We start from the raw sequence: 115,343 nt of genomic DNA on the forward strand, positions 1-115,343 counted from the left end.
CCTCACTGGTCACCGCCGTCGCCGCCGGCACCCGCCCCGGCGACCGGCGCGCGGCCCGACTGGCGGCCGAAGGCGGCCCCGCCCCCCCGGTCCGGCCCACCGGCCGCGACCGGCCGACGGGACCCACCGCACCCCGCACGCCCCTCCCGCCCACGGGCCCGACGGCACACCGGTCGGCACCGGTGGCGGGGGAGCACCCACATCAGCCCCTCGGAGGCAGGTATGAGCGGTCGCCGAAACCTGACGTGGCTCGGGCTGACCCCCGAACCCGAACGCGAACTCCCCCTCGCCGTGGCCACCCTGCGGGACCCCGAGGCACCCCCGGCCGCCGCCGAACGGCGCCGACTCGAGCACCTGGTCCTGCACGGCACCCAACGCGCCTGGCTCCGCTACCTCGCCGAGGTCACCTCACTGGTCACCGCCGTCGCCGCCGGCACCCGCCCCGGCGACCGGCGCGCGGCCCGACTGGCGGCCGAAGTCGTCCTCGACCACCACCGCATGCTGATCGGCCTGCCCGGCCCCGGCTGGGACCGCACGACCTCCGAACGCCGGGCCCTGGAACACGCCCTGTCCCTCCTGCCCGCCTAGGGAACGTCCGGCGGGTTCGGGGCCGGGCTCGCGTGCTCTGGTGCCGCGCCAGGCCCTGCCGTCGTCGGTCGCCGACGTCCCCCAGCCACCGCTGGGACGTGCCGCCGGCACCGCGCCGCCCGGCACCGCGCGTCGCAACCGTCGGCCGCCGCCCGTGCTCCGCAACGGCTCCGTCCGCGGCGCGCGATCCACGGCACCGGGCAGCACCGGACACCTGGGCCGATCCGATCCGATCCGAACGAAACCCACCAGGAAGGGAGTTCCAGCCATGACGACGGTGGTGAAGTCCCTCGTCCCGGACGCCGGCGCGCTGCTCCGCACCGACCCGTACGACGACACTCCGCCCGGAAGCGGCCGGGAACGGCCGCTTGCGGGCCGCTCGGCCGCCGTCACCGACGCCGACGCCGACGAACTGCTCGGGCACATCGCCGCCGCGGACCTGCGCGGCCGGGGCGGGGCCGGGTTCCCGGCGGCCGTCAAGCTGCGTGCCGTCCGCGACGCCGCCGGCCCCGCCGGGCCCGCCCCCGTGGTCGTCGCCAACGGAGAGGAGGGCGAACCGGGTTCGGTCAAGGACCGCTGGCTCATGCGCGCCCGCCCGGACCTCGTGCTCGACGGTCTCGTCCACGCCGCCCGCATCACCCGCGCCGACCGCGGCTACGTCTACGTCTCGGACCCCGATGCCGCCGACCGCGTCCGCGACGCCCTCACGCGCCACCCCCCGCCCCTCCCCGTCGGGATCGTCCTGACCGCCCCCGGCTACGTCGCGGGCGAGGAGAGCGCCGTGGTGCGCCGCATCGAGGGGGGCCCGGCCCTCCCCACCGCCAAGCCCCCGCGCCCGTACGAACACGGCGTCGGCGGCGCCCCCACCCTCGTCGCCAACGTGGAGACGCTGGCCCGGATCGCGGCCGTGGCCGCCCGCCCCGACCTGCGCGGCGCCATCGCCGGCAGCACGCTGCTCACCCTCTCCGGCGGGTCGGCCCCGGCCCTCCTGACCGAGGTGCCGTACGGCGTGCCGCTGCGCGAACTCGCTGCCGCGCAGGGCGTCCCGGACGCCTGGGGCGCCCTGGTCGGCGGGCTCTTCGGCGGGCTGGTCGGACGGACGGGCCTCGACCTGCCGCTGGAGCCGGAGGCGCTGAGTGCCGCGGGCACGGCCGTGGGCTGCGGGGCACTGCGCTTCCTGGGCCCCGACGAGTGCCCCGTCGCCCTCGCCGCCGAGGCCGCCCGCTACCTCGCCGCCGAGAGCAGCCGCCAGTGCGGGGTCTGCGTCTCGGGTACGGCCGCCATCGCCGACGCCCTGCGCGGGCTCACGCTCGGCGAGGCCCCGGCCGACCTCCGCGAGCGCCTGCACCGCTGGTCCACCGGCCTGCACGGCCGCGGGGCCTGCGGCCTGCCGAGCGCGGCGGCCCGGCTCGCCGGCACCGTCGCGACCGCCTTCCCCGCCGCCCTCGACACCCACGAGCACGGCGCCTGCCCCGTCTGCCCGGCCCCCGCCCCGCCCCTCGCCGTCCCCGTCCCGCCCGTCCCCGTCCCGCCCGTCCCCGTCCCGCCCTTTCGCGTCCCGGCCCTCCCCGTGCCGGTCCCGGACCCCGCTCCACCCGGACCCGAGTGGCCCCCAGAGCCCTGAGGCCCCGCCCGCCGGCAGCCTGGCCGACCCGCACCCCGCACCCGGCACCCGCACCCGCAGCCGCCCGCACCCGCATCCCCCGCCCGCCCCCCCCGCTTCCCCGCCCCCGGCGCACGCGTCCCGCAGCCGCAACCGGCCTCCCGCGACCGGCCCTCCCGCACCCCGCCCCCGCCCCCGCAGCCCGCAGCACCCGGCCCGGCCCGGCCCGGGCCCCCGAAAGGACCCGCCATGAAACTCCTCCTCGACTCCACCCGCTGCCAGGGCTACGGCCTGTGCCTGGAGCACGCGCCCGCCCTCGTCGAGCTCGACGAGTGGGGCTACGCCGTCGTCCTCGACATCCCCGTCCCCCTCTCGGAGGAGGACAACGCCAAGGCCTGCGCCGAGGCCTGCCCCAACGCCGCCCTGCGCGTGGTCGGCTGACGTGGCCCGCGACCTCACCGCCCTCTTCGACCCCCGCTCCGTCGCCGTCGTCGGAGCCAGTGACGACCCCGCCAAGTACGGCCACGCGGTGGCCGCGCAGGCCCTGCGCGCGCCCGGCCGCCGTCCCGTCCACCTCGTCAACCGCCGCGGCGGGACCGTGCTCGGCCGCCCCGCCGCCACCTCCCTCCCGCAGCTCGGCGAACCCGTGGACCTGGTCGTGGTCTCCGTACCCGGCCCCGGCTTCGAGGCCGCCGTCGACGACGCCCTGGCCTGCGGGGCCCGCGCGATCGTCGCGATCACCGCCGGCTTCGCCGAGACGGGACCGGCCGGACTGGCCCGCCAGCGCGCGGTCGCCGACCGGGTACGGGCCGCCGGAGCCGTCCTGGTCGGCCCCAACTGCCTCGGCATCGCCGACAACACCACCGAGCTCTACCTCGCCTCCGACGCGTTCGCCCCCGGCGGCGTGGCCCTCCTCAGCCAGAGCGGAAACCTCGCCCTGGAGCTCCAACTGCGCTGCCTACCGCACGGCGTGGGCTTCTCCCGCTTCGTCTCGCTCGGCAACCAGGCCGACGTGACCCTCGTGGACCTGGTCGAGGACTGCGCCCGCCACGACGAGACCCACGCCATCGCCGTGTACGCGGAGGACTTCGGCGACGGGCGCGCGCTGGCCCGCGCCGCCGCGGCGGCGGACAAGCCGGTGGTCCTGCTCAGTGCCGGACGCGGCACCGCCTCGGCGCGCAGCGCCCGGTCCCACACCGGGGCCCTCACCACCTCCGCCGACGTGGTGGCCGCCGCCTGCCGCGACGCGGGCGTCGAACTGGTCGCCACCCCGCGAGAGATGGCCGTCGTGCTCGCCGCCCTGGGGTCCCGGACCAAGGCCCGCGGGACCGCCCGCGGGACCGGCCGCCGCACGGCCGTCTTCACCGACGGCGGCGGCCACGGCGCCATCGCCGCCGACGCCGCCGAGGCCCGGGGCCTCACCGTGCCCGAACTCAGCGCCCCGGTACGAGAATCCCTGCGCCGGGTCCTGTGGGCCCAGTCCTCCGTGGCCAACCCCGTCGACCTCGCCGGGATGGGGGAGCAGGACCCGGACTCGTACGCCCGCACCGTCGCGGCCCTGCTCGACGCGGACGAGGTCGACGCCGTCCTCATGACCGGCTACTTCGGCGGGTACGCGGCCTCCCAGGGCGGCCTCGGAGGCGGTACGGCGGCCCGCACCGGCCCCGGTGCCCCGCAGGCTCCCGCGGGCCCCGCCACCCCGCTCGCGCCCGACGCCCCGGCCCCCGGCACCCTGGCGGCCGGCGAACTGGCGGCCGCCCGCACCCTCGCCGCCCGCCTCGCCACGCCGTGCGCCGCCCCCGGCGACGGCGCGGCCCGCGTCCCCGCCGCCGCCCCCAAGCCGCTGGTCGTGCAGTCCATGTACCCCGACTCGCCGAGCTGCCGCGTGCTCGCCCGGGCCGGCGTACCGGTGTTCGAGGCGACCGAGGACGCCGCGCGGGCCCTGGCCGCCATGACGGCCCCCCGTCCGGCCACCGCCATCGCCCCCCTGCCCGACCCCGCCGTGCCGCTGGGCGACCCCGGCTACCACGGCGTACGGGCCCTGCTGGCCGCCGCCGGGGTGCCCTTCCCCGCCGCCCGCGAGGTGATCGACGAGGCCGGTCTGCTCGCCGCCGCCGACGCGTTCCCGGGCCCGTACGTCCTGAAGGCCCTGCACCTGCTGCACAAGTCCGACGCGGGCGGGGTCGCCCTCCGGCTGCCGGACCGGACGGCCCTCCTGGAGGCCCACCGCGCCATGCACGCCCGGCTCGGCGCCGCCGCGTACTCCGTGGAGGCCATGGCGGACCTCACCGACGGCGTCGAGCTCATCGTCGGCGTCAACCGCGACCCCCGCTTCGGGCCGGTCGCCATGGTCGGCCTCGGCGGGGTGTTCACCGAGGCCCTCCACGACGTGGCGTTCGCCCTCGCCCCCGTGCCGGCCGCGCACGCCGAACGGCTCCTGCGCGGCCTGCGCACGGCGGCGCTCCTGACCGGTGCCCGCGGCCGCCCCCCGGTCGACCTGCGGGCCGCCGCCGAGGCCGTCGCCCTGATCACCGAGGTGGCCGCGGCCCATCCCGAGATCAGCGAACTGGAGGTCAACCCGCTGCTGGCCCGCCCGGACGGGGTCCTCGCCCTCGACGCCCGCGCGGTCCTGGCCCCGCCGCCCGCCGCCCCCTGACGACCGGGCCCCCGGCCCCCGGCCGCTCCAGCCACCCGCGCCACCCGATCCGACGCACCGCCCGACCGCACCGTCCGAGCCCACTCCCAGATCCAGCCCAGTTCCAGCCCAGATCCAGCCCAGATCCACCAGGAGCCGCAATGGACTTCCGCTACACCCCCGCCCAGGCCGACCTCAAGGCCCGTGCCGCCGGCTACGCACGGCTGCTCATGGCCTACGAGAACCAGTCCGAGGAGGCCGGCGGCCCGCTCCCCGCCGACACCGTCCGCGAGCTCACCCGGGCCGCCATGGACGCGGGCGTCTACGCCATCAACATGCCCGCGGAGTGGGGCGGCGCCGGCCTCTCCCTCCTCGACCAGGTCATCGTCGAGGAGGAGTTCGGCAAGGTCACCAACTGCCTCTGGGACATCCCCTGGCGTCCCGCCAACGTGCTGGCGTACGGCACCGAGGCGCAGCGCGAGAAGTACCTGCTGCCGGTGATCCGCGGCGAGCGGTTCGACGCCTTCGCCGTTACGGAGCCGGGTGCCGGGTCCGACCCCGGATCCGGCACCAGCACCGCCACCCGGACCGCAGGCGGCTGGCTGCTCAACGGTGAGAAGTGGTTCGTGACCTGCGGGGACATCGCCGACTTCCTGCTCGTCCAGGCCGACGCCGGCCCCGACCGGGAGGCCACGCTCTTCTTCGTCGACAAGCAGGCCCCCGGGGTGGAGCTGACCCGGGTCCCGCGCTTCATGCACTCCGCGGTCAACGGGCACCCCGAGTTCACGTTCACCGACGTGTTCGTGCCCGACGAGGACGTCCTCGGCGGCGTCGGCAACGGCTACGAGCTGACCCGGGAGTGGTTCACCGACGAGCGGCTGATGATCGCCGCCCGCACGACGGGGGCCGCGGAGCGGGCGCTGGAACTGGCCCGCGACTGGGCCGTCGAGCGGCGCCAGTTCGGCTCCCGGATCGCCGACTTCCAGCTGGTCCAGGGCATGCTCGCGGACTGCGCCGCCGACATCGCGGTGAACCGGGCGTACACCCACCAGGTGGCGTGGGAGGCCGACCAGCCCGGCACGGACCGCAAGACCCTGCACGCCAAGGCCGCCACGGCGAAGCTCGCCGCCAGCGAGGCCGCGGGCCGGGTCGTGGACCGCTGCCTGCAGATCTTCGGCGGGCGCGGTTACGACCGTACGTACGCCGTCGAGCGCATGTACCGCGAGCTCCGTGTGGACCGGATCTGGGAGGGCACGTCCGAGATCCAGCGCCTGATCGTCGCGAACGAACTGGTCAAGCGCGGCACCGGCGCCCTCGCGCTCCCCACCGCCCCCTGACCCGCCCCCTCCCTCCCTCCCTGCCCCGCTCCCGCCCGCCCGCCCACCGGAGCGGACCCCACCGGACCGCACCCACCAGACCGGAGACACAACCCATGGACTTCCGCCTCACCACCCGCCAGCAGCAGCTCAAGGCCACGGCCCGCGAGCTCGCCGCTTTCATCGAGAAGTACGAGCTCGACTGCGAGGAGGCCAACGGCCTGCCCCCCGCGGCCCACACCGAGATCCGCGACGCCGTCCTGGCCAGCGGCCTCCAGGCCGTCAACATGCCCGCCGAATGGGGCGGTGCCGGCCTGACGATCTTCGAGCAGGCCGTGGTCCAGGAGGAGCTCGGCAGGCTCACCGGTGCCCTGTGGGACACCGTCTGGCGCCCGGCCAACGCCCTGCGCCACTGCACCCCCGAGCAGCGCGAGCGCTACCTCGTCCCCGTCATCCGCGGCCACCGCCGCGACTGCTACGCCGTCACCGAGCCCGGGGCCGGCTCCGACCCCCGGAACCTCGCCACCACCGCGACCCGCACCGACCGCGGCTGGGTCGTCAACGGCGAGAAGTGGTTCGTGACCGTCGGCGACCACGCCGACTTCCTCATCGTCCTGGCGGCGGCGGGGGAGGAGCGGGCCCCCACCCTCTTCCTCGTCGACAAGGAGACCCCCGGGGTCGAGATCACCCGGGTGCCGCGCTTCATGCACACCTTCGTCTACGAGCACCCCGAGTTCACGTTCACCGACGTCGAGGTGCCCGAGGACGCCGTCCTCGGCGGCATCGGAGACGGCTACGACATCACCCGCTCCTGGTTCACCGAGGAGCGGCTGATGATCGCCGCCCGCACGACGGGGGCCGCGGAGCGGGCGCTGGAGCTGGCCCGCGACTGGGCCGTCGAGCGGCGCCAGTTCGGCTCCCGGATCGCCGACTTCCAGCTCGTGCAGGGCATGCTGGCGGACTGCGCCGTCGACATCGCGGTGAACCGCGCGTACTTCCACCAGGTGGCGTGGGAGACCGACCAGCCCGACGCCGACCGCAAGACCCTGCACGCGAAGGCGGCCATCGCGAAGCTCTCCGCGAGCGAGGCGGCCGGCCGGGTCGTGGACCGCTGCGTGCAGATCTTCGGCGGGCGCGGCTACGACCGCACGTACGCCGTCGAGCGCCTCTACCGCGAGCTGCGCGTGGACCGGATCTGGGAGGGCACGTCCGAGATCCAGCGCCTGATCGTCGCGGGTGAACTGGTCAAGCGGGGCACGGGCGTGCTGCACCTGCCCACCGCCTGACGGACGGGAGGGCGGCCCCGGCACGACCCGGCCGCCGCCACCACCCCTGCCCGCGGTGACTCATGGGCGAAGATGGTCACCGCGGGTACGGGGTCCGGGCGGCGGGCGGCCCGAGGACACGCGTACCGGCACGGACGGACACGGATGGGGAGTCACGACGTGAGCAAGGCCGAACGCACGCAGGAGACGCGCGAGCGGATCCTCACCGCTGCCTGCGCGGTCATCGCGGAGGTCGGCTTCGAGAAGATCCGCATGCGCATGGTCGCCGAGCGGGCCCAGGTCTCCACCGCGCTGCTGCACTACCACTTCGAGACGCGGGAGAAGCTCTTCGACGAGGCGATGCGGCACTCCTTCCAGCAGACCGGCACCGAGCTGGAGCGGGACGCCGGCTCCGTGCCGGCCGCGGTGACCCTGGCGCGCATCGTGCACAGCATGCTGCCCACGGACGCCGAGCTGCGCCAGGACTGGAAGCTGTGGCAGGAGCTGTGGGTCCGCGCCCTGCGCGACCCCTCGGCCCACGAGCTCACCCTGGACCTCTACGAGCAGCTGCACGTCTGGGTCGCCGAGGCGGTCCGCCGCGGCATCGACGCGGGGGAGTTCACGCCCTGCGACGTCGACGCCGTCAGCACCCTGGTGCTGGCCCTGTGCGACGGCTTCGGCATCCGCCTCATGCTCGCCGACCCCCGCCTGACCGTCGCCGCGGCCGAGGCCGCCATCTGGGGCACCGTGGCCCCGGCCCTGGGCACTCCGGCCGCCTTCCCCGCCCTCTGACGCCGTCGCGAGCCCGAGCCCGAGCCCGAGCCCGAAGCGCGCGGGGCCGTCCGTACGCGGTCAGTCCTGGTCCAGGACCTCGCGGAGGGTCTGGGCGAACGCCTCCGGCTCGCCCTGCTGGCCGTACTCGCCGCCGAGGAAGCCCCCGTGGTCGCCGGGGAAGAGCACCAGGTCCGTTCCCAGCCGCTCCGCGACGGCCGCCGCGGCCCGGGCCGGGAACTGGCCCTCCGACTCCTTGCCCGCCGCCACGACCAGTCGCGTCCGGGCGGCCCGCAGCGCCGCGAAGTCGGGCTCGTACGACGTGCAGCCGCGCATGTTCTGGCCCAGCAGCGGGTCACCGCGCGTGCCGTCGTCCTCGGTCGGCAGGCCGAAGGCGGCCGGGTCCGGCGCCGGCTCGTCACGCCAGTCGGTGGGGAACGGGCCCCGGCGGCTCACCACCGCGAGGAACTTCGCCATCGCGGGCCCCGTCCCCGACCGCAGGTACGTCGCGTGGATGTCGGCGCACACCTCCAGCGCCGCCTCCCGGTCAGGCAGCACCTGGGCGGTGGGCGGCTCGTGCGCCAGGAGGGTGCGGACCAGCTCCGGGTGGGCCGCCACGAGGGCGAGTCCGTTGACCGCGCCGCCGCTGCTCGCGAAGACGTCCACCGGTCCCGCGCCGACCGCCTCGACCACCCGCCGCACGTCCTCGGCGTGCTCGCCGGGCACGTTCTCGGCGACCCCGTCGGTGCGGACGCTGCGGCCGGCACCCCGCGGGTCGTACGTGATCACGGTCCGGTCGGGGAAGTGCGACGCGAGCGTGGTGAACCCCGTGGCGTCCATGGGCGAGCCGATCAGGAGCAGGGCGGGCCGGCCCCCGGCCCCCTCGCCCGCACCCTGGGCGGGGCGCACGTCGTACGTGATCGTCGCGCCGACGGACTCCAGCGTGCGGGTCACCGTCCCGGTCATGGAGGTCATGGTCCTTCTCCTTCGTGCTGCGTGCGGTGCTGTCAAGGGTTGGACCGGCGTCGGGCCCGGAACTCATCGGTGTCCGCGGAGAAAGTTTCGTCCGACGCCCGGCCGCCGGCGCCCGGGGCGGAATCGAGCGCAGAACGGGGGCGGAAACGGGTCCCGGAAACGGCGGCCAAGAACGGGTCCCGGAAACGGCGGGGCGCCGGACCCGAGGGCGGTCTCCCGTCCCCCGGCCCGGCGCCTCGGCCCGTACTCGGTCCGGCGGTCCGCCGGCCCGTGCCCCTACCAGATCGCCCCGACCCACTCCGGGTGGTCGATGAACGGGTTCCGGTTGTGCTGGTAGGTGTCGAAGATGACCTGGTTGCGGCGCTGCTCGAAGGCGTCCGGCGGGTCCAGCTCGTTCCACTGCTTCAGGACGCTGAGGCGGCCGTGCAGCGGGACCGAACCGTTGACGGAGTCGTTGACCTCCAGGTTCGGGTAGCCGTCCTCGCCCTCGTAGCGGACGGCCATGTAGAAGATCATGCGGGCCACGTCGCCCTTGACGGCGTCGCGCGGCTCCCAGGAGTCGGAGTCCGTACGGCTGCCCGGCGCCTCGCTCACCGCGCTGCCGCCCATGTCGAAGTCCTTGTTGCCCCGGGTGCTGTTGACCGTGACGTCCTCGGGACGTATGTGGTGCAGGTCGGTGCCGGGGCCGGCCGAGGTGCCGAAGTCGCCGTGGCTCTGGGCCCAGACGTGCTCGCGGTTCCAGTCGTTGACGCCGCCGCCGTTCGTGGACTTCGACTGCGAGCGGCCGGAGTAGACCAGGATCACGTTGTTCGTGTTGTTGGGGTCCTGGTCCGTGTTCTTCAGGGCGTCCCAGACGGCGCTGTACGAGATCTTGGACTGCGTCTTGATGATGCCGTGCAGCGCGGACTTGAGCGCGGTGCCGGTCTTGCCTTCGGCGGCCGCGTAGTACGAGTCGTACGGTGCCGCGGCGGAGGCCGCGGAGGCCGAGGAGCCCGTCGGCAGCATGAGCGCGACCGCGGCCACGGCGGCACCGGCGGCGGCCCAGCGGCCACGACGGACCGTGCGCAGGGAAGTCATCACGTGGGGGAAACCTTTCGGCAACGCATCGCGCCACCGCAGGATTTGGCGGCGCGTCATGCTCTGGGGAGAGAATCCGGCCACATCGTGTCATCCGAGTCACGAAATTGCGACATGTGCATGACGGGAATCTGCAGGAACGGTGACGCGCGTAGACCGAAATGCCGCATCAGGGGGCGAATTCCGTTCCCCGGGGCCGCCCGCTCCGGCCCGCTTCACCGGAACACCCCATTCCGGTACGGGGGTTGGGGTGGTCCGGCGCGTGCGTCGCTGTACCGCGTCGACGCCCGGCAGGGGCTGACGGGCGTCGACCACGTGGCTCGGCGCGTGGGCGCGCGGGACGCGTTCCCTCCGCGCGGGAGGGCGCCGGGGTCAGGCGTCGCCGGCCGGCGGAGAGGAGACGGGGCGGCGGGCGTAGCAGAAGAGGTGCTCCTCGTCGGCCGCGCCCTTGGGGTGGAACACCGACACCTCCTGGTGGAGCACGTCGAGCCCGCAGTCCTCGCGCAGCCGGCGCACGAACTCCTCGGGGGCGAAGCTGGACACCCGCACCGGGCGCCCCATCCACTCGATCACCACGTCCTCGACGTCGGCCGGCACCGTGGCCGTCACGAGGTAGCCCCCCGGCGCCAACCAGCCCGCCATCCGCTCCAGCGAGGCCGCCGCCTCCGCCCGGGTCATCATCAGCAGCGGGAAGAACGCGCAGACCGCGTCGAAACTCCCGTCCGCGGCGCTGAACTCCCGTACGTCGCACTGCTCGAACCGCGCCCCCGGCACCTGCTCGCGGGCCAGCCCGACCATCTCGCCGGACACGTCGATGCCGGTCACCTCGCAGCCGGCCCGGGCCAGCAGGTCGGCCACCGGCCGCCCGGTGCCGCTGCCGACGTCCAGCACCCGGGCGCCCGCACCCAGCCGTGCCGTCAGCCAGTCGACCGCCGCCAGCTGGCCCGGGAGCTCGCCGAAGGCCTGCTCGTACGCGATGCCCAGCCCGTCGAACAGCTCGGCCGCCGACACCGTCTCCGGGGGCTCCGCCGCCGGGCCACCGCCGACCGGGTCACCGTCCGGCCGTCCGGCCGCCTCAGGTCCCACCGAGTCCCAGCCGCCGACGCCCGTGCCGCCGGTCCCGCCGCCCGCCTCTTCGCCGCCCATCGCGGCCTCCTCCCTCGTACCGGGCCCGGACCACCCCGGCCCGCGGGTCAACTACCCACCCGGCACAACGCCCTCACCGGCTCCGGGAGGCGTGGTCCCGGGCCCGCGCCACCCGCTCGGCGGAGGCGTACGCGGCCTCGGGGGCCGGCGGCCGCGGCAGCCAGCGGGCCAACGGCAGGGCGGCGGCGCCCAGGACGAAGCCGTAGCAGGCCACCAGACCGTGCCCGTTGTCCTGGGCCGCCCACAGCGCCAGGCCCGCGGCCGGCACCGCCACCGCCAGCAGCCGGTCCTTCGTCGCGGCCGAGGTCAGCAGCAGCCCCGCCGCGAGGGTCGCGCCCAGGAAGTACGTCGCACCCGAACTGCCCGCGAAGTTCCGCGGATCGGTGCTGGGCGCGGTCTCACCGAACAGCGCGTCGATCCGCTGCGGCAGCAGGACGCCCGCGGCGAACAGGGCCACCGCCGGCGGGCCGCCCCAGAACCACTCCGCCAGCGCCCCGACCACCGCGAGCGTGATGATGTTCCACAGGGCCCCGAACAGCCCGCCGTTCTGCATGAACACGGCCGTCACCACGCGCCACCAGCCGCTCTTGCGTGGATCGCCGTCCAGGGCGTCCATCGCCCCGGCCCAGCACAGCTGGACCACGACCGCGCCGACTGCCACCACGGTCAGGCCGACCGCCACCCAGGGCACCGGACGCCGCCGTACCGTGTCCTCGCCGATCAGGCACACTCCGGCCCTGAACGTCAGCACCATCAGTGCCGCAGTGGTCAGGTTGAACACTATGGCGTCCACGCAGATCGTCCCCCGTCAGAAAGGGCCCTGGTCACGGGCCGGCGATCACCCTAGTCCAGGGCGCGGCCGGCACGGCGCGGGAATTTCGGCAGCCGGCCCGGGCCCGGTCTGCCGCCGAACCGCCCCTTTGTACGCCCCCGTCACCGGCTCCCCGTCCCTTAGGGTGACCGCTGGGGCGATCCGTACGGCGCGGGCGCGACCACCACGAGAACGGGGGCACTCGGTGGAGTCTCTGCGGCCCGGTGACCCGACGGACATCGGCGGGTACCGCCTGCTGGCACGGCTCGGTGAGGGCGGGATGGGGGAGGTGTTCCTGGCCCGGACCGCGTCCGGCCGTCCACTGGCCCTCAAGACCGTGCACCGCGAGCTGAGCCTGGAACCCGGGTTCGCCGAGCGGTTCGCGCGGGAGATACGCACCAACGACCGCGTCCGCTCCCCGTGGACGGTCTCCGTCGTGGACTTCAGCCCGCCCGGCGCGACGCCCCAGTGGCTGGCCACGGAGTACGTCGCCGCGCCCTCGCTGGCCGACTGGGTCCGCCAGGACGGGCCGCTGCCCGAGCAGGCCCTGCGCCGGCTGGCCCTCGAGCTGTCGGCCGCCCTCGTGGCCGTCGACGCGGTCGGCGTGGTGCACCGCGACATCAAGCCGGCCAACGTCCTGCTCGGCCCCGAACGGCCCTTCCTCATCGACTTCGGCATCGCCCGGGCCGTCCGCGACGCGCGCCGCACGCAGACGGGCACCGTCATCGGCACCCCCGGCTACCTCGCCCCCGAGCAGGCGACCGGAGCCGTGGCGGGGGCACCGGCCGACGTGTTCTCGCTGGCCGCGGTGCTCGTGTACGCGGCGACCGGCCGAGGCCCGTTCGTCGGCCCCGAGGAGGAGCTGGGCCTGCCGGCCCTCCTGTACCGGATCGTCCACGACGAGCCCGTCCTCGACGGCGTACCGGAATCGGTCGCGCCCCTGGTGGCGCAGTGCCTCGCCAAGGACCCGGAGCAGCGCCCGACCGCCGAGGAGGTACGGGCCCGGCTCGCGGCCGCCGAGCCGGAGTGGCCCGACGCCGTGCCCGCGGCGCTGCTCGCGGAGACCACCCGCCGCGAGGCGGACCTGCGCACCCGCCTCGCCGCCGGCGACCCGCAGCCCCCGCCCGCCGACGCGCCGGGCGCCGTGCCGCCGCCCGCCACGACGCCACCCGCCCCCGGTCCGTACGCCCCGCCCCACCTGCCCACCGCGCCCGGTACGCCGCCCCCCGCCACCCCCCGCCCCGGCACGGACGCGATCGGTACCCGGCCGGTGACCGGGCGGCCCGGGCGCACCGGAGCACCGCACCGGACCAAGGCGATCACCGCGGTCGTCGGAGTCACCGTCCTCGCGGCCGCCGTGGCCCTCCTGGTCCGGTACGCGGGGAGCGCCGACGACCACGGGGACAAGGCCTCGCCCCCCGCCTCGCACACGCCGACCACGACCCCCGCCACCGGACCCGCCCCGGCCACCGCGAAGGCCCTCCCCGCGTCCTGGGTCGGTGCCTGGACCGGAACGGGCCCCGGGACGCCCGACGCCGACGGCATCTCCCGGGCCAGGACGAAGGACTTCAAGGTCACCGTCACGTTCCGCGCCGGCGTGGTGGGCGAGGTCGTGGGCAGCCAGGTCAGTGACCTCCGGGAGGTCACCACCGGCCGGAACCTCGGCTGCACCGAGGCCCTCGAACTGCGCCAGATCAACGGCGGCACCGCTGTCCTCGCCGCCGTGACCAGCCACCCCACCGACCGCTCGTCCACCCTCACCTGCCCGTCGGGGAACCAGTACGTCGTGACCATGTCCGCCGCCGACCGCCTCACCCTGGAGGCGGAAGGAGCCCAATCGGCCGGCGCGCCCGACACCCTCACGCGCCGCCGCTGAGGGCGACGGGCCCGCGGACCCGCGGGCCCGAAGCCCGATCCCGACCAGCTGCCGGCCGTCCCGGTCCCGTCCCGGTCCCGTCCCGGTCTCCCGTCCGTCCCGGAACCGGGGCCGCCTCCGTCGGATCCCCTTCCCACGTGCCGCGGGAAGCGTCCCGGCCGTCCCGGCCATCCCAGCGGCCCCACCCACCGAGGCCGCCCGTCCCGCCGCCCGTCCCCGCCTCCGTCCCGGCGGTGCGGTACGGCCCAGGGCAGGACCGGGTCCACGTACCGCCCCCGGCCCGGCCCCGTCCCCGTCGGCGTCCCACGGCTCGCTCTGCCGCCGCGAGAAAACGCAGGTCAGCGGTTTGGGACGGGGAGTGCTCCGGGAGGGACGACCCGTCAGGTCACCTGGGACGCCGCCGTGTTGTCCCGCCGATCCCGGCTGTGGAACAGTCCTGATCGCTGCGCACCGGGCCGGCCGAGCCGCCCGGTGCAGCGCCCCCCTCCCCGCTCTCCGCGGACCCCCGCCCCCCGGGTGCCGCGGTCGTCGCGGTCGTCGTGGTCCGCGACCGGGGAGGGGCGGCGCCCGCAGACCGGCACCGTCGACCACCGGCAGCCGGAACCCTTCGGCAGCCGCCCGCGGCCGCCGTTCCGATCACCGATCCCGCCCGCCCACACCACCCAGGAGCAGCACCACCATGCGCAAGCTCGCCGCCCTCGGCACCACCGCCCTGCTCGTCGGCCTCGGTTTCGCCACCGCACCGGTGGCCACCGCCGCCCAGCCCGGCGGCGTCTGCTCCAACTACTCGACCGAGGAGCCGATGCTCGAGTACGGCGACACCGGCCCCGCGGTCCGGGCCCTCCAGTGCGAGCTGAACCGCAGCATCCGCTGGGCCAACCTCGAGGTGGACGGGATCTTCGGCCAGAAGACCTACAACGCGGTGGTCCAGTTCCAGGGCAAGGACTGCATGGACGTCTCCGTGGACGGGATCGTCGGCCCGGTCACCTGGAACCTGCTGGACCGCTGGAGCAACGCCAGCCGCTACATCTGCTGACCCCGGCCGCCGAGCGACCGAACGCCCCTCCGCTCTGCGACCACCGAACCTCCACTCCACTCTCCGAACAAGGGAACCTCTCATGATGAAGAAGCTCGCCGTCGTGGCCGCCGGTGCCGCGCTCCTCGCCGTCGTCGCCCCCGCCTCCTCCGCCTCCGCCGCCACCGAGCTCGCCAACTGCGGGAGGTTTTCCACCCAGGAGCCGGTGCTCCGCTACGGGGCCACCGGCCCGGCGGTCAAGGCCCTGCAGTGCGAGCTGAGCAGCGCGATCTACGGCATGGACCTCGAGTTCGACGGCATCTTCGGGCAGAAGACGTACAACGCCGTGATCAAGTTCCAGGGCCGCGAATGCGCCAACATCGACGTGGACGGCGTCGTCGGGCCGATCACCTGGGCGCAGCTGGACCGTTGGAACAACAACTCCCACTTCGCCTGCTGATCCGCCCGACCGGGCCCCGGCCGCTCCACCTCCCTGCCGCACCCCCGGGTACGTGTACGTCGACGGCGCCGCGGGCCGCCCCGCCTGCGGGGCCCCGCCGCACCCCCCCCGGCGGGGCCCCGCGGGGGGCTGGGGTAGAAAGGGAGGTGATTCGCGAGGAAGGTTGCACAGCATGGACACCGTCGGTCAGCTCGACCACCGCGCCGCCGTCGCGGCGGAGACCCGCCGCTTCGCGGACGTCATCGAGGGAGCCGACCTGGCCGCGGCGGTGCCGGACTGCCCCGGGTGGACGCTGCTGGACCTGACCCGGCACGTCGGGAGCGTCCAGCGGTGGTTCTCCGTGCTGCTGCGCCAGCGTGTGCAGGAGCGCCCGACCAGCCGTGACGTGGACCTGCAGCTGCCCGCGGACGAGAGCGGGTACGTCGCGTGGCTCGGGTCCGGCGCGGAGGTGGCGGCGGAGGCGTTCGCCGCGACCGACCTCGACGCGCCCATGTGGGTGTGGGGCGCCGACGCCCACGCCCGGTTCTGGGCGCGCCGGATGTGCTTCGAGACCCTGCTGCACCGCGTCGACGCCGAACGGGCGGTGGGCCTGCCCTCCGTTCTTGATCCCGCCCTGGCCCACGACGGTGTCGACGAGTTCCTGGTCAACCTGCCGTTCGCCACCCCCTTCGCGCCGAAGGTGGCCCACCTGCGCGGCACCGGCCGGACCATCCGCTTCCAGCACGCCGAGCCCGGCGGAGCCGGTGGCGCGTGGGTGGTGGAGCTGCGGCCCGACGGATTCGGCCTGGTCGGCGCCGCCGACGCCCGGTCCGGCGCACCGGCCACGGAGGCCGCCGCGGCCGCCGGAGCCGCGCCCGAGCTCCCGGCCGCCGACGCGACCGTACGGGCCGCCACCGCCGGGGACCTGCTCCTGCTCCTCTACGGCCGCCTCGACCACACCGCCGGCACGGTCACCACCGGCGGGGACACCGCACTCCTCGACCTCTGGTTCGCCAACTCCGAGTTCTGACGAGGACCGGAGCCCCGCGCCCGCTCACGCGGAACGCCGCGCCGGCGGCGTCGGCAGGGGCCGGCCCTCGCGGGCGCACGCGGCCATGACCACCAGGGCGTCCGTCCAGCCCAGCGGGGCCACGGACGAGGGCCGCCCGGAGCCGTTCACGGTCTCGGGCAGCTCGCCCAGCCCGTTGCGGTGGGACAGCACCCACCGCAGCACCCGGTCGGCCTTCGCCCCGTCGCCCAGGTGCGCCCAGGCCACCGCGAAGAAGGACGTGCTGGCGGTCCAGGCGTACGGGCCCCAGTCGTGCCGCGGATCGTCGCCCGGCGAGAGCCCGCCGTTCGGCAGCAGCAGCGCCCGGTAGGTGGAGTCCAGCGCCGCCCGCAGGCCGGCGGGCGCCGCGTTGAACGGCGGTGCCATGAAGGCCGCGGCGCTGTCCCGGCCGTGCCGCCCGTCCGCCGTCCGCGGATAGCCGCGCGGAGCGAAGGACCGCGCGACGCCCTGGGACAGCCGGCGCGCCGCGCCCGCCCAACGATCGGCATCCGCGTCCCGCCCCAGCCGGGCGGCCAGGTCGGCCGCCGCGTTCAGCCCGGCCAGCAGCGGGGCCGCGGTCCCGACGGTGGGGGCCTCGGTGTCCAGCTCCCAGTAGTCGGGGGAGGCCGGCGGCAGCCCGTCCGACCCGAGCGTGCGGGCGGTGCGGTCGGCGGCGGCGCGCACCATCGGGTACAGCTCGCGCAGCCGGTCGTCCCGGGCGGCCGGCGCCGCGTACCGGTACCACTGCCAGGTCGCCCAGGGCACCCACCCGTTGGCGTCGAGCTGCCAGGTCCGGCCGTCCGGGGGGCCGCTGCCGTCCAGCCGGGTCCGGGCCGCCCAGGTGCCGTCGGCCCGCTGGGTGCGGGCGTCGTACCGCAGGATCCGGTACGCCTCCGCGTCGTGCCCCGTCGCCGCGAAGGCCGCGGCGGCGAAGGCGCCGTCCCGGGGCCACGAGTACGCCCAGGCCGGCGACCAGGCCGCGGCGAACGCCCCGTTCGGCCGCAGCAGCGCACGCATCGACAGCAGCGCGCGCCGCACCGCCGCCCGCTGCTCCGCCGTCCGGCCCGGCACCCCGCCCGCGGCCAGCCAGTGCCGGCTCTCCGCGATCCCGGCCCGGGCGCCGGCGTCGTCGGCCGGCACCACGGAGGAGGCGGCGGCGCCCGCGGGCAGGTGGCGCCACCGCCCGGACGGCAGCCGCAGCACGTTGCTCCCGTCGACGTACGCGGCGCCCACCGCGAAGGACGGCGCCACGGCCTCGACGGCCGTCCCGTTGGCCAGGAGCCCGGCCGTGCGCGCGGCGAGCGCGGTCGTCGGCACGTAGCACGGCTCGGTCTCGCCGCACCGCTCGTCGCCGGCGGGGTTCACGTGGAAGGCGAGCCGGGAGGTGTACGGATGCCAGCCGCCCCAGTACGGCTCGTCGTAGTTCCAACTGGTCAGCGAGCCCGGGACGGTGCCGGGCGTGCCGTACCAGGCGACGGGGCCGGGGGCCCCGGTGACCGCCTGCAGGTGGAGGTAGTACGTCCGGCCGCGTGCGAGGACGGCGTGGAGGGGGAACTCCACCCAGCCCGCGCCGGCGCCGCCCAGCGCCGCCAGGTCGACGCCCGTGGCCGCGACGGCCGACGAGGCGTCGGCCCTGGTCCGACGGATCTCGACCCGCATCCGCCCGGTCGCGGCTCGGCTGCCCAGGTACACGCCGACCCGCGTGACGGGCCCGCCCGCGGTGCGGAACTCCTGGGCGGCGGCGTGGTCCGGGGCCCGGACGCCGAACAGGGCGCTGCCGTGGCGGCGTTGGCCGTCGTAGGGGGGACCGGCCGTGGCGGCCGGGGGGACGGAGGCCAGCAGTGCCAGCGCCAGTGCGGCGGGGAGCACGCTCGTCGCAGCGGTCATCGGCGAGCCCTTCCAACTCGGGTGCGCGCAGCGGGACCCGCCGCCGCACACGGGGAACTCACCACCCCATGCCCGCTGGTGGGAGCGGCGAACCGGCCCGGACCGGGGCTTCCCCCGACGGTGGCGGGATCCGGTCCCGGCGGCCCCGCCGTCGGGACCGCGCCGGTGCGAGCGGGGCCCCGGCGGGGCAGTCTTGCTGCGGGGGGCCCGGGGGGCCCGAGCGGAGGCGAGAGGGGCGGCACGGTGGTGGAGGAATGGGACTGGACGACGGTGGAGTTCGGTGACGCGCACGCCGGGACGGCGGGGGTCCTGCTCGCCGACGGCACCGAACCCGGCCCCGTGTACGTCGACGCCGTCAGCGGTCCGGAGGCCTACCCGACGACGCACTGGACGGCGTACGACGGACAGCACGGCAGCCCCAGGGCCCATGCCCTGCGTGCGGCCTGCGCGTGCGGCTGGCGCGGGGCCGCGGAGTACCCCCTGGACTGGCGGGCCGTCGGCGACGGGCCCCCGGCGGAGCACCACGTCGACCTGTCGGGGCCGTTGGCGGACTGGAACGCCCACCTCTCGGTCGTCCGCGAGACGGTGGTGCCGCTGCCCGAGCCGCTGGCCGGACTCCTCCTCGACCTCTCCGACGAGCTCGGGGACGTCGTGGCGGACGCCCCGCTGGCCGCGCTGCGGGCGGTCGGGATCCTGCGGCGGATCATCGCGGAGGCGGCGGACGAGGCGGCCGAGGCCGTCCACGACAGCGGGGCGTCGACCGAGTCGGTGGCCGCCGCGCTCGGCACCACGCCCTCCGAGGCCTTCGGCCTCCTGCTGCGCTTCCACACCTTCTGAAGCCCCGGTCGGTGGTCGGCGGGTCGGCGGGTCGGCGGGGGAGGGCGCGGAAGGCCGGTCGGCGACGGCGGCTCCCGGGCACCTGACGGTCGGACAGCGGCGGCCGCCGGCCGCCGACATGGCCGCCCCGGCTGTCAGAGGCCGCTGCCACACTGGCCCGATGGATACGACGAGTGACCGGCGCGGCGACCGCACCCGGAGCGAGGACGACGCGGCGGAGGGCGGGACCGGCCCGCTCGACGTCCGGGTGGACGTCGACGACCTGCTGCTGCGCACCGACTGGCACGCGGTGGACCACTGCTGCCCGGACGTGGCGCCCGAGATGCCGGTGATCCTCCGCGCACTCCTGGACGAGGACCCGCATGAGCAGGGCCACGCGCTCCGGAGCCTGTCCGAGGCCCTCTCCCGGCAGCAGGTGTTCTACACCGCGAACGCGCCGGCCGCCCGGTTCGTGGCCGCGGTCCTACGGGACCCGCGCACCCGGGCGCTGGTCACCGACCGCGACTCGATGGAGGAGGACCTCCTCGGACCGCAGGCCCCGTTCCCGCTGCGGGTGGGCCTGCTGGAGTGGCTCGGGGACTCGGTCGCGGAGGCGCTCGCGCAGCGTGACCGCCCCTACGGCGACGCCGAGGACCTGGAGGCCGTCCTCGACCTCGCCCCGGAGCTCTACGACGCCGTGCACCCGCTCCTCGCCGCGGACACGGCCGAGGTCCGCGGGGCGGCCCTCGCCGCCGTCCTGCCGATGCTGCGGCTGCCGGCGCTGGCCGAGCGGATACCCGCCGTGCGCGCCCAGGTCCTCACCCTCGCCCACGGCGAGCACCCCCACCGTTGGCGCGCCCTCGACACCCTCGCCGCCTGGGGCGAGGACGTCACGGCACTGTTCTGACCCGCCGGCGCCGCTCCCCGGCGTGGAGGCCGGCCGGCGCCGGTGCCGGCGTGCGGAAGGCGAGGAGCACCGGTGTCCCCCGGCCGCGCCTCGGGACACCGGCACCGCCCGCCGCGCTCAGCGGGCGATCGGCAGCCCCTTCGGCTCCTTGATCCGTTTCATGATGATCTGCGAGTTGACCTCCGTGACCCCGGCCAGGGCCGTGAGCCGCTCGATCCACAGCTGCTCGTACGCGGCGAGGTCCTCGACGGCGATGCGCAGCAGGCACCCCGGGCTGCCGAACAACCGGTAGGCCTCGATCACGTCCGGGATGTCCCGCAGCGCCGCCTCGAAGGCCTCGACGGTCTGCCGGTCGCGCCGGACCTCGATCGACACCAGCACCTCGAAGCCGCGGCCGACCGCCCCCGGGTCGACCACCGCCCGGTAGCCCTGGATCACCCCGTCCTGCTCCAGCTGCCGGACCCGGCGCATGCAGGCGGAGGCGCTCAGGCCGACGCGCTGGGCCAGCTCCAGGTTCGTCAGGCGGCCGTCGTTCTGCAGCTCGCGCAAGATGTGGCGGTCGATCCGGTCCATGACGCAATTATGTGCGACGGAACCGCGGGGATGCCGCCAACTTCGCAATCGCGTTGCACGGCTTCTGCCCTATCGTTGCGCCCCGGCGGCCGCGTACCCGGCCGGCCGCGCGCCTCCCGGGCGCCCGGCCGCCCCCGCCGCCCCGCCCCGTACGACACCACGCCCCGTGAGGCAGGCACCCATGACCCGCGCCAGCGCCGCCCCCCGCACCCGCCGCATCGTGCTCATATCGACCGGCGGCACCATCGCCAGCCGCTGGCAGGGCACGGGCTACGCCGCCGCCGCCTCCGGCGACGACGTGCTGGCCGGGGCCGCCCTGCCCGAGGACGTCACCGTCGACGTCGTCGACCTGTTCCGGGTCAACAGCTCCCGGATGACCACGCGCCACCAGCTCGAGCTGCTGCGCACGGTCCACGAGACCCTCGCCGACCCGGACGTCGCGGGCATCGTCGTCACCCACGGCACCGACACGCTGGAGGAGACGGCGCTGCTGCTCGACCTCCACCACCACGACCCGCGCCCCGTGGTCCTCACCGGCGCCCAGTTGCCCTTCGACTCCGCCGACGGCGACGGCCCGGGCAACCTGTGCGACGCGCTGCGGGTGGCCGCCTCGGTACGGGACCTCGGCGTCCTCGTGGTCTTCGACGGCCTCGTCCACGCGGCCCGCGGCACCGTGAAGGTGCGGACCCTCGCCGCCGACGCGTTCGCCGACCCCTCGGGGGACCCGCTGGGCAAGGTCGGCTTCGGCGGGGTGGCCGTCCGCCGCCGCCCGGTCCGCCCCGCGCCGCTCGCCCTGCCGGCGGCCGCCCGTACCGCCTCCGGCACCGCCCTGCCGGCGGACACGGACGGGGCGGCGGCCGCCGCGCTGCCGCGGGTGGACGTCCTGACCCACCACAGCGACGGCGACCCGGTGCTGCTGCGCGCGGCCCTGGCCGCCGGCGCCCGCGGCCTGGTGCTGGTCGGCACGGGGGCGGGCAACGCCACCCCCGAGATCGTCGACGCCGTGGCCGCCGCGGTCGCCGCCGGCGTGCCGGTGGCCGTCACCACCCGCGTGCCCGCCGGTCCGGTCGCCGCCGTGTACACCGGCGGTGGCGCCGTCGACCTCGCGGCCGCCGGCGCCCACCTGACCGGCACCCTGCGCGCCGGGCAGGCGCGGATCGTGCTGCTCGCCGCCCTGCTCGCCGAGCCGTCCGACGCGGAGCGCCGCGCGGCCCTCGCCACCCGGCTGCTGATGGCCCCCGAGGACCCGGCCGCCGCCGCGACCCCGCCGGCCGCCGCGACCACGCCCGCCCCTGCGGCCGACGCCGCCCCCGCGCTCGACGCCGCCCCCGCGGCCGGGACCGTCATCGTCGCCGACCCCGCGCTGGCCACCCGCCGCGAGCACGACCTCCTCGGCGACCGCGACGTCCCCGCGGACGCCTACTGGGGCATCCACACCCTGCGTGCCACCGAGAACTTCCCCATCACCGGCATCCCGATCTCCGCCTACCCGCACCTGATCGAGGCCCTGGCCGCCGTCAAGGAGTCCGCCGCGGTCGCCAACGAGCGGCACGGCCTGCTCCCCGAACCGAAGGCCGGGGCCATCGTCGCCGCCTGCCGCGAGATCCGGGCCGGCGCGCTGCACGAGGAGTTCGTCGTCGACGTCGTCCAGGGCGGCGCCGGCACCTCCACCAACATGAACGCCAACGAGGTCGTCGCCAACCGCGCCCTCGAACTCCTGGGCCACGCCAAGGGCGAGTACGCCCACCTGCACCCCAACGAGGACGTCAACCTCAGCCAGTCCACCAACGACGTCTACCCCACCGCCCTGCGCGTGGCGACGATCTCCGCCGCCCGCGGGCTCGTCGAGGCCATGGCGGTCCTGGAGGGCGCCTTCGCCACCAAGGCCGCGGAGTTCTCCGACGTCGTCAAGATGGGCCGGACGCAGCTCCAGGACGCCGTGCCCATGACCCTGGGCCAGGAGTTCTCCACGTACGCCGTCATGCTGGAGGAGGACCGCACCCGCCTCGCCGAGGCCGTCGCGCTCCTCCACGAGATCAACCTCGGTGCCACGGCCATCGGCACGGGCCTCAACGCCCCCGCCGGGTACGCCGAGACCGCCCGCGGCGCCCTGGCCGAGATCACCGGGCTGCCGCTGGCCACCGCCGCGAACCTGGTGGAGGCCACCCAGGACTGCGGCGCCTTCGTCCAGCTGTCCGGCGTCCTCAAGCGCATCGCCGTCAAGCTGTCGAAGACCTGCAACGACCTGCGGCTGCTCTCCTCCGGCCCCCGGGCCGGCCTCGGCGAGATCAACCTCCCGCCGGTGCAGGCCGGTTCGAGCATCATGCCGGGCAAGGTCAACCCGGTCATCCCCGAGGTCGTCAACCAGGTCGCCTTCGAGGTCATCGGCAACGACATGACCGTCACCATGGCCGCCGAGGGCGGTCAGCTCCAGCTCAACGCCTTCGAGCCGGTCATCCTGCACGCCCTCTCCCGCAGCATCTCCTCGCTGCGCGCGGCCTGCCTGACGCTCGCCGAGCGCTGCGTCACGGGCATCACGGCCAACGTCGACGTGCTCCGCGCCGGCGTGGAGAACTCCATCGGCCTGGCCACCGCGCTCAACCCGCACATCGGCTACACGGCCGCCACCGCACTGGCCCAGGAGGCCCTGCGCGGCAACCGCGGCGTCGCCGAGCTCGTCCTGGAGCGGGGGCTCCTCCCCGCCGACCGGCTGGCGGAGCTCCTGCACCCCGACCACCTGACCGGCGGGACGGCCCGCTCCGCGAACTGAGCCCACGGGACCGGACGCGGGTCCCGTGGTGTCCGGGCCCGGCCCCCGCGCCCGCGCGAGCCCCTGGCTTGCGGGGCGGCGGGGGCCGCCCCATAGTCCGAGGTGTGGACGACCGCGAGGCGGCGCTCCAGAAGGCGCACCGACACGCCGTCCGCTGGCTCGCGAGCCTGTCCGACTGCGAGGTCCCGGCCCGCGCCACGGTCGACGAGGTCGTGCGCGCCCTCGGCCTGGACCTCCCCGACGGCCCCACCGCCCCCGCCGAGGTCGTCGAGCTGCTGGCCACCGCCTGCGAACCGGGACTCACCGCCTTCCCCTGCGGCCGCTTCTACGGGTTCGTGGTGGGCGGCACCGAACCGGCCGCGCTCGCCGCGGACTGGCTGGTCAGCGCCTGGGACCAGAACAGCGTCATGCGCGCCGTCTCGCCCGCCTACGCGGCGGCCGAGGACATCGCCGGCAGCTGGCTCCTGGACCTCCTCGGCCTGCCCGGCACCAGCGCCGTCGGGTTCACCACCGGCGCCACGATGGCCAACTTCACCTGCCTCGCCGCCGCGCGCGACACCGTACTGCGGCAGGCCGGCCGGGACGTCGCCCGCGACGGGCTCACCGGCGGCCCGGCCGTGCGGGTCCTGGCAGGTGCCGACCGCCACATGGCCGTCGACCTGGCGCTGCGCTACCTGGGCCTGGGCCTGCCCGAGCTCGTGCCGGCGGACGACCAGGGCCGGATGCGGTCCGAGGCCCTGCGCTCCGCCCTCACGCCGCCCGACGGGCGGCCCACGATCGTGGTCCTGCAGGCGGGGGACATCCACTCCGGCGCCTTCGACCCCTTCGCCGAGGCCGTCTCCGCGGCCCGCGGGGCCGGCGCGTGGGTGCACGTGGACGGCGCTTTCGGACTGTGGGCCGCCGCCTCGCCGGAGTACGCCCACCTCACCGCGGGCTGCGCGGCAGCCGACTCCTGGGCGACCGACGCCCACAAGACCCTGAACGTCCCCTACGACTGCGGCCTGGCCGTGGTGCGGGATCCGGCCGCGCTCCGGGCCGCGATGGGGCTGCGCGGGGACTACCTCATCCACCACGAGCACGGCGACCCGGTCGACAAGGTCCCCGAGCTCTCCCGGCGCGGCCGGGCCTTCCCCGTCTGGGCAGCGCTCAGGGCGTTCGGCCGCTCCGGCGTGGCCGCCCTGGTCGACCGGCTGTGCCGGCACGCCCGCACCTTCGCCGCCGGCATCGCGGGGATCGAGGGCGCCACCGTCCTCAACGACGTGGTGTTCACGCAGGTGTGCGCGGTCTTCGGCGACGACGCGGCCACCGACCGGGTGCTGGCCCGGCTGCTCGACGACGGGACGGCCTGGATCAGCGGATCCACCTGGCACGGCCGCCGCGTCATGCGGATCTCGGTCAGCAACTGGTCCACGACCGACGAGGACGTGGCCCGCTCGCTCGACGCGATCCGACGGGCCGCGGCCTCTTGACGCGCCGTGCCGGCCCCGGTGGGTCCGCCCCCGGTGGGTCCGGCGGGGTCGACACGGCGTGCCCGTGGGCCGTGGTGGGTCAGCGGGTGGCCGGGGCCGCCGCCGTCGTACCGGCCTCGGGGGCCGCGGCCGGGGCGGGCGCCGGGGGCGTACCCGTCGCACCGGTGCCGGGCGTGGGCGACCCGGACGGGGCGGCGGGCGTGCAGGTGACCTCGTCGCGCGGGGTGTAGTGCGTACGGAAGGTCTCGCGGCCGACCTCCTTGCCGTCCTGGACGAAGACCCGGCCGACGTTCACGTCGAAGCCCTCCAGCGGGGTCTGCACCTCGCAGTCCGGCAGCGTGCCGGTGCGCTTGCCGGGCGGCACGACGTTCTCGCGCGGGCCCTTGGTCGCGCGGACCTCGTCGTACTTCTTCGTGCCCAGCAGGCTGATGGTCACGGAGGAGTCCGTGGACTCGGCCTTGACGTAGACCGGGTGGCCGGAGTCGTTCTTCCAGCGCAGGTCCAGGGTGCCCCAGGCGACCGTGGCCTCGCGGCCCTCGGGGTAGCGCTCGATGTAGAACGAGTGCGCCCCGTGCTCGACCGGGTGGACGCCGGCGAAGAACACCGCGTTGTACATGGTCGTCGCGACCGCCGAGACGCCGCCGCCGGGCGACTTCGTGTACTGACCGTCGTTGATCATGATGCCGTCGACGAAGCCGTGCTCCTTCGTCCGCTCGCCGACCGTGTCGTTGAAGCTCCACGTCTCGCCGGGGCGGACGACCGAGCCGTTGATCAGCTCCACGGCGCGGTGGATGTTGGTGATCCGGTAGGGCGCGGGCGGGAAGTGGACCGTGAACGAGGACATCCGCTCCTTGATCCCCAGGGCCTCGGCCTCCGCCACCGTCAGGCGCGGAGACACGACCGTGGCCTGCAGCTGTCCGGTACGGGCTGCCGCGCCGGTGCGCGTCAGCAGCGGCACCACCGCGTCGCGGAGCTGCTCCGGGGTCACGCGCACGGTGCCCGCGCGGCCCTCCTCGGTGACGACGGCCCGGCCCGCGGAGTCGACGCGGAAGCCCGCGCTCGGCCCCGGTCCGACGGCGGCCAGCTGACGCGTGACCGACGGGTCGGCCAGCAGGCCCTTCGCGTCCAGCTTGGGCACGAGGCGGCCCTGGGCGTCGGCCTCGACCGTCAGGTGCTTCCCGATCACCTCGGGGGAGAGGGAGATCGACGAGCTCGTGCCGGCGACCTTCAGGACGACCCGCCCGGACATCGCGGGCCGGGCGATCTCGCGCAGGGCCCGCTCGGTCTCCCCGGCGTCGGCGGCCGGCGGCGTCTGGTTCACGGGGAGGGCGACGGGCGCGGTCCGCGGGTTCAGGTAGGCCGTGCGTACGACCTGTGCGACCTGACCGTCGCGTACGGTGACGCCGGTGACCGGGGCGGTGACGCGGGGCGCGCCGGCCGCGAAGGAGATCGAGCCGTTGCGGGGCTGCGGGCCGGCGGCGGACAGGCGCTCCACGGTGGCCCTGGTCGCCGTGGCGTCCATCCGGACCACCGGCTCGACCTCGCGGTCCTCGCTGCCGGCGAACAGGCGGCCGATCACGTCGAAGGGGCCCTTCCCGGCCGGCTCGGCGCTCCGGGCGGTGGCCTCGGGATCGAAGGAGAGGCCGAAAGCGGTGGGGGAGACCTGCTCGGTGCGGTCGCCGATGCGCAGGCTGAGGGGTGCCACGGCGGCCTTGCCGAGGCCGCGCTCGAGCGCGGCGCCGGCCTGGGTGCGGCTCATGCCGCCTATGTCGACGCCCCGGACGTGCGTGCCGTCCGCTATGGCGTCGCCGGCCATCAGCAGGCCGGCGCCGTAGAGGCCGCCGAATCCGAGGACGGCGGCTCCGCCCGCGAGGGGCAGGGCGGTGCGCCAGTTGCTCATCAAGCGGCGTACGGGTCGCATGTCTCTCCTGGTGCGTCGACGAACGATGGGGGCCCGGCAGGCGGGCGCGAGCCGCCCCCAGATGCGCCACCAGACCGCGAACCAGCATGCGCCAAAAAGCATCAAAACGGACAAAAATGTGCGAGTTCTCACGTCGGCCGCGGCGCCGGCCTCCGGGGCGTTCCGGCGGGCCCGTGACCGACGGTGCGCGGGCGGACGCGCGCCGGGGTCGGGTGCGCCCCCGACGGTCCGCGGCCGGTCCCATGTCGAATGCGACAGCGGGGAGTTGGACCGAGTCGATCTCTAGCAGAACGGCAGACAGGGCGCGGAACCGCACGTACGCTCGGGGAGCATGACCTGGCGTAACAGTGTGAACCAGCTGATGGGGCAGCTCACTGGCTATGAGCTGCGCAAGGCCCGGGGTGCCCACAAGGTGACCGCGGCCCCGAAGCCAGTGGCCGAGCCGGCTCCCAAGCCGGCCGGCCTGAAGTTCCCGGCGGACTACGACGACGGGGCCAAGGAGATCATCACCGCGGTGAAGCCGTGGACGATGACGTCCATCGAGCGTCTGAACGCCCTTGTCCAGTCCGTGCGTTACGTCACCCGGCACGAGCTGCCCGGCGCGATCGTGGAATGCGGCGTCTGGCGCGGCGGCAGCATGCAGGCGGTGGCCCGCACGCTGCTCTCGCTCGACGTCACCGACCGCGAGCTCTACCTCTTCGACACGTTCGAGGGGATGACCGAGCCCACCGACGAGGACAAGCGCGTCGACGGGGCCAGTGCCGCCCAGCTGCTCGCCACCCAGGGCAAGGACCGCCCGATCTGGGCCCTGGCCACCCTCGACGACGTCCAGGACGGCTTCTCCCGCATCGACTACCCCGCGGAGCGGCTCCACTACGTGCAGGGCAAGGTCGAGGACACCATCCCCGAGCAGGCCCCGGAGCAGATCGCGATCCTGCGCCTGGACACCGACTGGTACACCTCGACGAAGCACGAGCTCGTCCACCTGTACGACCGCCTCGTCCCCGGCGGCGTCCTGCTGCTGGACGACTACGGCTACTGGCAGGGCTCGCGCCAGGCGGTCGACGAGTTCCTGGAGGAGACCGGCGCCCGCCTCCTGCTGACCCGCATGGACGAGGGCCGCATAGCCGTCAAGCCCTGACCGGCCGCGCCCGCGCGCTCGCCCCGCTCTGCCGTGCGCCCGCGCCCGCCTTGCCCGCCGCTGCCGAGTCCGCTCGGCCGCGGCGGGCGCAGGCCCGTGCGGTGCGCGCGGCCCTCAGGCGAGCCGCTCGTCGACGGTGAGCTTGGCCAGCTCGTCGAACAGGCCGGCCAGCTCGACGTCGAGGCCCTCGGACGGGGTGAAGCGGCCCCCGTCGACCAGGGAGTGGATCGCGGGTACGGCCGGACGCCGGGTGGCGGGGCGGAGCCCGAGCCGGTCGAGGACCGGCAGCAGCATCTCGGCCGCCCCGGCGCCGCCCGAGTCGCCCGCGGAGTAGCTGACCAGGCCGACCGGCTTGCCCTGCCACTCCTGGTACAGGTGGTCGAGGGCGTTCTTCAGCGGTGCCGTGAAGCCGCCGTTGTACATCGGCATGACGAAGACGAACGCGTCGGCCGCGCCGGCGAGCGCGCTCCAGTCGCGGGTGTGCTGGTGGGCGTAGATGCCGGTGGAGGCGAACTCCGGCTCGTCGAGCAGGGGCAGGGCCAGGGTTCCGAGGTCGGCGAACTCCACGTCGAAGGCTCCGTGTGCGCGGGCCGCACCGGCGATCCAGCGGGCGAAGTGGCGGCCGTTCGAGACGGTGCGGGTGCTGGTGGACAGGACGAGCAGACGGGACATGGCGAACCCCTCACGAAGTGGTTGACGTGTCACCTATCGAACCGCACGAGTAGGTGACACGTCAACCATCTAGGTGACATGTCATCCATCCGGCTAGAGTGCGCCCATGACGGATCCCCGCTGGCTGACCGATGCCGAACAACGCGCCTGGTACGCCTGGCGGCGGATGTTCCCCCTCGTCAACGCGGAGATCTCGCGTGACCTCGGGACGGACAGCGGACTGTCGGAGGCCGACTACGACGTGCTGTCCGTGCTGAGCGAGACCCCCGGTGACCGCATGCGCGTCACCGGCCTCGCCGCCCTGATGCAGTGGTCCCGCAGCCGCCTCTCGCACCACCTGACCCGCATGGAGCAGCGTGGCCTCGTACGCCGCGAGGAGGTCACCGCCGACGGCCGCGGTGCCGAGGTCGTCCTGACCGACGCCGGTGTGGCCGCCATCCAGGCCGCGGCCCCGCTGCACGTGGAATCCGTACGCCGCCACCTCATCGACCACCTCACCCCGGAGGAACTGGCCACCCTGGCCGACCTCGGCCAGGCCATCGCGCAGCGCATGGGCGTCGTACGCAAGCCCGCGCCGACGGACTGACCCCGGGAGCCCCCGCCGGCCGGCAGCGCGCCATCATGGAGTGTGGACACCGCAAGCCCGTACCCCGGGTCGCGCGGCGCCGGGCCCGGCGCGGCCGGACGGCTCGAGGTCGGCCCCACCGCGCGCACGGCCGTGGCATGGCTGCCGCCGGACCGGCTGTGGGGCCCCGTGCAGCGCATCCGCGAGGTCCACGACCCCCAGGTCCGCCGCTGGCCCCCGCACGTCAACCTCGTCTTCGGCTTCGTCCCCGAGGCCGATTTCGCGGCCGCGGCGCCCCTGCTCGCCGCCGCCGCTGCCACCCGGCGGCCCTTCGACGTCCGTCTCGCCGGAGTGCGCTACTTCCGCCACCGCGCGTACGCCACCGTGTGGCTGGATCCGGCCGCAGCCGGCCCGGGTCCGTGGACCGCCCTGTACGAGGCGCTGGCCGAGCCCTTCCCCCGCTGCCGGGACCGCCACGAGCGGTTCACCCCGCACCTCTCGCTGGGGCGGACCCGCCACCCGCGCCCCCTGGCGGCCGACTGCGCCGCCCGCCTCGGCACCATGAACACGCAGGTCGACGAGGTCGTCCTGCTCTCCCGGCGCGGCCCCGACGACCCGATGCGCCCGCGCGCCCGCGTGGCCCTCGGCACCGGCGCGCTGACCTGGACCGGCTGGCCGGAAGGGCCGTCCGTCGACGGCCCCGGATCCGGCCCCGATCGCGCCGACCCGCGTCCGCTCCTCGATCGCTGATCACCAATCCGGACAAGGGCGTACACACCACCAACACAACTTGACCACTTTCAGCCAACGTTGCATCGTTCCCGACCGTATGCCTGCTCGAAAGACCTGCAGGCCTGTGGGAGGGGACACCAGAACCGCATGTCAGACATGCCCGCGAGACGCCGGACAGGGACGTCTCGAGCACCAAGGGGTCGCCTGTTCGGGAGGAGCGCGGTCGCCGTGACGACCGCCCTCGGACTCACCGTACTGGCCTCACCGTTCGGCAGGGCGGCCACACCCGCCCCCGGGGCCGCCGCCACCGCGAAGGCCCGCAAGCCCGCCGTGAGCCCGACCGCCAAGGCCGTCCAGGACGCCCTGCGCACGGCCAAGGCGACCAGAAAGCCCGTCACCGTCGCTCCGCTGACCACGGAGTCGACCGAGACGGTCGCCAACCCGGACGGCAGGAGCCTGTCCGTCAAGAGCCACGCCCAGCCCGTGCGCGTCAAGCGCGGCGGCGCCTGGAAGGCCCTCGACGCCACCCTGCGCGTCGGCCCCGGCGGGACCGTCACCCCGGCCGTCACCGGCGCCGCGCTGGTGCTGTCCGGCGGCGGCACCGGCCCGCTGGCCACCATCACCACCCCCGACGGCAAGAAGCTCTCGGTCACCGCCCCCTTCGCGCTGCCGAAGCCGACGCTGCGCGGCGCGACCGCCACGTACGCCGCGGTGCTGCCCGACGTGGACCTGAAGGTCACCGCCCTGCGCGACGGCGGCTGGCGCGAGGTCATCGTCGTCAGGACGGCCAAGGCCGCCGCCGACGCCCGGCTCAAGCGCCTGCGCTTCCCGGTCGCCACCACGGGCCTGAAGCTCGCCGCCGACAAGGGCGGCAACCTCACGCTGAAGGACGCCCGCGGCGCGGTCCGCATGCACGCGCCCACCCCCTTCCAGTGGGACTCCAGCCACGCCGCCCCGCAGGCCACGGACAAGGCCGCCCAGCGGGCCGCCGCGAGCGCCGACGCCGCCCCGGGCGTGCGCTCCTCGGCCGAGCAGCCCGGTGACGGCGCCAAGGTCTCCAGGATGGCCGTCGCCGCGACGGACGGCGCGATCGTCCTGACGCCCGACGCCAGGACGCTCGGCAAGGGCGCGGGCCCCTGGTACCTCGACCCCACCGTCAGCGTGGACGGCCGCCGCGAGGTCAACGCCCAGGTCCAGGAGAACCACCCGACGACGTCCAACGTCAACACGCTCAGCACGCTGGGCGTCGGCTACTGCGGCTACTCCGACTGCACCGGATCGGGCGGCTTCCGCTACCGCTCGTACTTCCAGATCGGCATCCCGTCGGTCCTGTACGCCGACGGCTCCCGCGGCACCGCGCAGATCTCCAGCGCGACCCTGTCGGCCCAGGTGACCCAGGCCTCGGCCCCGAGCACCAACAAGCCGATCGGCCTCTGGAGCACCGGAATGATCCCCGGCGGCGCCTCCTGGAACAACCAGCCCTGCGGCACCGGCTCGATCATGGCCGGCTGCACCAAGGTCGGCACCGCCTCGATCGTCGGCACGGGCCAGATCAACTACGACGTCAAGGACTGGATCCAGCGGGCCGCCAACGAGCGCTGGCCGAACTGGACCGTGGGCTTCGCCGCCGAGAACGAGTACGAGAAGTACTACCGCCACCACCTCGGCGCGGACCCGACCATCACCATCAACTACGACATCGCGCCCACCATCTGGTACCCGCGCACCAGCCCCACCCCGGGCTTCGCCGACACCGGCAGCTACAACGACTGCGTGACCCCCGGCGGCGGCTACGCCTGGTACAACCCGGGCTGGGTCGGCGCCAACCAGTACGTCAAGCTGCGCGCCAACACCTGGTCGCCCATCGGCTACAACGCCCTGTACACGAACTACCACATCTGGGACGACAACAACGCCCAGTTCAACCAGTGGAAGCAGAGCGGCCCCACCGGCAGTTACGGCGAGGTCGAGTACTGGGCCGGCAACCTCGACGACGGCCACCAGTACGGCTGGACCGCCTCCGTCACCGACGGCTGGCTGTCCTCGACGGACACCGGCGCCTGCTACTTCCGCGTCGACAAGACCGCGCCGGCCGTGGGCATCTCCTCGACCGACTTCCCTGCCAGCGGCACCCTGAACGTCCTGCCGAAGCTGAAGGTCGGCCAGGCCGGCACCTTCACGGTCACCGGTACCGACCCGGCCCCGGGCGCCGGCCTGAACGCCTCCGGCGTCGCCTGCATCCGCTGGACGAACGACCCGACCCCGGTCACCGGCTGGAGCTGCAACGAGGCCGCCACGAGCAACAGCGGCGTCATCAAGGCGGCGAGCGGGCAGTTCGGCTTCACGCCCCGCAACTGGGGCACCAACACCCTGTTCGTCCAGGCGATGGACAAGGCCGGCAACTACAGCCAGCCCTTCCCGTACACCTTCTACGCCCCCTGGGACCCGGCCACCGGCGCGGCCGTCCCCGGTGACCTCAACAAGGACGGCCGCGGCGACCTGCTCAAGCCCGACGCCGCCGGCAACCTGCTGGTCATGACCGCGGACAACGACCCGACCACGGCGAAGGGCGCCCCGCTGGGCCTGGCCCCGCGCGTCACCCCCGAGCAGCCCACCACGTGGAAGGACGTCCAGACCACCCACCGCGGCGCGCTGCGCTCGATGGGCGTGGACGACGTCTTCGCCCGGACCACGACCGACCCCGTCCTGGCGAAGAACCTCTACCTGTACCCGAACAAGGGCGACGGCACGTTCGGCACGTACGCGACGGTGGCCAAGCCCACCGCGTGGATCGACGTCGACGGCACCTACCTGGACCAGGCCCCGGCCGGCTGGGTCGGCGACTGGTCGGCGGCCACCCAGGTGCTGGCCCTCGGCGCCCTCAAGGCCCCGCTGGGCGAGTACGACGGTGACGCCGCCTCGGAGCAGACCTCGGTCCTGGCCGTCGAGAACGGCAACCTGTGGCTGTACCGCTCGAACGGCATCAACAGCCTGGACGCCGAGGCCGTCAAGGTCTCCGGCACCGGTGACTGGGCCGGCTACGAGCTGATCAACCCGGGCCCGGCCAGCGGCAAGGCCCAGCCCACGCTGTGGACCCGCAAGATCTCGGACGGCAGCATCCGCACGTACCCGATCGGCACCAGGACGGTCAACGGCGTGGTCGTCCTCGACCTGTCGGCCCTGTCCTCCCCGACGAGCGCGGCGTCGACGGTCATCCAGACCGGCATCACGACGGACCGCTTCCAGCGGATCGGATCCGTCGGCGACGCCACCAAGGACGGCATCGCCGACCTGTGGGCGATCGACAAGGCCACCGAGCAGCTGCGCTTCTGGCGCGGCAGGACGGCGGACGGCAAGTCCACCTCCGCGGTGAACGGCTTCGAGGCCCCCGTCGACCTCGGCGACACGCACGACCCCGTCGACCGGTTCAAGCTCTCCGGCGCGACCGGCGGCAAGACCCCCGACGCGTACGGGCAGTACCCGGGCACCGTCAAGGGCGGGGTCACCTTCACCCAGGACACCGTGAACGGCGCCAGCACGACCGTGGCGACCTTCAACGGCACCGACGCGGCCATCGAGGCCCAGGGCCTGAAGGTGGACACCACCAAGTCCTTCTCGATCTCGCTGTGGACGAAGGCCAACGCCCTGAACGACGGCGTGGTCATCAGCCAGGACAACACCCAGACCAGCGGTTTCATGGTCTGGCCGGCCACCATCGGCAACGGTTACGTCAACTGGCACATGGGCATGGCCACGGCCGACAACGGCGGCTGGCCCTACGACACCACGGACTCGCGCAGCGCCGCGGCCCGCGTGCAGCAGGGCGTCTGGACCAAGCTGACGGTCAGCTACAACGCCACGACCGGCCAGCTGGCCCTGTACGTCAACGACGCGCTGGCCTCCACCGGCTTCCACACCACGAAGCTGGCGGCGGCGGGCTCGATCGTCCTCGGCCGGTACAAGAACACCAGCCAGGGCAAGAACTACTACAACGGCAGCATCGCCGACGTGGTCATCGAGGACCGCGCCGTGGACCCGGCCGGCAGGCCGGGCCCCGTGGTCTCCGACATGGCGGCGGGCCGCTGCCTGGACCTCAGCGGCGGCGTCTCGGAGAACGGCCGCCCGGTCCAGATCTGGGACTGCAACGGCTCCACCGCCCAGCAGTGGACCGCCGGCTCCGACGGCTCCCTGCGCATCGCGGGCCGCTGCCTCGACGCGATCGGCGCGGGCACGGCCAACGGCACCCAGGTCGCCCTGTGGGACTGCAACGGCGGCGGCAACCAGAAGTGGATCGTCCGCGGCGACGGCTCGATCTACAACCCGGCCTCCACCCGCTGCCTCGACGCCCCCAACGGCACCACGTCGAACGGCACCCGCCCGCAGCTCTACGACTGCAACGCCACCCGCCCCCAGCGCTGGCACACGGTCCCGGTGACGTGACGCCGTAGCGCCTGAAAAAGGGTGGGTCCCCACGGTCGAAGACCGTGGGGACCCACCCTTTTTTCGTTTTGCCGAAACCTCAGCCTTGTCTGGCCAGGGCTTGGTCCCGGGTGGCGCGTACATCTCCACCTCAGGGCCTACGGTCGAAGATCAACCGACCGATCGAGTCTTTGTTCAGCTTCCGATATGGCCTCGACCAGCTTTTCGAAGTGAGGTATCAGCGGGCTCGCCTCGCGCGATATAGCGGCACCAAGTGGACCGGAACCGTTCCCGAGGGAACGCAGGACATCCTGCTCCCAGCGCACCTTCGAAGCATAGGCGGACCTGTGATCCGGTGATGATGACCCCATCATCCTGGCCCAGGTCCCCAGCGATTCCGAGATGGTGCGCAGAACGCGGATGATCCTCTCCGCGAGCCGAGCATCGGACGATGCCGCAATGTCCATCAGCACGACGACCGAAGGTGCAGTGGCTTCTTCGACCGCTGCCCCTTGATGACACACCCTGAGGGCAATGTCACTCATTGCGCGCCCCGCATCGGACGCTTCTCCGTCGCAGAGTCGATCAAACAGAGACGGCAGGTCGGAGGCGGATCCGTACGCATGGGCCAGGCTCGACCAATCCAGTGCGGCTTGATTCTTCGACCGCCAGGAGGGCGTCGCGGTGATCCGATCTTCACTCATCAGCCGATTCCAAACTCACGTAGGAAGGCGACACAGCTTGAGCACGGAGGGATCGACTCAGTGTGCTCTTCCATAGGGAAGTCTCTTCCTCCGATCTTGATCGGTGTGACAGTCGACCCCTTGAGTTCATCCAAGGAGCCCTTTCGCTTCGTGATGCCTACGACGAGCTCATTGATGCAGCCGACCTCGGCGCAGCCACCGTGGTGCCCCGTGACCTCGACGGCTCGCTGAACGATCGGGTGCAGACTCCCCGCATTCCGGGGCTGGCTGACGTCCCGAGCGATGTCACCACCGGGAGTCTCCACCTCGGCAGCGACCTGTGATCGCCCGATATTGTCGTCGGCCAGATCCAGAAGCTCATCGGATGCTTCGCCGCAGTTATGGACGAGGAGCGGGGTGGCCCCTGCAAGCACATAGTACGTGTGGAGGTTGGCCACCGTGAGGTCGTACGTGACCACTCGCTGGTGGTAACTGCGCACCTTGACGATCTTGACCGTCACAGCGTTCGGGCCGCGGAGCTCGTGGCCCGGGACCAGCTCGCTGGCATCGGTCCAGCGGGCCGTGGTGACGTCCCAGAACGGGTGGTGCCAGGTCGTGGTGAGCTTGCTGCCGCCCGGCTCGTCCGTCTTGAGAGTGAGTTCGGTGAACTCCTCGTCGTCCGGGGTGACGATAAGGCGGTCGACCTCTTCGGCCCGCGTCTCACCGGTCTGTGGGTCGGTCGCGAGGACCCGGTCGCCTTCCTTGACCTGCTCGATCGGCTTGATTGCGCCGTCAGCCAGCTGCACGTTGGTACCGGCAGGGAAACTGTGCCGTTTGAGCGGACAGCTGCCGACGTTGTCCGCTGATGCCGCGGAGTGCTCTGCCGCCTGCCTCTCGGCCTGGACTGCCGCCGCTTCCGCGTCGGCCGCCTCGCTCGCCGTCCTCCGCGTCATCTGGACGGCGTCTTCGGCCTCACGGGCGATGCGCTGCGCGCTTCGCATGGCGTCGTAGGCCTTCTCGCCTTCTCGCCACAGCTTGAAGGCCTTGACACCGACCTTCACCGCCTTGAAGACCTTCGACCACGGGACGAAGTTCAGGGCCGTGTTGATGCAGCCCATCACGTCGCCCTTGGTGAAACAGTCCCGGGCGTCGTTGAAGCCGATCAGGTCGCCGACGACGTCGACGATCTTGCTCATCAGCTCTTCGCGCTGCTGCTTGGCCTTGGCGAGGGCCTCCTCGGCTGCCTGCTTCTGGCGCAGCGCCTCGGCCGCGGCAGCGTTAGCGGCAGCAGTGTTCTGCTTGGCGACGTCAGTGGCCGGCGTGGAACCGCCACCGCCACCGCCACCGCCGCCTCCGCCACCCCCACCGCTCGGGGTGCTGAAGAACGGCTTGCCGCGGCAGGTGCCGTCGTCGTAGACGACGCACGTGCCGTCCGGGTCGCTGCCGTCGATCGGATTGTTGTTGGCGTACGCGTAGCCGTTCCACGACTGGGGGTCGCTCTCGACGAAGAGCGGGTCCACCGACAGGAAGCGGCCCGTCGCCGGGTCGTACTGCCGGGCGCCGAGGGTGGTGAAGCCGGTGCCCTCGATCGTGCCGCCGACGAAGCCCTTGCCGCCCGCCCAGCTACCCGCCGGCGGCTGGGTGCCCCGGCCGTTGCCGAACGGGTCCGTGGGACGGCGGACGGAGTCGAGCGTCGCCGCGTCGAACTGGACGCCGTTCGTCCCGTGCGGGTCGGCGGCCTGGTAGTAGAGCTTGCTCGCCCCGGCCGTCACGGTCCGTGCCACGGACAGTCCGCCGGGAGCGCCGTAGGTGCGGGTGTTGGTGACGGCACCCGACGAGGTCTCCAGGCTGAGTTCGTCGGTACCGAGGAACAGCGTGACCTTGCCCGGAGCGCGCCGGATGAGCTGCTTGCCGTTGGCGTCGTAGACGTAGCTGTTCGGGCCGGTCGACGCGGTGTCCTCGACCGAGTCGATCTTGCCCTGGTCGTTCCAGGTAAGCCGCTTGGTGCCGCCGGTGTCGGTGATCGACTTCGTGTTGCCCGAAGCGTCGTACGTGTACGTCGCGGTCTTCGCCACCCCGCCCACGGTCGTCTTCGACGTCATGAGCGCGTGCGGGCCACCCGTGCCGCCGCCGGTGGTCGGGTCAGTCGAGGGGGTGTTGCGGCCGGTACCGAAGGTCTGGTCGACCGTCTGGTCCTTGGTCGTCACACCGCCCACGTCGTGCCGGACCAGCTTGGTGCGGTTGCCCGTGAGGTCGTACGAGTACGACTGCCAGTACGGGGCCGGTCCGCCGATGCGCGAGGTGGCCGTGGCCGCCGTCGGCTCGGAGGAGTTCGTGCAGCCGCCGATGCCGGACACCGACGGCGCGGGCGCCGTGGTGGTCGTGCCCTTGTCGGTCCAGGCGGCGGTCAGCCGGCCCAGGTAGTCGTAGTTGAAGCACTGCAGGTCGGAGCTCGTACCGTCCTGGACGTTCTTGACGGAGGTGAGCGAGCCGACCTTGTTGTAGGTGTAGGAGGTCAGATCGACGTGCGTGGCGCCGGTCTGCTTGTCCAGCGTGTTCTGCACGACGCGGCCGGTGGCCGGGTCGTACTGCTGGGTGGACACCACCTGCGTGCCGTAAGGGCCGACGGTGGTTCGAGTCGGACGACCGAAGGCGTCGTACTGCACATCGGTGACCAACGCGGACTTGCCGCTGGAACCGATGAAGTTGCCGTCGATGTCGTACGAGTTGGTGATCCGCTCGGCGGTCAGGCCGGCCGCGGCGGGCAGGGTCGTTGTCTTCGGCAGGCCGAGGACCGGGGTGTAGGTCACCGACATCGAGTACGTGCCGGCCAGTTGGTTCTCGACGGCCGGGATCGTCACCGAAGCGCCCGTCGGACGGTACCCGGCGTTGTAGCCCGTGACCGTCGATACGTAGGCGGCCCCGTTGACGTACCGGGTCGACGAGTCGAGCTTGCCCTTCTTCTTGGTGTCGTACGTCCAGTCCGCAATCTTCTTGGACTGGTCCGTGGTGCTGGTTCCGCTGTACGCGGCGGTTCTGCGACCCAGCAGGTCGTAGGCGTAGCTCGTCGACTTGCCGCGTGCATCCGTGGAAGTGACGACCTTGCCGCCCACGTCGTAAGCGGTGGTCGAGTCACCGGCGTCCGGATCGGACGCGCTGGTGAGCTGACCCAGCAGGTCGTACGTGTACCGCCACTCATTGCCGGCCGAGTCCTTGCGGAGGGTCGGCTTGCCCGCGACGTCGTACGTGTACGTCGTCTTGTCGTAAGCCCCCGTCGGGGTGTTCGACTTGTACTGCCGCGTCTCCACCGTCGCGCCCGTGGCGTCCGTGATCGTGGACGTCGCGAAGCCGCCCGCGGGCGGGGTGACGTCGACCCGGTCGGCGCCCGCGTAGTTCGTCGTCGTGCGCCACTGCTCCTGGCCGTACGACATGAACTTCGCGACCGTGACCCGGCCCAGGCCGTCGTACTCGTTCCACGTCTGCGCCGGGATCTGCGCGTCCTGCGGGACGAAGACGGTCGCGGTCGGACCCGAGTCGTTGTTGAAGTACGACGGGGTCGTCTGGACCTGGCGGCCCTGCGAGTCGAAGACCGCGTCCGAGATCACCCGGCCGACGGTGCCGTAGGGCGGCATCGCCTGCGTCTGGCGCACCCGGCCGAAGCCGTCGTGGATCTGGATGCTCTTGCTGTAGCTGCCGTCCTCGCGCAGGCTCTGGCTCGTGATGGTGGCCGGGCCCGCGCTGCCCTTCAGGTCGTAGGCGAAGGTGCGGTTGGCGCTCTGCGTGGCCTTGTCGCGGCCCGGCTGCCAGACCGAGGTCAGGCGGCCGAGGGCGTCGTAGGCCTCGTCCGTGGCGTGGCCGTTCTCGTCCACCGCGCGCGTGGGCCGGGCACGGCCCGGGTCCAGCGTGGTGGTCGACTGCCAGCCGAGCGGGTTGGTGACCTCCACCGAGGTGGGCAGCGCGCCGTCCGCCGGCACGTACGCCGTCACCGTCCGCGCGCCGCCCGGATGCGTGGCGTCGGTGCTGTTCGGGTCGGTCGTCGCCGTCTGGCGGCCGTACTTGTCGAACTCGGCCGAGACCGTGGTGCGGTAGTTCGCGGAGCCGTCGGCGTTGTACGAGGCCAGGACCCGCGAGGAGGTCTGCAGCGCGCGGTCGCCGACGGTGCCCAGCGGCTGGCCGTCGTACAGCGTCTGCGTGTCGGAGACCGTGTTGGTCTTCGACGGCGTCTGCCCGCACGCGCCGGCCAGCGTCAGGATCCGGTACGGGAACTCCAGCAGCATGGCGTTCGAGCCGGTGGCGTACGAGGTCGCCGTGCACTGCCGCTGCTCGGGCTTGGTGACGTCGCCCAGCACGTCGACCGTGAGGACCCGGCCGGCCTTGGCCGCGTCGTACGTCACGTCGCGCTGGGTGGTGCGCCAGGTGTCGTCGGCGAGCCGGGCCCGCTCCTTGACCTGGGCGGTGTTCACGTACCGCGCCGTGACCTTCGGCAGGGCGGTGTTGGACGGCGTGTACGTGGCCGTGGCGTTCGAGCGCCACGGAGTGCTCAGCTCACCGCTGACCACCTTCGCGCCCGCCGCGACCGACTCGAAGGTCTGCGTCTCGCGGACGAAGCCCGCGAACTCCTCCTCGTCGGTGATGGTGCCGCCCCAGGTGTCGGTCACCTGGCCGCCCATGCCCCGCAGGAACGTCGCGACGGACTTGCTCTTCGGGCCGTCGTTGCCGTTGCCCGTGGTCGTGGTCACGGTCTGGTAGCCGCGGAAGTTGTCCCACGTACGGGTGTCGTCGTCCGCGAACTCCGAGTCGTTGCGGTGCCACGCGGCCCCGCCTCCGTAGCTGTACTCGGTGGTGCGCGGGACGCCCGAGGTGACCTGGGACTCCTCCAGCACGGAGGACACCAGGTACTTGTGGAACCAGTCGTCGACCGGCTTGGTGTTCGCGGGCGAGCCCGGCGGAACCCACTTCACGGGCATGCAGGCCATGGTGTTGCCCTGCTCCGACGCCGGCATGGTGCCGGCCGTCCGCGAGCACTCCACGTCCTTGTAGCCGATGGAGATGCGGCCACCGGTCTCGGTGGTGATCTCGGTCATGCGCGGCCGGTTGAACTGCGGGGCCGCCGGGACCAGGCCGTCCACGCGGTTCGGCTTCTGCATCGCGGTGAACTTCACCGGCGGCAGCGTGATCGGGTCCTGGCCGTTCGAGCCGGTGCGCCGGATCGAGTCCAGCCACAGCGTCGGGGACTTGGTGCCGTCACCCGGGTCCGAGAACACCTGGTTCAGGGCCCAGCTGTCCACCGTGCGGTACGAGGTCCCCACCAGGACCTGGGTCTCCACCTTCGTCAGGCGCTTGGAGGTCCAGAAGGTGGGACCGTAGACGGTGCACGTGCCGGTGGCACCGCACGCCTGGTCCAGCGGGGTGTCCGGCCAGTACGCCTGGTTCGCGAGGGTGCGCTGCGCCGGGTCGCAGGTGACGGAGCCGCCGGGCACGCACCGCTCGGAGGTGGTGAAGTCCATCTTCACGGCCGGGTTGGCCGTGCCCTTGGCCGCGATCTGCTCGGGGAGCCGCTGGCCGTAGGCGACCTGCTTCAGGTTCGAGTAGCGCGTGTACGCCGTGCGGGTGCCGGTGCCGTTGTTCTGGCCGCCGCCGCGCGCGTAGTAGTTGTCCTCGCGGTCGTACTTGTACGTGATGAGGTTGCCGTGCAGGTCGACGACGTAGTCGAGGTTCCACTGCGAGGCCATCGGACACCACGACGCCGTGCCCGAGGCCGACGAGTAGCACGGGTTGCCGGGCTTCGGGTGGTAGACCGGCACGGTGTTGACGGAGTTCGACGCCGGGTCGGTCTTGTCACCGCCCGGGAGGTAGTTGGCACCGAAGTAGTACTGCGTGCCGTCGGTCGTCGTGACCTTGAAGCCCTCGCCGTTCCAGGCGCCGTTGGTCAGCCCGGTGAGCGCGGTGATCTGGGTGCCGTCGTCGCCCTGCAGGCGCAGCGCCCCGGTGGTGTCGTCCTTGACCACCTGGCCGGAGTGCCCGGCGAGGTTCAGGGACAGGGACTGGCCCGCCCAGCACAGGTCGCCCGACATGTCGATGCCGCTCTTGAGGCACGGCTTGTAGTTGCGGGCGATGGATCCGGGGTGGTAGCTCCAGCCGTCACCGATCCACGACGACTGCGCGTTGTTCGCGGCCGTCATGCCGTCGACGGCGGAGGAGTCGTAGCCCAGCTGCACGCCGGGGGCGGCGCCGCCGAGCGAGGTCGGCATGTCGAAGGTGTAGCTGTACGTGAAGTTGCCCGCGTTCGAACCGGCGCTCCACGACATCGACGGCGACAGCGGGGTCGCGGCGAACGAGCCACCGGAACCCGACGGGGCCGGCTCGGCGGAGAGCACGGCCATCGGGGCGGCCGCCCCGGCGGACCCCACGGCGGACGCGGACGTCACGGCCGAGGGGCGCGCGGCCCCGCCGCCCGCCGCCGATGGCTTCGCGGTGCCGGTCGGCGCGGTGGCCGGGAGGGTGATGTCGGCGGTCAGCTGCCCCGTACGGGCGTCCAGCGTGGCCGCGACGGGCGTGCGCTTGCGGCACTGCGCCGCCTTCGGCGTGGTCAGCGCACATGCGGGGAGGGCCACCAGCCGGGCCCGGTCGCCCCAGGAGCCGGTGCCCTGGAGGGCCGCCACGTCCAGGGAGACCCGCAGCCTGCGCCCGGCCTCGGCGGCCGTACCGGCCTCGCCCTGGAGGGTGACCAGGGGGCCGAACGCGCCGGCGGCCCTGGACTGCGCCTGGTCGCGTACGGCGACGCGCACGGACGGGGCGCCGGAGGCGGCGTCCGCCGCTGCCGCGCGGGCGGCGCCGGGCTTGGCGCCCTTCGGAGCGCCCAGGTCGGTCAGGCGGACCGGGAGTTCACCGGCGCGGGTCGCGCCCTTGGCGTCCTTGCCGCCCTGCGCGGCTCGCGGGCCGTCCGCCGCGGCGGAGCTCCGGCCCTTCGTCGCACCGGTCGACGCGCCCGGCAGGGCGACCGTCACGGAACCGGTCCTGACCGCCCGACGCGGGGCCGGCCTCCACACCTTCGGCACACCGCCGGTGCGGCGCGGTCCGGCCTTGCCGGGCCGGTCCAGCGCGCCCTCGACCGACTTGGTCTTCGGCAGCGCGGTCTTGGGCGGCGTCCACACCTTCGGGTGCGGCGTGCGCAGTGCCTGTGCCTCCGGGATCGCCACCAGAGAGAACAGCACCGCGAGCAGGGTCAGGATCGTGACCGATTGTGATCGGTGTCTGTGTCTTGACCGCAGCGTTGAATGGGCATACCACGCCCGCATACAAACCCCCAGAGCCCTTTCGGGCAGCACAAAATGACGCCCGGCGAGATCGCAGCGGGCGTCCCCGGCGCGTGAGATCGCGCACGGTGATCAGAACCCTAGGGAGGGGCGCCCCTCTGACACCATGCGCGACCAGGGGATTTGACGTTCCTTTTACTCTTCGTGGGGCGATGTGCGGTGGAAAGAGGCCGACATGTCCAGTGATGAGCCACTCAGGTTGATCAGGCTCATATGCAACCGTCTGTCACCGTGCATGGCGATGGCTTGAATTGGTCGATCGACTTTCGGCCGTTCAGCGCGGGCGTAGGCCGTCGAACACCACCGCGAAGACGCGTTCCCGGGCCGCCGGGTCCGTCCCGAGCTGCTCCACCGCACGGCCGGTGCCGGCCAACAGGGCCAGGAACTCCGGCAGTCCCAGCTCCCGGCGGACCGCACCCGCCTCCTGCGCGGCGGCGAGCAGGCCGTCCAGCCGGTCCCGGATCTCCTCGGTCCGCTCGCGCAGGGAGGCGTGCACGTCGACGCCGGCCGCGGCGAGGGCCTCGGTGAACTCGCTCTTGCCGACCGACTGCTCGACCAGCAGCCGGAAGCAGCCGAAGAAGGCCTCGGCCGGGCCGGCCTCCGCGGCCAGCTGGGCGACCTCCGCCGCGGTGGCCTCGAGCCTGCGGACCATCACCGCCTCGAGCAGGGCCTCCTTGGTCGGGAAGTGGCGGAAGAGCGTGCCGACGCCGACCCCGGCGGTCCGGGCGATCTCCTCGGTCGGCACGCCGACGCCTCGGGTGGTGAACACCTCCGTGGCGACCTCCAGCAACCTCGCCCGGTTGCGTGCCGCATCCGCCCGCAACGGCCTTTCGCCCGAGCCGCTCATGCTTCTCTCCCCACTTTCCGCCCGGGGTGGCCGACGGCAGGCCGGAACCACCCTGGACAACCGGACTGGTCAGTCCGTATCGTCTAAACGGAGTCGACAGTCCGATTCTATGTGCCGATCCCCGGAGGTTGATCGTGTCCGAAACGCCGTCCCCCCGCGAGGTCTTCCACCGGCTGCTCGACGGCATCGGCGCGGGCCGCTACACCGAACTGGCCGCCCTCTACGCCGAGGACGCCGTGGTGGAGACCGTCTTCGCCCCGGTCGGCCCGCGCCGCTTCGAGGGCCGCGCCACCCTCGCGGCCCGGTTCGCCGAGGTCGCCGAACACTCGCCCCTGCTGCTGACCCCGGCGAACGTCGTCGTCCGGGAGACCGACGACCCGGAGGTGATCGTCGCCGAGTTCGACTACCGGGCCCGCCACCTGGCCACCGGCCGGGACTTCGAGGTCGCCAACCTCCAGGTCCTCCGTGTCCGCGACGGCCTGATCCGGCACAGTCGCGACTACCACGACCACCTGGCCCTCGCCGTGGCGGGCGGGAACCTGCCCGATCTCGTCACGGCCCTGTCCGCTGCCTGACGCCCGACGCTCACCTCGCGCGGGGGGCGCCCAGGTAGGCGCCGAGCAGCCGGCGCAGGGCCACGTGCGCGCAGGCGTACGCGTCGCGGTCCGCGGCCCGGACGAACGCGGCCGCCGGGGCCGCCTCCCCCGCTCAGCCGGTGAGCGTCCACTTCTGGTTCGGGTTGCCGCTGCACCACCAGGTCTGGACGGGGGTCGCGTCCGCCGGGTTCTGGTCGCGGACGTCCACGCAGGTGTCCGCCGGTACGTTCACCAGGTCTCGGGTGGTGGCGTTGTAGTCGAAGCGCTGGGCACCGGTGCCGTTGCAGTCCCACAGCTGGACCTTGGCGCCGGGCTCGGTGGAGGCCGCGTTGACGTCCAGGCACTTCCCGAGGGCCCGTACCGTGCCGTCGCCGGGCAGGGTCCAGCGCTGGGCGGCGGTGCCGTTGCAGCCGTAGAGCTGGACCTGGGTGCCGTTCGCCGTCTGCGCCCCGGCCACGTCCAGGCACTTGCCGGCCAGGCCGACGAAGGCTCCCGTACGCCCGCCCCCGCCGTCGGAGGTGGTGACGCGGACGCGGTCGACGACCAGCTGGTTCGGGAACGGAGTCGAGCCGTCCGGGTTGCCCGGCCAGTCGCCGCCCACGGCCAGGTTGAGGATCAGGAAGAAGGGCTTGTCGTACACCCACTGGCGGCCGCCGAGGTCGGCCGGCGTCCGCCGCTGGTAGACCTGGCCGTCGACCGACCAGCTGATCGAGCCGGGGGCCCAGTCGACGGCGAAGGTGTGGAAGTCGTCGGCGAACGCCCGTCCGCCGGACAGGCTGTAGGCGGCGCCGATGCCGCCGGCGCCCGAGTAGCCTGGGCCGTGCAGGGTGCCGTGGACGGTGGAGGGCTCGTATCCGACGTTCTCCATGACGTCGATCTCACCGCTGTTCGGCCATCCGACCTGGCCGATGTCCTGGCCGAGCATCCAGAACGCCGGCCACATGCCCTGCCCCCGCGGCACCTTCATGCGGGCCTCGACGTGCCCGTACCGGCGGGCGAACCGGCCGGAGGTGTTCAGGCGCGTCGAGGTGTACTCGCAGCGGCCGTACCAGCACTGGAAGTTGCCCGGGTTCTCGCGGCGGGCGGTGATCACGAGGTTGCCGCGGCCGTCGAGGGCGGCGTTGGCGTTGCCGGCCGTGTACCACTGGCGCTCGTGGTTGTTGACGTTGTCGCCGGTCTCGGTCTGCCACTTGCCCGCGTCCACGGCGGACCCGGCGGGCCCGTCGAAGGTGTCTTCGAACGCCACCGCCGCGGCGGTCGCGGTGGACGGGGCGGGCGGGGCGGGCGGGCCGGACGCCGTCGCCGGGGCGGCGGCAGCGGCGGGTGCGGGCCGGGGTGCGGCCGAGGAGGGTGGGCCCCAGCCGAGGGCGAGCGTCAGGGCGGCGGTGGCGAACGCCGCGACACGTAAACCGCGGTGGCGCGAGGGCATGGGCGTGGGGGCCTCGATTCGCGAATTGGTCCAGACCTACGTCCGAAGGGGAGTGAACCCTTCCTGACGCGTTCCGGTCAAGACCGTGGCGCCGCGCGCCGTCCCGGGACCTCCGCCCGGCGCAGGGGTTCCACCAGCGCGGACGGGCACGGAACCGGGCCCGGTGAGGTCAGGCGGGCTGCCAGAGCTCGATCCGGTTGCCCTCCGGATCGGTGACCCAGCCGAACCGGCCGACGCCGTCCATCTCCTGCGTCTCCTCGGTCACGTCGGCTCCCGCGGCCCGCAGTTGCGCGAGCATCGCGTCCAGGTCGCGGACCCGGAAGTTGAGCATGGTCCGCTGTTCCCGGGACCCGAAGTAGTCGGTCCCGGAGTCGAACGTCGCGAAGACCGTCAGCCCCGTCTCCTGACGCCAGAGCCCGTGCTCGTCCGCGTCCAGCCCCAGGCGGTCGCGGTACCACGCACTCAGCCCCGCCGGATCGGCCGCCCGCAGGAAGTACCCGCCGATTCCCAGTACACGTTCCATGCGGCCATCTTGCACGATCCGGCCCACGATCCGACCCACGATCCGGCTCGCCGGCGTTCGCGGTGCGGGGCACCCGTCGGCCTCGCCGGTGTCTGCGGCGTGCGGGCCCGGGCGGGAACCCGGCGCCGGACGGCGGCTACGGCTGCCGCACCGCGCCCCACCCCGGGTACGGCGCCGCAGCGGAGGCGGGGTCGGCGGTGACGCGGCCGCCGCCACTACTCCGCGCCGTCCGCGCCCTGAGGCACGGCCGCCGGACCGGCCTCCGGTCCCGGGACCGGGGACGCCGTGAGCACGCGCCGGAGCCAGCGGAACCGGGCGTCGCAGGCGTCCCGGCTGAGCGCCGCGTCCGGCGCGAAGCTGTCGAAACCGTGGTACGCCCCCGGCCAGACGTGCAGTTCGGCCTGACCGCCGGCCTTCCAGAGGGCATCCGCGTAGGCCACCCCCTCGTCCCGGAAGGTCTCGGCCGAGCCGACCTCGATGTACGCCGCAGGCAGCCCCGACAGGTCCGTGGCCCGGGCGGGGGCCGCGTACGGAGACACGTCCGGCGCGCCGGGTGGGCCGCCCAACAGGGCCTGCCACGCCGTCGCGTTGGAGACGCGGTCCCACGTGTCCACGCCGGCCATCTGGTGGCTGGAGAAGGTCCCGCCCCGGTCGTCGAGCATCGGGCACAGCAGCAGCTGGCCGATCGGCACGGGCCCCCCGCGGTCGCGGGTGAGGAGCGCCAGGGCCGCGGCGAGACCGCCGCCGGCACTCTTGCCGCCGACGACGATGCGGTCCGGATCGAATCCCAGCAGGTCCGCGTGCTCGGCCACCCATACGAGTCCGGCATAGCAGTCCTCCACCGGCCCGGGATGGGGCACCTGCGGAGCCAGCCGGTACTCGACGGAGACGACGGCCAGCCCCAGGGGCAGTGCCACGTCGCGGAGCAGCTGCGGCAGGACGCACCAGGCGTTGCCCACGACCATGCCGCCGCCGTGCATGTAGTACAGCACCGGAAGGGGCCCGGGGGCCCCGGCCGGCCGCGCGCTCACGAGGGTGACGTCCGGCGCGCCCGCTGCTCCCGGCGCGTGCAGCTCCGTCACCTCGAAACGGCCGCCGTCCGCGAGTTCCCCGACCGTGGGCCGGGGCCGGACGGCGGCGTCCTGCGCCTGCCGCTCCGCCAGGTTCTCCGGCGTCAGCGGTCGTATCGCCTCGTCTCCCAATGCCGCCAGCACGGCACCGAGTTCGGGGTCGAAGGGCGGCGTGACCCGCCCCGCCGACGCCCGCCCGGCCCCCGCGGCCGCGCCGTCGCCGCTCATGCCCGGCCATCCCGTCGCGCCAGGCGACACCGACTGCACCAACTCGTCATCCCCGTCCGTACGTTCAGTGAACACCAGCGCGTCTTCCATGTGCGGTAGTCAATCACTCGCGGTCATACGCGCTCATCCGCGGTCCCTCGTTGTCCCCTGTGGTCCCTCACGCGGGACCCGGCCCGACACCGGACAGCCGATCTCCCCCTCGCAGGAGCTCGACGTCATGCCGACGGGGCGGCCCCCGGCGCCGGCGTCCCGCTCAGCCGCGCCACCGCCCCGACCACCGCCGCGCGGTGCCGGTCCCGGTGCTCCCGTACCCAGTCGGCCTCCCCGTCACCTTCCGCCGCCCCGATCCCGGTGGTGAACCACGCCTGGGCCAGGGCCAGGACCAGTGCGAGGACGTCCGCGGGCGCGTACCCGGGGTCCACCAGCCCGGCCCCCTGGGCCGCCTCTAGCGCCGCGAGCTTGTGCCCGTACGACGCGGACTCGGGCGCGGTGACCGCCGGCCGCTCCAGTCGCCGCCACATGACCAGCCGTACGAGCCGCGGGTCGGCCACCAGGTGGTCGAAGATCGCGCCGGCGTACCCGGGCAGGTCCTCGGCGTCGAACGGCACGGACTCGGCGCCCTTCTCCAGGGCCTCCTGGAGGACCTGGTCGAAGAGCTGCTCCTTGTTGCCGTAGTAGACGTAGATCATCCGCTTGTTGGCCCCGGCCGCGTCCGCGATGCGGTCCACCCGGGCCCCGGCGATGCCGTACCGGGCGAACTCGTCGAACGCGGCCTCCAGGATCCGTGCCCTCGTTGCGTGGGAATCGCGTGCCATGGGCTCAGGCTAGCAAGTAACTATCTAGTTATTGACAAACCGGCGGGCTGGGCGCACGATGAAATAACCAGTTAGTTACTTCCGCTTCCGTCCCCGAGAGGACACCTCATGGAACTCCGCGCACTCGGCTCCCAGGGTCTGCACGTCGGCGCCGAAGGCCTCGGCCTGATGGGCATGACCGCCTTCTACGGAGCGACCGACGAGGCCGAATCGCTGGCCACCATCGACCGCGCCCTGGAGCTCGGCGTCACGCTGCTGGACACCGCGGAGGGCTACGGCCCCTTCGCCAACGAGCGGCTCCTCGGGAAGGCGCTGGCCGGCCACCGCCGCGACCGGGTCGTCGTCGCCACCAAGACCGGCGTCGAGTTCGACGACGACGGCACCCTGCGCGGCCTCAACGGCAGCCCGGACTACATCCACCGCGCCGCCGACCGCTCGCTGCGCCACCTGGGCACGGACCGCATCGACCTCTACTACCTGCACCGCATCGACCCGAACGTGCCGGTCGAGGAGAGCATCGGCGCCATGGCCGAACTGGTCGCCGCCGGCAAGGTCCGCTACCTCGGCGTCAGCGAGGCCGCCGCGGCCACCATCCGCCGCGCCCACGCCGTCCACCCCCTCACGGCCGTCCAGACCGAGTACTCCCTCTTCGAGCGGGGCATCGAGGGCGACGGGGTGCGGGACGTCCTGGACGAGCTGGGCATCGGCCTGGTCGCGTACGCCCCGCTCGGCCGCGGCTTCCTCTCCGGTGCCATCACCACGCCCGACGACTTCGCCGCGGACGACTTCCGCCGTACCGACCCCCGCTTCCAGGGCGAGAACTTCGCCCGCAACCTCGCCGTCGTCGACGCCGTCCGGCAGCTGGCCGAGGCGAAGTCGGTCACTCCGTCCCAGCTCGCGCTGGCATGGGTGCTGCACCAGGGTGCCGTCGCCATCCCGGGCACCAAGCGTCGGCGCTACCTGGAGGAGAACGTCGCGGCCACGGACATCGCGATCACGGCGCAGGACCTTGCCGCGATCGAGGCCGTCGCGCCCCGCGGCATTGCTTCCGGCGACCGCTACTCGCCGGAGATGATGGGGTTGCTCAACGGCTGAGGTGGGGGGCGGGGGTCGCCGGAGCCGGTGCCGGTAGCGCGTGGGATGTGGTGCCGGAGGCGAGGCGGAGCTCGGGCAGGAGCCGGTTTGCGGTGGCGGTGAGGACGTCCGGCGGGCGGTTGGCCGGAACCTCACTGATGGCCGGTCGGCGCGCTGTGTAATGTCACATGGCATGACTTTGTCCCGGCGTGCGGCCCTGGCCGCCACCCTCCTCGGACCCGTCGCCGCCCTGGTCCCCGCCGGCCCCGCCCTGGCGGGCCCGGCTGCCGGCCGCGCGACGGTCCTCGCACCGGACCGCGAACAGGCCCGCCTCGCCGATCCCCGGGCCGCCGCCTTCCCCCGGCGGGCCGGACTCGACGACTTCGTCGCCCGGTTCCCCGCGGCGCTGCGTTCCGCGCGCAGCCGGGACGAGGTGGAGCGGCTCGTCGACGCCTGGGGCGAGGCCCTGTGGTGGGCCGCCGTCCACCGCGCCCAGGGGCGCCGGCCCGGCGGCGACCTGCCGGCCGGCGACGACCGGCCCCTGTACTGGACCCGACTGGCGATGACGGTGCAACTCGCCGACTGGCAGCCGGTGTTCGACGTGGACCGGACCGCGCTGCGTGGCCGGCTCGAGGACGCCTCCCGCGGGCTGACCGGAAACGACTTCAGCGGTCGCCCGGGGCTGCGCCGGCTGTTCGTCAGCGGGTTCGACCCCTTCGGACTCGACCAGGAGCTGCGCCGGGCCAACCCCTCCGGTTCCGCCGCCCTGCTCCTCAACGGCCGCCGGATCACCCTCGCGGACGGCACCCCCGCGGAGATCCGGTCGGTCCTGCTGCCCGTCCGGTACGGGGACTTCGACCGCGGCATCGTGGAACGCGCCTTCGGGCCCCGGATGGCGGCGGGCCCGCGCGCCGCCCACGCCATCACCACCGTCAGCCAGGGCTATCCCGGACTGTTCACGCTGGAGGCGTGGGCGGGGCGGGCCCGCTCGGCCGACCCGTACCCCGACAACACCGGTGCGCTGTCGGGCGGTACGCCCGACCGTCCGGTCCCGCCGCCGGGCCTGGCTGCGGGCCCGGAGTTCATCGCCTCGACCCTCCCGGGCGAGGCGGTCACGGGCGCCGTGCAGGAGCCGTACCCCGTGCTCTGGAACACCTCCGTGACCGAGATACCGGCCGGCGGAGACCGACCGGTCGAGCGCGAGGACGGGCCGACCCCGGGCTCCCGGGCCGTGGCCGGCGGCGGCGGGGGGTACCTCTCCAACGAGGTCGCCTACCGGTCCAACCGCCTCCGCCTGGAACTGGCCCCCCAGCTCCCCGGAGGTCACCTGCACACGCCGGTCCTGACCGGACTCCCGGCGGACCCGGGCCTGTTGACCGGACCGGAGTTCGAGCGCAACGAGGCGGCCATCACCGCCGAGGTGCTCGCGGTCCTCACCCACGTCCTCTGACCGGACGCCCCAGGGCCCGCCGGTCGCCCCCGGGCCCGCCGGGCCCGGGGTGTGAGGACCCCCGCGGCGCCCGACGCGTCGCGGCCCGCCGGCGACCCCGCCCCGTGCGACGGGCGGGGCCGCCGGCGCCGGCCGGGAGGCCCCTCCGGATCGTGCCGGGTCGGGCAGGGTCCGGGCGCGACGGCCTACCGGTCCATGGACAGCCGCACCAGCTCGGCGAAGGTTCCGCCGGACCGACCGGACAGCTCCTCGTAGGTCCCCTGCTCCGTGATCCTGCCGCACTCCAGGACGACGATCCGGTCGGCCAGCCGGCAGTTCTCCATCCGGTGCGTCACGATCACCGTGATCCGCTCGTCCTTGGTCTCCCGCAGTCCGGAGAAGACCATGTGCTCGCCGCGCGGGTCCATGGCGGACGTCGGCTCGTCCATGACCAGGAGCGCGGGGCGCCGGTGGAAGGCCCGTCCGCAGGCCAGCCGCTGCCACTGGCCGCCCGACGGCTCGTGCCCGCCCCACAACGAGCGGGCCAGCAGGGTGTCGAGGCCGTTCGGGAAGCCCTCGACCGTCTCCTCCATGCCCACCGCCCGCAGGGCGTCCCACACGGCCGCGTCACCGCGCGGGCCGGGCTGCCCGAGGGTGATGTTCTCGCGCGCGGAGAACGGCCAGTGGCCGTACGACTGCGTCACCAGCCCGACGTGGCGCCACGCGGACCGCTGGTCCGAACCGGACGTCGGCACCCCGTCCCACGTGACCGTCCCCGTCGTCGGCGCCGTCAGCGAGGTCAGGAGCCGGATGAACGTGGACTTGCCCGCGCCGTTCTCGCCGACCAGGGCGACCACCTCGCCCCGGCGCAGCGTGAGGTCGACCGGCCCGAGCGCCGGGGCGTCCTTGCCCGGGTACGTGTACGCGGCCCCCTCGAACCGGATCTGCTCCGGTGCGGCCATCTCGCGCGGGCCCCGCGGCCCCGACCGCTCGGCGGCCAGCGCGAGGAACGCGGTGTAGTCCCCGAGGTAGAGCGCGTGCTGGAACATCGCGGCCCCGTAGACCACCAGCTTGGACAGGGCGGCGGTGGAGGTCCGCATCGCCACGATCGCGGTCCCCGCGGCGCCCAGGGCCATGAACCCGCCGAGCACCAGCGCGCCCAGGCAGCCCCAGGTCACCAGTGTGAGCAGGCCGGAGACCACGGCAGCCGTCAGGTACACCGCCAGGTAGCGCGGGGCGGAGCCGGCCATCCGGGCGTCGATCCGGGCGCACACCGCGGCGTACCAGTGGTGCGCGTAGGGGCGCATGCTGTTGCCGCGCAGCTCGTCCGCGAGCTTCGGGGTGGTCAGGTGCCAGCGCATCATGTTGCGGATGTTGCGGGAGGCGACCGTCTCGTTGTGCAGTCGGTAGTCGAGCCGGGCAGCGAACACCGAGCCCAGCCCGCGGGGCACCACCGACACCAGCAGCAGCGGCAGCAGCACCGGATGGACCACCGACAGCACCGAGGCCACGGCCACCAGGTCGATCAGACCGCTGGTGAAGCCCAGGGCGTCCTGCAGCAGCATGCCCGAGCGTGCGGACCCGGTCTCCGCGGCCTCCGAGCGCTCGGTGAAGTCCGGGGCGTCGTAGGCGGCCAGCTCGACGTCCATGTGCGCGTCGACCATCGCCAGGTCGGCGACGGTCGACATCCCCGGGTTGAGCCGGCGCGCGGCGCTACCGGCCGCGATGGACGCCAGCGCGCCCAGCGCCGTCATGGCCGCCGCGGCCGCCAGCGGCCAGGTGGCTCCGGAGAGGCGCTGCCCGACGTCCCCGCCCGCCAGTAGCGGGCCCATCGCCCGGGACACGGCCGCGAGCGCGGCGGCGGTGCAGATCCCGCCGACGACCTGTGCGCACACCAGCCAGACGAACGCGGTGCGGTGGACCGCCGCGGCGAGCCGCGCCGTCTGCGCGAGCGCGGCCGGCACCCGCCGGGCCATCTGGCCGAGCGTCAGGCGCTCCATGGCGGCGTTGTGCTGCCCTCCGGTGTACGTCAGCTCCGGCGGGGGCGGGAGGACGGCGGTCCGTGGTTTCTCGGCCTGCTGCTGGGACATCGGCTGCTCCTTCAACTCGGCTTTCGGGAAACCCGGTTCGGCCCGGCCGGAGGCATGGCGAGGAGGCCCGCCCGCGGTGCGGGAAGGGGCTCGGTGCTGCCGGAGGGGAATCGGGGAGAGTGAGTAGAGCGCAGCCCGGAGGGCGGAGCAGCCGGATCCGGCCGACCTGGCGGGGCCGGCGGCGCCGTACTGACGGCTGATCGTTACGGGGCCGGTCCGGGCACCGGCATCCCGCGCGGCCGAGGTTGGCCGGAAACCGACCGGCGCCCGGGGCGCGGGACGGAAATCCCCTTGCGGAGCGTCGCGGCGGGGAGGGGCGGGCCTGCGGGCCCCGACGGCCGCCGAGGGGCTCTGCGACGGCCGCGTGGCGCGGCACGCGACGCCGGCGGGGGGAGAGGGGAGCCCCCCGGGGCCCCGGAGGCACCGGGGTCGCCGGGGCGCGCCGGGGCGCCCGCCTCGCTCCCCCGGCCCCGCCTCGTTCAGCCGACGAGGACGCCGGGGTTGAGGATGCCCCGCGGGTCCAGGGCGTCCTTGGCGGCCCGCAGCGCCAGCGCGAAGGGTTCGGGCCGCTGGAGGTCGTACCCGGGGCGGTGGTCGCGCCCGACCGCGTGGTGGTGGGTGACGGTGGCTCCGTACCGGTGCAGGACCTCGCCCGCCACGGCCTTCAGGTCGTCCCACACGGCGACCTCGTCGCCCGGGCGTCCGGCGGCGAGGACGGTGAAGTAGGGTGCCGCGCCGTCGGGGTAGACGTGCGTGAGGCGGCAGTTGACCGTCGCCGGGTGGCCGGTGGCCTTCAGGGCGGCGGCCCCGACGTCGGTGCGTACGGCCTCGATCAGCCCGGGGATCCGGTCCCAGGTCGCGGCCGTCTCGAAGGTCTCCGCGACGACCCCCATGCGGGCGAGCCCGTCCCGCAGGTACGGCATCTTGAGGAACGCCGACCGCCAGGCGCCGACCGCGTCGCCGGTGCCGTCCGCGCCCTCGGCCCCGGCCGCGCCGTCCGCCCCCACGGCCCCGCCGCCGCAGGACCGGGCCAGTTCCACGGCCTGCCGGAGGCGGTCCCCGACGGGCGCGTCGGCCGACTCGAACCCGAGGACGAGCACGGCGCTGCCGTCCGCCGCGGCGCCCGCGAGCGCGGCCTCGCCGGCGTCCAGCAGACGGCAGTTGGCCGGCACCAGGTCCGACTGCGCGATCAGCCGTACGGCCGTCAGCGCGTCGTCGAAGGCGGCGAACGCCACCGCCGCGGAGGCCTTGTGGGCCGGCCGCACCTGCACCCGCAGCCACGCCTCGGTGATCACGCCGAGGGCCCCCTCGGAGCCGAGGAACAGCCGGTCGGGGGAGGGGCCGGCGCCCGAGGCGGGCAGCCGCCAGGACGCGCTGGTGCCGGCCGGGGTGACCACGCGCAGGGACTGCACGAAGTCGTCGATGTGCGTGCGGCCGGTGGCATAGTGGCCGCCCGCGCGCGTGGCGAGCCAGCCGCCCAGCGTGGAGAACTCGAAGCTCTGCGGGAAGTGCCGCAGCGTCAGTCCGTGGGGCCGCAGCTGGTCCTCCAGGCCCGGGCCGAGCGTGCCGGCCTGGATCCGCGCCGCCCGGCCGGCGGCGTCGACCTCCAGGACCCGGTCCATGGCGGTCAGGTCCAGTGAGAGCACGGCCCGGTGGGCGTCGCCGCGGTACTCCACGCCGCCGGTGACCGAGGAACCGCCGCCGTACGGCACCACGGCGACGCCGCGCTCCCCGGCCCACTCCAGCAGGTCGGCGACCTGCTGCTCGTCGCGCGGGCGGGCCACGAGGTCGGGGACGCGGCGGGGCCGCCCGCGCAGGGCCCGGACCACGTCGCGGTACGCCTTGCCCATCGCGTGGGCGGCGCGGTCGCCGGGGTCGGTGGCGACCAGGTGGGCCAGGCTCGCCGGCGGCGCGACGGCCGGGGCCCCGATGCCCAGGTCGGCGACCCGCGGTACGGGGAGCGGGCGGGCCAGCGAGCCGGGGAAGAGCGCGCCCATCGCGACGCACTCGGCGTCGTCGGGGTGCGCGTCCGCCCAACCCCACCCCCACCAGGAGCGGACGCGGGACGTGGGCGGGGTCGCGGTGTCGGCCATGGAAGTGCTCCCAGGAGTCGGGACGGTAACTTACCTTGCAGTAAATTACCTACTGATAATATTCCGGCATGGCAACCCCCCGCTCGAAGGCCGGCACCAAGGGAGTCCCGCGCCACGACCGCGAGCAGCAGATCCTGACGGCCGCGACCGAGGAGTTCGGGACGAGCGGCTACGCGGCCGCCTCCCTCGCCGCGATCGCCGCCCGCGTCGGCGTCACGAAGACGCTGCTGCACCAGTACTTCGGCACCAAGGAGGACCTGTACGCCGCCTGCCTGACCCCGGTCGGCGACCGACTCCTCGACGCCGTCCGCACGGCGATGGACGGGGCGGGCACCACGCCGGACACGCCCCTGCGCGTGCTGCACGGCATCTTCACCGCGCTCGAAGGGCAGCGGGAGGCCTGGTTCGTGCTCTACGACACCACGCTGCCCTCCGGCGGCGAGGCGGCACGCCGGGCCGCCGCCTACTGGTCGGCGATCGACGCCCTCGCCGCCGACGGCACCGCCGACCTGCTCCGCGCCACCGGCTCCACCGACCCGCTGGACGCCGACGCCCTCAAGTACGTCTGGCGCGACCTCGTGGCCACCCTCGTGCGCTGGTGGGTCAAGCACCCCGACCAGTCCCCGGAGGCCATGACCCGCCGGTGCGCCCGCCTCTTCGCTGCCGCCGCCGCGCTCACCCCGACGGAGGGGCCGCCGCTCGTCTGACCGGATCGGGCCCGACCTCCTCGGCACGGGCGCCGCGCACCGGCTCGCCGCCGGCCACCGCCCCCTGGGCTCAGTCCTGCTCCGAGCGGGCCCGGCGCCCGGCGGCCGATCCGCGGAGCGCCTCGGTGGCCCGACCGGGGCGCCCGGCGTGCGCTGCCGGACCCGCCGGGCATCCCGCCGGTGCGACGCGGGTGACGCGCCGGTGCAACGCGGCTGACGGGGCGCGGGAACCGCAGGGCGTTGACGTGCCCCGTCCCGGACGCCCGGCGCACTGTCGGACCCCCGTGGCATCGTGGCCCCATGACCATCGACGTGCGCCCCGCGGCCGCCTTCGCCGACGTCCGAGCGGTGATCGGCCCGAAGTCGCCCACGGCCACCGTCTGCTGGTGTCTGAGCTACCGGATCCCCGCCAAGCTCAACAACGAGCTGCGCGGCCCCGCCCGCGGCGACCACGTCGCCGAGCTGTGCCGCGCCGCCACCCCACCGGGGGTGATCGCCTACCGCGACGGCGAGCCGGCGGGCTGGGCCGCCGTGGCCCCGCGCGCGGACACCTCCTTCGCCCGCAGCCGCACGATCCCGCACGTCGACGACCTGCCGGTCTGGTCCCTGTGGTGCATACGGGTGCGTCCCAGCCACCGGAAGCAGGGCCTCTCGCACGCCCTCATCGCCGGCGCGGTCGAGTTCGCCCGCGACCACGGCGCCCCGGCCGTCGAGGCCTACCCCCTCGACAACGGGGCCGCCACCGTGGACCTGACCATGGCCTACGCCGGACTGCGCCGGAACTTCGAGCGCGCCGGCTTCGTGCACGTGGCCGACACCACCTCGGTCCTGGCCGGCCACCCCCGCGTCCTGATGCGCCTCGACCTGCGCTGGCCGACGCGCCCTCCGGGCGCCTCGGGATGGAATGCCGGTCCCGGCTCGCGCCCGGCCCCCGGGTCCGGGCGTGACCGGCCCGTGGACGACCTTCGGGCCCCCGTCACCACCAGTAGGTCGGGTACCTCGGTGAGGCGCGGCGCACGCGGGAGGCGGCGTACCCGGTCAGCACGAGCAGGACCGTGGAGGCGAACAGCAGCGGCACGAAGCGTGCCGGGTCGGGCCGCTGGAGCACGATGACCACGGCCGTGGCGACGGCGGGGGAGTGCGGGGTACGGGCGACCAGGTTGAGGGCGAGCGCCAGCCCGGCCGCGACGGCCGCGGACCAGGCGCTGCTGCCCGCGCCCGCGAGGACGGCGAAGCCCGTGGCGCTGCCCAGCAGGTGGCCGGCGATCACGCTGCGCGGCTGGGCCAGCGGCAGGGTCGGCGCGCTGTGCACCAGGGCGGCGCTGGCCGCGAGGGGAGGTATGAGCACCGGCTCGTGGATCGCCGCGCCGATGGCGACGAGGCCGAGGAGGACCGCGGTGGCGGCGCTGATGCTGTGGAAGGCGGCCGCGGGACTGGGCCGCGCCGGGGCCCGCCCGGCGGGCGGGCGGCGGCGGGAGGGCGCGGGGTCGGACGGGGGTGCGGCGCCGGGGGCGGCCGCGGCGGGTGCGGTGTCGGTGCTCATGGTGCGGGGTGGTTCCGGGGGCTGGCGGCCGGAGGGCCGGGGGCGGGACGGGAGAGCGGGGACGGCCGCACGCCCACGACCCTATCCGCCGCGTGACTCCCGCCCGGCCGCGGGGTAGGTGAAGGGCTGACCATCCGCGGCGGACAGGGGGACCGGACATGGCACCACGCGAGCGCGGCGCCGGGCCGCCCGCCCGGCACGACGCGGCCCCCGCGGAGTCCGGGCCCGGCAAGGGCGTGCCCGCCGTGCGGCCGCCCACCGTTCCGGCCCCGGTGGCCGGACCGGACGAGGGCGGGGAGACGGCCTGCCTCCTGCACCTGGTCTGCCCCGAGTGCGGCCGCCTCGCGGACCCCCCCGGCTCGCGGCCCTGCCCGCGCTGCGGAGGCCCGCCGGCGGGCTGAGACCGGGCCGGGACCGCCCGGGCCCCCGGTCCGTCGCCCGACCGCCCGCCTCCCACCGGCGCGATCGGTCCGGCATCTCGGCGTATGGTCCAGATATGGAAGCTGCGGTGTCCGGTATCGGCGAGCAGCGCGGCGGGACGGAATTCCTTGACGCGGCGCTGGCCGACACGGTCCGGCGCACCGGCGCTTCCGCGGGGGCCCTCTACCTGCTCGACCAGGCGGGCCAGACGCTCGGCCTCGCGGTGCTGTGCGGCCTGCCGGCCGAGGTGGCCTGGCCCTGGCGCAGGATCCCGCTGGCGACCCCCGTGCCCGTGAGCGAGGCCGTCCGCGAGGACCGTCTGGTGTGGGTGGGCTCCCAGGAGGAGCTGGCCCGTACCTACCCCCGCGTCGCGGCGAGCCTGCCGTACCGCTTCGCCCTCGCGGCCACGCCGCTGCCGGGCCGCGTGCGGAGCTGGGGCGGGCTGGTCCTGCTCTGGCCGGCCGCCCACCCGCAGAGCACCACCCGCCGCGAGCGGGGCCACATCGAGGCGGCGGCCCGGGGCATCGGCCATCTGCTCGACGAGTCCGCGGATCCCCCGCAGCCGCCCGAGGAGCCCCGCCTGGTGCCCCTCGCCGACCCCCACCCGTACGCCGGCCGGACCCCGCAGGCCGCCGCGGACTACGCCGAGCGCCTGCCGGAGGGCGCGCTGGCCCTGGACCTGGAAGGCCGGATCACCTTCATCACGGCCACGGCGGCCACCCTCCTCGGCCGTGACGCCGACCGGCTCCTGGGCACCCGGCCCTGGCAGTCCCTGCCCTGGCTGGACCAGCCGGCCGTCGAGGACCACTACCGCACCGCCGTCATCAGCCGCGACCCGGTCGTCTTCACCGCCGTGCACCCCCCGGACCGCTGGCTGCGCTTCGAGCTCTTCCCCGACGCCAGCGGCATCAGCGTCCGCATCAGCCACGCCCCCGCCCACGCCCACGCAAGGCCGTCACCCGACCCCGCACCTGACCCCGCACCCGACTCCGCACCGGATTCCCCGCCCGACCGCGACGCCCGCCCGCCACGTCCCGCGACCGCCGCGTCCCGCACCGCGCAGACCGGCCGCCTCTACCAGCTCCTGCACCTGGCGGCCGCGCTGACCGAGACCGTCGCGGTCAGCGACGTCGTCGAGCTGGTCGCCGGCCAGGTGCTGCCCGCCTTCGGGGCGGACGGCCTGGTCCTGTCCGCGGCGGAGGCCGGCCGCCTGAAGATCACCGGCTGGCACGGCTACGACGCGCGGGCCATCGAGCGCCTCGACGGCCTGCCCCTGGGCACCGACATCACCCCTGCGGGTCACGTACTGGCCACCGGAGTGCCGTCCTTCTTCGCCAACGTCGAGGAACTGGTCCGCGCCTACCCGCAGGCCCCGCTGATGAGCGGAAAACACGCCTGGGCCTTCCTGCCGCTGCTCATCTCCGGCCGGCCGGTGGGCTGCTGCATCCTCTCCTACGACCATCCCCGCACGTTCACGGCCGACGAACGCGCGGTCCTGACGTCCCTCGCCGGCCTCATCGCACAGGCGCTGGACCGCGCCCGGCTGTACGACGCCGTGCACGGCCTCGCCCGCGGCCTCCAGGAGACCCTCCTGCCGCACAGCCTGCCGACCGTGCCCGGCCTGACGATGGCCGCCCGCTACCTGCCCGCGAGCCTCGGCATGGACATCGGGGGCGACTTCTACGACGTGATCCCCCTCGACGCCACCACCGTCGCGGCCGTCATCGGCGACGTCCAGGGACACAACGTGGCCGCCGCCGCCCTCATGGGCCAGGTCCGCACCGCCATCCGCGCCACCGCGGGCGCGTCGCCGGACCAGGTCCTGGCCCGCACCAACCGCGTCCTGATGGACCTCGGCACCGACCTGCTGGTCTCCTGCCTGTACGCGCGGATCGACCTCGCCGGCGGCGCGGCCGTCCTCGCCAGCGCCGGCCACCCGCCGCCCCTGCTGCACCGGCCCGGCGGGCCGGGACACGCCGTCCGGCTCGACCCGGCCCCCCTCCTCGGCATCGACGTCGGCGCCCCGTACCCGGTCACCGGCCTGGACCTGCCACCCGGGAGCACCCTCGCCCTCTACACCGACGGACTCGTCGAGGTGCCCGGCACCGACCCCGACCGCACGGTCGCCGCCCTCGCCGACGAGCTCGCCCGCGAGGGCGACCAGGACGTCGACCGCCTCATCGACCACCTCATCCACTGCGCCTGGCCCACCGGCCGGTACACGGACGACACCGCTCTACTCCTGCTGCGCACCGTCCCCGAGGGGCCGCGGGGCGCGTCCTGGCCGCGCGACGCGACCTAGCGGACGTCCGCACGTCCCTCGTGCACCGCGTCCAGCGCCACCTCGTCCGGGACGACGCCGGTGACCGGCGGGAAGAGCATCGGGCCGTCCTCGTCGGCCACGTCGACCGCGATTCCGGTCGGCCCGTCGGGGGAGGGGATCACCGAGTCGAGCAGCCGCGCTCCCAGGACGGTGAGGTACTCCGTCCCGGCGGCCGGGTCGGCGCCCCGGCGCAGCAGGAAGCGGGCGAGCGACGCCTCGTCCGTGAACGCGTACAGCCAGCGGACCCCGCCCTGCACGCCGGACATCAGCGCCCCGTCCACCACCGGTGCCAGCAGTGTCGTACGGCGCAACTCGCCCACCAGCCGCTGCGGTCGGCCCGCTCCCGCCCGCATCGCGGCTGTCTCCGCAGTCAACACGTCCTTGATCCTTCGCCGGTGCCCCCACGTTGTCCGGAGCCGTCGGAAGCGCTCCCGGCCGGTGCGCGGTGGGCGCGGCGTGCGGGCGGCCGGGTCGGCCCGCACCTGACGGCTGCCGCGGGGCGGGCCGGCGGACCGTAATCCGGTGGCCGGGGGCGGGGGCAGCCGGACTACGCCCCGGCTTCCAGGACCCGCTTGAGCGCGGCGAGTTCCTCGTCGACCAGCGCGACCTGCTCGTCGAAGAAGGCGTCGGTGAAGGTGGGCGGCTGGAAGAAAGTGATCATGAACTCGGCGCCGCTGCCGTTGGCCACGACCCGGGCGGGGACCTGCCAGGAGGCCTGGTCGTCCACGTAGTCGTGGTCGAGGACGCCGAGTTCGGCGTTCCCCCGGATGCGCAGCCGTGCAGGTCCCTGCGGGGTGGTCATGAGCCACCAGTCGGGGTCGTCGGTGGGCTCGACGGCCTGCACGTTGACGACGGCCCAGGCGGGCCAGTTCGCGGGATCGGCCACGAAGTCGAAGACCTCGGCCGCGGGGCGCCGGATGCTGACGGTCTTGGTCACCGAGCGGGCGGTGGTCTGCGTGGTGCTCATGGCGGGCCTTTCAGGGGGTGGGGGGTACCGTGCGATCGTCGTGGCCTTCGTCCACCAGCTGCCGGATCCAGTCCTCCAGGCGGCGGCGCCGGTCGGGTTCGAGGGCGGCGAAGAAGTGGGCGTCGTTGCGGTCGGCGATCTCGGCGAGCCGCGGTACGAGGTCGCGGCCGCTCTCGGTGAGGGTCAGGCGCAGGGTGCGCCGGGACGCGGGGTCGGGCTCGCGGGCCATCAGGCCCTTCGCGACCAGCCGGTCGACCAGGCGGGAGACGGCGCCGGCGTCGATGTCGACGTACCGGGCCACCTCGCGGGTGGTCGTGGCGTCGCCGCGGTGGACGGTGACGAGCACCGCCCACTGCGAGACGGTCACGCCGTGCTCGGCGAGCTGCCGTTCGAAGCGCCCGTGCACCTCGTCGGAGAGCCGCCGCAGCCAGTACCCGAGGTGGTCGCGGAGTCCGCTGGTCCGTTCCGTCACGTCTCCATCGTGCGTGCCGCGACAATTGTTGTCAAGACAACAAAGAGCTGCTTCCCCGGGTTCCCCGGCAGGGGCGCCGGCCCCGGTGGTCTCCCGGGACGGCGAGGGCCGCGCCGGGCTGGGTGGGCCGCTGTGCTGCGCCGCCGCGGGCAGCGACCAGAACCTGCCCGGTGGACGGCGACCGCGGTGCTCGCCCCCGCCGCGGGCATCCGGGACGGCCCGCCGTCCGGCTGGCGGTGCCCCGGTCGCCCCGTGGCAGAACCCGTCCCGGTCCCGGGGCCGGGCTACGGTCGCATCCGAAGGAGTCGCGTACGCGGCGATGAGTTCTGCCGGTCCCCGGAGTCTCAACACCGTCACCGTCACCGACAACACAGGAGGAGCACGTGGCTCAGCTGCTGAGGGTGCAGAACTTCGGCGTCTCCAGCGACGGGATCGCCGCCGGCGAGGACCAGAGCTTGGAGCGGCCGTTCGGACACGTCGACCCCGGGAAGCTGTTCGCCTGGGCCGTGGCCACCGCGAGCTGGCCCAACCGCACCGACCCCGGCGGCAGCCGGGGCCTCGACGACTACTTCACCCGGGACTTCGCGCACGGCATCGGTGCCGAGATCATGGGCCGCAACAAGTTCGGCCCGCAGCGCGGGCCCTGGCAGGACCACGAGTGGCGCGGCTGGTGGGGCGACGAGCCGCCGTTCCACACCCCGGTGTTCGTGATGACCCACCACCCACGCCCGTCCTTCACGCTCTCCGACACGACCTTCCACTTCGTCGAGGGCGACCCGGCCACCGTCCTGGCCCGGGCCCGCGAGGCGGCACAGGGCAAGGACGTCCGGCTCGGCGGCGGGGTCACCACCATCCGGGAGTTCCTCGACGCCGACCTCGTCGACACCCTGCACGTGGCGGTCTCGCCGGTGAAGCTCGGGTCCGGGCTGCGGCTGTGGGACTCCCCGGAGGAGCTGTCGGACCGCTTCCACCTGGACGTCGTACCGAGCCCGAGCGGTGTGATCCACCACCTGTTCTGGCGGAAGTGACTTTTCCCGCCGCCGGTGGAACCCCGGACGGTGGGAGTCCCTCTCACCGTCCGAAGGGGGACGACACATGGGGATCACGGTTCGGGTTCGGTTCGTACGCGCCGCCGCGGCGCTGGCCTGCGGCTGCCTGGCGCTGACCGCCTGCGGCACGGTGCACACCGGGACCCGGGCAGGTGCTCCGCCGGGAGCGGGCCCGGCCGCGTCGCCCGCCGCGGGCCAGGACTGCCGCCGGGGCCTGCCGGACACCACCTCGGACGACCAGGGGACGGGTCCGGACACCACCTCCGACGACCAGGGGACGCTCCCCGATCTGACGAGCGACGACCAGGGCACGCTCCCCGACGAGACCTCCGACGACCAGGGCACGCTCCCGGATCTGACCAGCGACGACCAGAACACCGGTCCGGACCTGACGAGCGACGACCAGGGCGGCCTCCCCGACACCACCACCGACGACCAGGGTCCGGGGGCCGGTGCGGCCGACGGCGCCTGCGTGCCGGCCACCGGCCCGTACCGCTGGTTCCCGATGCTCCGCGAGTTCCGCGCCCACCTCGCCTCGCACCCCGCGACGGCGGGCCCCGGCACCGGCTCCCACGTGGAGAGCGTCGACATCCGCACCCGCCCCGCCGACGGGCGCGCCGAGGCGGTCGTCCGGGTCGACTACGGCGCCGGGGAGCAGGAGGGCGCGGACCGCACCGCCCGCGCGTTCGCCGAGTGGCGGCGCTCCGGTTACGGCGACCACGGGCACGTACGGGTCCTCGGCCCGGCCAAGACCACCGCCGAACTGGACTGGTGACCGGCCCCCGCGCCACCGACCGGCGGGACCGTACGGCGCATCCGGAGCCCGCCCCCGGGTAGCCGCCCGGCATGCACACTCACCCCGTGAACCGCACGCACCGCACGCACCCCACGCACCGCGCGGAGCCGCGCCGGACGGCCGGGCCCGGCCCGGTGCTGCGCGCCGTGGAACGGCTGGAGCACTCACCCCGCGCCGACGGGCTCGCCGGCGCCGTCCGCCGCCTCGTGCGGGCTGCCCCGCTCGGGCGGGCCCGCGACGTCCTGCACGGCGTGCCGCTCGGACACCCCGCCCACCCCCTCCTCGTCCAGGTCCCGATCGGTGCGTGGCTCTCCGCGGCCGTACTCGACCTGCTGCCCGGGCAGGGGCGCGCGGCCCGGGTGCTCATCGGCGTCGGCGTGGGGGCCGCCGCTCCCGCGGCGCTCTCGGGCTGGACGGACTGGGCCGAGCTGCCGCCCGAGCAGGCGCGCGTCGGACTGGTCCACGCCGCCTCGAACGTCAGCGCGCTGTACCTGTACGGTGCCTCGCTGGCAGCCCGCGCCCGCGGCCGGGCCGGTACCGGCCGGGCCCTCGCCTTCGCCGGCCTGACCTGCGTGGGCGTCGGCGGCGCCCTGGGCGGACACCTCGCCTACCGGCAGGCGGCCGGCGCCAACCACGCCGAGGCCGTACCGCACACCGTGGGCCCGGGATGGCACCGGCTGGGCCCCGTGTCGGACCTGACCGAAGGCCGGCCGGTACGGGCCACCGTGGACGGCGTCGAGGTGGTCGTCGTCCGCGAGCCGGACGGCACGGTGCGCATGCTCGCCGAGCGCTGTGCGCACATGGCGGGCCCGCTTTCGCAGGGCGAGGTGGCGGACGGCTGCATCCGCTGTCCCTGGCACGGCAGCGTCTTCCGCCTGGAGGACGGCTGGAACGTGACCGGCCCGGCCACCGCCCCGCAGCCGGCGTTCGACACGCGTGTCGTGGACGGCCGGGTCGAGGCCCGGCTGCGCCGCGCCCCGGGCACCTGACCAGGCCCGAGCCCCTTCCGGCCGCCCTCACGCCCGCGGCGCCGGCCGGCCCGTCCTCACGCCGGGTGCGCCGCCCTCACGCCCGCGGCGCCGGCCGGCCCGTCCTCACGCCGGATGCCCGGCCCGTACGTCGTCCACGTCGCTGAAGGCCAGCAGCCCACCCCGACTCCCCGCTGCCGGTCCGACGTCGACGACGTCCAGCAGGAAGCCCACGTGGTCCCCGCCCGGCCAGTGGCCGCGCACCCGGCCGACGAACCAGCCGGCCGCCTCCCGGAGCACCGGCGTGCCCTCCGCGCCGTGCGGCTCCCACGCCACGCGCTCGAACTTGTCGACGAGGTCGCCGCTCCGCCCTCCGAACAGGGCCGCGAGCCCGTGCCCCCCGGCGTCCAGGACGTGCACCGCGAGGTGTTCGCAGCGCGACGCGACCCGGTACGTCCGGTTCGCCACGGACAGCCACACGACGAACCGCGGCGGATCGATCGAGCACTGCGACGCGAAGCCGACCAGGCAGCCCGCGAGGTCTCCGTCGGCCGCCGCCGTCACCACGTACATCGGGTAGTCGAGGAGGTCGCCGAACCGGTCGAAGTCGTTCGTCATGGGCCGCTCCTGCCCGTCGGCCCGGGCGGGCACGCCCCGGGCGGGGGACGCGGCCGGTTCCTGCGGGGCCCGCGGCACCGGTGCGGTGCATGATGCAGGCATGACCGATCGCGAGGAATTCCTGGAATGGGTCGGGACGGCGCTGCGCGAGGCGGAGCTCGCCCTGCACAACGGCGACGCCGGGCCCCGTCGGGCGCTCTGGTCGCGGGAGGAGCCGGTGAGCGTGCTGGGGGCGTGGCGCAACGCCGTCGGCCTGCAGGAGGTCGACGAACTCTTCACCCACCTGGAGCGGAGCTTTTCCGACTGCACCTCGTACGCGTTCGAAGTGCTGGCCTTCGACGTGTCGGGGGACACGGCGTACACCGCCGGCCTGGAGCACACCTCCGTGTCCGTCGACGGGCAGCCGCGCAGCTACACACTGCGGGCCACCCAGGTCTACCGCCGCGAGGGCGGCGCCTGGCGGGTGGCCCACCGGCACGGCGACACCGTCGCCGGGTGAGCGGTGCGGGCCGGCGGCCCGCGCCGGCCGGCGCGCGTCCGCGCACCGGCCGCCGGCCCGCACCCGCGATCAGTGCAGGTCGAACCGGTCGAGGTTCATGACCTTCTCCCACGCGGCCGCGAAGTCCCGCGCGAACTTCTCGCCGGCGTCCGCGCAGGCGTACACCTCCGAGACGGCCCGCAGCTGCGAGTGGGAGCCGAAGACGAGGTCCACGGCCGTCGCGGTCCACCGGACCTGGCCCGTGGCACGGTCCCGGCCCTCGTACTGGTTCTCCGCCGACGTGGAGGCGTGCCACTCCGTGCCCATGTCGAGCAGGTTCACGAAGAAGTCCGTGGTCAGCTTCCCGGGCCGGTCCGTGAGCACGCCGTGCGGGCTCTGCCGGACGTTCGCGTTCAGCGCCCGCATCCCGCCGACCAGGACCGTCATCTCGGGCGCGGTCAGCGTCAGCAGGCTGGCCCGGTCCAGGAGCAGCGTCTCCGGAGCCAGCTTCTCGCCGGCGCGCAGGAAGTTGCGGAACCCGTCCGCCCGCGGCTCCAGTACGGCGAACGAGTCCGCGTCCGTCTGCTCCTGCGAGGCGTCCGTGCGCCCCGGCGCGAACGGGACGGTGATGTCGTACCCGGCGTCCTTCGCGGCCCGTTCGACGGCCGCGCAGCCGCCCAGCACGATCAGGTCGGCCAGCGAGACCTTCTTCCCGCCGGTCTGCGCACCGTTGAAGTCCCGCTGGATCCCCTCCAGGGTCCGCAGGACCTCGGCCAGTTCGGGGGTGTCGTTGACCTCCCAGTCCTTCTGCGGCGCGAGCCGGATGCGGGCGCCGTTCGCACCGCCGCGCATGTCGGTGCCGCGGAAGGTCGCCGCGGACGCCCAGGCGGTGGAGACCAGGGCGGGGACGGACAGCCCCGAGGCGAGGACCTTCTCCTTGAGGGCGGTGACGTCCGCCTCGCCGACCAGCTCGTGGTCGACCTCGGGGACCGGGTCCTGCCACAGCTGCGGCTCGGGGACCCAGGGGCCCAGGTAGCGGGCCACGGGTCCCATGTCACGGTGCAGCAGCTTGTACCAGGCCCGGGCGAAGGCGTCGGCCAGGGCGGCCGGGTCCTGGTGGAAGCGCCGGGCGATCGGCTCGTAGACGGGGTCCATCCGCAGGGCGAGGTCCGTCGTCAGCATCATCGGGGCGTGGCGCTTCGACGGGTCGTGCGCGTCCGGCACGGTGCCCTGCGCCTCGGGGTTCCTGGGCGTCCACTGCCGCGCTCCGGCGGGGCTGGTGGTCAGCTCCCAGTCGTACGCGAAGAGGTTGTCCAGGTAGCCGTTGTCCCAGGTGGTGGGCGCGTTGGTCCAGGCGCCCTCCAGCCCGCTGGTGATCGTGTCGGCGCCCTTGCCGATGCCGAAGGTGTTCGGCCAGCCGAGGCCCTGCGCCTCCAGAGGGCAGCCCTCGGGCTCCGGGCCCACGTACTGGGGGTCGACCGCGCCGTGGCACTTGCCGAAGGTGTGGCCGCCGACGATGAGGGCGACGGTCTCCTCGTCGTTCATCGCCATGCGGCCGAACGTGTCGCGGATGTCCTTCGCGGCGGCCAGCGGGTCCGGGGTGCCGTTCGGGCCCTCCGGATTCACGTAGATCAGGCCCATCTGGACGGCGCCGAACGGATTGGCGAGTTCCCGGTCGCCGCTGTAGCGCTCGTCCCCGAGCCAGGTGTCCTCCGGACCCCAGAAGATTTCCTCCGGCTCCCAGATGTCCTCGCGTCCGAATCCGAATCCGAACGTCTTGAATCCCATCGACTCCAGAGCGCAGTTTCCGGCGAACACGAGAAGATCGGCCCAGGAGATCTTCCGGCCGTACTTCTGCTTGACCGGCCACAGCAGCCGGCGCGCCTTGTCGAGGCTCGCGTTGTCCGGCCAGCTGTTCAGCGGGGCGAAGCGCTGCGCCCCGGCACCGCCGCCGCCGCGGCCGTCGGCGATGCGGTAGGTGCCCGCTGCGTGCCAGCTCATGCGGATGAAGAGGGGCCCGTAGTGGCCGTAGTCGGCGGGCCACCAGTCCTGCGACGCGGTCATCACCTCGAACACGTCCCGCTTCAGCGCGTCGACGTCGAGCTTCTTGAACTCTTCCGCGTAGTCGAAGTCCTCGCCCATCGGATCGGCCCCGGGCGAGGGCTGGTGGAGAACCTGGAGGTCCAGCTGGTTCGGCCACCAGTCCCGGTTCGTCCGGGGCCGCGTCGCGGTGGGGGCCGGGGAGGGGATTACCGGGTTCTCGCTTTCGCTGCCGGACATGTCCGTCCTTCTTTCCTGTCGCGCTCTTTCCTACTGCCGGCTACTGCCCGCGCGTGACGCCCCCGCGATGCGGCTGGCCGTCCGGCGACGACCGTATGGCACTGCGGACTTCAGAGCCACGAGAACACGCACAGCAACTCCGCGTACATGTAATCGGAAATTCCGGCATCGATTTTAGTCGGATGAACTCCGGCGCAAATGGGGGAGACGCGGGAAATGGTCGGCGGCGTCCGGGCGCCGGCGCCGGGCGGATCAGTCGGCCAGGAAGCCCGTGAGCGCCTCGGCCACCGACGCGGGGTCCTCGACCTGCGGGTAGTGGCCGACGGCGGGCGGTCCGGCGAGCTCCTCGATCCGGGCCCGGGGCATCCGTACGCGCAGGCGCTCCAGGACGTGCGCGCCGCTGACCGGGTCGGCCGGCCCCCAGACGAAGAGCGTCGGTCCGGCGAAGGACTCCAGGGCCCCGGTCCACCGGGCGGCGTGCCGGCGCCGCTCGTCGATGTACCCCAGCAGCCGCGGCGCGAGGCGGTGGCCGCCGGCCCGGGCGACCGACGCCCAGAGGTCGTCGAGGTCCGCGTCCGCCACCTCGCGGCCCAGCACGGCGCGCAGCGCGGCCGCGAACCGCCGCCGGGTCGTGAGCGGGGCCAGCAGGGGCCCGAGCGGTCCGTGCAGCAGGCGCTGCATGAGCACGGGACGGTGCAGGTCGGGGTAGAGGCCGCCGTTGAGCCACGCCATGCGGGTGATGCGCGCCGGATCGCGGGCCAGCAGCTCCTGGCCGACGCTGACGCCGTAGTCGTGCGCCACCAGGGCGGTGCGGCCGATGCCGCACTGCCACCAGACCTCCTCGACCAGCGAGGCCTGTTCGAGCACGGAGTACGGGTGCCGGCGGGGCTTGTCGCTCCCGCCGAAGCCGAGCAGGTCCAGCGTGGTGACGCGCAGCCCGGCCGCCGCCAGCGCGGGCACGACCGCCGCCCAGTCGTGGGAGGAGGTGGGGAAGCCGTGGATCAGAGTCACCGGAGTGCCGTCCGGGGGGCCGTCGTGGCGGACGAAGACCGTGTGGTCGCCGACCTGGACGGGCGCCCCGCCGGCCGTCCACCGGCTCAGGGGCGGCAGCACGCGAGGTGCGGTCACGCGTCCTCCTCCTTCTCGTGCAGGCGTCCGAGCCCGTGCAGCAGCGTGGCCAGGCCGAACTCGAACTCCTCGTCGCTGTCGAGGGAGTTGAGCAGCTCGGCGTGGCGGTGGACCACAGGATGGGTGCGGGGGGACAGCGAGGTGAACAGGTCGGTCATCGCGGCGCGCTGCTCGGGCGTACGGGCCGCGCCGCCCGCGTCGAGCACCGCGGAGCCGATCACGAAGTGGGTGACGGTGAGGTACACGTGCACGGCCGTGCGCGCCGGCCAGCCCTGACCGAGCAGCTGCCCGAGGGCGTGCTCGCGGGCCCGCAGCGCGTTCGGCCCCAGCAACTGGCCGGTGGTGAGGAGCGGGACGACGGCCGGGTGTGCCAGGAGCACCCGGCGGAACTCCCGGGCGCCGTCCTCCAGGCCGGTCCGCCAGTCGCCGCCGAGCACCGGCAGCCGGATCTCGCCGAGTACGTGGTCGACGGTCTCGATCAGCAGCTCCTCCCGGCTCGCCACGTGCCGGTAGAGGGACGTGTGGCGCACGTCGAGGTGCTCGCCGAGGCGCCGCATGGTGAGGGCGTCCGTCCCCTCGCGGTCGGCGAGTTCGAGGGCGGCGGCCGTGATGCGCTCCAGGGTCAGCCCGCCCTGGCGCGGCCGGCGCCGGGCGCGCTCGGCGTAGCGCGCCTGCCACCAGGCGGGCGAGCCGGGCTCCGGGCCGCGCCCGCCGGCCCGGTCGGACCCGGGCGGCGGGGGAGCGGAGGGGGCTGCGGGTGCGCGGGACGCTTCGGTTGCCATGGGTCCTGTCCTACTCGGTATCGCTCGCTCGACCGGTCCGACTCGTTCGATCCGACTCATTCGAATCCGACTCATTCGAAGAGGTCGGGCTCGCTCCGGGCGATCTCCTCCCACAGCGGCTGGAACGAGAACCACCCCGCCAGCGGGAAGCCGGTCTGGTCCCGGGTGTGGCGGGCGGCCTCCGGGGCGATGAGACGGGGCGTACCGGCGGCCTCGGCCAGCAGCTGGGCCTGGGCGCTGCGCTCCATCGAGACGAACCACCAGGCCGCCTCGTCGACCGACTCGCCGACGGTGAAGATGCCGTGGTTCTGGTGGATGACGGCCTTGTGGGACCCCAGGCTCGCCGCGAGCTGCCGCCCCGACTCCTCCTCGACGACCACGGCTCCCGCGTCGTCGCGGTGCACGGTGTGCTGCTCGTACACGGCGCAGGCGTCCTGGGTGATCGGGTCCAGCAGCCGGCCGAGGCTGGCGAAGGCCTTGCCGTACAGGGCGTGCGCGTGGCAGGCGGCGACGATGTCGGGGCGGGCGGCGTGCAGGGCGGAGTGGATCACGAACCCGGCACGGTTCACGGGTCGCTTCCCGTGGCGCACCTGTCCTTCGTGGTCGACGAGGATCAGGTCGGAGACCCGGACGTGCCGGAAGGACATCCCGAACGGGTTGACCCAGAACATGTCGGGGTACTCCGGGTCGCGCACGGTGATGTGGCCCGCGACCCCCTCGGAGAAGCCGAGGCGACCGAACACCCGGCAGGCGCCGGCCAGCCGCTGCTTGCGGTGCTCGCGCTCCGCGCCGGGGTCGTCGAACACGGGCGGGAGGTCGAGCTCCAGCTCTTCCTGCTGGGGGATGAACGCGCTGCGCACGGCGCCTGCGGTCGGGGCGGTCTCCATGGTGGGCCCTTCGTGTCGACGTAATGCATCCACTGGACGCAAACAATGCGGCCGATGGACGCAGAACGCAAGGGGTCGGAGCATCCCGGCGCCGGCTCGCCCCGGCCCAACCTCTGCGTACGCTGCGGGGATTCCTAGGGCTTTCTTAAGAACGCCGTCGAGGCGCCCGTACCGCCGTGACGCCGACCTACTCTGAGCCTCCGCATCGACCGGCGGCCGCCCCGAGACGTCCGCCGGCCCCTCCCCCCGTACTTCCGCGAGGTGCCCACCCATGAGCTCCGGCCGCCCCCCGTTCACCCGATCCGTCCCCGGGACCCGTGCCGAGCGCCGCAACCAGCGGCAGCGACGCCGGCGCGTGCAGGCGGCGCTCGGCGCCGGCCTGCTCGCCGGTACGGCGGTCGTCGCCGTGGTCGTGGCGGGCGAAGGCGGCGACACCACCGCCACGTCGCGCACGCTGCTGATGAACGAGGGCACGGCCGACCCCGCGCAGGGGGCGGACCCCGCGGCGGGCGCCCCGGCGGACCCGCTCCCCGGCACGTCCGCCCCTGCCGACGTCACGCCGACGCCGAGCGCGACCCCGGCCGCCGACCCGACGAGGACCACCTCGGCCCCGTCGGCCCGGCCGACGGCCGAGCGGCCCGCGGGCGGCACCGGCACGGGCGGAACGAAGTCCGGTGGCGACGGCTCCCGGAGCAAGGACGGCGGCCAGGACGGCGACAAGGGCGGCGACAAGGACAAGGGCTCGGCCGGGGGTTCCGGCACAGGCGGCGGGGGCGGCTCCGCGGACGACGCGGAGGGCACCGTCATCAGCCTCGTCAACGACCACCGCGCAGCGGCCGGCTGCGGTCCCCTCAAGGCCGACGCCGACCTCACCCGGGCCGCCCGCGCCTACAGCGCCACCATGCGCAGGGCGGGCGTCCTCTCGCACACCGGCCCGGACGGCTCCACCATGACCAGCCGCATCGAGGCCGCCGGCTACGCCTGGAGCGGCCTGGGCGAGAACATAGCCCAGGGGCAGCAGGACGCGGCCGCCGTCGTCGACGCCTGGATGCACAGCCCCGGCCACCGCGCCAACATCCTCAACTGCAAGTTCACCGAGATAGGCGTCGGCGTGGACCGCGGCTCCGGCGGCCCCTGGTGGACCCAGGACTTCGGCACGCCCCGCTAGACGGCTTCCTGCGGACCATGGCTGCGGTGTCGGCCTGGCTGAGCATCCGGCTCTCCGCCGCCGCACCGCCGCCGCACCTCCGCCGCACTTCCGACTCGCGGTGCAACGCCCGGAATGTCCTGCTGTGTGTACTAGGATCCGCCGCTAGCGTCACTCGATCGACCGTTGCTCACCCAGTCGGTAGGAGGCCCCGATGATCGGCGTGCTCGTGACTTTCACGCAGACCGACACGTTCGACCGTTCAAGAGTTGCAGAGATCGCCGGCGAACTCCGCGGACCGTTCGAAGGCATGGCAGGCCTTCGCTTCAAGAGCTTCATGCTCGACGAAGACGGCAGCCGGGCAAGGAACTTCTACGTGTGGGACGACGAGGACAAGGGCCGCTCCTTCCTCACGGCGGAGATCGTCGAAATGGTGACGGGAATGTACGGCGCCCCGCCCGAGGTCCAGTTCTTCGACATCGTGGGGTTCGTCGACAACTCCGGCACGTGAGTCCGGCTCATCCGGACAGCGGGTGGCCCCCCGCCCGGCGGCGGCCGGTACGCCGGTCCGCGGCCGCGCCGCTGCGGTCCGCGGGGCGGGCACCCGCCAGGGCGAAGGCCACCCTGACCCGGGCCCCGCCCATCGGCGCACGACCGATCTCCACGGGTTCCACGGCCGAGCGGCCCGCGATGTCCAGGCCCAGCCCGGAGGACCCGCCGACGCTCACCCCGCGGGTGCGGGCCCGGTCGGGCCGGGCGACACCTGGGCCCGCGTCGTCCACCGTGAGGACGACCCGGTCCTCCGTGCGCTCCACCCGCACCCCGAAGGCCGTGCCCTGCGGGGTGTGCCGGAAGACGTTGCCCACCAGCGCGTCGAGCACCGCCGCGACCTCGTCCTCCTCCACCCGCACCGGAGTCGGCCGCGGAGTGGCGTACCGCTCGCAGGAGCGGCCCTGCTGCTGTGCGAGCACGGACCAGAACTCCATGCGCTCCAGCACCACCTCGGCGAGGTCGCACCCGGCGTGACCGCCGTACCCGGACGTCCGGGCCGAGCCGGCCTTCGCGCCCGCGCCCGCCGGCGCGGCGGCCAGCGGGGCCCGCGCCGTGGTGATGATCTCGGTCAGCTGCTCCTCCAGCGCGCCCACCGCGACCGCGATGCGGCGCCCGTCCGGCGTCCCCTCCAGCCGCTCGGCCTCCAGGAACAGCGCCGTCAGCGGCGTGCGCAGCCGGTGCGACAGGTCGGCGACCAGCTCCCGTTCGAGCGCCAGCAGCCGTACGACCCGGTCGGCCATCGTGTTGAAGGCGGCACCCGCCTCCTGGAGCTCGGGCGGCCCGTCGGGCTCCACCCGGACCTCCAAGTCCCCCGACCCCAGCGCCAGGGCGGCCTCGGACAGGCTCCGCGAGGAGCGCACCACCCGCGCGCCCAGCCGGTCCGCCACCAGGACGGACCCGCCGACCAGCCCGGCCGCGACGAGCAGCATCACGCCCCAGGAGACCAGGACGCCGCGTTCGAGCTCCTCGCCCGGCACGAAGGCCTCGACCACCGCGACCCGGTCCGCCGGCAGGACCACGGGCTGGAGGTAGACCCAGCCCTCGGGCACCTCCAGGGCCACCGTCGCGCGGTCGCGCGCCGCCCCGTCCAGTGCGTCCGCGTCCGCGTGCAGGACGCCGACCCTGCCGCCGTCGGGCAGCCGCACGGCGAGCCGGCCGGCCGGGTCCAGTTCGAAGACAGCCTGCCGGACCTCCTGGGTGCGGGTCGTCAGGGCGAGGACGGGGGAGAGGGCGGCAGCGCGCTGCTCGGCGGCCGTCGTCACGCGGTCCCTCGCCTGTTCGCGTACGAGCATGGCCAGCGGGATCAGGAAGGACAGGGCGACCATCGCCGTGGCCGCCAGGGCGATGCCGGTGAGCGTGCGCCTCACCGGGCGCTGACCAGCTTGATGCCGATGCCCCGCACGGTGTGCAGGTACCGCGGACGGGACGCCCGTTCGCCCAGCTTCCGGCGCAGCGCCGACAGGTGGACGTCGATGGTCTGCTCCTCCAGGTACGGCTGGCGCCAGACCTCGCTCAGGATGCGCTTGCGGGAGACCACCTGGTCGGCGTGCTCGGCCAGGTACGCCAGCAGGTCGAACTCCCGCCGCGTCAGCAGCAGCTCGGCGCCGGCCAGGTGCGCGGTGCGGGCGGTGCGGTCCACGGTGAGGTCCGCCACGCGCAGGACGTCCCGGCGGCCCGCGCCCGGATCGGCCGGCGCCTGGGACCGGCGCAGCACCGCCGCGATCCGCGCGGCCAGCTGCCCCGCCGAGTAGGGCTTGACCAGGTAGTCGTCCGCGCCGGAGTTGAGCAGCCGGATGATCTCGGCGTCGTCGTCGCGCGCGGTCGCCACCAGGATCGGCACCCGGGAGACGCCGCGGGCCATGCGGAGCACGTCCAGACCGCCCAGGTCGGGCAGTCCGAGGTCCAGGACGACGACGTCCGGACCACCCTCGGTGATCTCGCGCAGCGCCTCGAACCCGTAGGCGGTCGAGCGGACGGTGTGGTCGTGCGCGCTGAGTGCCTCGATGAGGGCGGTGCGTATGACGGGGTCGTCCTCGACGACCAGTACGGAGGCCATGGGCAGGCACGTTAGCGCGTCCGTCACCATGGTGTCGTGCCCCGCCTCCTGCGCTACCTGCTCATATGGCTGACCTGTACGGCCGCCAGCGTCGCCGCCGTGACGCTCGCCGCCCGCTTCGTCGTCGGCTCCACCCGCCCCACCGCGCCCGTGGCGCAGTCGGCCCAGGAGGACATCTCCGCCGATTCCGCCACCACGCCGTCCGGGACCCCGGCCGGCCCCTCCGCCACGCCCACGCCGGATCCGGGGCCGACCGGACGGCCGACGGCCGTACGGACCCCGCCGCGCGCCACCCGCACCCCCCACCGGACGGCCACTCCCGAGCGGAGCACCGCGCCCTCCGCGAAGCCCGATCCGGACTGCGCGCGCGGGGGATGGGGCACGCACACCGTGCCGTCCGAGGGCGGCCGGGCGACCGTGCGCTACGGCAGCAGGGCCGTGTGCCTCATCTCGGCCGTCCCGCAGCAGGGGTTCAGCGTGAGCACCCGCCAGAGCAGCGCGCAGACGCTGGTCGTGACGTTCACCAGCGGCACGCACCGGTCGGAGATCACCGCCACCGTCACCCCCTCGGCACGGGCGAGCGTCCGCGAGGAGTCCGTGCGCTGACGGTCCCGACCCGCCGTACCTCCCGCGATGCGGCATTTCGCCGGGATGGAAACCATGGCCCGTCCAAGGGCTTCCTTAGGGCTTCTTGAAGAACCGCCACCAGGCCCCCGAACAGCGGATTTCCTCCCTATGTTCGTGCCCGGCGACAACGGTCGAACGCTCCGCCCGGCCCCTCGGGCCGGGCCGCGCTCCGCCGGACGCCGCGCCCTGCCCCCGGCCCCTCGCGCGCCGGTACGGCCGGGTCCCGCAAGTCACAGACCCATGTGAGGTGGCACCACCATGAGTTCTCGTACGCCCGGATCCTCCGCCCTCCCCAGGCGGACGCTGCCCCTGCTGCTGACCGCCGGCTTCGCCGTCACCGCCCTGACCGGGTGCGGCGGACCGGACTCCGCGGACGCCGCGAACAACGCGGGCGCCGTGGTCGCCGAGTCCTCCTCCCGCGCCGCCGACGCGGCCACCGGCGCCGGCGCCGACGCCGCGACCGTGCCGGTCGGGCCGAAGGCCGCCCCGGCCGCCTCTGAGAAGGCCTCCACCGCCCCGGCGGCCGCGGCCTCCGTGCCGGCCCGCCCGGCCGGCAAGCCGGCCGCCTCCGTCGCCCCCGCCGCGCCGAAGCCCGCGCCGAAGCCCCGCAAGACCGGCGCGCCCGACCCGAAGCCGACCTCGGGCGGGGGCGGCGGGGCGCCGGAGCGCGGCTACCCCTCCGGCAGCGGTGACAAGGCCGTGGCCGCGGCGCTCAGGGCGGCCAAGGCCGACGGCAAGGCGGTGCTGCTCGACTTCGGTGCCAACTGGTGCGGCAACTGCAAGGCCGCCGACAAGGCGTTCGCGACGTCCTCGCTCACCGGCCTCCTCAACGACTCCTACCACCTGGTGAAGGTGGACATCGGCAGCTCGGACTCGGACAATTTCTCCCTGCTGCGCAAGTACAGCAGCGGCGGCGGCAGTTACAAGATGCCGGTGCTCATCGTGGTCTCGCCCTCCGGCGACGTCCGTACGGACACCCACGCCACCGGCAACCCGAAGCTCACCGTCGCCGGCCTGAGCACCTTCCTGCGCGCGTGGGCGAAGTGAGACCGCGCTTCGCGCGGGCGCTCGGCGCGGGCCTGCTGTCAACGGCGGTCCTGCTCTCCGTGGCCTCGTGCACGGGCGGGGACGACGGCCGCGCCGCGGACGTCCCCACCGCCTCGTTCACCGAGAACGGCGTCGCGGTCACCCTCCGCGTGACCGGCTGGGACGGCGCGCACGGCACGCTCACCGCCGACTTCGTCCCGCAGGAGAAGGGCTTCCACCTCTACAGCGTCGACCTCCCCCCGCAGGGCGTCGACGGCATCGGACGGCCCACCGCGCTCGCGGTCCACGGCACGGTGCGCCCGCACGGACGGCTCACCGCCGACGTGCCCGTACGGAAGATCCACAGCCCCGGCACCGACGCGCTGCTGCCCGTCTACCCGGACGGACCGGTCACGACCACCCTGCCGCTCACCGCGGACGGGTCCGGCGCGGGCTACGTCTCGGTCGGCTACGCGCTGTGCAACGCGACCGAGGGATGCCTGATCCCCGTCCAGGACCACCGCGTCCCGCTCGCCGTCACCGACGACGGCATCGCGTTCCCGCAGCCCGGCTGACCCGCGGAGCAACGCGCCCGCTCCGCAGGCCGTCCCGGCACCGGACCCGCCGCACCGACCCGTACCCGTCGGACGCACCGGGCCGCCCCGGCGCCGGGACGGTCCCGGGCCCCACCTTCCTCGCTCCTTCCACCCCCCACCTCCCTCGCTTCCTCCCACCTCCCGCCTCCCACCTCCCCCGCTCCTCCCGTCGGCGCCGCCCCCCCGCCGGCCCCCCGCACGAAAGGCGCCGCGTGCCGCGTCGTACCTCCCTCGCCCTCCCGCTGCTCGGTCTCGTCACCGCCCTCGTCGTCGGCGGCTGCTCCCCGGACGCCCCGGCCGACGCCCGCGCGGCCCAACGGCCGACGGTCCTGGCCGCCGCCGACCGCCTCCCGGCGCCGGAGCTCGCCGGCCCGGACGTCGGCGGCGGTACCCCGAACTCCCTGGCCTCCCACCGCGGCCACGTCGTCGTCGTGAACATCTGGGCCTCCTGGTGCGGCCCCTGCCGCGCCGAGGCCAAGGCCCTGGAGGAGGTGCGCGGTCGGACCGCCGCCCGCGACGTGCGCTTCCTCGGGATCAACACCCGCGACCCCGACGTCTCGGCGGCGCGCTCCTTCGTGGCCGCCCACGGACAGCACTTCCCGAGCATCCACGACCCGCGCGGGACCCTGCCCCTGCGCTTCCCGGCCGGCACCGTCAACCCGCAGGCCGTACCGGCCACCGTCGTGATCGACCGGCAGGGCCGGATCGCCGCCGCCACCTCGGGCCCGGTCACCGCACCGGACCTCACCGCCCTGCTCGACACCGTCCTCGCGGAGCCCTCGTGACCGCCGCCCTCCCGGCCGCCCTCCAGGCCGCCCCCCGGATCCTCGGCCACCCGGTCCTGGCCGCCGCCGTGGACGCGGGCGGCGCGAACCTCCTCACCGGCACCCTCCTGGTGGCCACGCCGGTCGCCGTCCTCGCCGGGCTCGTGTCCTTCCTGTCGCCGTGCGTCCTGCCCCTGGTCCCCGGCTACCTCAGCTACGTCACCTCCCTCTCCGTCGCCGACCTCGCCGAGGCGCGCGCCGGACACCGCGGCCGGATGGCCGCGGGCGCACTCCTCTTCGTCAGCGGCTTCACCACGGTCCTGGTCTCCGGCGGGGCGCTGTTCGGCTACTTCGGCCGGACCCTGCTGATCTACCAGGACCCGATCTCCCGGGTGCTCGGCGTCCTCACGATCCTCATGGGCCTCGCCTTCACGGGACTGCTCCCGGGCTTCACCCAGCGGGAGTTCCGCAGCCACCGCCGCCCCCACCTCGGCCTGATGGGCGCCCCGCTCCTGGGCGTGGCCTTCGGTGTCGGCTGGACCCCGTGCATGGGGCCCACCCTGGCGGCGGTCCAGGCCCTCGCCTGGAACGAGGCGAGCGCCGGCCGCGGCGCGTTCCTCATGGCGGCGTACTGCCTGGGCCTGGGGCTGCCGTTCGTCCTCGCGGCCCTGACGTTCCGACGGGCGCTGGGCGCGTTCGGCTGGGTCAAGCGCCACTACGTCTGGGTGCTGCGGGTCGGCGGCGGCCTGCTCGTCCTGGTCGGCGCACTCCTGGCGAGCGGGCTGTGGGGCGACCTCGTGTACGACCTCCAGCGCTGGACCGCCGACACCACCGCCGCGCTCTGACCGGTCCCCGCACCCTCGGCGGGACGCCCCTGGGCCGGACGGGTGGACCCTCCGGCCGCCGCGGTACGCGGGGGTGCCCGCCAGGGTACGGCAGCGCCGTGACAGCCCTTCAGCTCACCAGCCCCGCCTTCGCCGACCACGCCGAGATCCCCCGCCGCCACAGCGGGGAGGGGGACGACGTCTCACCAGCCCTGGTCTGGACGGCCGCCCCCGAGGGCACCGCGGAACTGCTCCTCCTGTGCGAGGACCCCGACGCGCCGCGCGGCAGCTTCCTGCACTGGCTCGTCACGGGCATCGACCCGTGGACCGGCGGCGTGGAGGAGGGTGCCCTCCCGCACGGCGGCAAACCGTGGCCCAACGGTTTCGGAAAGCCGGGCTGGGGCGGCCCGATGCCGCCCCCCGGCCACGGCCCGCACCGCTACTTCTTCCGCCTGTACGCCCTGTCCCACCCCGTCCGCCTCCCGGAACGCCCCACCGTGGACGCCGTGCACGGCGCCGTCCGGGACCTCCAGCTGGCCAGCGCCACCCTCGTCGGGACCTACCAGCGCAGCTAGCCCGGGCGGGTGGGCGGCGGGCACGCGTGGGCCTGGTGGCGGCCCGTCGACGCGTACGAGCGGCCCCGACCCCAGCGGCGACCGCGCGTCCGAGGCGTTCGACGAGCCCGGTCGGCCGTCCCACCGGCCGGCCGTCCCGCCGCCGGGCAGTCCGGGCCCCGGCCGGGGATCCTGGAGGGAGGCGGCAGCCGCGCGGGACCGGGCGGCAGAGCCGGCGACCGCCGGAAACGGAGGCTGCCATGGACACCCCCCACCCGCCGCACGAGCCCGCGCCCGCCCCCGGGCCCCTGACCTGCCTGGTCACCGGCGCGACCGGATACATCGGCGGACGCCTCGTGCCCGAGCTGCTGGACGCGGGCCACCAGGTCCGCTGCCTGGCCCGGTCCCCCGAACGGCTGCGCGACCACCCCTGGGCCGGCCGCGTCGAGGCGGTCCGCGGCGACGTCACCGACGCCGCCACCACCGCCGCCGCGCTGCGCGGCGTCGACGTCGCGTACTACCTGGTCCATTCACTGACGACCGGCCCCGACTTCGAGGAGCGCGACCGCGCCGCCGCCCGGACCTTCGCCGACGCGGCGCACGCCGCCGGCGTACGGCGCATCGTGTACCTGGGCGGACTCGTCCCGGGCGGCGAGCCCACCCGGGACCTCTCGCCGCACCTGCGCTCCCGTGCCGAGGTCGGCGAGATCTTCCTGCGCGGGCCCGTCCCCGCCACCGTGCTGCGCGCCGCCGTGATCATCGGCTCCGGCTCGGCCTCCTTCGAGATGCTGCGCTACCTCACCGAGCGCCTCCCGGTCATGGTCACCCCGAGCTGGCTGGGCACCCGCGTGCAGCCCATCGCCGTCCGCGACGTCCTGCGCTACCTGGTCGGCAGCGCCCGCATGGCCCCGGAGGTGAACCGCGCCTTCGACATCGGCGGCCCGGACGTCCTCACGTACGAGGAGATGATGCACCGGTACGCGGCGGTCGCCGGACTGCGCCCGCGGTTCATCGTGCGGGTGCCGATGCTCACTCCGCGCCTGTCCAGCCTCTGGATCGGGCTCGTCACGCCCGTCCCGCCGGCACTGGCCCGACCACTGGCCGAGTCCCTGCGCCACGAGGTCGTGTGCCGGGACCACGACATCGCCCGCCACGTGCCCGACCCGCCCGGCCACCCCGTCGGCTTCGACCGGTCCCTGGAGCTGGCCCTCCAGCGCGTGCGCGAGGCGAACGTGACCACCCGCTGGTCCAACGCCTCGCTCCAGGGCGCCCCGAGCGACCCGCTGCCCACCGACCCGGACTGGGCGGGCGGCAGCCTCTACACCGATCGCCGGTCCCGCGAGACCGCCGCGGGTCCGGGCGAGCTGTGGCGGATCATCGAGGGCGTCGGCGGCGAGAACGGCTGGTACTCCTTCCCGCTGGCCTGGGCGGTGCGCGGCTGGCTCGACCGCCTGGCCGGCGGCGCCGGCATCCGGCGCGGCCGTCGCGACGCGGCCCGGCTGCGGGTGGGGGACTCGCTGGACTTCTGGCGGGTGGAGGAGATCGAGCCCGGCCGACTGCTGCGCCTGCGGGCCGAGATGCGGTTGCCGGGGCTGGCCTGGCTGGAGATGTACGTCGACCCGCACGCCGCCCCGGACGGCCCTGCCGGCGCCGACGTGCCCCGAGGCCCTGCCGGCGCCGGCGGCCCCGGCGGCCCGCACGGATCCGGCGGCGCCGACGGCCCCACCGGTGCCCGGACCCGCTACCTCCAGCGGGCCCTGTTCCACCCCCGCGGGCTGCTCGGCCACCTCTACTGGTGGAGCGTGTCCCCGTTCCACGCCGTCGTGTTCGGCGGCATGGCCCGCAACATCACCCGGGCCGCGGAACGGCTCGCCGGGCAGGAGCCGGCGGCCGGCTGACCGGCCCGGGACCGGTCCCGGGCACCCCGGCGCGCGCACGTACGGGGTGACCAGAAGGATGACCCGGACGGACCGTCGGGGGAGTGCCCCGTCCCCCCTGCGGCGACAATGGAGCCATGGCCGAGGAGACACCCCGCGGTGTCCCCGGGCCCGGCACCACGCGGCCCGCAGGCACGGACGGGGCGGACACGCGCCGCGGCCGCGCGACCGGAGCCACGGCGGCCACGGCCACCGGAGAACGCGACCAGCGCCTGGCGCGCTGGCTGCTGCGCTCGATGCTCGCCGACCCCGGGCACCTGCCCGAGATCCTGGCCTCGTTCGCCTCCCGCCGGCTCGGCGGCCGGGCCGCCCGTACGGTCGCCAGGGTCCGCGCCGGGCATCCCGACGCGGACCCCGACGAGCTGCGGGCCTTGGTGATCGGCCGCGGCCGGCGCGTGGTGGTGACCGAGGGCGCGTTCGTGGGCGGACCGTTCATGCTGCTCATACCGTTCGCGTTCTGCGCCGCCCTGCTGGCGCAGCTGCGGATGGCCCTGGAGATCGCCGCCGTGGCCGGCCGCGACGCGGCGTCCCCCGACCGTGCGGCCGAGCTGCTGGTGATCCAGGGAGCCCACCCGGACGTACCCGCCGCCCGTGCGGCGCTCGACGCGATGGCCGCCCGCACGGACGCCGCCGGTGCCCGCTCCGCGGACCGGCGTGGGTCCAGGACGGCAGCGCTGTGGACCACGGTCCGCCGCATGGCGTACCTGCTCGGACTGCTCGGCCCGAGCGGGAAGCCGACGCGGACGCCGGTGCGGGTGGCCCGCTGGGCGCTGGTGATCGCCGTGGTCGTCGTGGGGTTCGTCGCCCCGCTGGTGTGGCTGCCGTACCTGGCGTTCTCCTACCACCGGTCGACGGGCGAACTGGCGGAGCGCACCGTCGACTTCTACCGGTCGGGGGCGACGGGCGGGACCTGGGCGGCGCCGGAGGCCGCGGGTGACCTGCACGCCGCCGCCTCGGACCCCGGCATGATCGCGGCGGTGGTGCGCGCCTCCGCCTCGCTCCTGCTGCCCCTCGGGGCCCTCGCCCTGGTGGTCGTCGCCGACCTGAGGGACTCGCGCTGGCCCGTTCTCGCGGTGTCGGTCACGGGCCTCTCCGTGGCCGTCGGCGCCGTCTGGTACCTCCGCCGGCGCCGACGCCCCGGGCGCTGACGGAACCGCTGGCGGAACGCTGACGGAAACACTGGCGGGAACGGCGAAGGCGAGGAGTTCGTCAACTCCCCGCCATGCTCAACATATAGCGCACCGGGGGGCTTGCGGCAAGACCCCGATCATGGTCCAGAATCTCCCGGCGAGGCCTCCCACCTGCGGAAACCGCGGTCCTGCGGGAAGGCCGGCCTCCGCCTGACCTGAAGTCGTCGAAGGGGGAATCCGATGATCGACGTGATCGTCGTAGGGGGCGGTCCGACCGGCCTGATGCTGGCGGCCGAGCTGCGGCTGCACGACGTGGACGTGGTCGTGCTGGAGAAGCTGACGGAGCCGACCGGGCAGTCCCGGGGCCAGGGGCTGCACGCGCGCAGCGTCGAGATCATGGACCAGCGCGGCCTGCTGGAACGGTTCCGCGAGGTCAGCGGCACGTTCCAGGTCGGCGGCCTCTTCGGGGGGATCGCCAAGCCGTGGCCGGAGCGGCTGGACACGGCCCACCCGTACGGCCTCGCGACCCCGCAGCCGGTCACCGAGCGGCTGCTGGAGGAGCGCGCCCGCGAACTCGGTGCCGACCTCCGGCGCGGCCACGAGGTGTCCGGGCTGGAGCAGGACGGGGACGGGGTGACCGTCGAGCTGACGGACGGCACGCGGCTGCGCTCGCGCTACGTCGTCGGGTGCGACGGCGGCCGCAGTACGGTGCGCAAGGCGGTCGGCGTCGGCTTCCCGGGCGAGCCCGCGCGGGTCGAGACGCTGCTCGGCGAGACGGGGCTGGGCGAGGACCCGGAGACGATCGAGGCCGTCGTCGCGGAGGTCCGCAGGACCCAGCTGCGGTTCGGCGCCACCCCGCTCGGGGACGGGACGTACCGGGTCGTCGTACCCGCCGACGGGGTCTCCGAGGACCGGACCGCCGCGCCGACCCCCGACGAGTTCCGCCGGCAGCTGCGCGCCGTCGCCGGCACCGACTTCGGGATGCACTCGCCCCGCTGGCTGTCCCGGTTCGGCGACGCGACCCGGCAGGCCGAGCGCTACCGCGTCGGCCGGGTGCTGCTCGTCGGCGACGCGGCGCACATCCACCCGCCGACCGGCGGTCAGGGGCTCAACCTGGGGGTTCAGGACGCCTTCAACCTCGGCTGGAAGCTCGCGGCGGAGGTGGCCGGCTGGGCTCCCGAAGGGCTGCTGGACAGCTACCACGCCGAACGGCACCCGGTCGGCGCCCGCGTCCTGGAGAACACCCGCGCGCAGATCACGCTGCTGGGCACCGACCCGGGGGCGACCGCGCTCCGGGAGCTGTTCGGACGGCTGATGGACTTCGAGGAGGTCAACCGGTACGTCACGGAGATGATCACCGCGACGGGCGTCCGCTACGACCTCGGCGAGGGCCACGACCTGCTCGGCCGGCGGCTGCGGGACGTCGGCCTCAAGCGCGGCCGCCTGTACGCGCTGCTGCACGGCGGCCGCGGGCTGCTCCTGGACCAGACCGGCCGCCTGTCGGTGGACGGCTGGGCGGACCGGGTCGACCACGTCGTCGACGTCAGCGACGAGCTGGACGTACCGGCCGTGCTGCTCCGGCCGGACGGCCACGTGGCGTGGGTCGGCGACGACCAGGACGACCTGCTCGCGCACCTGCCCCGGTGGTTCGGCGGCGCCGTCCGCTGACGGCGGGGCCGCTCACCCGCCCTCACCTCCCCCTTCACGTTCTCCTCACGGAATTCACACAAATGCCGGACGTGGAGGGGGAGTTGAGCCTAGCCTGGCGGTCCCGCACGGGGGTGTGGGCCGAGCACTTCCGGGGGAGGGGCGTCGATGGACGTCAGGTCAGGCACGCGTGCCCGCGCACTCGTGGTGGGCTTATTGGGACTCGCACTGCTGGGGGGAACGGTCTCCGCCCGGGCGGCCACCGACCCGCCCGCCCCGAGACCGGCGGCGAAACCCGCCGCCCCACCGCGCCAGTCCCCACCGCCCGCCCAGGGCCCGGCCGGCCCCGACACGGGCGCGACCGCCACGAACAACGCCGTCTACGCGTACGACGCCACCGGCCGCCTGGTCGGCGTCACCGACCCCGCCGGTGAGACCGCCCGCTACCGCTACGACGCCGCCGGCAACCGCCTCGCCGTCGACCGCTACCGCTCCAGCACCCTGTCGGTGCTCTCCCTCGTGCCCCCGCGGGCCGCCGCCCGCGCCCGCGTCACGCTCTCCGGCACCGGCTTCTCGACCACCGCCGCCTCGAACAAGGTCACCCTCGGCGGCAGGGCCGCCACCGTCACCTCCGCCACGCGCACCCGCCTGGTCGTGACGGTCCCCACCGGCGCGAGCAGCGGCAAGGCCACCGTCACCGTCGCCGGCCTCAGCGCCACGGCCCCCGAGACGTTCGCCCTCGCCGGAAAGGGCCCCGTCCTCAAGGCCGTCGAGCCGCCGGCCGGATACCCCGGCTCCACGGTCCTCCTGCGCGGTTCCGGGTTCTCGGCCGTGACCGCCGACAACGTGGTCCGCTTCAACGGCCGTCTCGCCCAGGTCACCGGCCGCACCGCCACCACCCTCTCGGTGAAGGTCCCGCCCGGCGCCACCACCGGCCTCGTCCAGGTCACCACCCCCGACGGCCGGGCCGCCTCCGCCAACCCCTTCAACGTCCCGTACACCGGCAGCGGCGAGGTGGAGTCCAGCACCACGACGTCCTTCACGGACACCACTCCGCCCCTGGTCAAGGTAGTCAACGGCGGCAACCTCACCGAGGTCCGCTTCGACGCCAAGACCGGGGACAGCGCCTCCTTCGGCCTGACCGAGTCCACCTTCCGCTCCACGGTCAACGCCGAACTGCGCGACCCCAACGGCAACCAGGTCGGCTACACCGCCTTCCTCTACGGCACCGCACCCCGCTTCTCCGCCTCCGACCTCCCCCTCACCGGCCGCTACAGCCTGCTCCTTGCCCCCGGCAGCCGGGACACCGGACAGGCCCGCGTGACCCTCTCGCGCCCCGTGACCGCCCCGAGGCTCACCACCACCGGCGCGCCCACCACCGTGACGCTCACCCGGCCGGGCCAGGAGGCCCGCGGATCCTTCGTCGCCGCCGCCGGCACCAGCCTCAGCCTCGGCGTGGCCAACAGCCTCTCCGAGACGGTCAAGGTCTCCGTGACCGCCCCCTCCGGCGCCTCCGTCGTCCGGGACGCCTACGTCTACAGCGGCCGCAACGAGGGCCTGACCCTGCGCGACCTGCGCGAGACCGGCACGCACACCGTCACCGTCGTGCCCTCCGGCGCCGTCACCGGCACCGTGGGACTCACCCTGTCCTCCGACCTGACCACCACGCTCAAGCCCGGCGCCGCCGCCCTCACCAGGAGCATCGGCCGGGTCGGCCAGCACCTGAGCGCCACCTTCACCGCCGGCACCGCCCCGCTCAGCTTCGCCGCCACCGGCAGCACCGTGCCCCAGTCGGTCGAGTTCACCCTCTTCGGCCCGGAGTACCCCGGCGGACGCTACCTCGGCACCATCGGCGCCAACGGCGGCGACGTGTTCCACCTCGGCCGCCTCACCCCGGGCGGCACCTACACGCTGACCGCCTCCCCGTACCAGGGCGGCACCGGCTCCCTCACCCTCTGGCTGAGCGAACCCGCCCGCGTCGGCCCCCTCGTCGCGGACACGGTCAGGACCGGCACCACCACCCGCCCCGGCCAGCCGCTCGTCTTCACCGTCAAGGCCCGGGCCGGCGACGGCGCCTCGGTACGCCTGGGCGCCCCCGGCACCGGATACTCCCGGATCTCCTTCCGGCCCCCCGGCGCCACCACCGACACCTACGTCGCCACCACGACCAACGAGTCCGAGGTCAACCTGCGGGCCCCGATGACCGCCGGCACGGCCGAGATCACCGTCCAGCCCGAGGACGCCATGTCCGGCAGCACCACCGCCGTCCTGCGCCCCGACGCCGTCGGGGGCACCCTCACCGTCGGCGGCGCCCGCAGGAGCGCCACCGCCGCCGCCGCCGGCCAGAACGCCCGCTACACCTTCGACGGCACCGCCGGTCAGCGCCTCACCCTCGACATCGGCGCCTCCCCGTACTACTGGTACCTGTCCGTCTGGGGCCCGGACGGCCGCTGGCTCCTCGACGAGCGGTACGTCTCCGACACCACCACCTCCACCACCCTGCCCGAGCTGCCCGCCACCGGCCGGTACGTCCTCACGGCCGCGCCCTACGACGGCCGCACCGGCACCTTCACCCTCGGCCTGAGCACCACCCCGGCGGCCGCCGCGCACGCCACGCCCGGCAACGCCGCCCCGAACGCGCCCCCCGCACCGGCACCGGCCCCGGCCCAGGCCGCGCCCCGTCCCGCCGAGCCCGCCGGCCCCGACGTCTGGCGCCCGGGCAAGGACCAGCTCGCCGGCCGCGACTGGACCACCCGCCGCGGCCCCGCGCCGCACGCCCCGAGCCCGCTGCCCGCCCCGGCCGGCACCACCGCCCTGACCGGACTCGTCCTGACGCTCGACGGCCACCCGCTGCCCCGCGTCACCGTCCGGGCCGACGGCAGGACCTCCCGCACCGACGCCCAGGGCCGGTTCCTGCTCGCCGGCATCGACCCGCACACCACCACCGTCACCGTCGACGGCGCCACCGCGGACACCGGCGCCCGCCGGTACGGCCGGTACGACATCCGCGTGCACCCGCGCGCCGGACAGCGCACCGACCTCGGCTTCCCGGTGTGGATGACCGCCCTCGACACCGCCCACACCACCCGGTTCGCGGCCCCGGCCGCCCGCGACGTGGTGCTCACCACCCCGCGCATCCCCGGCCTCGAGGTGCGCATCCCCCAGGGCTCGGTGGTCCGCGACGAGAACGGCCGGGTCGTCACCGAGCTCGGCATCACCGCCATCCCGCTGGACCGGGCGCCGTTCCCGCTGCCCCGCCGCGGCGTGGTCCCCGTCTACTTCACCGTCCAGCCCGGCGGGACGTACGTGTTCCCCAAGGGCGCCCAGATCGTCTACCCGAACTACACCCACGAACCCGCCGGCACCCGCGTGGAGTTCATGGACTACGACCCCAAGGGCAAGGGCTGGCACGTCTACGGGTACGGCCGCGTCTCCGCCGACGCGAAGCAGGTCGTCCCCGACCCCAGGACCCGCGTGTGGTCGTTCCACGGCGCCATGTTCAACACCGGCGACCTGATGCCGTTCGACACCTCGCGCATCAAGGACGCCGTCGACTGGCTCTCCGGCGACCCCGTCGACCTCGCCACCGGACTGCTCACCGACACACGCACCGACCTCGCCGTCTCCGGTGACCTCGGCACCGCCGAGGTGTCCCGCACCTACTGGCAGGGCGACACCCGCAAGCGCGCCTTCGGCATCGGCCGCGACCTGTCGTACAACGCCTTCCTCCACTCCGAGCAGCAGTACCAGGAGGTCGACCTCTACCTGCCCGGCGGCTCCAAGGTGCACTTCGTGCGCACCTCGCCCGGCACCTCCTACAGCGACGCCGTCTTCGAACCCCTCGACTCGCCCGCCGCGTTCCGCGGCACGAAGATCGTCCAGACCGGCACCTGGGACCTGAAGTTCCCCGACGGCAGCACCTGGGTCTTCCCCTGGTACTCGCCCCTCAAGGAGATCCGCGACCGGTTCGGCAACAAGACCATCCTGACCCGCATGGACAACGGCACCAAGGGCCCGGTCGTCCGCGTCGACACCCCCGGCGGCCGCTGGATCAAGTTCACCCACGACGCCGAGGGCCGCGTCACCGGAGCCCGCGACAACGCCGGCCGCAAGGCCACCTACACCTACGACCCGGTCGGCCGCCTCGCCACCGTCACCGACCCGGCCGGCCGGACGTCCACCTACACCTACGACGGCACCACCAACCGCATCACCCAGGCCACCGACGCCCGCGGCATCACCTACCTGAAGAACACCTACGACGCCGAGGGCCGGGTCACCCGGCAGACCCTCACCGAGGGCGCCGCCTACAGCTTCACGTACCGCAAGAACGCCGCCGGCCGCATCGTCGACACCCGCGCCAAGCAGCCCGACGGCACCGTCCGCCGGGTCGAGTTCGACGACTCCGGGTACGCCGTCGCCGACACCCGCGCGTACGGCACCGCGCTCGCCCGCCGCACCGTCCTCACCCGCGGCGACCACCACCGCGTCGACGCCGTCACCGACCCCTTCGGCCGGCGCACCGCGTTCACCCACGACGCCCACGACAACATCACGTCGACCACCGAGCTGGCCGGCACCCCGAACGCCCGCACCGTCGCCAAGACCGTGTTCGACGGGCCGTACGACCTGCCCACCGCCCTGACCGACGCCCTCGGCCACACCGCGCGCCTGGCCTACGACGACCTCGGCAACCTCACCCGGTCCACCGACGCCCAAGGCCGCGCCACCGTCTTCACCCACCTGCCCACCGGCCAGGTGGAGACCGCGAAGGACCCGTCCGGCGCCGTCACCCGCTTCACCTACCAGGACGGCGAACTGAGCGCGGTCACCGACGCCGCCGGCGCCACCAGCGCCCAGTACCGCGACGCCGCCGGCCGCCCCGTCCTGCTCACCGACGCGGCCGGCTCCCGCACCCGCGTCGCCTACGACAAGCTCAACCAGACCACCTCGGTCACCGACCCGCTCGGCTCCCGCACCTCCTTCACCTACGACAAGAACGGCAACACCACCGCCCTCACCGACGCCCGCGGCGCCACCACGACCTGGACCTACGACACGGCGGACCGGCCGGTGTCCGCCACCGACCCGCTCGGCGCCAAGGCCACCTTCGGCTACGACAAGGCCGGCCGGATCACCCAGGCCGTCAACCGCCTCGGCCAGAAGGCCACGTCCGAGTACGACGCCCTGGGCCGGACCACCAAGGTCACCGAGGCCGGCGCGGGCACCACGACGAACACCTACAACGCCGTCGACCTCCCGTCGAAGATCACCGACACGGCCGCCGGCACCCAGTCCTTCACCTACGACGCCCTCGACCGGCTGACGTCCACCACCGGCCCCACCGGCAAGGTCGCCTACGGCTACGACGGCGCCGACCGCCGCACCACCATGACGGCCGCCGGCACCACCACGACCTACACCTACGACGCCTCCGACGCGCTCACCGGCGTCAGGACCGGCACCGAGCCCGTCACCTTCACCCTCGACAAGGCGGGCCGCGAGAAGACCGCCGCCCTGCCCGGCGGCATCACCCGCACCACCGGGTACGACAAGGCCGGCCGGACTGTCTCCATCGCCTACACCCGGGGCGCCACCAAGGTCGGCGACCTCGCCTACACCCGCGACGCCCGCGGCCTCCAGACCGGCCTGACCGGATCCCTGGCGAGCGTGGCCCTGCCGGCCGCCGAGTCCGGCTCCGCCTTCGACAAGGCCAACCGACTCACGAAGTTCGGCGGCCGCTCGTTCACGTACGACAAGGAGGGCCGTCTCACCGCCGACGGACTGCGCACCTACCAGTGGAACGGCCGCGGCGAACTCACCGGCCTGACCAAGGCGGGCAAGACGTCCACCTTCGGCTACGGCCCCCTCGGCGAGCGCACCGGCGCCGACATCGCGGGCACCGAGCGCAGGTTCCTCACCGACGGTGCCAACCCGTTGGTCGAGCAGACCGGTTCGGGCGGCACCGCCGCCACCGTGGCGGCCGGCGGCCTCGACGACTTCCGTACCCGCACCGCGGGCGGCAGGACCCAGGTCTACCTCACCGACGCCCTCGGCTCCGTCGTCGGCCTGGCGGACACGGCAGGCAAGGTCACCACCCGCTACACCTACGACCCGAACGGCACCGTCACCCGCAGCGGCGCCGCCACCACCAACCCGTACACCTTCACCGGCCGCGAGGCCGACGCCACCGGGCTCATGTACTACCGGGCCCGCTACTACGACCCGCAGACCGGCCGGTTCCTCTCCGAGGACCCCGCCGGCCACGAGGGCGGCAGCAACCTCTACCAGTACGCCCTGTCCTCCCCGACCACCTACACCGACCCCTCGGGCAACTTCCCGCTGCTTGCCGCGTGCCTGGTCGGCGCTGCCGTCGACGCGGCCGTGGACTACGGCGTCCAGCGGCTGTCCGGCCGCAAGGTCGACTGGGGCCAGGTCGGCACCTCCGCCCTCACCGGCTGCGCGACGAGCATGCTCGGCCCCCTGCTCAAGGGCGCCAAGTGGCTCAAGGGGGCCCTCGGGGCCTGCCGCACGCCCAACAGCTTCACGGCGGGCACGCAGGTCCTCATGGCCGACGGCACCTCCAAGCCCGTCGAACGCGTCCGCACCGGCGACCGGGTGTACACCGCCGACCCGGAGACCGGCGCGGCCGGCAGCGCCGAGGTCACCGGCCTCATCGTGGGCAGCGGCGACAAGCACCTCGTCGACGTCACCGTACGCACCGGCGGCGGCACCGCCACCGTCACCGCCACGGCCGAGCACCCCTTCTGGCTCCCGTGGCAGCACCGCTGGGCCGACGCCGCCGAGCTGCGCGCCGGCGACCTGCTGCGCACCGCCGCGGGCGGTACGGCCGAGGTGGCTGCCGTCCGGCACGAGGAGCACCCGGCGGACGTCTTCAACCTGACGGTCGCGGGAACCCACACGTACCATGTGGTCGCCGGCGGCACGGCGGTGCTCGTCCACAACGCCGGCGGCACCTGCGGCCTCGCACTCGACGCCCTCTCCCAGAGCGGCGGCCGGGCGAGCAAGAACGGGCTGACCCGCGCGGGGTTCGAGTACTCGAAGCACATGGGACGCGGAGAACTGCCGAAGGTGGGGGGCAAGCAGATGAGCGAGGCCGGCCAGAACCTGCTGGACGACATCCTGACCCACCCCGGAACCACCGTGTCCAACGTCACCAGCGGCAACTTTGCCGGCGGGACGCGGCACATCATGCCGGGCAGCAACGGCGGACGGGCCATCGGCGCCACGTTCGACTCCAGCGGTGCCTTCCAGTACTTCGGGGTGTACTAGCCGATGATCACGGTCCTCCCCTGGGAAGCGAAGGCGCGGGGCGGCGCCGGTACCGCCGCCCTGCGCGCGGCGGCGGCCGGCCGGCCGCTGCACGCCGTCCGGTACCTGGCACCGCCCGGCGGCCACTGGCCCGACGGGCACCGGGACACGGGCGCGCACGAGACGGACTCCCTCGTGGAGCTGGTGTTCGACGACGGCTCGGCCCTCCTCCTGTTCTGGGAGATGGACGGGCTCGACGAGGGGCTGGCCGCGGCGTTCCGCGAGGCCGGCGAGCCGGCCGGCGGGGCGGGCGGCGACGGCGTCCCCGTCGACGTCACGGCCCACCCCGACTGGGCCCCGTACGTGGGACGGGCCGTCAGCGGCCTCGTCCCGGCCTGGCACGTGCCCGACGAGGGCTGCCCCGAGCAGCCGTGGGCCTACCGGCTGGAGTTCACCGGCGGCCTCGACCTGGTGGTCGCCCTGGGCGAGGCGGAGGGCGGGGGCTTCACCTACATGCCCGACGCCCTGGTCGTCCTCTTCGACCGGGCCACGGCCGCTGCCTACCGGATCCCCGCCTCGGGGACGTCGGCGTACGGGTAGCCCGGCGCGCCGACGGGTGGCCGGCGGCGTACGGGCGGGCCGCCCACGGCGGGGGGGCCGGGCCGGGGCTCCGCCCGGCGCCGCCGGGCGGAGCCACCAGGGCCCGCCGCATTCACGCAAGCGGTCCGCCACCGGGCGGGCCGACCAGGGAGGGGAACGGTGCAGCACGAGGTCCGCGGTCACACGGAGGACCGCCCGGCCGGCCCCGCGCGGCGCAGGCTGCTGGCCGCGCTGCCGGCGTTGGGCGTCGTGTCCGGCATCGCGGGGGCGGTCGGCTGCGCACCGGCCGCCTCGAGCACCGCTACCGCGGCGCTCCCGCCCCAACTGCAGGGCGCCGAGCCCCCGGTGGCGGCCGAACTGGTCGCCCTGGACACCGTCCACGGCCGTCCGCCCGGCCGCGCGGAGCTGGCCGCCCTCGCGGCGGCGGTCCGCGCGGCCGATCCGGCCGGGGGCGGACTCGCCCTGGGTGCGGCCGCGTTCGGCCCGGCCGGAGCCGACGCGGACACGCGGGGGAGCGGTACGGGAGGCAGCGGAGGTACGGGAGGGAGCGGAGGTACGGGAGGGAGCGGAGGTACGGGAGGGAGCGGCGGTACGGGAGGGGGCAGCGGTACGGCGGTGCGGCCCCGACGGCTGCGTGACATGCCGGCCTTCCCGGGCGACCTCCTCGACCCGGCCCGCACGCACGGCCAGGTGCTCGTGCAACTGGGCGGGCGCGACCCCGCCCAGGCCCGGGAGCGGGCCGCCCGGGCGCTGACGGAACTGCCCGGCTGGCGCCCGCGCTGGCGGGCCGCCGGCCACCGGCCCGACAGCCGGGTCGCCGACGGCCGCGGCCTGGCCCGCAACCCCTTCCACTTCACCGAGGGCTTCGGCAACCCCGACGGCGAACGGGCCACCGCCGACCGCACCCTCGTCCGCCCGGGCGACGGCGAACCGGACTGGGCGGTCGGCGGCAGCTACCAGGTCGTGCGCGTGGTGCAGATCGCCGCCGAGCTGTGGGACCGGGACAGCATTCCCGAACAGGAGCGGGTCATCGGCCGCCGCCGTGACGGCCGTTGGCTGGACGGCACCCCCGCCACCGAACGCCCCGACTTCGCCGCCGACCCCGCCGGACGCCTCACCCCGCTCGACTCCCACGTCCGCCGCGCCGCTCCGGACCGCCGCAATCCGCCGCCCCTGGTCCGGCGCAGTTACAGCCACCCCGAGGGCCTGCTCTTCTCCTGCTTCCAGCGCGACCCGGGCACCGGCTTCGAGGCGGTCCAGCACCGCCTCGCGGGCGAGGCCATGGCCACGTACCTCCTGACCGTCGGCGGCGGCTACTTCTTCGTACCCCCGCCCGGCGACACCTGGCTCCGGGCCTTCGCCTGAGCCGCCGGACCGCCCCGACCTCACGGGGCCGGACCACCCGCTCCCGCGTCAGGAGGCCGAGGCCGCGTACCGGTCCAGGTAGTCCCGCAGGTACGGGGCGAGCGGGCCGTCGGCGTCGCTCTCGTGCAGGTACGACCACAGCTCGTTCTCCACCACGAACCGGCACGCGAACTCCTGGAACGTCCCGGCGCACCGGAGCAGCGAATCCGCCGCCGCGGCCCGGAAGGCGGCCGCCCGCTCACCGTCGAGCCCCTCCGCGTACTCGAGGTCCGCCGGCGAGCAGACCACGAACGCCTCCCCGGACGGGCGCAGGTACAGGTACCACAGGACGCAGTCCTGCTGGTCCCGCAGGAACCGCACGAGCCGGGCCCCGTCCTCCACCGGGCTGCGCAGCGGCCGGGACAGGTCGCTCCAGCAGGCCGTGACCGACACCTCGTCGAACGCGCCGCACAGGCGCGCGCTGCCGTAGAACGTGCGGAAGTCCGCGGGCAGGCGCAGCCCGAGGGGCGCCAACTCCGCCTCCAACGACGCCAGCTGCCCGGCGTGGCCCGAAGCCCGGTCGCCCGGCCCGCCGAGCCACCCGAAGCCACCGTCGAGAAGGGCGGGGTCCAGGGCGGGCAGGTCCTCCGCCGGGTAGACCTCGTAGGTGGAGCCGCACGGCCGGTAGGGACCCAGGTCGGTGGCGCACCAGCCGGTGGGCAGGTCGACGGGCGCGGTGGTGGATGCGGGCATGGGATCCCCCCTGGATCTTGCCGGTTCAGTGGTACGGGAACATCCTCGCGCCCCCCACTGACAACCGGCCGCCGCGGCCGCTACCGCTCCCCGTTCCCGCCGGCCGCCCCGCCGGGGCCGTCGCCCGGGTCGTCGCCGGGGGAGTCGTCCGGTTCCCCGGGCAGCGTGTCGTCGGCGCCCCCGTCCGCGCGCCGCGTCCGACGCAGCAACTGCTTGTGCAGTCGTTGGCTCATCGCCGAGGCGGCCGCCGTCAGGAACACGAAGCTGTAGACGATCTGCACGAGCGTCAGGCCCCGCGCGGTCTGTCCGGTGGGCACGATGTCCCCGTACCCGACGGTGGCGAGCGTCACGACGGTGAAGTAGAGGGCGTCCAGCCGAGTCGAGATCCCGTTGAACTCGCCGGGCTGCTGGGCGAGTGCGTGGTACGCCGCGGAGAAGACGAGGGCGGTCACGAGGGTCAGCAGCGCGATGAAAATGCCCGGCCGGGTGCCGGGCCGTTCGGTCACCACGTTGCGGATCTGCCGCAGCAGCAGGGCGGCCACCGCGGTGAGGGTCGCCACCAGGACGGTCCAGCTCAAGGTGACCCGGCGAGGCCCCAGCGCGTCGATGGGCAGCAGGAAGTACACCACGACCATCACCACGGCCGCGGCGGCGGCCGTCGGCCGGCGGTGCGTCCAGCGCCGTCTGGTCACGGTGCGCCCTCCTGTGCACGACGGCGGACGCGCCGGTCCGCCACGCCGCGCGGGGCGGGTGGAGGCGATCCGGGGGCCGGGCTCGCGAGGGGGTGGGCGCTCACCGGTGTCCTTCCGCGCGGAGGGGTACGGCAACCACAGGAACGACCTCCTGATCATGACCCCGGCCCCGCCCCCCGGCGATCGCACCGGGTCGTTCGGGTGACCCCGCCGCGTCGGCCCCGGCAGCGGGCCCGCCGGCGTTCCGTCCGCCCCGGATGGCGTACGCCGACACCCCGCCGGCCGGCGCGCGGCCGAGCGGCGGGGTGCCGGTCGTGCTGCTAGCGTCGAAGGGCGGGGCGGCCGGACCGTCCTCGCGCAGGCCCGGGCGAGGTGAGGAGAGCCCCATGGACGCTGCACAGGCCCGTCCGCCCACGGCCGGCCGCCGTCGGCGACGCCCGCGCCTCCTGCCCGCAGCCCTGCTCGGTGCCGTCGCCGCGCTCGCCCTGCCCCTGGCACCGTCCTCGTCCGGCGCCGCGTCCGCCCCGCCGCCGCGCGTGACCGCGACCGCGGCGCCCAGCGCGACCCCCGCGGGCACCGTCGTGGTCGTGGACTGCTTCGCCAAGCCCCAGGTACGGCCCGCGGACTTCCTCCTCGCCTGCGGCGACGGCAACAACCGCCTGACCGACCTCCACTGGACCGGCTGGGGCCGGCAGACCGCCACGGCCACGGGCACGGACATGGTGAACGACTGCGTCCCGTACTGCGCGGCCGGCAAGTTCCGCGCGTACCCGGTCACCGTGACGCTGAGCGTCCCCCAGCCGTGGCCGTCGCAGTCCGGCACGCAGCACTTCACGAAGCTGAGGATCGTCTACACCGACACCGCCCCCGCGCCCCTGCCGCGCGAAGTCACGTACGACCTCTGGAACTGACCCCGAGGCCCGGGGACCACCGGCGGACACGGCCGGCGGTCCCCCGTCACCCCGTCCCCTCGCGCCCACCGAGACGGCGTCAGTTTCGCGGTAGAACACGGTAGTTAGGGGCATATCGTCCGGAATCAGACCGAACCGACGTCGTCGCGGCTCGGTCGGGACCGATCGTTTTTCGCCGAATTCGTGGATCCGGCCGCTCGGCGCCGGGCGATCGGTAGCGTCCCCTTTCGAAAGAACCGATGCCGGTGACGGCGAAAGCAGTGTGGAGGACGACCATGGCCAACGTGGAAGTTTCGCTCAAGGAAGCGATGACCTCGATCGACGGCTCCCTGGGGGTGGCGCTGGTGGACTACACCAGCGGCATGGCCCTCGGCACGCTCGGCGGTGGCAAGGACCTGGACCTGACGGTCGCCGCGGCCGGCAACACCGACGTGATCCGTGCCAAGGTCAGGACCATGGAGATGCTGGGTCTCCAGGACGACCTGGAGGACGTGCTGATCACGCTGGGCGGCCAGTACCACCTCATCCGGCTGCTGCGCAGCCGCAGTGGCAGCGGCCTGTTCCTCTACCTCGTGCTCGACAAGGGGAAGTCCAACCTCGCCATGGCCCGCCACCAGCTCCGCCGCATCGAGGCCGAACTCGAGGTCTGACGCGAACGTCCCGCTTGGCCCACGCATGCCCACGAGTTGAAGACATCTTCAACTCGACACATCCGAAACCGGTCAACTTCGGGTGCGCGTGGGCCGGCGGGACGCGACGATGGGACCGGAGGCAGGTTCCCGGTGTGGGAGGCGCGGCCGTGGCAACGGTCCGAGGAGCAGCAGGAGCGTCGTGACTATGCAGGTGCCGCTGTACCAGGCGAAGGCCGAGTTCTTCCGGATGCTCGGCCACCCGGTCCGCATCCGCGTGCTCGAACTCCTCCAGGCCGGACCCATGCCGGTGCGGGACCTCCTGGCCGAGATCGACGTGGAGGCCTCCAACCTCTCCCAGCAGCTGGCCGTCCTGCGCCGCTCCGGCATCGTCGTGTCCACCCGCGAGGGCTCCACGGTCACCTACGCCCTGGCCGGCGGGGACGTGGCCGACCTGCTGCGGGCCGCGCGCCGCATCCTGACCGAGATGCTGGCCGGCCGCAACGAACTCCTGGCCGAGCTCCGGCAGGGCCAGCCGGTCGCCCCGGCACCGGACCCCGTCCGCACCTGACGGCGGCCGCCGGCCCCGGGCCGCCCGCTCAGGCCAACCCCAGCGCGAAGACGGCGAACCCCGCCGCGAGCACCCCCGCCCCCGCCCGCCGGACGGCACCGGCCCGCGTCCACGGGGACTCGAAGACCCGCGCGTACCGCCCGATCAGGACGAGCAGCCCGGCGAACAGCGGCAGCCAGGCCAGGCGGGCCAGGATCCAGCCAACCGAGTCGGGCGCCCCCACCAGACCGGCCGCCCCACCCGCGTACGAGGCGGGCACCGCGGCCACCAGCATGGCGCTCTGGTGCCAGCACAGGATCGTCATCGCCGACAGGTTGACCACGACCACCGGTGCCCACAGCGCCGGCCGCCGCAGCAGCCGGCCGATGCGCTCGCGCAGCAGGACCGCCGCACCGCTCTGCACCGCCGCGAGGGCCAGGACGAGCAGCGACGGCGGGTGGGAGTTGGTCCGGGCCTCTCCGGGCACACCCACCATCGACGCGGGGTAGCCGAACCAGACCAGCAGCGCGGCGAACAGCGCGGCGCCGCCGAGCAGCAGGCCCCACGCGTGGCGTCGGGCGACGCGTCCCTCGCCCCACGAGACGCCGAGCTGGTACGCGAAGAGCCAGCCGGGCAGGACGTTGAGCACGCCGAACCAGGACGGCACGGCCCCGGCGTACGGCCCGTAGCGCAGGAAGTCCACGGCGGCGACCGACGCGAGCAGCGGGGCCGCGGCCCACACGCCGAGCCGGCGGGCGGCCCGCACGCAGTACGGGGTCAGCGCCGTCACCACCGTGTACACCCCCACGAACCACAGCGGCTGCACCACCAGCGTCGACGCCGTCCTGAGGGTGTCGCCCGGCACCCCCAGGCCGAAGTGCAGCAGCGGCAGCAGCGCCGCCCAGACCGCGGTGACCCCGAGCACCGGCCGCCCGAGCCGGGCGATCCGCCCCCGCAGCCACGTACCCGCGGGGCCCTGGTGGCGGCGGAAGGACAGCACGGAGGCGTAGCCGCCGACCAGGAAGAAGATCCCGAGCATCTGCAGGAACCAACTGGCCGGCGCCAGCCCGCCGAAGGCGGACAGCGGACTGGCGTTGTGGAGCGCGCCGTCGGGCGACCGGGTGAAGCCGCCGAGCAGCCAGTGCCCGGTGGGTACGGCCACCAGGGCCAGGGCGCGCAGCCCGTCGATCGCGCGGTCGCGGTGGGCCGGCGTACCGGCCTCGATCCTGCGGGCCGTCGCCCGCAGCGCCTTCATCGGGCCGCTCCGTCCGCGATGGCGGCGAACGCGCGCAGCGAGTCGGTACCGGGCGCGAAGTAGCCGTCGTGGCCGCGCGCGGCCCCGGACACCCAGCCCGCGGTGCCGGCCACCGCCGAGGCCGTCAGCACGGCGGCCACCACGGTCCTCGCGATCCGCCCCCTCGCCCTGCGCGCCCCCGGAACCCGGGTCCTCGTCAACCGGCGCATGTGCCCTCCCCTTCCTGTCCCGCTCGTCGTCGGCGACAGGAAGGTAGGAAGGGATAGGCGCACGGCACGTCACACCGCAGCGCCAACTACGCGCTCATACCTCAGTAGGGGGTGGGGGAGCGGCCACCCCCCCGCCTACCGCCCCCCAGGCGTGACCAGCCCCGACTCGTACGCGAAGACCACCGCCTGGGCCCGGTCGCGCAGGTCCAGCTTGGCCAGCACCCGCCCGATGTGCGTCTTCACCGTCTGCTCGGCGAGCACCAGGTGCGCGGCGATCTCCTGGTTGGACAGCCCCCGGGCGATCAGCTCCAGCACCTCCGACTCCCGCGGCGTCAGCCCGTTGAGGCGCAGCGCGACCCGGTCGGTGCGCGGCCCGGGCCGGGAGGCCGCGAAGTCGGCGATCAGCCGCCGGGTCACCGAGGGCGCCAGCAGCGCCTCCCCGGCCGCGACCACCCGCACCCCCGCGATCAGGTCGGCCGGCGGCGCGTCCTTCAACAGGAAGCCGGAGGCCCCGGCGCGCAGCGCCTCGTACACGTAGTCGTCCACGTCGAAGGTGGTGAGCATCAGCACCTTGGGCCGGTGGACCACCCCCGGCGGGGGGTCGAGGATCTCCCGCGCGGCCGCGAGCCCGTCCAGCTCGGGCATCCGCACGTCCATCAGGACCACGTCGGGGTGCGTGGCGCGGGCCACGGTGACGCCCTGCCGGCCGTCCGCAGCCTCGCCCACCACGTCGATGTCGGACTGCGCGGACAGCAGGGCGGCGAAGCCCGCCCGCACCATGGCCTGGTCGTCGACGATGATCACGCGGATGGTCACGGGGCGCCCTTCGGGGTGGTCAGCGGCAGCCGGGCGGCGACCCGGAAGCCCCCGTCCGGCAGCGGCCCGGCGTCGAGCGAGCCGCCGGTCAACCGTACGCGCTCGCGCATGCCGATGAGGCCGTGGCCGGCGCCTGGCCCGTGCTCCACCGGGGCGGCCGGCTCGGCGGCGGGCCCGTTGACGACCAGGACGTCCAACCAGCCCTCCGCGCCGCCGCGCACGGACACCCGCGTCGCGGCGCCCGGCGCGTGGCGGACCACGTTCGCCAGCGCCTCCTGCACGATCCGGTACGCCGACAGCTCCACCGCCTGCGGCAGTTCGCCGTGCTCCCGGAGGTCACCGGCCAGCGACAGCTCCGCCGGCACGCCGGCCCGTACGGTCGCCTCGACCAACTGCTGCACCCGGTCCAGACCCGGCTGCGGCGCCCGCTCGCCCTCCGTGCCCTCGCTGCGCAGCACCGCCAGCAGCCGCCGCATCTCGGCGAGCGACTCACGGGCCCCGGCCGCGATCGTCGCGAACTCCTCGCGGGCCGCGTCGGGAAGGTCCGGGATCCGGTACGGGGCGGAGTCCGCCTGCACGGTGATCACCGACATGTGGTGGGCGACCACGTCGTGCAGCTCGCGGGCGATCCGGGCACGTTCCTCCAGGAGCGTGCGGCGGGACCGTTCGGCCTCGCTGATCGTCTCCTGCTCCACCAGCCGCCACTCGGCCTCCCCGCGCCCGCGCAGCGTCGCGGTGAGCAGCAGCACGGCGCCGCTGAGCACGAAGAGCAGGACGGTCACCCCGCCCGCGCGGTCCGGCGAGACCATCTCGAAGACCGCCCCCGCCGCGCCGGTCGCCAGCCACACCCCGATCAGGACGCGCCGGGACTCCCGCAGCCCGAGGGCCGGCATCAGCGCGAGGTAGCCGACGACGACCATGGGCGTCCACGGCCAGGGCCGGCCGTCCACACCGGAGGCGGCCAGCAGCGCGAACCCGCCCGCGACGTCCCCGGCGAAGACGATCCCCCAGGCCCGGAGGGGGTGGGTGACGGCGAGCACCAGCGGCGCGGTCTGCGCGGTGGCGAGGGCGCCGGCGAGGGCGCCGTACACGTGGTAGTCCTGCACCAGCACGGTGACCGTGACGGGCAGCAGCGACGCGACGAACGCCAGCGCCACCCCGTACGGCAGCCAGCGCACCCACGCGGACGACGCCCGGGCGAACAGGGCCTCGCCGGGACCGGTGGGCGTGGCGAGGGCCACCGCGGTACTCCGCAGCGACGCCTGGGCCCGGGCCCCTGCCTGTGACGCGCGCGGCCGACGCCGCTTCTCATCCCTCATGGTCCGGCCAGCGTAGGTACCGCGCGTGCACCGGCACGTCATACCGGGGTACCCCCCAGGGCCGTACCCCGGTAGGGGGCGGGTTCCACGAACGGCGGTGAGGGTGGGTGCGGGCCCCGGCGCCGGAGCACACCGCGTCGGCGGTTCAGAGCCGGGGCAGGGGCGGGTGCGTGGCCAGCCAGTGGCGCGCGATCTGCTCGCGGGTGGCGATCCACCCGCCGCCGAGCTGCGAGACGTGCCTGAGGAACCCGTCGAGGGCCCGGATGCGGCCGGGCCGGCCGGTGATCCGGCTGTGCAGGCCGACACTCATCATGCGCGGACGGTCGGCGCCCTCGGCGTGCAGTGCGTCGTACGTGTCGACGAGGTAGTCGAGCATGTCGTCGGCGGTGGTGAAACCGTGGACGATCAGGAACTTGAAGTCGTTCGCGTCCAGGCAGTACGGCACCACGAGGTGCGGCCGGCCGGCCGCCTCCACGTAGAAGGGCAGGTCGTCCGCGTAGTCGTCGGAGTCGTAGAGGAAGCCGCCCGCCCCGGCGACCAGGCTCCGGGTACGGGGGCTCGTGCGGCCGGTGTACCAGCCGACGGGGCGGCGCCCCACGAGCCGCTCGACCGTCGCGACCGTCCGCGCGATGTCGGCGCGCTCGACGTCCTCGGGCACGTGCCGGTAGTCGATCCAGCGCCAGCCGTGGCCCGCGACCTCCCAGCCGGCCGCGCCCATCGCCCGCGCCGCGTCCGGATTGCGCTCCAGCGCCTGCCCCACTCCGTGGACCGTGACCGGCACCCGGTGTGCCGTGAGCGTGCGGTGGAGGCGCCAGAAGCCGGCGCGCGAGCCGTACGCGAACATCGACTCGACGTTCAGGTCGCGCCCGCCCACCACCGGCGGAGCGCCGACGATCTCGTGCAGGTAGCCCTCGGAGGCGGCGTCGCCCTCCAGGACGTTCTGCTCACCCCCCTCCTCGTAGTTGAGGACGAGGCTGACGGCGACCCGGGCACCGCCGGGCCAGCCGGCGTGCGGCGGCTCGGCGCCGTAGCCGACCAGGTCCCGCTGTTGCTCGGACACGGGCGGCACCCTACCGCCGTTCGCCCGCCGTACCGGGAAGGCGGGCCGCGCCGCGTCGCGCTCCGTCGGAGCGGCGAGGCGGTCCGTACGCGCGCTCCGCCGGCGCGGCGCGAGGCCGTCCCGCGGCGCTCCGCGGCGCTCCGCGACGCCTCTCGCGGGTCCCTCGCGTCGCCCCGCACGGCGGTCGGCGCAACGGCGCGGGATGCGTCGCACGGCTCGACGTGGAACCGTTTTCGCATGACCGAAGGCTCGACTCCTCATCTCTCTCCGGCGCGGATCACCGTCCTGGGTGTCCAACCCGCCGATCCGCCCTTCCGCATCGTCGAGGTCGACGGAGAGTTCGTCGGCAGGGCGACGTCGATGACCGACGTGCTGCTGATCGCGGCCGAATCGGGCGTCCTGATCCACGACCTCGACGACCTGGAAGAGGTCCGGTGGGTGGGAGGGGGCAAGTTCACCTGGACCCCCCACTGAGCCGCCCGCGGCCCCGGACCGGCCGGGGCCGTCCCCCCTGACGGGCCGGCGGGTCCCCGCCTCGGCACTCACGCCGGTGGGCTCCGCGACCGCCGGGCCCGGCGGCCGGCCGGCCGGCGCCGCGGCCCGGCGCGGAGGAGTCCTGGTGACCGTGACCGGTTCCGCCGTGCCGCTGCGCCGCTGCCGTGCCGGATGGGACAGTGGAGGCATGTGCGGCCGTTACGCCTCCTCACGGGCTCCCGAAGACCTCGCCGGCCTCTTCGAGGCCGAACTCGACCCCGACCGCGGCGCGCCGGGCCCCTCGTGGAACGTGGCGCCGACGGACGAGGTGTGGACCGTCCTCGAACGCGTCGACACCGGCACGGGCGAGGTGCGGCGGCGGCTGCGCCCCGTGCGGTGGGGCCTGGTCCCCTCCTGGGCGAAGGACCCCTCCGTCGGCGCCCGGATGATCAACGCCCGGGTGGAGACCGTGCACGAGAAGCCCGCCTACCGCAAGGCGTTCACCCGGCGGCGCTGCCTGCTGCCGGCGGACGGCTTCTACGAGTGGGTCGCGGTACCCGCGAGCGGCACGGCGAAGGCGTACAAGCAGCCGTACTTCATCCGCCCCGCGGACGACGGCGTCATGGCGATGGCGGGCCTGTACGAGTTCTGGCGCGACAGGTCCGTGCAGGACGACGACGATCCGGCGGCCTGGCTCACCACCGCCACCATCATCACCACCGAGGCCACCGACGAGGCGGGCCGCATCCACCCCCGGATGCCCCTCGCCCTCCACCCCGACGACTACGCCACCTGGCTCGACCCCGCCCACCAGCACACGGACGACCTGCGCGCCCTCCTGCACACCCCCGCCGACGGCCGCCTGACCGCGACGGCGGTCTCCACCGCGGTCAACAGCGTCCGCAACAACGGCCCCCACCTCCTGGAACCGGCGTAGGCGAACCGGCGTAGGCGCGGGCCGGCTGGCCACACGGACCGAGCCGGCCCGGGGGCGGGGCCGGGCTTCGCGCCCGAGACCGGGCGCGCGCGGCCCGCCCCCGCGCGTGCCCGGCCAGGGGCTCAGGGGCGGATGCCGTCGCAGGTGATGCGCAGGTGGCGCGGGCCGCGCAGCACCGCGTTCTGCCGGTACGGCGGCGGGTCCGCCACGAGGCGCGGGTTCTCCAGCCGGCGGGCCAGCTCCGACAGCGCCGTCTGGGCCTCGAGACGGGCCAGCGGAGCGCCGAAGCAGCTGTGGATGCCGCTGCCCAGCCCGAGGTGCTGGATGTCCTTCCGGTAGGGGTCGAAGCGGTGCGGATCCTCGAAGCGCTCCGGGTCGCGGTTGCCGGAGGCCAACACCAGCCACATCGTGGAGCCCTTCGGGATGGTGACGCCGCGGACCTCGATGTCGGCGAGCGCGGTGCGGCCCGGGAGGAGCTGCACGGGGGGCTCGTAGCGCAGGAGTTCCTCCACCAGGGGCACCGCGAGGCCCGGGTTGGCGCGCAGGTCCGCCAGGACCTCGGGGTGGCGCAGGAGGGTGAGCATGCCGTTGGTGATGAGGTTGACCGTCGTCTCGTGGCCGGCGATCAGCAGCAGCGCCGCGGTGCTCAGCAGCTCCATGGTGGACATGGGCCCGTCCTCGCCCTTGCCGCCGCCGCCCGCGGCCAGCCGGGAGAGCATGTCGTCGCCGGGCTTCTTGCGGCGCTCCTCGATCAGCCCGGCCAGGTACATGCCGAGCTCCATGCGGGCGCCCTGGGAGACCTTGGCGCGTTCGTCGGGGTCGGAGTCCGGGTCCGGGTCGAGGCTGGCGGCCAGCGTGTCGGCCCAGACGTGGAAGCGGGACTCGTCCTCGTGCGGCACACCCAGCAGACGGCAGATCACGGTCACCGGGAACGGGTACGAGAACTGCTCGACCACGTCGACGTCTCCCGGGTCGCCGATGCCGTCGATGAGGTCCTTGACGATCGTGTGGAGTTCGGGCCGCATGGAGTCGACGCGGTGCGGCGAGTGCGGGGGCCCGAAGGGGCGGTTGGTCATGCGCCGCAGCCGGTCGTGCTCCGGCGGGTCGAGCCGGAGGAAGGGGGTCGGCAGGGTGGTGGACTCCTCCTCCTCGGCATCGGCCAGCGGGTCGTTGCCGACGTCCGTCCGGTTGCGCGGGTCGGAGCTGATCCGCGGGTCGTGGAGCAGGGCCCGGATGTCGTGGTAGTGGCTGATCGCGTACGGCCCGTCGCCGTCGCGGTAGACGGGGGTCTTGCGCAGCTCCTCGTACAGCGGGTACGGGTCGGCGCGGCTGGCGGGGTCGAGGATGCGGCGCAGGATGTCTTGGGACATGGGGAGGCTCCTCCGGGGGCCGGTCGGCGGGTCAGTGCCCGGCGGGGGTGAATTCCATCCGCCGATCGGCCGGCGAGTAGCCGCTCAGGGTGATGGTGGGCCCGTGGGTGGGGACCGAGGGGTCGGGGAAGTCGGCCGGCACGGGGCGCCTGCCTTCGGGGCGCCGGTCGACGGTGTCGTACGGCGGCGGGAACGGTGCCGTGATCTCGATCTGCCGCTCGTAGAACTCGAGCCAGCGGGTGTTGTCGAAGGTGACGGCGCCGATGACGCGGCCCTGGTAGCCGTAGACGGCGGCGAAGCGCCGCTCGGCCAGGGAACCCTGGGTGATCATCACCTCGGTGCCCATGGACGGCACGCCGACGGACTTGATGTTGACCCCGAACTGGCTCGACCAGAAGGCGGGCACCCACATGTGCGGGCGCCGCTCGGTGCTCTCGCTGAGCATGTTGTGCGCTGCGGTCTCGGCCTGCGACACGGCGTTGCCCCAGTGCTCCAGCGACAGGAACTGGTAGCCGAAGAGCGGGTGCGGGGAACGGGCGACGTCGCCGGCGACGAAGATGTCGTCGGTGACGATGCCCCGGATGTCGAAGGCGCGGCAGCCGGCGTCGCAGGCGATGCCGCGGGGTCCGGCGCCGAGGCCGGAACCGGTCAGCCACTCGGTGTTGCGGACGGCGCCGAGGCCCACCACGACGACGTCGGCCTCCACGCTGGTGCCGTCCGAGAAGTGCGCGGCCCGGACCCGGCCGGCGGAGTCGCCCTCCAGGCGGGTGACCATCACTCCGGTGCGCAGGTCGACGCCGTTCTCCCGCTGGAGGTCGGCGGCGACCTGGCCGATCACGCCGCCGAGGGCACCGACCAGCGGGGCGTCCGCGCGTTCGGCCACCGTGACCTGGAGGCCCCGTTCGCGGCACGCGGAGGCGATCTCGGAGCCGGTGAAACCGGCGCCGATGACAAGGACGCGGCGGGGGCCCGCGGCCAGCCGGCGGGAGAGTCCGACGCCGTCGTCGCGGGTGCGCAGCACGAAGACGCCGTCCAGCTCCGCCTCGGCCGGGTTGGGCCAGGGCCGGGCCCGTACGCCGGTCGCGATGAGGAGGCGGTCGTAGGGGACCTCCTGGCCGTCCTCCAGGCGCACCCGCCGGGCCGCCATGTCCAGACCCGTCGCGGCCACGCCCAGCCGCCAGTCGGCGTCGATGGCGCGCCGCCGGGGCAGGGCGGTGCGCGCGGCGTCGGCGTGGCCGAGCAGCACCTGCTTCGACAGCGGCGGGCGGTCGTAGGGGTCGTAGGGCTCGTCGCCGACCATCGTGAGGGTGCCGGCGAAACCCTTCTCGCGGAGCGTCTCGGCGGCGCGCAGGCCGGCCAGGGAGGCGCCGACGACGACGATGCGACCACCCCGTCTGAGGTGTTCGAGGGTGCTGTCAGGCATCGGCGGCCGCCTCGCCCGAGGCGGACCGGACCGCGTCCTGCCCACCGCCGGCGGACGCGGCCGCCAGGTCCGGTTCGTCGATCAGGATGGCCTGCACGGGACAGGCGGCGGCCGCCTGGAGGAGGCGGTCGCGCTGGGCCTCCTGCGCCTGGGGGTCGTAGAGCAGGCCCTCCTCTCCGTGCATCGCGAAGACGTCGGGTGCGAGGAAGGCGCACTGCGCGTATCCCTGGCAGCGGTTGAGATCGACTACGAGCCTCAGCAAGGTGCGGGTCCTTTCGTGGCCGGGACTCCCCTGTTCCCAGCCTGTGCCGGGAACCCGGCCGGGGCGCGCCCGGACGGGCCGGTGGAGTGACCCCTCGGCCGCGCCCGGCCCGGACCCCGCCCCCGCGCGTCGCCTCCCGGGTCGCCCCGGCGCCCGCTGTCAAGCCCCGAGAAGTCGCGACGTGACGCCCCTCACGGCCGAGGGCTTACTCGAAGGACGTGGGGTCCGCGCACGTCAAGGACCGGAGGCCCGCACACCCCGTCGGGGCCCGCACCCACCGTTAAGGAGCACGAAGATGCGGAACGCTGCCATTCCCCCGACGCCCTCCCCCGAGGGGAGCGCGTCATGACCTCCCTGCCCCCTTCGTCCGGCCGCCCCACCGGGCCCCCGTCGGGTCCGCTCTCCGGACGCTCCACGCACGAGCTGCCCACACCGCCGCCCCCGCCGCCCGCCGGGTCCCTGCCGACCGGCGGACCGCCGCCCGGCTCCGCGCTGCCCGCGGGGACCCCGCCGCCCTCCGGATCCCCGCCACCACCCGGGCCGCCGGGCCCGGGGGCCGGCGGACCCGGCGCCCCGGACGGGCCCGGGCGCGCGGTCCGCCGCAGGCGACCGCGCAAGACCGTGTTGAGCGCCGGCACCGCGGTGGTCGTGGGAGCGGCCGCCGTGCTCGCCTTCACCCTCATGTCCGGCAACGGGGCGCCCGGCGGGGAGATCTTCCTCCAGTCCGCCTCGGCCGCGGGCCCCGATCCGTTCACCCCCTCGACCGCGGGGGAGACCACGGCCGGCGACATCACCCCGGCCACCGCCGGCGGCACCGACCGCAGGATGCAGGGCGCCCGCGCCCTGGAGGTCGACGGGGCGCACCCGGGCCTGTACGGCGGCACGCGCAACGTCGCCAGCTGCGACGTGGAGCGCCAGGTCGACTTCCTCACCCGGCACGGGGACAAGGGCAGGGCCTTCGCCGCCCCGCTGGGGATCCGGCAGTCCGCCGTCCCCGCGTACCTGCGGTCGCTGACACCGGTCCGGCTGGGCTGGGACACCCGGGTCACCAACCACGGGTTCGCCGGCGGCCGTGCCACGAGCTACCAGGCGGTACTGCAGGCCGGTACGGCCGTCCTGGTCGACGACCGCGGCGTGCCCAGGGTCCGCTGTGCCTGCGGCAACCCCCTGACGCCACCCGTCGCGGCCAGGGGCGCGCAGACGTACAGCGGCACCGAGTGGTCGACGTTCCGGTCCGCCGACGTCGTCGCGGTCAGGCCGGCGGCCGAGCCGGTGAAGACCGTCACGATGTACGACAAGGGCAGCAAGGGCTGGTACGAGCGGCGCAGCGGCGACGTCCGGGGTACGCACGACCGCCCGGCCCCGCCCCCGGCGGACCGGCCCTCCGACGCCCCCGGGCCGGCGCTGCCCTCGCCCCGCCCGCAGGAGCAGCCCCACGCGCCGGACCAGGTCCCCGGACGGGACACGGACGACACGAACCGGCCCCAGGACCAGGACCAGAACCCCGACCAGACATCGGACCGGAACCAGCACCCGGCCGGCAACCAGAACCAGAACCAGGATCCGGCCCAGAACCAGAACCAGAACCAGAACCAGAACCAGGATCCGGCCCAGAACCAGAACCAGAACCAGAACCACGGCGAAGGACCCCGAGAAGGTCCCGGCGAAGGAGACCAAGAAGGACCCTGCGCAGGAAACGGTGAAGGAGCCCGAGAAGGCCCCTGCGAAGGAGCCGGTGGACAAGCCCGGAAAGGACCCCGCGAACGAGCCGGCGTCCGAGCCGGCGAAGGACCCCGTCAAGGACCCGGGGGAGAACCGCGACCGGGAGCCCGACCGGAACCCGGGTCAGTCCACCGGTCAGACCACCGGTCAGACCACCGGCCAGCAGCCGGGCGACGGTCCCGGACAGCAGCCGCCGCAGGACTCGTCGAAGGACCCGGCGAACCCCGCGGAGCACCCCGGGCAGAAGCCGCCCGAGCACCCCGCACAGGGCACCGACCAGGACTCCGGGCAGGACTCCGGCCACAAGCAGCCGCCGACCGGGCAGCAGCCGGCCCCGTCCACGGAGCAGGAGCAGGCTCCCGCGACGGACCAGAAGCAGGCTCCCGCACCCGACCGGAAGCCCGCTCCGGCCACCGGGGAGAAGCCCGCCCCGGCCACCGGGCAGAAGCCCAAGCCCGACCCGGCATCGGATCCGCCCGCCGACGGCGCCGGGAGCACCACGCAGAACACGCTCCGACAGCCCGCCCCCGACCCCGCCGCGACCCCGGGGTAGTCGGGCACCTCGCCGGGCGCCGCGTCGCACGCGCGCCCGGCGGTCACCCGGCGCAGCCCCGCGGTCTCCTCGCCGCGGATCTGCCCCGGCGTCAACTCGCCCGGCCCCGCCGGCTGCCCCCCTCCCGACGCTCCACCCGGTGCGGCCGCGTCGACTCCCGAAGCCAGGGGCCGGGTCCGACCACGGCCCCGCCGCGTCCCACGCGGCCCCCGCCACCGGCCCTGTCAGCGCCACTTGCTACAACTTGCACACATCGACGCCGCACACCCGGTCGAGGCCCGCCCGAGGGCCCCGCGGCCGCGGCGCCGGACACGAGGGACAGGACGAGGCGCACCCGGCGCGACGGGCGCGACACACGAGGAACGGCGGGCACGATGAGCTACCCGAGGCACCTGACGGAGTCGTACGGACTTCCCGTCTTCACCTTCCCCGGTCCGGACGACGAGGGCCGGACCCCGCTGCCCGCGGCCGACTCCGTCGCCTGGCGCATCGCCTCCGACTCCTACGACGCCGAGGAGAGCTGGACCGAGGCCTTCACCCGCTTCACCGCGGCCGTCGACACCTCCCGCGTCCGCGCGATCGTCGTCGGAGCCTGGGAGGAGGCGTACGAGAACGGGCCCGAGGACATCATCGGGGCGCTCGTCGGCGCCCGCGCCGAACTCCCCGCCCTGCGGGCCCTCTTCCTCGGCGACATGGTGTCCGAGGAGTGCGAGGTCAGCTGGATCAACCAGGGCGACGTCGGCCCGCTCCTGGAGAACTTCCCGGAGCTGGAGGAGTTCGGCGTCCGCGGTGGCACCGGGCTGGCCGTCCCGCCCTTCACCCACCGGCACCTGCGCTCCCTCACCGTCGAGACCGGCGGCCTGCCCGCCCGCGTGGTCCGCAACATCGCCGCCAGCGACCTGCCGGCCCTCACGCACCTCGACCTCTGGCTCGGCACGGACGAGTACGGCGGCGACAGCACCCTCACCGACGTGGAGCCCATCATGGCCGGCGACCGCCTGCCGGGCCTGCGCCACCTGGCCCTGCGCAACAGCGAGTACCAGGACGAGATCGCCACCGCGATGGCGTCCGCGCCCGTCGTCGCCCGCCTGGAGACCCTCGACCTCTCCATGGGCGTCCTCACCGACCAGGGCGCCGCCGCACTCCTCGGCGGCCAGCCGCTCACCCACCTCAAGAAGCTCGACCTGCACCACAACTACCTGAGCGACCCCGTCAAGCAGCGCTTCAAGGACGCCCTGGAGGGCGCCGGCGTCATCCTCGACCTCGACCGGGACGGCGCCGAAGAGGACGAGTGGGACGGCCGGGTCCACCGCTTCGTCGCCGTCGGCGAGTAGCGAGCCGGCCCATGACTCAGCACACGCCCCCGCGCTGGGCGGTCGTCGGCAACCCGACGAACCGCCGCCTCGCCCTGTTCACCGAGGCCGTGCGCCGGGCCGGCCGGCCCGCGCCGCGTGTCGTGCCCTGGGTGTCCGTCCTGCGCGAGGGCGGTGCGGCCTTCGCCGCCGACGAACTGGTCCGCCTCGACTCGCCCGGGGAGGACCCCGAGGTCGACCGGATCCTGCGCGGCGTCGCCGACCCCACCCGGGTCGAGGGCGGCGCCCGTTGGTACGCCCGCTTCACCGCGGCCGTCCGCACCCTCACCGGTGGCCGCCGCCTGGACGACCCAGACGAGCTGGCCGTCCTGTTCGACAAGCGGCTCTGCCACCGCGCCCTCGACCGCGCCGGCGTACCGGTCCCGGCGTCCCCGACCTCCGGCGGCGCCGCGCCCGTGCGCGGCTGGGCCGACGTACGGGACCTGATGGCCGCGCACGGCATGCCCCGCGCGTTCGTCAAACCCGCCCACGGCTCCTCCGCGTCCGGCGTGGTCGCCGTCGAGACCGCCGGGCGGGGCAGGATCAGGGCGACCACCTCCGTCGAGACGGCCGAGGACGGGAGCCTGCACAACTCCCTGCGGGTGCGCCGCATCACGAGCGAACCCGAGGCGGCCGCCCTGGTCGACGCCCTCGCCCCCGACGGGCTGCACGTGGAGCGCTGGTGGCCCAAGGCCTCGCTGGGCGGCCGTGCGGCCGACCTGCGCGTGGTCGTCGTGGCCGGCCGGGCCACCCACGCCGTCGTCCGCACGAGCCGCTCGCCCATGACCAACCTCCACCTCGGCGGCAGCCGCGGCGACCTCGGGGCCGTCGCCGAGGCCGCCGGGCCGAAGTGGGCCGACGCCCTGGAGACCTGCGAACGGGCCGCGGCCTGCTTCCCGGACACCCTGTGCGTGGGCGTCGACCTGCTCCCCGCCGTCGGCTGGCGGCGGTTCGCCGTCGCCGAGGTGAACGCCTTCGGCGACCTGCTGCCCGGCCTGACCGGCCTGCCCGGCAGCGGGGCCGAGGGCCTGGACACGTACGCGGCCCAAGTCGCCGCAGCACCGCACCACGTCGCAAGGAACCGCCGTGCACCTGCCTGACCCCCGTACCGCGGAGCCCCGCCCCGCGGACCCGAACACCGCGGACCCCCGCCCCGCGGACCCGAACACTGCGGACCCCCGCACCCCGGACCCCGACATGAACGAGGTCGTCGGCCGTGACGACCTGCTCCTCCTCACCCTGGACACCCTGCGCCACGACGTCGCCGTCGAACTGGCCGCCGCCGGCCGCATCCCGCACCTCGCCCGCCACCTCCCGGGCGGCGCGTGGGAGCGGCGGCACGCCCCCGGCAGCTTCACCTACGCCTCCCACCACGCGATGTTCGCCGGGTTCCTGCCCACCCCCGCCGCGCCCGGCCCGCACCCGCGGCTGTTCGCCGCACGCTTCGCCGGCAGCGAGAGCACGGCCGGACGCACGTACGTCTTCGACACCCCGGACCTGGTCTCCGGCCTCGCCGCGGCCGGGTACCGCACCGTCTGCATCGGCGGCGTCGGGTTCTTCAACAAGCAGGGCGCGCTGGGCGACGTGCTGCCCGGGATGTTCCAGGAGAGCCACTGGGAGCCCGCGTTCGGCGTCGCGTCCCCCACCTCCTTCGAAGCGCAGGTCGAGCGCGCCGAGCAGGTCGTCGCCGGACTCCCCGCCGACCAGCGGCTGTTCCTCTTCCTCAACGCCTCCGCGCTGCACCAGCCCAACTGGTTCCACCTGCCCGGCGCCACCCCGGACGCCGGGGACACGCGCGCCAGCCACGCCGCCGCCCTGGAGTACGTCGACCGGCACGTCGGCCGCCTCTTCGCCGCGATGAGCTCCCGCCGACGCTGCTTCGCCATCGTCTGCTCCGACCACGGCACGACCTACGGCGACGACGGCTACACCGGCCACCGCCTCGCCCACGAGGCCGTGTGGACCGTGCCGTACGCCCACTTCTTCCTGGAGCCGTCCGCATGACCGCCCCCGCCGCACCCGTGTCCCCGACCGCGTCCGCCCCCGCCCCCGCCCCGCCGGCGTCCGCTCCCGCAGCCGCACCCGTGGTCCCGGCCACCACCGCCGCTCCCGCACCCGCCGGGACCCCGGCCGGCGTCCGCCCGTACCAGAGCTACGTCTACGCCTACCCCCACAAGACCGCCTACCGCCGCCTGCCCGGCCGGCCCGCCCTGCGGGACCTGTGGCGCGGCGAGCCCAAGGACGCCCTCTCCCTCTACCTCCACGTACCGTTCTGCGAGGTCCGCTGCGGGTTCTGCAACCTGTTCACCCGGATCGGCGCCCCCGACGGCCTCACCGGCCGCTACCTCGACGCGCTCGACCGCCAGGCCGCCGCCGTCCGCGAGGCGCTCGGCGACGAGGACCCCGTCCGCTTCGCGAACGCCGCCTTCGGGGGCGGCACGCCCACCTTCCTCACCGCCGACGAGCTCACCCGCCTGTGCGACATCGCCGAGCGGCGCATGGGGGCCGACCTGCGGGCCGTCCCGCTCTCCGTCGAGGCCTCGCCCGCCACCGCGACCGCCGACCGGCTCGCCGTCCTCGCCGACCGCGGCGCCACCCGCCTCAGCCTCGGCGTCCAGAGCTTCGTCGACGACGAGGCCCGGGCCGCCGTACGCCCCCAGCGGCGCGCCGACGTCGAGGCCGCCCTCGGCCGGATCCGGGAGGCCCGCATCCCGGTCCTCAACATCGACCTCATCTACGGCATCGACGGCCAGACCCCCGCCAGCTGGCGCAGCTCCCTGGGCGCCGCCCTCGCCTGGGAACCCGAGGAGCTGTACCTCTACCCCCTCTACGTCCGCCCCCTGACCGGCCTCGCCCGCCGCACCGCCCACACCGACCGCGAGTGGGACGAACAGCGCCTGGCCCTGTACCGGCAGGGCCGCGACCACCTCCTCGCGCACGGGTACGAGCAGGTCTCGATGCGGATGTTCCGCCGCCCCGGCGCGGCCCCGCGGGGCCCCGACGACCACGCCTGCCAGACCGACGGCATGATCGGCCTGGGCTGCGGCGCCCGCTCCTACACCGCCGACCTCCACTACTCCTTCGACTACGCCGTCGACATGGGCGAGATACGGGCGATCATCGACGACTACACCGCCACCGCCGACTTCACCCGCGCCGTGCACGGCCGGTACGTCGACGGCGACGAGGCCCGTCGCCGCCACCTCCTGCAGTCGCTCCTCCAGGCGCAGGGCATGCCGCTCGACGACTACCGGGCGCGCTTCGGCTCGGACCCGTACGCCGACTTCCCCGCCGAACTCGCCGACTTCGCCGCCCGCGGCTGGCTCCGGGACCCGGGGCCGGGCGCCGGCACGGAGCGGGGCGCCCTGCTGCGCCTGACCCCGGAGGGACTCGCGCACTCCGACGCGCTCGGCCCCGCCCTCTTCTCGCCCGCCGTCCGCGCCGCCATGGCCGCCTACGCACCGAAGTAGGCCGCCGCCCATGGACCTCACGATCCTCTACCGCGGCCCGCTCGCCTCCTGCGACTACGACTGCCCGTACTGCCCCTTCGCCAAGCGCCGCGACAGCCCCGACCTCCTGCGCGCCGACCGGGCCGCCCTCGAACGCTTCACCGCCTGGATCGCGGCGGCCGCCGACGACCGCCTTTCGGTCCTGTTCACCCCCTGGGGCGAGGGGCTGGTCCGCTCCTGGTACCGGCGGGCCCTGGTCGACCTCTCGCACCGGCCGAACGTCGCCCGCGTCGCGATCCAGACCAACCTCAGCTGCCGGACCGACTGGCTCGCCGGGGCCGACCTCGACACGCTCGCGCTCTGGTGCACGTACCACCCCGGCCAGACGCCCTACGAGCGCTTCCTGGCGAAGGTCCACGACCTCGCCGAGCGCGGCGTCCGCCACAGCGTCGGCATCGTCGGCCTCCCGGAGAACCTCCCGCACGCCCGCAGGCTCCGCGCCGACCTGCCGGCGCACGTCTACCTGTGGGTCAACGCCGCGGAGGGCCACCGGTACACGGACGCCGAGGCCGACCTCTGGACCGCCGTCGACCCGCTCTTCCCCTACAGCCGCCACCCGCACCGGTCCGCCGGCCTGCCCTGCCGCACCGGCGCGTCGGTGGTCTCGGTGGACGGCGGGGGCACCGTCCGCCGCTGCCACTTCGTACGGGCCGAACTCGGCAACCTCTACGACGGCTCCTACCGCACCGCCCTCGGCCCGCGACCCTGCCCCCTGGCCGTGTGCGACTGCCACATCGGGTACGTCCACCTCGAGACGCTCCCGCTCTACGACGTCTTCGCCGGCGGCGTCCTCGAACGCGTCCCCGCCCCCGGCCGCCTCCCCACCGCCGGGGCCGCCCGTACCGACCGAGCCGCGCCGCGCACGGGCCGGCGGGGTAGCTAGCGGGGTATGCGGCGTGTGCACGGCGGCCCCGTGCGGAGCGGGCATCCGTCCCGCCCCCGTGCCGCCCGCACCCGCCGCCCGGACCGCGGGCCGGTCCGGTCAGTCGCCGGAGACGATCTCCGCCACGGCGGCCCGGGCCGACTCGGCGTCCTCGGGCACCAGGCCGATCCGCGTGCGGCGGTGCAGGACGTCCTCCACGTCGAGGGCGCCCTCGTGGGTCACCGCGAACTCGACCTCGGCCCGGGTGATGTTGATCGCTTCCGCGATCCGGCCCTCGGGATCCGGGACCGTGGCCGCCGCCAGCACGGCGCGGGCCTCGCCCCCGTACCGGGCGATCAGCGGGGCGGGCGCGTCCGCCCGGGTCGCGGGCCGGCTGCCGGGGTGCCCGGGGGCGCCGACCAGCGGCAGGTCGCGGGTGCGGCACGGCCCGGCGGACAGCCCCCGCAGCCGGCAGGCGGTGTCGACGGCCTGCTCCGCCATGGCCCGGTACGTGGTGAGCTTGCCGCCGACCACGGTGATCACCCCGGACGGCGCCTCGCGTACGGCGTGCTGCCGCGAGAGGTCGGCGGTGGCGCCGTCCCCGCCGTCCAGCAGGGGTCGCAGCCCGGCGTAGGAGCCCCGTACGTCGGCCCGGGTGAGGGCGCGGCCCAGGGCGGTGTTGACGGTGTCGAGGAGGAAGTCGACCTCCGCGTCGGTGGGTACGGGGGTGTCGGGCACGGGGCCGGGGGCCTCCTCGTCCGTCAGCCCCAGGACGACGCGGCCCAGCTGCTGGGGGAGCGCGAAGACGAAGCGGCTGGTGGAGCCGGGGACCGGGACCGTGAGGGCGCCCTTGGGCCGGCCGAAGGCGGCCGCGTCGAACACCAGGTGGGAGCCCCGGCTGGGCCGCAGCTTGATGGAGGCGTCGAGCTGGTCGGCCCAGACGCCGGTGGCGTTGACGACGGCCCGCGCCTCGATGCGGAGCGTCTCGCCGGTGAGCGTGTCGGTCACGTCGGCGCCGGTGCCGGTGACGTTCGCGGCCTCGACCCGGGTGAGGACGCGCGCGCCGTGCTCGGCGGCGGTCCGCGCGATCGCGACGACCAGCCGGGCGTCGTCGACGAGTTGGCCGTCGTGGGCGACCAGGGCGCCGCGCAGCCCCTCGGAGCGGACGGCGGGCACGAGTCGTACCGCCTCGCGGGCGTCCACGCGACGGGCCCGCGGCAGCACGTCCGCGGGGGTGCGGGCGGACATCCGCAGCACGTCGCCGGCGACGAAGCCGGTGCGCACCAGGGCCGCGGTGGACCGGGAGACCGACGGCAGCAGCGGGACCACCTGCGGCAGCGCGCGGATGAGGTGCGGGGCGGTCCGGGTCATCAGGATGCCGCGTTCGACGGCGCTCTCGTGGGCGACGCCGACCTGGGCGGAGGCGAGGTAGCGCAGCCCGCCGTGGACCAGCTTCGAACTCCACCGGCTGGTGCCGAAGGCGAGGTCGCGCGCCTCGACGAGCACGGTGCGCAGCCCACGCGCGGCGGCGTCCAGGGCCACCCCGGCCCCGGTCACGCCGCCTCCGACGACCAGCAGGTCGACGGGGTCTCCGGCGGCGAGTTCCGTGAGGTCGGCGGTGCGGCGGGCGGCGTTGAGGGCCGAACGCGGGGCGTCGGGGGCCGGGCGGGCGGATTCGGTCATGGCCTCAGGTATCCGTTCAGGGCGAGGGCCAGTTCGCTCCGCCACGCCGTCTCCGGCAGCAGGTCGGCGACCATGCGGTGCGACTGGACCGTGGACTGGGTGATGAGCAGGACCATGGCGGCGAGTTGGACCGGTTCGCCCGGGCGGACGGTTCCGCCCCGCTGGCCGGTCTCGACGGCCTCCCGCAGCAGGGTCAGCAGGGTCCGCTGGCTGGTGCCGAGCCGCTGGACGACGTACTCGGCCAGCAGGTCGCCGTCGCGCAGCAGACCGCCGAGCACCGGGTGGTCCCTCAGCTGCACGGCGACGTCGACGATCCACTCGACCAGGCCGGCGCGGTCCTCGCCCGAGCGCGGGGTCCGCTCGACGGTGCGCATGATCTCGCGGGTCAGGAGGGACCCGATCACGGCCCGGACGTCGGGCCAGCGCCGGTAGACCGTGGGCCGGCTCACCCCGGCCCGCCGGGCGATCTCGGCGAGCTGGACGCGCTTGCCCAGCACGGTGACCAGTTCGGCCGCCGCGTCGAGGATCTTGTCGTCGATGCTCGGGGACTCGTCGTCGCTTCCAGCGCTGTTACTGATTGACATGATGTGGAAAACTGTAACGCATGTCTACGCACCTGCCCCCGTCCGACGCCGCAGCGCTGCCCACCCCGCCCATGGCCTGGAACGCCTGGGGCGACCCGCAGCTGGCGAAACCCCTCTCCGAGGACGTCAAGGGCCTCCTCGACAGCCTCCTGGAGCTCGACGCGCCGACGCCGGCGCCCGCCCGCGACGAGGTGCGGCTGCGCCCCTCGGCCCTGAGCGGGGTCCACCTCAAGGCGCTCACCGAGATCGTCGGCGCCGGGCACGTCAGCGTCCTGGACGCCGACCGGCTGCCCC

General features: G+C 74.7%; 95 protein-coding genes and 3 pseudogenes (1 of these 98 running past the window's edge). 58 read left to right on the top strand and 40 right to left on the bottom strand.

What is annotated here, in order from left to right:
• Positions 1–222 precede the first annotated feature (222 nt).
• From IF43_RS0114705 to IF43_RS0114735, 7 genes are all read left to right on the top strand, one after another.
• Positions 223–588, top strand: a complete 366-nt coding sequence (locus IF43_RS0114705; protein WP_030199813.1) for a hypothetical protein — start codon at positions 223–225, stop codon at positions 586–588.
• A 268-nt stretch (positions 589–856) separates the two neighbouring features.
• A complete protein-coding gene (locus IF43_RS36450; protein ID WP_051795334.1) occupies positions 857–2,212 on the top strand; it encodes an NADH-ubiquinone oxidoreductase-F iron-sulfur binding region domain-containing protein in 1,356 nt (451 codons plus the stop codon).
• Positions 2,213–2,440: 228 nt separating this feature from the next.
• Positions 2,441–2,632 (top strand): ferredoxin, encoded by a 192-nt coding sequence (locus IF43_RS0114715; protein ID WP_030199814.1) that lies wholly within the window; start codon positions 2,441–2,443, stop codon positions 2,630–2,632.
• 1 nt (position 2,633) lies between these two features.
• Complete coding sequence (locus tag IF43_RS0114720) at positions 2,634–4,847, top strand: acetate--CoA ligase family protein (protein ID WP_030199817.1); 2,214 nt, start codon at positions 2,634–2,636, stop codon at positions 4,845–4,847.
• A 140-nt stretch (positions 4,848–4,987) separates the two neighbouring features.
• The gene (locus IF43_RS0114725; RefSeq protein WP_030199820.1) at positions 4,988–6,163 is read left to right on the top strand and encodes an acyl-CoA dehydrogenase family protein; all 1,176 of its coding nucleotides are present in this window, start codon (positions 4,988–4,990) and stop codon (positions 6,161–6,163) included.
• A 95-nt stretch (positions 6,164–6,258) separates the two neighbouring features.
• Positions 6,259–7,428 carry an acyl-CoA dehydrogenase family protein gene (locus IF43_RS0114730; RefSeq protein WP_030199824.1) on the top strand — a complete coding sequence of 390 codons (1,170 nt, stop codon included), beginning with the start codon at positions 6,259–6,261 and terminating at the stop codon, positions 7,426–7,428.
• A 159-nt stretch (positions 7,429–7,587) separates the two neighbouring features.
• The gene (locus tag IF43_RS0114735) at positions 7,588–8,199 is read left to right on the top strand and encodes a TetR/AcrR family transcriptional regulator (protein WP_030199825.1); all 612 of its coding nucleotides are present in this window, start codon (positions 7,588–7,590) and stop codon (positions 8,197–8,199) included.
• Positions 8,200–8,259: 60 nt separating this feature from the next.
• Here the strand turns inward: IF43_RS0114735 and IF43_RS0114740 are convergent, their stop codons facing one another.
• From IF43_RS0114740 to IF43_RS0114755, 4 genes are all read right to left on the bottom strand, one after another.
• Positions 8,260–9,153: an alpha/beta fold hydrolase gene (locus tag IF43_RS0114740; protein ID WP_107048488.1), complete on the bottom strand. Its 894-nt coding sequence runs from the start codon at positions 9,151–9,153 to the stop codon at positions 8,260–8,262.
• Positions 9,154–9,429: 276 nt separating this feature from the next.
• The gene (locus IF43_RS0114745; RefSeq protein WP_030199827.1) at positions 9,430–10,230 is read right to left on the bottom strand and encodes an endonuclease I family protein; all 801 of its coding nucleotides are present in this window, start codon (positions 10,228–10,230) and stop codon (positions 9,430–9,432) included.
• 372 nt (positions 10,231–10,602) lie between these two features.
• Complete coding sequence (locus tag IF43_RS0114750) at positions 10,603–11,376, bottom strand: class I SAM-dependent methyltransferase (protein ID WP_078910166.1); 774 nt, start codon at positions 11,374–11,376, stop codon at positions 10,603–10,605.
• A gap of 73 nt (positions 11,377–11,449) precedes the next feature.
• On the bottom strand, positions 11,450–12,169 hold the full coding sequence (locus IF43_RS0114755; RefSeq protein WP_234332164.1) for a hypothetical protein: 720 nt from the start codon (positions 12,167–12,169) through the stop codon (positions 11,450–11,452).
• A gap of 223 nt (positions 12,170–12,392) precedes the next feature.
• Here IF43_RS0114755 and IF43_RS0114760 point away from each other — a divergent pair, with 223 nt between their 5' ends.
• From IF43_RS0114760 to IF43_RS0114775, 4 genes are all read left to right on the top strand, one after another.
• Positions 12,393–14,063, top strand: a complete 1,671-nt coding sequence (locus tag IF43_RS0114760) for a serine/threonine-protein kinase (protein WP_051795337.1) — start codon at positions 12,393–12,395, stop codon at positions 14,061–14,063.
• 679 nt (positions 14,064–14,742) lie between these two features.
• Positions 14,743–15,099: a peptidoglycan-binding protein gene (locus IF43_RS38040; RefSeq protein WP_051795340.1), complete on the top strand. Its 357-nt coding sequence runs from the start codon at positions 14,743–14,745 to the stop codon at positions 15,097–15,099.
• An 82-nt stretch (positions 15,100–15,181) separates the two neighbouring features.
• Entirely contained in the window at positions 15,182–15,538 is a 357-nt protein-coding gene (locus tag IF43_RS0114770; RefSeq protein WP_051795342.1) for a peptidoglycan-binding protein, read from the top strand.
• Between the two features lie 172 nt (positions 15,539–15,710).
• The gene (locus IF43_RS0114775; RefSeq protein ID WP_030199840.1) at positions 15,711–16,547 is read left to right on the top strand and encodes a maleylpyruvate isomerase family mycothiol-dependent enzyme; all 837 of its coding nucleotides are present in this window, start codon (positions 15,711–15,713) and stop codon (positions 16,545–16,547) included.
• 24 nt (positions 16,548–16,571) lie between these two features.
• Here IF43_RS0114775 and IF43_RS38045 read toward each other — a convergent pair whose 3' ends face one another.
• Positions 16,572–18,452 carry a hypothetical protein gene (locus IF43_RS38045; protein WP_051795344.1) on the bottom strand — a complete coding sequence of 627 codons (1,881 nt, stop codon included), beginning with the start codon at positions 18,450–18,452 and terminating at the stop codon, positions 16,572–16,574.
• 243 nt (positions 18,453–18,695) lie between these two features.
• On the opposite strand from IF43_RS38045, the gene IF43_RS40685 reads away from it, so the two are divergent.
• Positions 18,696–19,289, top strand: coding sequence for a hypothetical protein (locus IF43_RS40685; RefSeq protein ID WP_158939311.1), 594 nt, complete (start codon positions 18,696–18,698; stop codon positions 19,287–19,289).
• A gap of 160 nt (positions 19,290–19,449) precedes the next feature.
• Positions 19,450–20,175 carry a hypothetical protein gene (locus IF43_RS40690; protein WP_030199846.1) on the top strand — a complete coding sequence of 242 codons (726 nt, stop codon included), beginning with the start codon at positions 19,450–19,452 and terminating at the stop codon, positions 20,173–20,175.
• A gap of 117 nt (positions 20,176–20,292) precedes the next feature.
• On the opposite strand, the gene IF43_RS0114795 is transcribed toward IF43_RS40690, so the two are convergent.
• Positions 20,293–20,748, bottom strand: coding sequence for an Lrp/AsnC family transcriptional regulator (locus IF43_RS0114795; RefSeq protein WP_030199848.1), 456 nt, complete (start codon positions 20,746–20,748; stop codon positions 20,293–20,295).
• Positions 20,749–20,929: 181 nt separating this feature from the next.
• Here IF43_RS0114795 and IF43_RS42125 point away from each other — a divergent pair.
• The 3 genes and pseudogenes from IF43_RS42125 to IF43_RS0114805 form a co-directional block, all read left to right on the top strand.
• Positions 20,930–21,952 (top strand): annotated as a pseudogene (locus IF43_RS42125) (asparaginase); the annotation flags it as partial.
• Positions 21,953–22,111: 159 nt separating this feature from the next.
• The gene (locus IF43_RS42130) at positions 22,112–23,518 is read left to right on the top strand and encodes an aspartate ammonia-lyase (RefSeq protein WP_030199849.1); all 1,407 of its coding nucleotides are present in this window, start codon (positions 22,112–22,114) and stop codon (positions 23,516–23,518) included.
• Between the two features lie 104 nt (positions 23,519–23,622).
• On the top strand, positions 23,623–24,987 hold the full coding sequence (locus IF43_RS0114805) for a pyridoxal-dependent decarboxylase (RefSeq protein ID WP_030199850.1): 1,365 nt from the start codon (positions 23,623–23,625) through the stop codon (positions 24,985–24,987).
• A gap of 79 nt (positions 24,988–25,066) precedes the next feature.
• Here IF43_RS0114805 and IF43_RS0114815 read toward each other — a convergent pair whose 3' ends face one another.
• Positions 25,067–26,908 carry a VanW family protein gene (locus tag IF43_RS0114815; protein WP_051795346.1) on the bottom strand — a complete coding sequence of 614 codons (1,842 nt, stop codon included), beginning with the start codon at positions 26,906–26,908 and terminating at the stop codon, positions 25,067–25,069.
• 331 nt (positions 26,909–27,239) lie between these two features.
• Between IF43_RS0114815 and IF43_RS0114820 the strand changes: the two genes are divergently transcribed.
• Positions 27,240–28,049, top strand: coding sequence for a TylF/MycF/NovP-related O-methyltransferase (locus IF43_RS0114820; protein ID WP_030199858.1), 810 nt, complete (start codon positions 27,240–27,242; stop codon positions 28,047–28,049).
• Between the two features lie 114 nt (positions 28,050–28,163).
• Here IF43_RS0114820 and IF43_RS0114825 read toward each other — a convergent pair whose 3' ends face one another.
• Positions 28,164–28,721: an NADPH-dependent FMN reductase gene (locus IF43_RS0114825; RefSeq protein ID WP_030199859.1), complete on the bottom strand. Its 558-nt coding sequence runs from the start codon at positions 28,719–28,721 to the stop codon at positions 28,164–28,166.
• Positions 28,722–28,827: 106 nt separating this feature from the next.
• On the opposite strand from IF43_RS0114825, the gene IF43_RS0114830 reads away from it, so the two are divergent.
• The 3 genes from IF43_RS0114830 (at position 28,828) to IF43_RS0114840 (ending at position 34,458) form a co-directional block, all read left to right on the top strand.
• The gene (locus IF43_RS0114830; RefSeq protein ID WP_030199860.1) at positions 28,828–29,307 is read left to right on the top strand and encodes a MarR family winged helix-turn-helix transcriptional regulator; all 480 of its coding nucleotides are present in this window, start codon (positions 28,828–28,830) and stop codon (positions 29,305–29,307) included.
• A gap of 42 nt (positions 29,308–29,349) precedes the next feature.
• On the top strand, positions 29,350–30,036 hold the full coding sequence (locus tag IF43_RS0114835; RefSeq protein WP_078910170.1) for a 2'-5' RNA ligase family protein: 687 nt from the start codon (positions 29,350–29,352) through the stop codon (positions 30,034–30,036).
• A 210-nt stretch (positions 30,037–30,246) separates the two neighbouring features.
• On the top strand, positions 30,247–34,458 hold the full coding sequence (locus tag IF43_RS0114840; protein ID WP_030199864.1) for a ricin-type beta-trefoil lectin domain protein: 4,212 nt from the start codon (positions 30,247–30,249) through the stop codon (positions 34,456–34,458).
• A 137-nt stretch (positions 34,459–34,595) separates the two neighbouring features.
• Here IF43_RS0114840 and IF43_RS41605 read toward each other — a convergent pair whose 3' ends face one another.
• From IF43_RS41605 to IF43_RS0114850, 3 genes are all read right to left on the bottom strand, one after another.
• Entirely contained in the window at positions 34,596–35,141 is a 546-nt protein-coding gene (locus tag IF43_RS41605; RefSeq protein WP_158939315.1) for a hypothetical protein, read from the bottom strand.
• Positions 35,141–42,334, bottom strand: coding sequence for an RHS repeat-associated core domain-containing protein (locus IF43_RS0114845; protein WP_234332173.1), 7,194 nt, complete (start codon positions 42,332–42,334; stop codon positions 35,141–35,143). Before IF43_RS0114845 ends, IF43_RS41605 begins: the two co-directional genes overlap by 1 nt.
• A gap of 376 nt (positions 42,335–42,710) precedes the next feature.
• Positions 42,711–43,283 carry a TetR/AcrR family transcriptional regulator gene (locus IF43_RS0114850; protein WP_030199868.1) on the bottom strand — a complete coding sequence of 191 codons (573 nt, stop codon included), beginning with the start codon at positions 43,281–43,283 and terminating at the stop codon, positions 42,711–42,713.
• 134 nt (positions 43,284–43,417) lie between these two features.
• Here IF43_RS0114850 and IF43_RS0114855 point away from each other — a divergent pair, with 134 nt between their 5' ends.
• Positions 43,418–43,858 (top strand): nuclear transport factor 2 family protein, encoded by a 441-nt coding sequence (locus IF43_RS0114855; RefSeq protein ID WP_037888608.1) that lies wholly within the window; start codon positions 43,418–43,420, stop codon positions 43,856–43,858.
• Positions 43,859–43,991: 133 nt separating this feature from the next.
• Here the strand turns inward: IF43_RS0114855 and IF43_RS0114860 are convergent, their stop codons facing one another.
• The 4 genes from IF43_RS0114860 to IF43_RS0114875 form a co-directional block, all read right to left on the bottom strand.
• Positions 43,992–45,308, bottom strand: a complete 1,317-nt coding sequence (locus IF43_RS0114860; RefSeq protein ID WP_051795348.1) for a glycoside hydrolase family 16 protein — start codon at positions 45,306–45,308, stop codon at positions 43,992–43,994.
• A gap of 169 nt (positions 45,309–45,477) precedes the next feature.
• Complete coding sequence (locus tag IF43_RS0114865) at positions 45,478–45,831, bottom strand: VOC family protein (protein ID WP_030199873.1); 354 nt, start codon at positions 45,829–45,831, stop codon at positions 45,478–45,480.
• A 215-nt stretch (positions 45,832–46,046) separates the two neighbouring features.
• Positions 46,047–47,129, bottom strand: coding sequence for an alpha/beta hydrolase (locus tag IF43_RS0114870; protein WP_078910172.1), 1,083 nt, complete (start codon positions 47,127–47,129; stop codon positions 46,047–46,049).
• A gap of 215 nt (positions 47,130–47,344) precedes the next feature.
• Positions 47,345–47,944 (bottom strand): TetR/AcrR family transcriptional regulator, encoded by a 600-nt coding sequence (locus IF43_RS0114875; RefSeq protein ID WP_030199876.1) that lies wholly within the window; start codon positions 47,942–47,944, stop codon positions 47,345–47,347.
• Positions 47,945–48,052: 108 nt separating this feature from the next.
• Here IF43_RS0114875 and IF43_RS0114880 point away from each other — a divergent pair, with 108 nt between their 5' ends.
• Together IF43_RS0114880 and IF43_RS0114885 are read left to right on the top strand one after the other, a co-directional pair.
• Positions 48,053–49,039: an aldo/keto reductase gene (locus IF43_RS0114880; protein WP_030199877.1), complete on the top strand. Its 987-nt coding sequence runs from the start codon at positions 48,053–48,055 to the stop codon at positions 49,037–49,039.
• A 172-nt stretch (positions 49,040–49,211) separates the two neighbouring features.
• Positions 49,212–50,468: a hypothetical protein gene (locus tag IF43_RS0114885; protein WP_030199879.1), complete on the top strand. Its 1,257-nt coding sequence runs from the start codon at positions 49,212–49,214 to the stop codon at positions 50,466–50,468.
• 185 nt (positions 50,469–50,653) lie between these two features.
• Here IF43_RS0114885 and IF43_RS0114890 read toward each other — a convergent pair whose 3' ends face one another.
• Positions 50,654–52,537, bottom strand: coding sequence for an ABC transporter ATP-binding protein (locus tag IF43_RS0114890; RefSeq protein ID WP_030199881.1), 1,884 nt, complete (start codon positions 52,535–52,537; stop codon positions 50,654–50,656).
• A 479-nt stretch (positions 52,538–53,016) separates the two neighbouring features.
• The gene (locus IF43_RS0114895) at positions 53,017–54,630 is read right to left on the bottom strand and encodes an FAD-binding oxidoreductase (RefSeq protein ID WP_030199882.1); all 1,614 of its coding nucleotides are present in this window, start codon (positions 54,628–54,630) and stop codon (positions 53,017–53,019) included.
• A 68-nt stretch (positions 54,631–54,698) separates the two neighbouring features.
• On the opposite strand from IF43_RS0114895, the gene IF43_RS0114900 reads away from it, so the two are divergent.
• Entirely contained in the window at positions 54,699–55,337 is a 639-nt protein-coding gene (locus IF43_RS0114900) for a TetR/AcrR family transcriptional regulator (RefSeq protein WP_030199884.1), read from the top strand.
• Between the two features lie 300 nt (positions 55,338–55,637).
• Positions 55,638–56,207: pseudogene (locus tag IF43_RS39445) on the top strand (GNAT family N-acetyltransferase); the annotation flags it as partial.
• A gap of 106 nt (positions 56,208–56,313) precedes the next feature.
• Here the strand turns inward: IF43_RS39445 and IF43_RS0114910 are convergent.
• Positions 56,314–56,880, bottom strand: a complete 567-nt coding sequence (locus tag IF43_RS0114910; protein ID WP_030199888.1) for an HPP family protein — start codon at positions 56,878–56,880, stop codon at positions 56,314–56,316.
• A gap of 158 nt (positions 56,881–57,038) precedes the next feature.
• Here IF43_RS0114910 and IF43_RS0114915 point away from each other — a divergent pair, with 158 nt between their 5' ends.
• Both IF43_RS0114915 and IF43_RS0114920 read left to right on the top strand, forming a co-directional pair.
• Positions 57,039–57,281, top strand: a complete 243-nt coding sequence (locus IF43_RS0114915) for a hypothetical protein (protein WP_030199890.1) — start codon at positions 57,039–57,041, stop codon at positions 57,279–57,281.
• A 95-nt stretch (positions 57,282–57,376) separates the two neighbouring features.
• Positions 57,377–59,602 carry a SpoIIE family protein phosphatase gene (locus tag IF43_RS0114920; RefSeq protein ID WP_051795350.1) on the top strand — a complete coding sequence of 742 codons (2,226 nt, stop codon included), beginning with the start codon at positions 57,377–57,379 and terminating at the stop codon, positions 59,600–59,602.
• Here the strand turns inward: IF43_RS0114920 and IF43_RS0114925 are convergent.
• From IF43_RS0114925 to IF43_RS41610, 3 genes are all read right to left on the bottom strand, one after another.
• Complete coding sequence (locus tag IF43_RS0114925) at positions 59,599–59,997, bottom strand: SseB family protein (RefSeq protein WP_324605112.1); 399 nt, start codon at positions 59,995–59,997, stop codon at positions 59,599–59,601. The two genes, IF43_RS0114920 and IF43_RS0114925, sit on opposite strands and share 4 nt — an antisense overlap.
• A gap of 173 nt (positions 59,998–60,170) precedes the next feature.
• Positions 60,171–60,590 carry a hypothetical protein gene (locus IF43_RS0114930; protein ID WP_051795352.1) on the bottom strand — a complete coding sequence of 140 codons (420 nt, stop codon included), beginning with the start codon at positions 60,588–60,590 and terminating at the stop codon, positions 60,171–60,173.
• Positions 60,591–60,600: 10 nt separating this feature from the next.
• The gene (locus IF43_RS41610; RefSeq protein ID WP_030199897.1) at positions 60,601–61,062 is read right to left on the bottom strand and encodes a MarR family winged helix-turn-helix transcriptional regulator; all 462 of its coding nucleotides are present in this window, start codon (positions 61,060–61,062) and stop codon (positions 60,601–60,603) included.
• A 383-nt stretch (positions 61,063–61,445) separates the two neighbouring features.
• On the opposite strand from IF43_RS41610, the gene IF43_RS0114940 reads away from it, so the two are divergent.
• The 3 genes from IF43_RS0114940 (at position 61,446) to IF43_RS0114950 (ending at position 63,896) form a co-directional block, all read left to right on the top strand.
• Positions 61,446–62,090: a dihydrofolate reductase family protein gene (locus IF43_RS0114940; protein ID WP_030199898.1), complete on the top strand. Its 645-nt coding sequence runs from the start codon at positions 61,446–61,448 to the stop codon at positions 62,088–62,090.
• Positions 62,091–62,157: 67 nt separating this feature from the next.
• Positions 62,158–62,886: a hypothetical protein gene (locus tag IF43_RS0114945; RefSeq protein WP_030199899.1), complete on the top strand. Its 729-nt coding sequence runs from the start codon at positions 62,158–62,160 to the stop codon at positions 62,884–62,886.
• Between the two features lie 86 nt (positions 62,887–62,972).
• Positions 62,973–63,896: a Rieske 2Fe-2S domain-containing protein gene (locus IF43_RS0114950; RefSeq protein ID WP_030199900.1), complete on the top strand. Its 924-nt coding sequence runs from the start codon at positions 62,973–62,975 to the stop codon at positions 63,894–63,896.
• Between the two features lie 105 nt (positions 63,897–64,001).
• Here IF43_RS0114950 and IF43_RS0114955 read toward each other — a convergent pair whose 3' ends face one another.
• On the bottom strand, positions 64,002–64,493 hold the full coding sequence (locus IF43_RS0114955) for a flavin reductase family protein (RefSeq protein ID WP_030199901.1): 492 nt from the start codon (positions 64,491–64,493) through the stop codon (positions 64,002–64,004).
• A gap of 100 nt (positions 64,494–64,593) precedes the next feature.
• On the opposite strand from IF43_RS0114955, the gene IF43_RS0114960 reads away from it, so the two are divergent.
• Entirely contained in the window at positions 64,594–64,992 is a 399-nt protein-coding gene (locus IF43_RS0114960) for a nuclear transport factor 2 family protein (RefSeq protein ID WP_030199902.1), read from the top strand.
• Between the two features lie 69 nt (positions 64,993–65,061).
• On the opposite strand, the gene katG is transcribed toward IF43_RS0114960, so the two are convergent.
• The 4 genes from katG to IF43_RS0114980 form a co-directional block, all read right to left on the bottom strand.
• Positions 65,062–67,251 (bottom strand): catalase/peroxidase HPI, encoded by a 2,190-nt coding sequence (katG, locus tag IF43_RS0114965; protein WP_030199903.1) that lies wholly within the window; start codon positions 67,249–67,251, stop codon positions 65,062–65,064.
• 252 nt (positions 67,252–67,503) lie between these two features.
• Positions 67,504–68,379, bottom strand: a complete 876-nt coding sequence (locus tag IF43_RS0114970; protein WP_234332178.1) for an alpha/beta fold hydrolase — start codon at positions 68,377–68,379, stop codon at positions 67,504–67,506.
• A complete protein-coding gene (locus IF43_RS0114975; protein ID WP_158939317.1) occupies positions 68,376–69,161 on the bottom strand; it encodes a TetR/AcrR family transcriptional regulator in 786 nt (261 codons plus the stop codon). The genes IF43_RS0114970 and IF43_RS0114975 overlap by 4 nt, the downstream gene beginning before the upstream one ends.
• A 71-nt stretch (positions 69,162–69,232) precedes the next feature.
• Positions 69,233–70,048 (bottom strand): class II aldolase/adducin family protein, encoded by an 816-nt coding sequence (locus IF43_RS0114980; protein ID WP_030199906.1) that lies wholly within the window; start codon positions 70,046–70,048, stop codon positions 69,233–69,235.
• 271 nt (positions 70,049–70,319) lie between these two features.
• Between IF43_RS0114980 and IF43_RS0114985 the strand changes: the two genes are divergently transcribed.
• Entirely contained in the window at positions 70,320–71,216 is an 897-nt protein-coding gene (locus IF43_RS0114985) for a CAP domain-containing protein (protein WP_030199907.1), read from the top strand.
• 193 nt (positions 71,217–71,409) lie between these two features.
• On the top strand, positions 71,410–71,706 hold the full coding sequence (locus IF43_RS0114990; RefSeq protein WP_030199908.1) for a hypothetical protein: 297 nt from the start codon (positions 71,410–71,412) through the stop codon (positions 71,704–71,706).
• 7 nt (positions 71,707–71,713) lie between these two features.
• Here the strand turns inward: IF43_RS0114990 and IF43_RS0114995 are convergent, their stop codons facing one another.
• The gene (locus IF43_RS0114995) at positions 71,714–73,114 is read right to left on the bottom strand and encodes a HAMP domain-containing sensor histidine kinase (protein WP_030199909.1); all 1,401 of its coding nucleotides are present in this window, start codon (positions 73,112–73,114) and stop codon (positions 71,714–71,716) included.
• On the bottom strand, positions 73,111–73,803 hold the full coding sequence (locus tag IF43_RS0115000; RefSeq protein WP_030199910.1) for a response regulator transcription factor: 693 nt from the start codon (positions 73,801–73,803) through the stop codon (positions 73,111–73,113). Before IF43_RS0115000 ends, IF43_RS0114995 begins: the two co-directional genes overlap by 4 nt.
• Before the next feature lie 36 nt (positions 73,804–73,839).
• Between IF43_RS0115000 and IF43_RS42685 the strand changes: the two genes are divergently transcribed.
• From IF43_RS42685 to IF43_RS42700, 12 genes are all read left to right on the top strand, one after another.
• Entirely contained in the window at positions 73,840–74,409 is a 570-nt protein-coding gene (locus IF43_RS42685; RefSeq protein ID WP_234332180.1) for a hypothetical protein, read from the top strand.
• A gap of 279 nt (positions 74,410–74,688) precedes the next feature.
• Positions 74,689–75,477: a thioredoxin family protein gene (locus IF43_RS41615; RefSeq protein ID WP_051795354.1), complete on the top strand. Its 789-nt coding sequence runs from the start codon at positions 74,689–74,691 to the stop codon at positions 75,475–75,477.
• Positions 75,465–76,031 (top strand): hypothetical protein, encoded by a 567-nt coding sequence (locus IF43_RS40710; RefSeq protein WP_158939319.1) that lies wholly within the window; start codon positions 75,465–75,467, stop codon positions 76,029–76,031. Before IF43_RS41615 ends, IF43_RS40710 begins: the two co-directional genes overlap by 13 nt.
• Positions 76,032–76,264: 233 nt before the next feature.
• Entirely contained in the window at positions 76,265–76,837 is a 573-nt protein-coding gene (locus IF43_RS41620) for a TlpA disulfide reductase family protein (protein WP_051795360.1), read from the top strand.
• Positions 76,838–76,893: 56 nt separating this feature from the next.
• Complete coding sequence (locus IF43_RS0115025; RefSeq protein ID WP_037888657.1) at positions 76,894–77,661, top strand: cytochrome c biogenesis CcdA family protein; 768 nt, start codon at positions 76,894–76,896, stop codon at positions 77,659–77,661.
• A gap of 98 nt (positions 77,662–77,759) precedes the next feature.
• Positions 77,760–78,215: a YbhB/YbcL family Raf kinase inhibitor-like protein gene (locus tag IF43_RS0115030; RefSeq protein WP_030199921.1), complete on the top strand. Its 456-nt coding sequence runs from the start codon at positions 77,760–77,762 to the stop codon at positions 78,213–78,215.
• 239 nt (positions 78,216–78,454) lie between these two features.
• Positions 78,455–80,092, top strand: a complete 1,638-nt coding sequence (locus IF43_RS0115035; RefSeq protein ID WP_037888615.1) for an SDR family oxidoreductase — start codon at positions 78,455–78,457, stop codon at positions 80,090–80,092.
• Positions 80,093–80,208: 116 nt separating this feature from the next.
• On the top strand, positions 80,209–81,279 hold the full coding sequence (locus IF43_RS36460; RefSeq protein ID WP_051795361.1) for a hypothetical protein: 1,071 nt from the start codon (positions 80,209–80,211) through the stop codon (positions 81,277–81,279).
• A gap of 222 nt (positions 81,280–81,501) precedes the next feature.
• On the top strand, positions 81,502–82,929 hold the full coding sequence (rox, locus tag IF43_RS0115045) for a rifampin monooxygenase (RefSeq protein ID WP_030199928.1): 1,428 nt from the start codon (positions 81,502–81,504) through the stop codon (positions 82,927–82,929).
• A gap of 147 nt (positions 82,930–83,076) precedes the next feature.
• On the top strand, positions 83,077–90,201 hold the full coding sequence (locus IF43_RS43480) for an RHS repeat-associated core domain-containing protein (RefSeq protein ID WP_078910179.1): 7,125 nt from the start codon (positions 83,077–83,079) through the stop codon (positions 90,199–90,201).
• 3 nt (positions 90,202–90,204) lie between these two features.
• Positions 90,205–90,780: a hypothetical protein gene (locus IF43_RS0115055; protein WP_030199931.1), complete on the top strand. Its 576-nt coding sequence runs from the start codon at positions 90,205–90,207 to the stop codon at positions 90,778–90,780.
• 159 nt (positions 90,781–90,939) lie between these two features.
• Positions 90,940–92,145 carry a Dyp-type peroxidase gene (locus tag IF43_RS42700; protein WP_234332181.1) on the top strand — a complete coding sequence of 402 codons (1,206 nt, stop codon included), beginning with the start codon at positions 90,940–90,942 and terminating at the stop codon, positions 92,143–92,145.
• Between the two features lie 48 nt (positions 92,146–92,193).
• Here the strand turns inward: IF43_RS42700 and IF43_RS0115065 are convergent, their stop codons facing one another.
• Both IF43_RS0115065 and IF43_RS0115070 read right to left on the bottom strand, forming a co-directional pair.
• Entirely contained in the window at positions 92,194–92,877 is a 684-nt protein-coding gene (locus tag IF43_RS0115065; RefSeq protein ID WP_051795362.1) for a hypothetical protein, read from the bottom strand.
• 80 nt (positions 92,878–92,957) lie between these two features.
• Positions 92,958–93,569, bottom strand: coding sequence for a potassium channel family protein (locus IF43_RS0115070; protein ID WP_063753336.1), 612 nt, complete (start codon positions 93,567–93,569; stop codon positions 92,958–92,960).
• A 386-nt stretch (positions 93,570–93,955) separates the two neighbouring features.
• On the opposite strand from IF43_RS0115070, the gene IF43_RS0115080 reads away from it, so the two are divergent.
• The 3 genes from IF43_RS0115080 (at position 93,956) to IF43_RS0115090 (ending at position 95,680) form a co-directional block, all read left to right on the top strand.
• Complete coding sequence (locus IF43_RS0115080) at positions 93,956–94,480, top strand: hypothetical protein (RefSeq protein ID WP_234332182.1); 525 nt, start codon at positions 93,956–93,958, stop codon at positions 94,478–94,480.
• Between the two features lie 275 nt (positions 94,481–94,755).
• Positions 94,756–95,130 (top strand): hypothetical protein, encoded by a 375-nt coding sequence (locus tag IF43_RS0115085; RefSeq protein WP_030199941.1) that lies wholly within the window; start codon positions 94,756–94,758, stop codon positions 95,128–95,130.
• 187 nt (positions 95,131–95,317) lie between these two features.
• Complete coding sequence (locus IF43_RS0115090) at positions 95,318–95,680, top strand: helix-turn-helix transcriptional regulator (protein WP_030199943.1); 363 nt, start codon at positions 95,318–95,320, stop codon at positions 95,678–95,680.
• 28 nt (positions 95,681–95,708) lie between these two features.
• On the opposite strand, the gene IF43_RS0115095 is transcribed toward IF43_RS0115090, so the two are convergent.
• The 5 genes from IF43_RS0115095 to puuE form a co-directional block, all read right to left on the bottom strand.
• Positions 95,709–96,914, bottom strand: a complete 1,206-nt coding sequence (locus tag IF43_RS0115095; protein WP_030199945.1) for an acyltransferase — start codon at positions 96,912–96,914, stop codon at positions 95,709–95,711.
• On the bottom strand, positions 96,911–97,123 hold the full coding sequence (locus tag IF43_RS40720; protein ID WP_107048491.1) for a hypothetical protein: 213 nt from the start codon (positions 97,121–97,123) through the stop codon (positions 96,911–96,913). Before IF43_RS40720 ends, IF43_RS0115095 begins: the two co-directional genes overlap by 4 nt.
• 135 nt (positions 97,124–97,258) lie before the next feature.
• Positions 97,259–97,939, bottom strand: coding sequence for a response regulator transcription factor (locus tag IF43_RS0115105; RefSeq protein ID WP_030199946.1), 681 nt, complete (start codon positions 97,937–97,939; stop codon positions 97,259–97,261).
• Positions 97,936–99,258: a sensor histidine kinase gene (locus IF43_RS0115110; protein ID WP_051795364.1), complete on the bottom strand. Its 1,323-nt coding sequence runs from the start codon at positions 99,256–99,258 to the stop codon at positions 97,936–97,938. Before IF43_RS0115110 ends, IF43_RS0115105 begins: the two co-directional genes overlap by 4 nt.
• A gap of 145 nt (positions 99,259–99,403) precedes the next feature.
• On the bottom strand, positions 99,404–100,318 hold the full coding sequence (gene puuE / locus IF43_RS0115115) for an allantoinase PuuE (protein WP_030199950.1): 915 nt from the start codon (positions 100,316–100,318) through the stop codon (positions 99,404–99,406).
• 237 nt (positions 100,319–100,555) lie between these two features.
• Between puuE and IF43_RS0115120 the strand changes: the two genes are divergently transcribed.
• Together IF43_RS0115120 and IF43_RS0115125 are read left to right on the top strand one after the other, a co-directional pair.
• Positions 100,556–100,792, top strand: coding sequence for a hypothetical protein (locus IF43_RS0115120; protein WP_030199951.1), 237 nt, complete (start codon positions 100,556–100,558; stop codon positions 100,790–100,792).
• A gap of 208 nt (positions 100,793–101,000) precedes the next feature.
• Positions 101,001–101,729, top strand: a complete 729-nt coding sequence (locus IF43_RS0115125; protein ID WP_030199958.1) for an SOS response-associated peptidase — start codon at positions 101,001–101,003, stop codon at positions 101,727–101,729.
• A 122-nt stretch (positions 101,730–101,851) separates the two neighbouring features.
• Here the strand turns inward: IF43_RS0115125 and IF43_RS0115130 are convergent, their stop codons facing one another.
• Genes IF43_RS0115130 through IF43_RS0115140 form a run of 3 tightly spaced genes read right to left on the bottom strand, consistent with a single transcriptional unit; the run spans position 101,852 to position 104,781 of the window.
• Positions 101,852–103,099, bottom strand: a complete 1,248-nt coding sequence (locus tag IF43_RS0115130; RefSeq protein WP_030199960.1) for a cytochrome P450 — start codon at positions 103,097–103,099, stop codon at positions 101,852–101,854.
• 31 nt (positions 103,100–103,130) lie between these two features.
• Positions 103,131–104,522, bottom strand: a complete 1,392-nt coding sequence (locus tag IF43_RS0115135) for an NAD(P)/FAD-dependent oxidoreductase (protein ID WP_030199962.1) — start codon at positions 104,520–104,522, stop codon at positions 103,131–103,133.
• Positions 104,515–104,781, bottom strand: a complete 267-nt coding sequence (locus tag IF43_RS0115140; protein WP_030199963.1) for a ferredoxin — start codon at positions 104,779–104,781, stop codon at positions 104,515–104,517. Before IF43_RS0115140 ends, IF43_RS0115135 begins: the two co-directional genes overlap by 8 nt.
• An 828-nt stretch (positions 104,782–105,609) precedes the next feature.
• On the opposite strand from IF43_RS0115140, the pseudogene IF43_RS43705 reads away from it, so the two are divergent.
• From IF43_RS43705 to IF43_RS0115175, 7 genes and pseudogenes are all read left to right on the top strand, one after another.
• Positions 105,610–106,056, top strand: a pseudogene (locus tag IF43_RS43705) (DUF6777 domain-containing protein); the annotation flags it as partial.
• Positions 106,057–106,519: 463 nt separating this feature from the next.
• On the top strand, positions 106,520–107,059 hold the full coding sequence (locus IF43_RS0115150; RefSeq protein WP_158939323.1) for a hypothetical protein: 540 nt from the start codon (positions 106,520–106,522) through the stop codon (positions 107,057–107,059).
• Between the two features lie 374 nt (positions 107,060–107,433).
• On the top strand, positions 107,434–108,393 hold the full coding sequence (locus IF43_RS0115155) for an STM4015 family protein (RefSeq protein ID WP_030199968.1): 960 nt from the start codon (positions 107,434–107,436) through the stop codon (positions 108,391–108,393).
• A gap of 11 nt (positions 108,394–108,404) precedes the next feature.
• On the top strand, positions 108,405–109,511 hold the full coding sequence (locus IF43_RS0115160; protein ID WP_037888618.1) for an STM4014 family protein: 1,107 nt from the start codon (positions 108,405–108,407) through the stop codon (positions 109,509–109,511).
• 97 nt (positions 109,512–109,608) lie between these two features.
• Positions 109,609–110,415, top strand: coding sequence for an STM4013/SEN3800 family hydrolase (locus IF43_RS0115165; RefSeq protein WP_030199972.1), 807 nt, complete (start codon positions 109,609–109,611; stop codon positions 110,413–110,415).
• On the top strand, positions 110,412–111,881 hold the full coding sequence (locus IF43_RS0115170; protein ID WP_078910182.1) for an STM4012 family radical SAM protein: 1,470 nt from the start codon (positions 110,412–110,414) through the stop codon (positions 111,879–111,881). The genes IF43_RS0115165 and IF43_RS0115170 overlap by 4 nt, the downstream gene beginning before the upstream one ends.
• Positions 111,882–111,891: 10 nt before the next feature.
• Entirely contained in the window at positions 111,892–112,803 is a 912-nt protein-coding gene (locus tag IF43_RS0115175; protein WP_030199975.1) for an STM4011 family radical SAM protein, read from the top strand.
• Positions 112,804–112,902: 99 nt separating this feature from the next.
• On the opposite strand, the gene IF43_RS0115180 is transcribed toward IF43_RS0115175, so the two are convergent.
• Positions 112,903–114,465, bottom strand: a complete 1,563-nt coding sequence (locus IF43_RS0115180) for a glycerol-3-phosphate dehydrogenase/oxidase (protein WP_030199977.1) — start codon at positions 114,463–114,465, stop codon at positions 112,903–112,905.
• A complete protein-coding gene (locus IF43_RS0115185; protein ID WP_030199979.1) occupies positions 114,462–115,049 on the bottom strand; it encodes a TetR/AcrR family transcriptional regulator in 588 nt (195 codons plus the stop codon). The genes IF43_RS0115180 and IF43_RS0115185 overlap by 4 nt, the downstream gene beginning before the upstream one ends.
• A 20-nt stretch (positions 115,050–115,069) precedes the next feature.
• On the opposite strand from IF43_RS0115185, the gene IF43_RS0115190 reads away from it, so the two are divergent.
• A protein-coding gene (locus IF43_RS0115190) for an FAD-binding oxidoreductase (protein ID WP_234332183.1) crosses the window boundary here: on the top strand, positions 115,070–115,343 show its beginning. 1,355 nt of this gene lie beyond the right edge of the window; 274 of the gene's 1,629 nt are visible here — the first part of the coding sequence; the start codon lies at positions 115,070–115,072; its stop codon lies off the right edge, out of view.

It is taken from the genome of Streptomyces sp. NRRL S-87 (genome assembly GCF_000719335.1).
Classification (GTDB): domain Bacteria; phylum Actinomycetota; class Actinomycetes; order Streptomycetales; family Streptomycetaceae; genus Streptomyces.

Coding starts and splice junctions, on each gene's coding strand:
- IF43_RS43480 (WP_078910179.1), top strand. CDS start 83,077: ATGGACGTCAGGTCAGGCACGCGTGCCCGCGCACTCGTGGTGGGCTTA.
- IF43_RS0115135 (WP_030199962.1), bottom strand. CDS start 104,522: ATGCCTGACAGCACCCTCGAACACCTCAGACGGGGTGGTCGCATCGTC.
- katG (WP_030199903.1), bottom strand. CDS start 67,251: ATGTCCGGCAGCGAAAGCGAGAACCCGGTAATCCCCTCCCCGGCCCCC.
- IF43_RS0114770 (WP_051795342.1), top strand. CDS start 15,182: ATGATGAAGAAGCTCGCCGTCGTGGCCGCCGGTGCCGCGCTCCTCGCC.
- IF43_RS0114930 (WP_051795352.1), bottom strand. CDS start 60,590: ATGAGCACCACGCAGACCACCGCCCGCTCGGTGACCAAGACCGTCAGC.
- rox (WP_030199928.1), top strand. CDS start 81,502: ATGATCGACGTGATCGTCGTAGGGGGCGGTCCGACCGGCCTGATGCTG.
- IF43_RS36460 (WP_051795361.1), top strand. CDS start 80,209: ATGGCCGAGGAGACACCCCGCGGTGTCCCCGGGCCCGGCACCACGCGG.
- IF43_RS0114730 (WP_030199824.1), top strand. CDS start 6,259: ATGGACTTCCGCCTCACCACCCGCCAGCAGCAGCTCAAGGCCACGGCC.
- IF43_RS0114945 (WP_030199899.1), top strand. CDS start 62,158: ATGGGGATCACGGTTCGGGTTCGGTTCGTACGCGCCGCCGCGGCGCTG.
- IF43_RS41605 (WP_158939315.1), bottom strand. CDS start 35,141: ATGAGTGAAGATCGGATCACCGCGACGCCCTCCTGGCGGTCGAAGAAT.
- IF43_RS0114725 (WP_030199820.1), top strand. CDS start 4,988: ATGGACTTCCGCTACACCCCCGCCCAGGCCGACCTCAAGGCCCGTGCC.
- IF43_RS0114825 (WP_030199859.1), bottom strand. CDS start 28,721: ATGTCCCGTCTGCTCGTCCTGTCCACCAGCACCCGCACCGTCTCGAAC.
- IF43_RS0114870 (WP_078910172.1), bottom strand. CDS start 47,129: ATGAGCGGCGACGGCGCGGCCGCGGGGGCCGGGCGGGCGTCGGCGGGG.
- IF43_RS0114865 (WP_030199873.1), bottom strand. CDS start 45,831: ATGGAACGTGTACTGGGAATCGGCGGGTACTTCCTGCGGGCGGCCGAT.
- IF43_RS0115185 (WP_030199979.1), bottom strand. CDS start 115,049: ATGTCAATCAGTAACAGCGCTGGAAGCGACGACGAGTCCCCGAGCATC.
- IF43_RS0114875 (WP_030199876.1), bottom strand. CDS start 47,944: ATGGCACGCGATTCCCACGCAACGAGGGCACGGATCCTGGAGGCCGCG.
- IF43_RS0114715 (WP_030199814.1), top strand. CDS start 2,441: ATGAAACTCCTCCTCGACTCCACCCGCTGCCAGGGCTACGGCCTGTGC.
- IF43_RS0114960 (WP_030199902.1), top strand. CDS start 64,594: ATGACCGATCGCGAGGAATTCCTGGAATGGGTCGGGACGGCGCTGCGC.
- IF43_RS0114830 (WP_030199860.1), top strand. CDS start 28,828: ATGACGGATCCCCGCTGGCTGACCGATGCCGAACAACGCGCCTGGTAC.
- IF43_RS0115175 (WP_030199975.1), top strand. CDS start 111,892: ATGGACCTCACGATCCTCTACCGCGGCCCGCTCGCCTCCTGCGACTAC.
- IF43_RS0115080 (WP_234332182.1), top strand. CDS start 93,956: ATGGACGCTGCACAGGCCCGTCCGCCCACGGCCGGCCGCCGTCGGCGA.
- IF43_RS0114745 (WP_030199827.1), bottom strand. CDS start 10,230: ATGACTTCCCTGCGCACGGTCCGTCGTGGCCGCTGGGCCGCCGCCGGT.
- IF43_RS40690 (WP_030199846.1), top strand. CDS start 19,450: ATGGATACGACGAGTGACCGGCGCGGCGACCGCACCCGGAGCGAGGAC.
- IF43_RS41615 (WP_051795354.1), top strand. CDS start 74,689: ATGAGTTCTCGTACGCCCGGATCCTCCGCCCTCCCCAGGCGGACGCTG.
- IF43_RS0114910 (WP_030199888.1), bottom strand. CDS start 56,880: ATGAGCACCGACACCGCACCCGCCGCGGCCGCCCCCGGCGCCGCACCC.
- IF43_RS0115155 (WP_030199968.1), top strand. CDS start 107,434: ATGAGCTACCCGAGGCACCTGACGGAGTCGTACGGACTTCCCGTCTTC.
- IF43_RS0115130 (WP_030199960.1), bottom strand. CDS start 103,099: ATGTCCCAAGACATCCTGCGCCGCATCCTCGACCCCGCCAGCCGCGCC.
- IF43_RS0115065 (WP_051795362.1), bottom strand. CDS start 92,877: ATGCCCGCATCCACCACCGCGCCCGTCGACCTGCCCACCGGCTGGTGC.
- IF43_RS36450 (WP_051795334.1), top strand. CDS start 857: ATGACGACGGTGGTGAAGTCCCTCGTCCCGGACGCCGGCGCGCTGCTC.
- IF43_RS0114890 (WP_030199881.1), bottom strand. CDS start 52,537: ATGTCCCAGCAGCAGGCCGAGAAACCACGGACCGCCGTCCTCCCGCCC.
- IF43_RS0115085 (WP_030199941.1), top strand. CDS start 94,756: ATGGCCAACGTGGAAGTTTCGCTCAAGGAAGCGATGACCTCGATCGAC.
- IF43_RS0114820 (WP_030199858.1), top strand. CDS start 27,240: ATGACCTGGCGTAACAGTGTGAACCAGCTGATGGGGCAGCTCACTGGC.
- IF43_RS38040 (WP_051795340.1), top strand. CDS start 14,743: ATGCGCAAGCTCGCCGCCCTCGGCACCACCGCCCTGCTCGTCGGCCTC.
- IF43_RS0114915 (WP_030199890.1), top strand. CDS start 57,039: ATGGCACCACGCGAGCGCGGCGCCGGGCCGCCCGCCCGGCACGACGCG.
- IF43_RS0115165 (WP_030199972.1), top strand. CDS start 109,609: ATGAACGAGGTCGTCGGCCGTGACGACCTGCTCCTCCTCACCCTGGAC.
- IF43_RS0115160 (WP_037888618.1), top strand. CDS start 108,405: ATGACTCAGCACACGCCCCCGCGCTGGGCGGTCGTCGGCAACCCGACG.
- IF43_RS0114920 (WP_051795350.1), top strand. CDS start 57,377: ATGGAAGCTGCGGTGTCCGGTATCGGCGAGCAGCGCGGCGGGACGGAA.
- IF43_RS0114975 (WP_158939317.1), bottom strand. CDS start 69,161: ATGGCAACCGAAGCGTCCCGCGCACCCGCAGCCCCCTCCGCTCCCCCG.
- IF43_RS0115035 (WP_037888615.1), top strand. CDS start 78,455: ATGGACACCCCCCACCCGCCGCACGAGCCCGCGCCCGCCCCCGGGCCC.
- IF43_RS0114980 (WP_030199906.1), bottom strand. CDS start 70,048: ATGGAGACCGCCCCGACCGCAGGCGCCGTGCGCAGCGCGTTCATCCCC.
- IF43_RS0115110 (WP_051795364.1), bottom strand. CDS start 99,258: ATGAGGGATGAGAAGCGGCGTCGGCCGCGCGCGTCACAGGCAGGGGCC.
- IF43_RS0114850 (WP_030199868.1), bottom strand. CDS start 43,283: ATGAGCGGCTCGGGCGAAAGGCCGTTGCGGGCGGATGCGGCACGCAAC.
- IF43_RS0115095 (WP_030199945.1), bottom strand. CDS start 96,914: ATGAAGGCGCTGCGGGCGACGGCCCGCAGGATCGAGGCCGGTACGCCG.
- IF43_RS0115180 (WP_030199977.1), bottom strand. CDS start 114,465: ATGACCGAATCCGCCCGCCCGGCCCCCGACGCCCCGCGTTCGGCCCTC.
- IF43_RS0115055 (WP_030199931.1), top strand. CDS start 90,205: ATGATCACGGTCCTCCCCTGGGAAGCGAAGGCGCGGGGCGGCGCCGGT.
- IF43_RS0114880 (WP_030199877.1), top strand. CDS start 48,053: ATGGAACTCCGCGCACTCGGCTCCCAGGGTCTGCACGTCGGCGCCGAA.
- IF43_RS0114895 (WP_030199882.1), bottom strand. CDS start 54,630: ATGGCCGACACCGCGACCCCGCCCACGTCCCGCGTCCGCTCCTGGTGG.
- IF43_RS0115120 (WP_030199951.1), top strand. CDS start 100,556: ATGACCGAAGGCTCGACTCCTCATCTCTCTCCGGCGCGGATCACCGTC.
- IF43_RS0114900 (WP_030199884.1), top strand. CDS start 54,699: ATGGCAACCCCCCGCTCGAAGGCCGGCACCAAGGGAGTCCCGCGCCAC.
- IF43_RS0115125 (WP_030199958.1), top strand. CDS start 101,001: ATGTGCGGCCGTTACGCCTCCTCACGGGCTCCCGAAGACCTCGCCGGC.
- IF43_RS0115000 (WP_030199910.1), bottom strand. CDS start 73,803: ATGGCCTCCGTACTGGTCGTCGAGGACGACCCCGTCATACGCACCGCC.
- IF43_RS0114860 (WP_051795348.1), bottom strand. CDS start 45,308: ATGCCCTCGCGCCACCGCGGTTTACGTGTCGCGGCGTTCGCCACCGCC.
- IF43_RS0114955 (WP_030199901.1), bottom strand. CDS start 64,493: ATGACGAACGACTTCGACCGGTTCGGCGACCTCCTCGACTACCCGATG.
- IF43_RS0114740 (WP_107048488.1), bottom strand. CDS start 9,153: ATGACCTCCATGACCGGGACGGTGACCCGCACGCTGGAGTCCGTCGGC.
- IF43_RS0114985 (WP_030199907.1), top strand. CDS start 70,320: ATGAGCTCCGGCCGCCCCCCGTTCACCCGATCCGTCCCCGGGACCCGT.
- IF43_RS0114885 (WP_030199879.1), top strand. CDS start 49,212: ATGACTTTGTCCCGGCGTGCGGCCCTGGCCGCCACCCTCCTCGGACCC.
- IF43_RS0115090 (WP_030199943.1), top strand. CDS start 95,318: ATGCAGGTGCCGCTGTACCAGGCGAAGGCCGAGTTCTTCCGGATGCTC.
- IF43_RS38045 (WP_051795344.1), bottom strand. CDS start 18,452: ATGACCGCTGCGACGAGCGTGCTCCCCGCCGCACTGGCGCTGGCACTG.
- IF43_RS0114775 (WP_030199840.1), top strand. CDS start 15,711: ATGGACACCGTCGGTCAGCTCGACCACCGCGCCGCCGTCGCGGCGGAG.
- IF43_RS40720 (WP_107048491.1), bottom strand. CDS start 97,123: ATGCGCCGGTTGACGAGGACCCGGGTTCCGGGGGCGCGCAGGGCGAGG.
- IF43_RS0114990 (WP_030199908.1), top strand. CDS start 71,410: ATGATCGGCGTGCTCGTGACTTTCACGCAGACCGACACGTTCGACCGT.
- IF43_RS0115170 (WP_078910182.1), top strand. CDS start 110,412: ATGACCGCCCCCGCCGCACCCGTGTCCCCGACCGCGTCCGCCCCCGCC.
- IF43_RS0114815 (WP_051795346.1), bottom strand. CDS start 26,908: ATGCGACCCGTACGCCGCTTGATGAGCAACTGGCGCACCGCCCTGCCC.
- IF43_RS0114705 (WP_030199813.1), top strand. CDS start 223: ATGAGCGGTCGCCGAAACCTGACGTGGCTCGGGCTGACCCCCGAACCC.
- IF43_RS0114795 (WP_030199848.1), bottom strand. CDS start 20,748: ATGGACCGGATCGACCGCCACATCTTGCGCGAGCTGCAGAACGACGGC.
- IF43_RS0114750 (WP_078910166.1), bottom strand. CDS start 11,376: ATGGGCGGCGAAGAGGCGGGCGGCGGGACCGGCGGCACGGGCGTCGGC.